This is a genomic window from Rhodococcus sp. MEB032 (assembly GCF_030208925.1).
GTDB lineage: Bacteria > Actinomycetota > Actinomycetes > Mycobacteriales > Mycobacteriaceae > Rhodococcus_F > Rhodococcus_F qingshengii.
Genome location: NZ_JARVSY010000034.1, coordinates 57672 through 173014, shown reverse-complemented (window position 1 = coordinate 173014; position 115343 = coordinate 57672). Strand labels below are relative to the sequence as shown.

At 62.2% G+C, this 115343-nt stretch carries 103 protein-coding genes and 2 tRNA genes (2 of these 105 cut by a window edge); 44 read left to right on the top strand and 61 right to left on the bottom strand.

All coding sequences use genetic code 11. From position 1 onward, the window contains the following. The 6 genes from QRN54_RS28180 to QRN54_RS28155 form a co-directional block, all read right to left on the bottom strand. A protein-coding gene (locus QRN54_RS28180) for a CPBP family intramembrane glutamic endopeptidase (protein ID WP_051720844.1) crosses the window boundary here: on the bottom strand, nt 1–509 show its 5' portion. Its footprint begins 190 nt before the window's first position; only the first 509 of its 699 coding nucleotides appear in the window; its start codon is at nt 507–509; its stop codon lies off the left edge, out of view. A 153-nt stretch (nt 510–662) separates the two neighbouring features. Next, nucleotides 663–1625 carry an iron-siderophore ABC transporter substrate-binding protein gene (locus QRN54_RS28175; RefSeq protein WP_285183541.1) on the bottom strand — a complete coding sequence of 321 codons (963 nt, stop codon included), beginning with the start codon at nt 1623–1625 and terminating at the stop codon, nt 663–665. A gap of 109 nt (nt 1626–1734) precedes the next feature. After that, a complete protein-coding gene (locus tag QRN54_RS28170; protein ID WP_007726307.1) occupies nt 1735–2214 on the bottom strand; it encodes a VOC family protein in 480 nt (159 codons plus the stop codon). An 85-nt stretch (nt 2215–2299) separates the two neighbouring features. Beyond that, nucleotides 2300–3286: an alpha/beta hydrolase gene (locus tag QRN54_RS28165; protein WP_238592671.1), complete on the bottom strand. Its 987-nt coding sequence runs from the start codon at nt 3284–3286 to the stop codon at nt 2300–2302. Next, nucleotides 3283–4287 carry an alpha/beta hydrolase gene (locus QRN54_RS28160; protein WP_161120285.1) on the bottom strand — a complete coding sequence of 335 codons (1005 nt, stop codon included), beginning with the start codon at nt 4285–4287 and terminating at the stop codon, nt 3283–3285. Before QRN54_RS28160 ends, QRN54_RS28165 begins: the two co-directional genes overlap by 4 nt. 331 nt (nt 4288–4618) lie before the next feature. Next, entirely contained in the window at nt 4619–4744 is a 126-nt protein-coding gene (locus QRN54_RS28155; protein ID WP_257898927.1) for a hypothetical protein, read from the bottom strand. 272 nt (nt 4745–5016) lie between these two features. Here QRN54_RS28155 and QRN54_RS28150 point away from each other — a divergent pair, with 272 nt between their 5' ends. Further along, nucleotides 5017–6138: a winged helix DNA-binding domain-containing protein gene (locus tag QRN54_RS28150; RefSeq protein ID WP_125051645.1), complete on the top strand. Its 1122-nt coding sequence runs from the start codon at nt 5017–5019 to the stop codon at nt 6136–6138. A 114-nt stretch (nt 6139–6252) separates the two neighbouring features. Then, nucleotides 6253–7950 (top strand): fumarate hydratase, encoded by a 1698-nt coding sequence (locus QRN54_RS28145; RefSeq protein WP_007726313.1) that lies wholly within the window; start codon nt 6253–6255, stop codon nt 7948–7950. Between the two features lie 60 nt (nt 7951–8010). On the opposite strand, the gene QRN54_RS28140 is transcribed toward QRN54_RS28145, so the two are convergent. From QRN54_RS28140 to QRN54_RS28110, 7 genes are all read right to left on the bottom strand, one after another. Beyond that, nucleotides 8011–8361, bottom strand: a complete 351-nt coding sequence (locus QRN54_RS28140) for a hypothetical protein (RefSeq protein WP_020908500.1) — start codon at nt 8359–8361, stop codon at nt 8011–8013. 52 nt (nt 8362–8413) lie between these two features. Continuing rightward, the gene (locus QRN54_RS28135) at nt 8414–8977 is read right to left on the bottom strand and encodes a mismatch-specific DNA-glycosylase (RefSeq protein ID WP_063316827.1); all 564 of its coding nucleotides are present in this window, start codon (nt 8975–8977) and stop codon (nt 8414–8416) included. A gap of 20 nt (nt 8978–8997) precedes the next feature. Next, nucleotides 8998–10326, bottom strand: a complete 1329-nt coding sequence (locus QRN54_RS28130; protein WP_285183538.1) for a WS/DGAT domain-containing protein — start codon at nt 10324–10326, stop codon at nt 8998–9000. A gap of 32 nt (nt 10327–10358) precedes the next feature. Next, nucleotides 10359–10835, bottom strand: a complete 477-nt coding sequence (locus QRN54_RS28125; RefSeq protein WP_030536240.1) for an SRPBCC family protein — start codon at nt 10833–10835, stop codon at nt 10359–10361. Between the two features lie 75 nt (nt 10836–10910). Then, the gene (locus QRN54_RS28120) at nt 10911–11276 is read right to left on the bottom strand and encodes a VOC family protein (protein WP_234551734.1); all 366 of its coding nucleotides are present in this window, start codon (nt 11274–11276) and stop codon (nt 10911–10913) included. Continuing rightward, on the bottom strand, nt 11273–11659 hold the full coding sequence (locus QRN54_RS28115) for a phage holin family protein (protein WP_003945275.1): 387 nt from the start codon (nt 11657–11659) through the stop codon (nt 11273–11275). Before QRN54_RS28115 ends, QRN54_RS28120 begins: the two co-directional genes overlap by 4 nt. A 40-nt stretch (nt 11660–11699) precedes the next feature. Next, a complete protein-coding gene (locus tag QRN54_RS28110; protein WP_039972672.1) occupies nt 11700–12665 on the bottom strand; it encodes an L-lactate dehydrogenase in 966 nt (321 codons plus the stop codon). Nucleotides 12666–12772: 107 nt separating this feature from the next. On the opposite strand from QRN54_RS28110, the gene QRN54_RS28105 reads away from it, so the two are divergent. Continuing rightward, on the top strand, nt 12773–13615 hold the full coding sequence (locus tag QRN54_RS28105; protein WP_285183537.1) for a PE-PPE domain-containing protein: 843 nt from the start codon (nt 12773–12775) through the stop codon (nt 13613–13615). Between the two features lie 62 nt (nt 13616–13677). Further along, nucleotides 13678–14775, top strand: a complete 1098-nt coding sequence (locus tag QRN54_RS28100) for a glycerophosphodiester phosphodiesterase family protein (protein WP_422662718.1) — start codon at nt 13678–13680, stop codon at nt 14773–14775. Nucleotides 14776–15071: 296 nt separating this feature from the next. On the opposite strand, the gene QRN54_RS28095 is transcribed toward QRN54_RS28100, so the two are convergent. After that, nucleotides 15072–15147 (bottom strand) — tRNA-His (locus QRN54_RS28095). 188 nt (nt 15148–15335) lie between these two features. Here QRN54_RS28095 and QRN54_RS28090 point away from each other — a divergent pair. The 3 genes from QRN54_RS28090 (at nt 15336) to QRN54_RS28080 (ending at nt 19644) form a co-directional block, all read left to right on the top strand. Continuing rightward, complete coding sequence (locus QRN54_RS28090; protein WP_285183534.1) at nt 15336–16304, top strand: pseudouridine synthase; 969 nt, start codon at nt 15336–15338, stop codon at nt 16302–16304. A 174-nt stretch (nt 16305–16478) separates the two neighbouring features. After that, complete coding sequence (locus tag QRN54_RS28085; RefSeq protein ID WP_285183533.1) at nt 16479–17621, top strand: hypothetical protein; 1143 nt, start codon at nt 16479–16481, stop codon at nt 17619–17621. A gap of 496 nt (nt 17622–18117) precedes the next feature. Beyond that, nucleotides 18118–19644: a GTP pyrophosphokinase gene (locus QRN54_RS28080; protein WP_285183532.1), complete on the top strand. Its 1527-nt coding sequence runs from the start codon at nt 18118–18120 to the stop codon at nt 19642–19644. Between the two features lie 594 nt (nt 19645–20238). On the opposite strand, the gene ychF is transcribed toward QRN54_RS28080, so the two are convergent. Then, entirely contained in the window at nt 20239–21318 is a 1080-nt protein-coding gene (gene ychF, locus QRN54_RS28075; RefSeq protein WP_019744568.1) for a redox-regulated ATPase YchF, read from the bottom strand. Nucleotides 21319–21388: 70 nt separating this feature from the next. Next, the gene (locus QRN54_RS28070) at nt 21389–21892 is read right to left on the bottom strand and encodes a CD225/dispanin family protein (RefSeq protein ID WP_285183531.1); all 504 of its coding nucleotides are present in this window, start codon (nt 21890–21892) and stop codon (nt 21389–21391) included. Between the two features lie 89 nt (nt 21893–21981). Here QRN54_RS28070 and QRN54_RS28065 point away from each other — a divergent pair, with 89 nt between their 5' ends. The 3 genes from QRN54_RS28065 to QRN54_RS28055 all read left to right on the top strand — a co-directional run bounded on the left by QRN54_RS28065 (nt 21982) and on the right by QRN54_RS28055 (nt 26166). Then, complete coding sequence (locus tag QRN54_RS28065) at nt 21982–23559, top strand: FMN-binding glutamate synthase family protein (protein WP_285183547.1); 1578 nt, start codon at nt 21982–21984, stop codon at nt 23557–23559. A gap of 112 nt (nt 23560–23671) precedes the next feature. After that, nucleotides 23672–25954: a carbon starvation CstA family protein gene (locus tag QRN54_RS28060; RefSeq protein WP_007726338.1), complete on the top strand. Its 2283-nt coding sequence runs from the start codon at nt 23672–23674 to the stop codon at nt 25952–25954. Between the two features lie 2 nt (nt 25955–25956). Beyond that, nucleotides 25957–26166, top strand: coding sequence for a YbdD/YjiX family protein (locus QRN54_RS28055; protein ID WP_003945213.1), 210 nt, complete (start codon nt 25957–25959; stop codon nt 26164–26166). A 6-nt stretch (nt 26167–26172) separates the two neighbouring features. On the opposite strand, the gene QRN54_RS28050 is transcribed toward QRN54_RS28055, so the two are convergent. After that, nucleotides 26173–26577, bottom strand: coding sequence for a hypothetical protein (locus tag QRN54_RS28050; RefSeq protein ID WP_003945253.1), 405 nt, complete (start codon nt 26575–26577; stop codon nt 26173–26175). Nucleotides 26578–26729: 152 nt separating this feature from the next. Here QRN54_RS28050 and QRN54_RS28045 point away from each other — a divergent pair, with 152 nt between their 5' ends. Further along, entirely contained in the window at nt 26730–27923 is a 1194-nt protein-coding gene (locus tag QRN54_RS28045) for an AI-2E family transporter (protein WP_003945249.1), read from the top strand. Here QRN54_RS28045 and QRN54_RS28040 read toward each other — a convergent pair whose 3' ends face one another. Together QRN54_RS28040 and QRN54_RS28035 are read right to left on the bottom strand one after the other, a co-directional pair. Beyond that, on the bottom strand, nt 27924–30902 hold the full coding sequence (locus QRN54_RS28040) for an AAA family ATPase (protein WP_285183530.1): 2979 nt from the start codon (nt 30900–30902) through the stop codon (nt 27924–27926). After that, nucleotides 30899–32074, bottom strand: coding sequence for an exonuclease SbcCD subunit D (locus QRN54_RS28035; protein ID WP_285183529.1), 1176 nt, complete (start codon nt 32072–32074; stop codon nt 30899–30901). Before QRN54_RS28035 ends, QRN54_RS28040 begins: the two co-directional genes overlap by 4 nt. Before the next feature lie 217 nt (nt 32075–32291). Here QRN54_RS28035 and QRN54_RS28030 point away from each other — a divergent pair, with 217 nt between their 5' ends. After that, nucleotides 32292–33248: a DUF6542 domain-containing protein gene (locus QRN54_RS28030; RefSeq protein ID WP_285183528.1), complete on the top strand. Its 957-nt coding sequence runs from the start codon at nt 32292–32294 to the stop codon at nt 33246–33248. Nucleotides 33249–33319: 71 nt separating this feature from the next. Here QRN54_RS28030 and QRN54_RS28025 read toward each other — a convergent pair whose 3' ends face one another. Next, nucleotides 33320–34333, bottom strand: coding sequence for a 4-hydroxy-3-methylbut-2-enyl diphosphate reductase (locus QRN54_RS28025; protein ID WP_003945273.1), 1014 nt, complete (start codon nt 34331–34333; stop codon nt 33320–33322). Nucleotides 34334–34486: 153 nt separating this feature from the next. Between QRN54_RS28025 and QRN54_RS28020 the strand changes: the two genes are divergently transcribed. From QRN54_RS28020 to QRN54_RS28010, 3 genes are read left to right on the top strand one after another with little or no spacing between them, the layout of a single operon-like run. Then, nucleotides 34487–35086, top strand: coding sequence for a lipid droplet-associated protein (locus QRN54_RS28020; RefSeq protein WP_141751485.1), 600 nt, complete (start codon nt 34487–34489; stop codon nt 35084–35086). Continuing rightward, nucleotides 35083–36348 carry an exodeoxyribonuclease VII large subunit gene (gene xseA, locus QRN54_RS28015; protein WP_003945258.1) on the top strand — a complete coding sequence of 422 codons (1266 nt, stop codon included), beginning with the start codon at nt 35083–35085 and terminating at the stop codon, nt 36346–36348. Before QRN54_RS28020 ends, xseA begins: the two co-directional genes overlap by 4 nt. After that, nucleotides 36345–36563 carry an exodeoxyribonuclease VII small subunit gene (locus QRN54_RS28010; RefSeq protein ID WP_003945276.1) on the top strand — a complete coding sequence of 73 codons (219 nt, stop codon included), beginning with the start codon at nt 36345–36347 and terminating at the stop codon, nt 36561–36563. Before xseA ends, QRN54_RS28010 begins: the two co-directional genes overlap by 4 nt. 21 nt (nt 36564–36584) lie before the next feature. Here QRN54_RS28010 and QRN54_RS28005 read toward each other — a convergent pair whose 3' ends face one another. Next, nucleotides 36585–37154, bottom strand: coding sequence for a DUF4245 domain-containing protein (locus tag QRN54_RS28005; protein WP_003945206.1), 570 nt, complete (start codon nt 37152–37154; stop codon nt 36585–36587). 180 nt (nt 37155–37334) lie between these two features. Here QRN54_RS28005 and glpX point away from each other — a divergent pair, with 180 nt between their 5' ends. Together glpX and QRN54_RS27995 are read left to right on the top strand one after the other, a co-directional pair. After that, nucleotides 37335–38369, top strand: coding sequence for a class II fructose-bisphosphatase (glpX, locus tag QRN54_RS28000; protein WP_003945202.1), 1035 nt, complete (start codon nt 37335–37337; stop codon nt 38367–38369). A 101-nt stretch (nt 38370–38470) separates the two neighbouring features. Further along, the gene (locus QRN54_RS27995; protein WP_003945220.1) at nt 38471–39874 is read left to right on the top strand and encodes a class II fumarate hydratase; all 1404 of its coding nucleotides are present in this window, start codon (nt 38471–38473) and stop codon (nt 39872–39874) included. A gap of 49 nt (nt 39875–39923) precedes the next feature. On the opposite strand, the gene QRN54_RS27990 is transcribed toward QRN54_RS27995, so the two are convergent. Both QRN54_RS27990 and QRN54_RS27985 read right to left on the bottom strand, forming a co-directional pair. After that, a complete protein-coding gene (locus tag QRN54_RS27990; RefSeq protein WP_285183527.1) occupies nt 39924–40421 on the bottom strand; it encodes an NAD(P)-binding domain-containing protein in 498 nt (165 codons plus the stop codon). Between the two features lie 59 nt (nt 40422–40480). Continuing rightward, on the bottom strand, nt 40481–40936 hold the full coding sequence (locus tag QRN54_RS27985; protein ID WP_116058061.1) for a nitroreductase family deazaflavin-dependent oxidoreductase: 456 nt from the start codon (nt 40934–40936) through the stop codon (nt 40481–40483). 340 nt (nt 40937–41276) lie between these two features. Between QRN54_RS27985 and QRN54_RS27980 the strand changes: the two genes are divergently transcribed. The 5 genes from QRN54_RS27980 (at nt 41277) to QRN54_RS27960 (ending at nt 46101) form a co-directional block, all read left to right on the top strand. Continuing rightward, nucleotides 41277–41843, top strand: coding sequence for a TetR/AcrR family transcriptional regulator (locus QRN54_RS27980; protein ID WP_003945239.1), 567 nt, complete (start codon nt 41277–41279; stop codon nt 41841–41843). A 97-nt stretch (nt 41844–41940) separates the two neighbouring features. After that, complete coding sequence (locus QRN54_RS27975) at nt 41941–43512, top strand: MFS transporter (RefSeq protein ID WP_070162415.1); 1572 nt, start codon at nt 41941–41943, stop codon at nt 43510–43512. 97 nt (nt 43513–43609) lie between these two features. Then, a complete protein-coding gene (locus tag QRN54_RS27970; protein WP_285183525.1) occupies nt 43610–45223 on the top strand; it encodes a serine hydrolase in 1614 nt (537 codons plus the stop codon). 17 nt (nt 45224–45240) lie between these two features. Next, a complete protein-coding gene (locus QRN54_RS27965; RefSeq protein ID WP_007726363.1) occupies nt 45241–45666 on the top strand; it encodes a limonene-1,2-epoxide hydrolase family protein in 426 nt (141 codons plus the stop codon). Between the two features lie 30 nt (nt 45667–45696). Beyond that, the gene (locus QRN54_RS27960) at nt 45697–46101 is read left to right on the top strand and encodes a carboxymuconolactone decarboxylase family protein (protein ID WP_221741713.1); all 405 of its coding nucleotides are present in this window, start codon (nt 45697–45699) and stop codon (nt 46099–46101) included. Nucleotides 46102–46161: 60 nt separating this feature from the next. Here QRN54_RS27960 and phoH2 read toward each other — a convergent pair whose 3' ends face one another. The 5 genes from phoH2 to QRN54_RS27935 all read right to left on the bottom strand — a co-directional run bounded on the left by phoH2 (nt 46162) and on the right by QRN54_RS27935 (nt 52714). Beyond that, complete coding sequence (gene phoH2 / locus QRN54_RS27955) at nt 46162–47529, bottom strand: RNA 5'-3' helicase PhoH2 (protein WP_099698614.1); 1368 nt, start codon at nt 47527–47529, stop codon at nt 46162–46164. Nucleotides 47530–47804: 275 nt separating this feature from the next. Continuing rightward, the gene (locus tag QRN54_RS27950) at nt 47805–48521 is read right to left on the bottom strand and encodes a helix-turn-helix transcriptional regulator (RefSeq protein ID WP_081558179.1); all 717 of its coding nucleotides are present in this window, start codon (nt 48519–48521) and stop codon (nt 47805–47807) included. Between the two features lie 26 nt (nt 48522–48547). Beyond that, nucleotides 48548–49981 carry an amidase gene (locus QRN54_RS27945; RefSeq protein WP_234551757.1) on the bottom strand — a complete coding sequence of 478 codons (1434 nt, stop codon included), beginning with the start codon at nt 49979–49981 and terminating at the stop codon, nt 48548–48550. 152 nt (nt 49982–50133) lie between these two features. Further along, a complete protein-coding gene (gene glyA, locus QRN54_RS27940) occupies nt 50134–51441 on the bottom strand; it encodes a serine hydroxymethyltransferase (protein WP_285183524.1) in 1308 nt (435 codons plus the stop codon). A 76-nt stretch (nt 51442–51517) separates the two neighbouring features. After that, the gene (locus QRN54_RS27935) at nt 51518–52714 is read right to left on the bottom strand and encodes a DUF885 domain-containing protein (RefSeq protein WP_285183523.1); all 1197 of its coding nucleotides are present in this window, start codon (nt 52712–52714) and stop codon (nt 51518–51520) included. Nucleotides 52715–52886: 172 nt separating this feature from the next. Here QRN54_RS27935 and coaA point away from each other — a divergent pair, with 172 nt between their 5' ends. After that, nucleotides 52887–53819, top strand: coding sequence for a type I pantothenate kinase (coaA, locus tag QRN54_RS27930; RefSeq protein WP_003945270.1), 933 nt, complete (start codon nt 52887–52889; stop codon nt 53817–53819). 6 nt (nt 53820–53825) lie between these two features. Here coaA and QRN54_RS27925 read toward each other — a convergent pair whose 3' ends face one another. Further along, the gene (locus QRN54_RS27925) at nt 53826–54593 is read right to left on the bottom strand and encodes an isoprenyl transferase (protein ID WP_003945211.1); all 768 of its coding nucleotides are present in this window, start codon (nt 54591–54593) and stop codon (nt 53826–53828) included. 172 nt (nt 54594–54765) lie between these two features. Here QRN54_RS27925 and trhA point away from each other — a divergent pair, with 172 nt between their 5' ends. Further along, on the top strand, nt 54766–55434 hold the full coding sequence (trhA, locus tag QRN54_RS27920; RefSeq protein ID WP_003945269.1) for a PAQR family membrane homeostasis protein TrhA: 669 nt from the start codon (nt 54766–54768) through the stop codon (nt 55432–55434). Here the strand turns inward: trhA and QRN54_RS27915 are convergent. Genes QRN54_RS27915 through mca form a run of 3 tightly spaced genes read right to left on the bottom strand, consistent with a single transcriptional unit; the run spans nt 55401 to nt 58637 of the window. Then, the gene (locus QRN54_RS27915; protein ID WP_285183522.1) at nt 55401–57428 is read right to left on the bottom strand and encodes a thioredoxin domain-containing protein; all 2028 of its coding nucleotides are present in this window, start codon (nt 57426–57428) and stop codon (nt 55401–55403) included. The genes trhA and QRN54_RS27915 overlap by 34 nt on opposite strands. 19 nt (nt 57429–57447) lie before the next feature. Further along, a complete protein-coding gene (locus QRN54_RS27910) occupies nt 57448–57762 on the bottom strand; it encodes a hypothetical protein (RefSeq protein ID WP_007726381.1) in 315 nt (104 codons plus the stop codon). Then, on the bottom strand, nt 57759–58637 hold the full coding sequence (mca, locus tag QRN54_RS27905) for a mycothiol conjugate amidase Mca (protein ID WP_007726383.1): 879 nt from the start codon (nt 58635–58637) through the stop codon (nt 57759–57761). Before mca ends, QRN54_RS27910 begins: the two co-directional genes overlap by 4 nt. Nucleotides 58638–58940: 303 nt before the next feature. On the opposite strand from mca, the gene QRN54_RS27900 reads away from it, so the two are divergent. Together QRN54_RS27900 and greA are read left to right on the top strand one after the other, a co-directional pair. Beyond that, nucleotides 58941–59366 (top strand): DUF4307 domain-containing protein, encoded by a 426-nt coding sequence (locus tag QRN54_RS27900; protein ID WP_007726384.1) that lies wholly within the window; start codon nt 58941–58943, stop codon nt 59364–59366. Nucleotides 59367–59593: 227 nt separating this feature from the next. Next, nucleotides 59594–60088: a transcription elongation factor GreA gene (gene greA, locus QRN54_RS27895; RefSeq protein WP_007726385.1), complete on the top strand. Its 495-nt coding sequence runs from the start codon at nt 59594–59596 to the stop codon at nt 60086–60088. An 88-nt stretch (nt 60089–60176) separates the two neighbouring features. Here the strand turns inward: greA and QRN54_RS27890 are convergent, their stop codons facing one another. Further along, nucleotides 60177–61277: a C40 family peptidase gene (locus QRN54_RS27890; protein WP_003943296.1), complete on the bottom strand. Its 1101-nt coding sequence runs from the start codon at nt 61275–61277 to the stop codon at nt 60177–60179. A 205-nt stretch (nt 61278–61482) separates the two neighbouring features. Here QRN54_RS27890 and QRN54_RS27885 point away from each other — a divergent pair, with 205 nt between their 5' ends. Both QRN54_RS27885 and QRN54_RS27880 read left to right on the top strand, forming a co-directional pair. Continuing rightward, on the top strand, nt 61483–61728 hold the full coding sequence (locus QRN54_RS27885) for a hypothetical protein (protein WP_285183521.1): 246 nt from the start codon (nt 61483–61485) through the stop codon (nt 61726–61728). Beyond that, nucleotides 61725–62519, top strand: a complete 795-nt coding sequence (locus tag QRN54_RS27880; protein WP_003943281.1) for an FAD:protein FMN transferase — start codon at nt 61725–61727, stop codon at nt 62517–62519. The genes QRN54_RS27885 and QRN54_RS27880 overlap by 4 nt, the downstream gene beginning before the upstream one ends. Nucleotides 62520–62525: 6 nt before the next feature. Here QRN54_RS27880 and ilvA read toward each other — a convergent pair whose 3' ends face one another. From ilvA to QRN54_RS27865, 3 genes are all read right to left on the bottom strand, one after another. Continuing rightward, the gene (ilvA, locus tag QRN54_RS27875; protein ID WP_223304414.1) at nt 62526–63689 is read right to left on the bottom strand and encodes a threonine ammonia-lyase; all 1164 of its coding nucleotides are present in this window, start codon (nt 63687–63689) and stop codon (nt 62526–62528) included. A gap of 135 nt (nt 63690–63824) precedes the next feature. Further along, nucleotides 63825–64997 (bottom strand): cystathionine gamma-synthase, encoded by a 1173-nt coding sequence (locus QRN54_RS27870; protein ID WP_003943272.1) that lies wholly within the window; start codon nt 64995–64997, stop codon nt 63825–63827. A 44-nt stretch (nt 64998–65041) separates the two neighbouring features. Next, on the bottom strand, nt 65042–66427 hold the full coding sequence (locus tag QRN54_RS27865; protein ID WP_003943292.1) for a cystathionine beta-synthase: 1386 nt from the start codon (nt 66425–66427) through the stop codon (nt 65042–65044). A gap of 71 nt (nt 66428–66498) precedes the next feature. Between QRN54_RS27865 and QRN54_RS27860 the strand changes: the two genes are divergently transcribed. Both QRN54_RS27860 and QRN54_RS27855 read left to right on the top strand, forming a co-directional pair. Further along, nucleotides 66499–67470: an SGNH/GDSL hydrolase family protein gene (locus QRN54_RS27860; RefSeq protein ID WP_502944077.1), complete on the top strand. Its 972-nt coding sequence runs from the start codon at nt 66499–66501 to the stop codon at nt 67468–67470. Nucleotides 67471–67591: 121 nt separating this feature from the next. Further along, nucleotides 67592–68809 (top strand): acetyl-CoA C-acetyltransferase, encoded by a 1218-nt coding sequence (locus QRN54_RS27855; protein WP_019744600.1) that lies wholly within the window; start codon nt 67592–67594, stop codon nt 68807–68809. 66 nt (nt 68810–68875) lie between these two features. On the opposite strand, the gene QRN54_RS27850 is transcribed toward QRN54_RS27855, so the two are convergent. From QRN54_RS27850 to QRN54_RS27815, 8 genes are all read right to left on the bottom strand, one after another. Further along, nucleotides 68876–69631: an enoyl-CoA hydratase/isomerase family protein gene (locus QRN54_RS27850; RefSeq protein WP_285183518.1), complete on the bottom strand. Its 756-nt coding sequence runs from the start codon at nt 69629–69631 to the stop codon at nt 68876–68878. A 120-nt stretch (nt 69632–69751) separates the two neighbouring features. Next, nucleotides 69752–70603 carry a Bax inhibitor-1/YccA family protein gene (locus QRN54_RS27845; RefSeq protein WP_283376197.1) on the bottom strand — a complete coding sequence of 284 codons (852 nt, stop codon included), beginning with the start codon at nt 70601–70603 and terminating at the stop codon, nt 69752–69754. 194 nt (nt 70604–70797) lie between these two features. Further along, on the bottom strand, nt 70798–71934 hold the full coding sequence (locus QRN54_RS27840) for a class I SAM-dependent methyltransferase (protein WP_007728811.1): 1137 nt from the start codon (nt 71932–71934) through the stop codon (nt 70798–70800). 90 nt (nt 71935–72024) lie between these two features. Continuing rightward, a complete protein-coding gene (locus QRN54_RS27835; RefSeq protein WP_058226024.1) occupies nt 72025–72711 on the bottom strand; it encodes a nitroreductase in 687 nt (228 codons plus the stop codon). A gap of 68 nt (nt 72712–72779) precedes the next feature. Continuing rightward, nucleotides 72780–73685, bottom strand: a complete 906-nt coding sequence (locus QRN54_RS27830) for a TIGR03619 family F420-dependent LLM class oxidoreductase (RefSeq protein ID WP_158170853.1) — start codon at nt 73683–73685, stop codon at nt 72780–72782. Nucleotides 73686–73688: 3 nt separating this feature from the next. Further along, nucleotides 73689–74540, bottom strand: coding sequence for an SDR family NAD(P)-dependent oxidoreductase (locus QRN54_RS27825; protein WP_030536264.1), 852 nt, complete (start codon nt 74538–74540; stop codon nt 73689–73691). A 46-nt stretch (nt 74541–74586) separates the two neighbouring features. Continuing rightward, complete coding sequence (locus QRN54_RS27820) at nt 74587–76977, bottom strand: putative bifunctional diguanylate cyclase/phosphodiesterase (protein ID WP_165639610.1); 2391 nt, start codon at nt 76975–76977, stop codon at nt 74587–74589. Beyond that, nucleotides 76970–79273, bottom strand: a complete 2304-nt coding sequence (locus tag QRN54_RS27815; RefSeq protein ID WP_225320105.1) for a putative bifunctional diguanylate cyclase/phosphodiesterase — start codon at nt 79271–79273, stop codon at nt 76970–76972. Before QRN54_RS27815 ends, QRN54_RS27820 begins: the two co-directional genes overlap by 8 nt. 296 nt (nt 79274–79569) lie before the next feature. On the opposite strand from QRN54_RS27815, the gene QRN54_RS27810 reads away from it, so the two are divergent. The 3 genes from QRN54_RS27810 to QRN54_RS27800 all read left to right on the top strand — a co-directional run bounded on the left by QRN54_RS27810 (nt 79570) and on the right by QRN54_RS27800 (nt 82326). After that, nucleotides 79570–80247, top strand: coding sequence for a TerD family protein (locus QRN54_RS27810; RefSeq protein ID WP_007728823.1), 678 nt, complete (start codon nt 79570–79572; stop codon nt 80245–80247). A gap of 289 nt (nt 80248–80536) precedes the next feature. After that, nucleotides 80537–80731 (top strand): hypothetical protein, encoded by a 195-nt coding sequence (locus QRN54_RS27805; protein ID WP_058037253.1) that lies wholly within the window; start codon nt 80537–80539, stop codon nt 80729–80731. 908 nt (nt 80732–81639) lie between these two features. Beyond that, nucleotides 81640–82326 carry a DUF8020 domain-containing protein gene (locus tag QRN54_RS27800; RefSeq protein WP_234551761.1) on the top strand — a complete coding sequence of 229 codons (687 nt, stop codon included), beginning with the start codon at nt 81640–81642 and terminating at the stop codon, nt 82324–82326. A 93-nt stretch (nt 82327–82419) separates the two neighbouring features. On the opposite strand, the gene QRN54_RS27795 is transcribed toward QRN54_RS27800, so the two are convergent. The 6 genes from QRN54_RS27795 to QRN54_RS27770 all read right to left on the bottom strand — a co-directional run bounded on the left by QRN54_RS27795 (nt 82420) and on the right by QRN54_RS27770 (nt 87094). Beyond that, a tRNA-Leu gene (locus QRN54_RS27795) sits at nt 82420–82496 on the bottom strand. Nucleotides 82497–82530: 34 nt separating this feature from the next. Then, nucleotides 82531–83496, bottom strand: a complete 966-nt coding sequence (locus tag QRN54_RS27790; protein ID WP_285183516.1) for a Ppx/GppA phosphatase family protein — start codon at nt 83494–83496, stop codon at nt 82531–82533. Beyond that, entirely contained in the window at nt 83493–84038 is a 546-nt protein-coding gene (locus QRN54_RS27785) for a DUF501 domain-containing protein (protein ID WP_054827653.1), read from the bottom strand. The genes QRN54_RS27790 and QRN54_RS27785 overlap by 4 nt, the downstream gene beginning before the upstream one ends. Then, the gene (locus tag QRN54_RS27780) at nt 84035–84760 is read right to left on the bottom strand and encodes an FtsB family cell division protein (protein WP_285183515.1); all 726 of its coding nucleotides are present in this window, start codon (nt 84758–84760) and stop codon (nt 84035–84037) included. The genes QRN54_RS27785 and QRN54_RS27780 overlap by 4 nt, the downstream gene beginning before the upstream one ends. Before the next feature lie 20 nt (nt 84761–84780). After that, nucleotides 84781–86067 carry a phosphopyruvate hydratase gene (gene eno / locus QRN54_RS27775; RefSeq protein WP_003946309.1) on the bottom strand — a complete coding sequence of 429 codons (1287 nt, stop codon included), beginning with the start codon at nt 86065–86067 and terminating at the stop codon, nt 84781–84783. Nucleotides 86068–86281: 214 nt separating this feature from the next. Beyond that, complete coding sequence (locus QRN54_RS27770) at nt 86282–87094, bottom strand: lytic transglycosylase domain-containing protein (protein WP_087503791.1); 813 nt, start codon at nt 87092–87094, stop codon at nt 86282–86284. Nucleotides 87095–87234: 140 nt separating this feature from the next. Between QRN54_RS27770 and efeU the strand changes: the two genes are divergently transcribed. From efeU to efeB, 3 genes are read left to right on the top strand one after another with little or no spacing between them, the layout of a single operon-like run. Next, nucleotides 87235–88137: an iron uptake transporter permease EfeU gene (gene efeU / locus QRN54_RS27765; protein ID WP_058037265.1), complete on the top strand. Its 903-nt coding sequence runs from the start codon at nt 87235–87237 to the stop codon at nt 88135–88137. Nucleotides 88138–88151: 14 nt separating this feature from the next. Continuing rightward, the gene (gene efeO, locus QRN54_RS27760) at nt 88152–89282 is read left to right on the top strand and encodes an iron uptake system protein EfeO (RefSeq protein WP_285183514.1); all 1131 of its coding nucleotides are present in this window, start codon (nt 88152–88154) and stop codon (nt 89280–89282) included. Beyond that, entirely contained in the window at nt 89283–90563 is a 1281-nt protein-coding gene (gene efeB, locus QRN54_RS27755) for an iron uptake transporter deferrochelatase/peroxidase subunit (RefSeq protein WP_058037257.1), read from the top strand. 15 nt (nt 90564–90578) lie between these two features. On the opposite strand, the gene QRN54_RS27750 is transcribed toward efeB, so the two are convergent. Further along, a complete protein-coding gene (locus QRN54_RS27750) occupies nt 90579–91838 on the bottom strand; it encodes a DUF7159 family protein (protein ID WP_285183513.1) in 1260 nt (419 codons plus the stop codon). A 153-nt stretch (nt 91839–91991) separates the two neighbouring features. On the opposite strand from QRN54_RS27750, the gene QRN54_RS27745 reads away from it, so the two are divergent. Together QRN54_RS27745 and QRN54_RS27740 are read left to right on the top strand one after the other, a co-directional pair. After that, on the top strand, nt 91992–93830 hold the full coding sequence (locus QRN54_RS27745) for a serine aminopeptidase domain-containing protein (RefSeq protein WP_285183512.1): 1839 nt from the start codon (nt 91992–91994) through the stop codon (nt 93828–93830). Then, complete coding sequence (locus tag QRN54_RS27740; protein WP_082238945.1) at nt 93827–95059, top strand: lipase family protein; 1233 nt, start codon at nt 93827–93829, stop codon at nt 95057–95059. Before QRN54_RS27745 ends, QRN54_RS27740 begins: the two co-directional genes overlap by 4 nt. Here the strand turns inward: QRN54_RS27740 and QRN54_RS27735 are convergent, their stop codons facing one another. The 7 genes from QRN54_RS27735 to QRN54_RS27705 form a co-directional block, all read right to left on the bottom strand. Next, on the bottom strand, nt 95060–96445 hold the full coding sequence (locus QRN54_RS27735) for a glycoside hydrolase family 71 protein (protein ID WP_230691677.1): 1386 nt from the start codon (nt 96443–96445) through the stop codon (nt 95060–95062). A 254-nt stretch (nt 96446–96699) separates the two neighbouring features. After that, nucleotides 96700–98481, bottom strand: a complete 1782-nt coding sequence (locus tag QRN54_RS27730) for a tyrosine-protein kinase domain-containing protein (RefSeq protein ID WP_285183511.1) — start codon at nt 98479–98481, stop codon at nt 96700–96702. Then, nucleotides 98478–99893 (bottom strand): hypothetical protein, encoded by a 1416-nt coding sequence (locus QRN54_RS27725; protein WP_285183510.1) that lies wholly within the window; start codon nt 99891–99893, stop codon nt 98478–98480. Before QRN54_RS27725 ends, QRN54_RS27730 begins: the two co-directional genes overlap by 4 nt. Then, nucleotides 99890–100693, bottom strand: coding sequence for an SGNH/GDSL hydrolase family protein (locus tag QRN54_RS27720; protein ID WP_064687510.1), 804 nt, complete (start codon nt 100691–100693; stop codon nt 99890–99892). The genes QRN54_RS27725 and QRN54_RS27720 overlap by 4 nt, the downstream gene beginning before the upstream one ends. Continuing rightward, a complete protein-coding gene (locus QRN54_RS27715) occupies nt 100690–102126 on the bottom strand; it encodes an oligosaccharide repeat unit polymerase (RefSeq protein WP_054781157.1) in 1437 nt (478 codons plus the stop codon). The genes QRN54_RS27720 and QRN54_RS27715 overlap by 4 nt, the downstream gene beginning before the upstream one ends. Then, nucleotides 102123–103427 carry an MATE family efflux transporter gene (locus tag QRN54_RS27710; RefSeq protein WP_285183509.1) on the bottom strand — a complete coding sequence of 435 codons (1305 nt, stop codon included), beginning with the start codon at nt 103425–103427 and terminating at the stop codon, nt 102123–102125. The genes QRN54_RS27715 and QRN54_RS27710 overlap by 4 nt, the downstream gene beginning before the upstream one ends. Before the next feature lie 166 nt (nt 103428–103593). Next, nucleotides 103594–104856: a hypothetical protein gene (locus tag QRN54_RS27705; protein WP_285183508.1), complete on the bottom strand. Its 1263-nt coding sequence runs from the start codon at nt 104854–104856 to the stop codon at nt 103594–103596. A 408-nt stretch (nt 104857–105264) separates the two neighbouring features. Between QRN54_RS27705 and QRN54_RS27700 the strand changes: the two genes are divergently transcribed. From QRN54_RS27700 to QRN54_RS27675, 6 genes are all read left to right on the top strand, one after another. Continuing rightward, entirely contained in the window at nt 105265–106557 is a 1293-nt protein-coding gene (locus QRN54_RS27700; RefSeq protein WP_080712731.1) for a glycosyltransferase family 4 protein, read from the top strand. Between the two features lie 83 nt (nt 106558–106640). Continuing rightward, nucleotides 106641–107678: a GDP-mannose 4,6-dehydratase gene (gene gmd, locus QRN54_RS27695; RefSeq protein WP_007728857.1), complete on the top strand. Its 1038-nt coding sequence runs from the start codon at nt 106641–106643 to the stop codon at nt 107676–107678. Further along, nucleotides 107675–108655, top strand: coding sequence for a GDP-L-fucose synthase family protein (locus tag QRN54_RS27690; protein ID WP_007728859.1), 981 nt, complete (start codon nt 107675–107677; stop codon nt 108653–108655). Before gmd ends, QRN54_RS27690 begins: the two co-directional genes overlap by 4 nt. Then, entirely contained in the window at nt 108652–109188 is a 537-nt protein-coding gene (locus QRN54_RS27685) for a DapH/DapD/GlmU-related protein (protein WP_285183506.1), read from the top strand. Before QRN54_RS27690 ends, QRN54_RS27685 begins: the two co-directional genes overlap by 4 nt. Beyond that, nucleotides 109185–110306: a glycosyltransferase gene (locus QRN54_RS27680; RefSeq protein WP_030536278.1), complete on the top strand. Its 1122-nt coding sequence runs from the start codon at nt 109185–109187 to the stop codon at nt 110304–110306. The genes QRN54_RS27685 and QRN54_RS27680 overlap by 4 nt, the downstream gene beginning before the upstream one ends. Nucleotides 110307–110339: 33 nt before the next feature. Further along, nucleotides 110340–110894: a YdcF family protein gene (locus tag QRN54_RS27675; RefSeq protein ID WP_064687513.1), complete on the top strand. Its 555-nt coding sequence runs from the start codon at nt 110340–110342 to the stop codon at nt 110892–110894. A gap of 14 nt (nt 110895–110908) precedes the next feature. Here QRN54_RS27675 and QRN54_RS27670 read toward each other — a convergent pair whose 3' ends face one another. The 3 genes from QRN54_RS27670 to mfd form a co-directional block, all read right to left on the bottom strand. Next, nucleotides 110909–112390 (bottom strand): sugar transferase, encoded by a 1482-nt coding sequence (locus tag QRN54_RS27670; protein ID WP_042920929.1) that lies wholly within the window; start codon nt 112388–112390, stop codon nt 110909–110911. Between the two features lie 319 nt (nt 112391–112709). Then, nucleotides 112710–113546 carry a nucleoside triphosphate pyrophosphohydrolase gene (locus QRN54_RS27665; RefSeq protein WP_030536281.1) on the bottom strand — a complete coding sequence of 279 codons (837 nt, stop codon included), beginning with the start codon at nt 113544–113546 and terminating at the stop codon, nt 112710–112712. A gap of 7 nt (nt 113547–113553) precedes the next feature. Continuing rightward, on the bottom strand, nt 113554–115343 hold the end of the coding sequence (gene mfd / locus QRN54_RS27660; RefSeq protein WP_285183505.1) for a transcription-repair coupling factor. 1837 nt of this gene lie beyond the right edge of the window; 1790 of the gene's 3627 nt are visible here — the last part of the coding sequence; its start codon lies beyond the right edge, outside the window — the gene reads right to left on this strand; its stop codon occupies nt 113554–113556.

Below are 115343 nucleotides of genomic sequence, written 5' to 3'. Positions count from 1 at the left end.
AGAAAGCCGGACAGCCCTTCGTTACCACTGGTCAAACCCATCGACGACGCGATGTGCCACAGTCCGAACATCAGAGAACCGGCAGCGGCGACGCCGCGGAATCCACTGACCCGGTTCAACGTGCCGTGCAGGACGCCACGGAAAGCCAACTCTTCGGGAATGACGGTCTGCAGCGGGATCACGATCATCGACGCGACGATCGCGCCGGAAATTGTGGCGTAGCGATCCGCCATGAAGAAGGGGCGTGTGAGCGGAAGCAACGCGCCGACGGCGACAACGGTCAGGACCAGGCCGACGGCGGCAAGGGCGTACTTCGAACCCCGTCGGAGATCGCGAGGGGACAGCCCCAATTCCGCCCAACCCATTCCCCGGCGCTTGGTGAGCGCCAACAGGACGAGAGCAGAGATGGGTACCGTCGCGATGCTTGCCCAGGCGGTGGTGAAATGCGCGATCAGATTGGTTCCCACCAGCACCACGATCACAACAGCGATATCCACGTATGCATGCATCCGTGGAAAACGAGGAGCGGTCGCTTCGATCTCCACTGGGCCGCCGCTCGTTAGCTGAAAGTTCACTTTGTCCAGTGTACCGGCGCACGAGAACTGCCCGCCACTGTTTGCGAACACGCTCACAGTGACGGGCAGGTCCCGAAACAGCTCTGATCAGGCGCCGAGCGTGCTCGCAAACTTCGGAACGGCGTTGTCGATTGCGTAGGTCAACCCCGGTACCGAGCCACTCGAGAACGCATTGACGAGTGCCGGGTCATCGAGGATCAACAGATGTCCCTCCTGAGCCGACGGGATTGCGCGCAGTAGCGGATCGTTCGCAAACGCACTGCTGTCGAGGAAGATCGGAAACAGCACCGTGAGATCCGCGTCGAACAGGTTCAGGTTCTCGTTGGCGACCGGGATGTAGAAGTTTCCGGTGGCTTTTTCGGTGATCGCCGTCGGGATCGTGAAGCCGAGGCGGGTCATGAAGTCTGCGCGTGCGTCGCCGGGTACGTACGCGCCGTAACCGTCGGAACTGTAGGCGCCGACCGCCGCGGTCTTGCCCGCGAAGTTCGGATTGGCGGCAATCGCGGCCTCGAACTTGGCGTCGAGGCCGTCGAGTAGCGCCTTGCCTTCCGATTCTTTGCCGAGTGCCTTGGAGACGAGTTCGGTCTGCTGCTCGACCGTCGTCCCGTAGGCCGTGGCGAGACCTGGAGGCGGCCCGACCGTCGGCGCGATGGCACTGAGCTTGTCGTAGGTGGCCTGCGTGTTGTCGCTTCTCGTCCACAAAATCAGGTCCGGGTCGAGAGCAATGACGTCCTCGATGCTCAGGTCCATGGTTCCGAGGATCTTCGGGTCCGTGGTGAACTCGTCCGCAATCCAGGGTCCGACGCCCTTGCCACCGAACGCCATCCAGTCCGCGACGCCCACTGGTTGAGTGCCCAGAGCGAGTGCCGTCTCGGCGTCCGACCAACCGAGCGCGACGACGCGCTCCGGGTTGGCCGGGACCTCGACGTCACCGAACATGGTCGAGACGGTTGCTCCCGCCTCCGCGGGTGCGTCAGCGCTGTCGCTGCTGCAGCCGGCAAGTCCGGCGACGGCGAGCGAGGCCGCCAAGGCGGTGACTGCAATCTTCATTCGAGAGACTTTGATTCGCATGGTTACCAGCACTCCTCCAACGCTCAGCGAGAATTAGGGAAGGCTAGCATCAGCTAACGAAGGCTGTCGCCCATCGGCCAGATCGTGTTCAGGACGCGTCTGCGGCCCGTTCGAGCTCCGCGATGTCGATCTTCTTCATCTTCATCATCGCGTCCGTGGCGCGTTGCGCCTTGGCCCGATCCGGATCCTTCATCAGTTCGAGAAGGCGATTCGGGACTACCTGCCAGGACAATCCGAACTTGTCCTTGGCCCATCCGCACGGGCCCTCTTCCCCACCCTCGGTCAGCCTGGACCAGTAGTGATCGACCTCAGCCTGATCGACGCACGGAATCTCGAAAGACACTGCTTCCGAGAACGTGAACATCGGCCCGCCGTTCAATCCGGTGAATCGCTGACCGCCGAGTTCGAAGCTGACGGTCATCACCGAGCCTGCCGGCATTCCGGAGGGCGATCCCTCGACGTACCTTTCGATTCCGAGTATCTGCCCGGAACCGAACACCGAGATGTAGAAGTTGGCTGCTTCTTCTGCCTGGTTGTCGAACCACAAACAGGGAGTGATGGAAGGCATGTTCTGTCCTTGTCGGAGAGGTTACGAAACAGGTGTACAGGGTTATAGACCCGACCCGAAACGAAAACTCATCGCCAGGAACTGCTCAAGCGGACAACGCAGATTCGAGCATCGGCCAGGAACGAACGAGTTCGTCGCGCCAGTACGGCCAACCGTGCGTCCCCACCGGCTGAGCGCTGCGGGTGACATCGACTCCGCGATCACGCAACACCTGAGTGATCTGGTCGGTGCACAGGTTCGATCCCAGTTCCATGACCCCGCCGACGACCAGTACCCGGCCCAGGGCAGGAGTATCGAGAGTTTCGTGCGGACCTGGTAGTCCCGATCCCGAGGCGAGATACACCTTGGTGCCGCGCAGCTTGTCGGCATTGGCGAAAATGTCGTGCTCTTGCCAAGCCTCGCTGCCGGCCGGACCCCACATCTGCTCCGAACGGGCATTTCCGTTGATGACCACGAGATCGGTCAACGCCTTGCCGAATCCTCCGACGGTTGTGTAGCAGCCGCTGTAGCCCGCGACCGCGTCGTACAACCCGGCCGAGCGTTGGGCCAGGATCAGAGCGGCTTCTGCACCCATCGAGATCCCGCCGATTGCGTTGTGCCCGTTGGTGGCGAACCTCGTGTCGATCAGTGGGGGAAGCTCTTTCGTCAGGAACGTCTCCCACTTCAGACGACCGAATTTCGGGTGGTCTTCCTGCCAATCGGTGTACATGGTGCCGGTTCCACCGATGGGGAGTACGACGTTCACATTCTTGTCGGCAAAGAACGGGACGATATCGCCGTTAGCCGGGGCCAACCAGTTGTTCTCTTCGATCTGCCCGGAATTGCCGTCCAGGAGATACAGCGTCCCGCGCGGTTCCGAGCGGTCGGCAGGAAGCAGCACTTTCACCGCCATGGTGCGCCCCATGGCGGGACTCGCGACGTCGAGAAGCACCAAGCGCGAAGACAGTTCGGTGACACTCGTTATCTGCGGAGTCTCGTCGGCGAGTGCGGTCGACGGCAGCGCAAGAAGTGAAGTCAGGGCGAGCGCGCCGACGAGAACAACGCTTCGAAGGCTCGCTCTACGGGAACTCACAGGCCGAGCGACGCGGCGATCATCGGCCACGAGTCGTGTAAGTCGTCTTCCCAGTATCCCCATGAATGCGTTCCTGCCGGCTTGAAGTTGTAGCGAATGTTGTTCATACCCAATGCGTTCGTCTTGTCCGCAAGCTGGGTGGTGCAGTAGTGAGTTGCCGCCTCGATTCCGCCACCGAGAACAAGCTGCAACGCCAGTTCTGTGACGTCGTTGCCGATCCGCGGATCGGCAAGTGTGTCGTACGGACCCGGAATTCCGGTTGCGGTTGTGATGTACATCGGGATTCGAGGTAGCTTGTCCGCGTTGACAACCGGATCGTGAGCCGGCCAACCCGGACCATCGTACGGACCCCACATGTTTTCCGCGTCACCCCCACCCACGGCGACCACGAGTTTCACGAAGTTCTGCCCGATGCCCGGACTCGTCATCGCGCACCCGCTGAAGGACCCGACACTGTTGTACAGCGCGGGCGCCGCCATAGCCAGATCCAGTACCGACGTGCCTGCCATCGACAGGCCTGCCAGTGCGTTCTCGCCGGTCGTCCCGAACGTCGAATCAATGACTGGCGGTAGTTCTTCCGTCAGGAAAGTGGTCCACATGTTGACCCCGTTGTTGTTGCCGGATTTCGCGAGGCCGGGGTCCGGCCGCTCCCAATCGGTGTAATAGCTGAATGCTCCACCGAGAGGGGTGACCACGTTGACGTGCTTGTCCGCGAAGAACTTCGGTGCGTCGGTCCGCACCGACCACGTCGCGTCGTCTTTTCCTCCGTCTACTCCGTTGAGTAGGTAGAGCGTCGGAGCAGGCGTCGAAGTATCAGCCGGCCGCAAGACCTGCAACGGAATGTCACGCCCCATCGACGGTGAGTACACCGAGATGTCGACCAGCCTGCTGTCCGCCGACTGAGCGTGACCCGGTGCGGTGAGGAGCTGGAGCCCACACACTGCCGTGGCCAACGCCACGAAGACACGGAAAACCGTTCGTAACGCACGAGTCTCGATCATCCGGGTCACCCTCTTCCGCAGCGGAACCTTTCGAACGGTACCGCCTGAAACAGGCAAACCCGACGTGATCGGAAAAACTCGATCCGGTCGACACGGAAAGGCTCACGCACCGAGTGCGTGAGCCTTTCGGAACCTATAGCCCTCCGATCAGGCCGGAGGGGTTCCTCCGCTGAGCGAAGTCAACAGGTTGACGATCTCGGTGCCAATCGCACTCGAACCCGTGGTCAGAATCTTGATGATGTCGAGCGAACCCATGTGAACTCCTATGTTGGTGGGCGCTTTGTACGCCAAGCTGAAGCAGATGACTGCAGACCCCTGAGAGGCCAGACTTTTAGCCGCCGAAGCTACCGAGGTTGGTCTCAACCGAACCCATGAAAGTTTCGAGAAGACCGTCAGCAGCAAACAACGAGCCCAAGCCACCGAGGGCAGCGGCGAGAATCGATTCCATCGAACCCATGTGAATCTCCTTGAGAGGTCAGAGGTCAGCTGCCAAAAAGCACCCGACAGTGCTGTGACAGCTGCGTCACATCTGTAATGTATCCGTGACGTGGGTAACAGTAATCATACGAACGACCAGTTGGCAAAGGATTCCGACAATGGGGTCATTATTTCGACTAATAAGGTCTGCTACTGAAAAAATTCCGGCCAATCGGTCGAATTTGACCAATTCTGTCGCCGCATTGATCAACCGCCCTAAATCCTGCGGTTACCCACCAGTAAACTGAAATCATGTCTAGCGCAACCTCACTCACGCAGGTAGCTAATTTCCGGTGGCACCGCCATCAACTCGACCGAGCGGTTGCCGGTGACGCCAATCACAGCGATTGCAGCATTCTCGATCTCGGGATTCAGAACACCGGACCTGACGGAGCCGCCTGGGCCCTGCGGATCCGCGGCGTCCGCGGCGACGCCACTGAGCTCGCTCTTGCCTGGACGTTGCGCGGAGCTCCCCACTATTACCGTCGGGGTGACCTGCCTGCCATCGCCGTCGCCACGTCGCCGTTCAGCGAAGCCGATGCAGCCAAACGCATTTACGACGCGAATCGGCCCCTGAAGGCCGCCGGCATCCCGACGCTGACTGCCCTGCAAACAGTTGCTACTGCGATGCGGGATATCGTCTCGAAACCAACCGTCAAGGGCGAGATGTCCGCGCAGTTGACCAACCGAGTGACCGAGCCCTATCTGAGATTCTGCCGCCCGTGCAATGCCACTCATCTGTACGAGATGCCGTTCCGGCTCGCGGCACTCCAGGCAGGCCTCGAGCTACAGCCGGACACATCTCCCCCAGTGCTCGAACGCATTCCGGGTTGGCGCCGACGCCCATTCAGCGCCACGGGCGCAGACGCAGATTCCCGCTTCGACGTGATCCGGGGTTATCTGCGGTTCTACGGCCCCGCGACTCCTGCTCACGTCGCGTCGTTTCTCGATGCTCCGGTCAGGGACGTCAAAGCCCACTGGCCAGTCGATGCCGAGGAGATCGAGGTGAACGGCGAGAAGCGGTGGATTCTCGAACAGGACCGCGAAGACTTGTTCGGCTCCCCCACCGATTCGAGTACGCGCTTGCTCGGGCCTTTCGATCCGTATGTACAGCTCAAGGATCGGGAGACCCTGGTTCCCGATCCGACCGCCCAGAAGACGGTGTGGCCGACCCTCGGGCGACCGGGCACGGTGGTGGTCGGTGGCACGATCACCGGATTGTGGCGACCACGAGCATCCGGAAAGAAGCTGAAGGTCGCGATCACCCCGTGGGGAACATGGTCACGATCGGCCCGCGCAGCAGTGGCCGAGCAGGCCGAAATACTTGCCGAATTTCGCGGCGTCGAGCTCTCCGAACTGGTCGAAGTATCTTGATCGAGCCAGTGGCATCCGGATAATTCCAGCTCACACCCGCCCCGATTCGGAGAAGGAAACCCCCAACGATAACCTGAATGCGACCTTCGCACGCACCCTTGTTCAGGAGAGATGATGGCCGACTTCCTCTATGAGGACCTGTTGCCGATCGGTGATGACACCACCGAGTACCGATTGCTCACCACCGAAGGGGTGTCGACAGTCGAGGGACCGGACGGCCGCACCTTCCTGCAGGTCGAGCCGGAAGCGATGCGCTTGCTGACCGAAACGGCGCTGCACGACATCTCTCATTACCTGCGCACGGATCACCTGACGCAGCTCGCGAGCATCCTCGACGATCCCGAAGCGTCGAACAACGACAAGTTCGTCGCGCTCGACCTGCTCAAGAACGCCAATATCGCCGCTGCCGGCGTTCTGCCGATGTGCCAGGACACCGGAACCGCCATCGTCATGGGCAAGCGTGGACAGCACGTACTCACCCCCGGCGACGACGAGAAGTCCATTGCCCGCGGTGTCTACGACGCCTACACGCGTCTGAACCTGCGCTACTCGCAGAACGCCCCCATCACGATGTGGGACGAGAAGAACACCGGCAACAACTTGCCCGCGCAGATCGAGCTGTACGCCGATACTGCTGCCGGACATGAGAACTCGTACAAGTTCCTCTTCATGGCCAAGGGCGGCGGAAGCGCCAACAAGTCCTACCTGTACCAGGAAACCAAAGCGATCCTCAATCCCGACTCGATGATGCAGTTCCTCGAGGCGAAGATCCGCTCACTCGGCACCGCAGCCTGCCCGCCCTACCACCTTGCAATCGTCGTCGGCGGTACTTCGGCCGAGTTCGCGATGAAGACGGCGAAGTACGCGTCGGCGCACTATCTCGACGAATTGCCCACCGAAGGCGCCATCACGGGTCGCGGCTTCCGCGATCACGAGCTCGAGAAGAAGGTTTTCGAGCTGACGCAGAAGATCGGTATCGGAGCACAGTTCGGCGGCAAGTACTTCTGCCACGACGTCCGCGTCGTCCGACTCCCCCGCCACGGCGCTTCGTTGCCCGTCGCCATTGCGGTGTCCTGCTCGGCAGATCGACAGGCGAAGGCCAAGATCACCCCGGAGGGCGTGTTCCTGGAACAGCTCGAATTCAACCCGGGCCGTTTCCTGCCCGAGGTCACGGACGCTCAGCTCGACGAAGAGACGGATGGCATTTCGGGTACCGGCAAGGGCGCTGCGGTCAAGATCGATCTGACCAAGCCGATGTCGGAGATCCTCGCCGAGCTCTCCAAGCACCCGGTGAAGACTCGTCTCTCCTTGACCGGTCCGCTCGTCGTGGCACGCGACATCGCGCACGCCAAGATCAAGGAACGCCTCGACGCAGGCGAAGAGATGCCGCAGTACCTCAAGGATCACCCGGTGTACTACGCCGGCCCCGCCAAGACGCCCGACGGCATGGCGTCCGGTTCGTTCGGCCCGACCACGGCCGGCCGTATGGACTCGTACGTCGAGCAGTTCCAGGCCGCCGGTGGCTCGATGATCATGCTGGCCAAGGGAAACCGCTCCAAGCAGGTCACCGACGCCTGCAACTCGCACGGCGGTTTCTACCTCGGGTCGATCGGTGGACCGGCCGCTCGCCTGGCGCTCGACTGCATCAAGAAGGTCGACATCCTCGAGTACGCCGAACTGGGAATGGAAGCCGTCTGGAAGATCGACGTCGAGGACTTCCCCGCCTTCATCGTCGTCGACGACAAGGGCAACGACTTCTTTGCGCACACCGGTGAAGTGACCCTGACGATCGGTAAGCGTCCAGGCCTGTAGACACGTCAACAGCAAAGAGCCCCGGCGAGTTTCGATCGCCGGGGCTCTTTTGTGTCTTTGTCAGGTCCAGAGCGCGGCCACGAATACGGTCACGATCGACAAACCGCCGACGACGTGTACCAGATTCGGATTGGGCTGGCCCTTCTTCTGCTTCGCACGGGTGATCTCGGCAAGCGCCACGATGACCAGCGAAAGCACCAGCTTCACAGCAATTTTCGCGTGAATGTAGTTCTTGTCCAGGGCGCCTTCGCCCAACCCGACGATGATCAGGCCGGACACGAACTGCATCCTGGCACCCCACACCATTACCTCGGTGATCGAAGGAGCCTTGAGGACGGTGAAGTAGCTGCCGACCAGGGCAGCCATACCGAGTAGGTGAATCACTACAAAGATGTTGTATAGAACAGACATACAAGCACCTTAACTTGTACTTTGTTCTGGCCGAACGGAACTGCGACTTCTCTCAGAGAATTCCGGCTTCGGATGCGGCGGAACGATACTTCGCTGCCAATGTGTCCACCGTCTCGTGTGCGTTGAGGCCGCTGGGATTGGGCACGATCCAGAGTTTTGCCCCCTCGAAATCACGGTCCTGACGCCCGGCCTTCGCCTTCTTGTCACCGAAAGCTGTTCGATAGGCGGTGATCCCGGCGAAGGCAACGACTACTGGATTGGTTGCGCGCACGATGTTTCGGACCCGAACTCCGCCAGTTGCGAGTTCCTCCGACGTCAATTCATCCGCGCGCGCAGTTGCCCGCACCGCCAAATTGGTGATCCCCACTCCCCGATCGATCAGATGCTGTGTGTCAGCGTCCGACATACCCGCGGAAGGATCGATCGCATGCTTGATTATGCCTGCCCTCAGCAGTGCCGGGTAGAACCGATTACCCGGCCTGGCGAAATGCGCGCCTGTTGCGGCAGTCCACAGTCCCGGGTTGATACCGACGAACAACAGCCGACAATCCGGCCCGATCAGATCCTCGATCTCGGCGTCTCGGAACGATTCCAGTTCGGCACGCGTGAATCCCATGCTGCCAGTACATCAGGCCGTCACGACAGTGCTTCGCGCACCTCGTCGATCGCGTCATGCATCATCTGCTCGTACACGTCGATGTCCGGGATCGAGGCCGGACTGCTGGTGATGCTGATCGTCACAGTGTCCCCGATCCCGTGTACGCCGTGGGTCAACGACATGACCGGCGACAAACTCGGGAAGCCCGCTGTGAACCGAACGACGCCGCCTCCGAGCACCAGATCCGCGTCACCGCGCGCGACACTCGACACCACGGTGTTTCCAGTGACCTCGTCGGGTACTGCCGTGAAATCGTATTGCTGCACGCCCCAACGGACCAGCGGGCCGGGAACCGCGTTCAGCGCGAGATCCGACGCTGCGCTGGATGGATGGGACGCACGTGCGCGACGCTCGTCCATCGACTCCTTGATCAGTTGGGCTCGCTCACGAAGATCATCGACTTCCGGGAACAGCCCGACACCTGCATTGCGGAAGTGATTGCGCGCCGTGGGTGTACCTGCCTTGGCGATGGTCACCTCAGCTCCCAATTCGGGCGGTACCGAGCCGTCTCGCTCGGTGAGGTAGTTCGCCATCGCTACCGAGATGGCTGTCATCGCTCCGACTGTGACGGATACGCCGTCGCCACGGAAATCTGCGCTGTCCCGCACGACCATGCGCACCAGTCGGTGCGGTCCGGGAGGGATGTTCGAGCGCACCTTGGGACGGCTCGCCGCCTGCGGCGCAACAACTCCCGATTCGGTGTCCGCCTGGAGCTGTAACTGTGCTCGGTGCCCCGCCCGGCCGTCGCGGAACAGCGAAACGAGTTGACCCGGAAGGCGCAGGACGGCGCGGCCCAGAATCTCGGCTGTTCCGCTACGCCGCACTTCCGTCTTCTGCTTTGCGGGCGGTTGCGGCGAGAACAGCTGGCGAGCAATCGCCGACGCGCGTTTGCCGTCCGCCAGAGAATGAGCGACCTGCAGAACTGCGATCAGCGCCGGGCCACTGCAGCGCGGCACGCCGGTGACGCCGTGAAACAGGTGCAGCGTCCACGGGGACTCGCGCGGGTCGACGTGGTTCTCGAGTAGTTTCTCGATTCCGTGAATGCACGAGAGCCACGAGTTATCGGGCAGCTCATGCACTCTCACCAAGGAGGCGTCGACCGGCATGGGCTCCCACACCGGATAGTCGAGGTGCCACGGTGATTCACGAATCCGAACATTGAGATCCGGAATGAGCGACGCTCTTTCCACCACCGAGCGTCGTAGCTCGTCCATGTGCTGGCTCTGCCCGTCGAAACAGTAGAGCAGCAGCTGATCGTTCGGGATCTTCTCCGAAATCCAGAAGGTTTGGGCATCGGTGGGCGTCATCCGTAACACCGGGAGACGGTACCACCGGCTTGTCAGCTCTTTTCTGCAGCAGCTTTCAGCTGGGATAGGCCCTTCTCGAAATCCTTTCCGACAAGCTTGTCCATGCTGAAGATGAAACCGAAGATCTTGAAGAACAGATTCTTCTTTCCGGTCATCTTCCACGTCACCTGAACTTCACCGGAATTCGGCGAGATGAGAAACGTGGTGACGTTCTGCGCCTTGAACGGCTTGAGGAAGGCCAGGTCCAAAACTACTCGTTCATTCGGGACGGATTCGGTGATCACCATCGAACCGGAGCCCGCCTTCTTGTTTCCCGCCCAGGCGTACGAAGCCCCGACGCCCGCGTCAGGCCCCGCGTACGTACGCTGCATCGCCGGGTCGAGACCTTCCCACGGCGACCACTGAGTCCACTGATGGAAATCGTTGATCAACGCGAAGACGACCGGTGCTTCTGCTTTGACGATCTTCGTACGTTCTACCAGGAATTCGTTGGAATTCTGCGAAGCCATCGTCGATCTCCAATTCTCGGGCGTGACAAGTGTTCGGAATTATCCACGGTCGACGAGATCGGAGCGAGTCGACACTCAGTCCCGCAGGCACAGGCAGAAATAGTGACCGACCGGGTCGCGGTACACGCGGAAAGTCTGATGCTCCGGAATGTCGGTCACCCGCCGCGCTCCAAGGTTCGTCACCCAAGCCTCGGCGGGGTCGAGAGAATCCACGAACAGATCCAGATGGATCCCGACACCGGAGGTCGGCCAGTCCACCGGAACGAAATCCGGAGCGAGCTGAAACGCGAGCCGCTCCCCGCCGGGTCCTTCGATCACGTGCCAATCATCCTCGTCGCGAACACTTTTCCACTCGAGGACCTGGACGTAGAAGCTGGCCAATGCGGCCGGATCCGGGCAGTCCAGGACTGTGTAGTCCATACCGATGTTCGGGCGCGTCACTGTGCCTTCTTCTCCTGAACTTTCTTACGCACGAACAACAACGGAAGAACCAGCGTCGCAACGGCGGTTACCAGCCACACGACGACGGTTCCCAGAATCCACGTCGAGACACCGGAGATCGACAGATTGGAGAAGAGCGACGCCACCAACAGCGCGACAAATGTCGACACCAATCCGATTCCGCCGAGAAATGCCGGTGCATGGCGCTTTGCCACCGTGGCGATGAACGGCGCCAGGACCGACTGCGCAATCGCAAAGATCACGACCGCAACGATGAATCCGGATGTGGGCGCCGAGAAGCCCGAAAGAATCAACGACGCAACAAGAAGCCCGACAGCGGCAGAACCCAGGAAGATCGCGGCGCGAATCAGGAAGCTGATCATTCGTTGATCCTATATGTCGGATATCGAGGAGAACAGATATTCACAATCCCAGAGATTCCTGCACCTCTCGCAATGTCCGGGCAGAAGATCGGAGCCCCGAAGCCTCCTTTTCCGATAGCGGTACTTCGAGGACTCGGCCGGCACCAGCACGACCAACCATCGTGGGAAGGGACAGGCAAACGTGCTCGAGTCCGTGGACGCCGCTCTGCAAAGTCGATACCGGCAGAACCCGTTGTTCGTCCCGCAACACGACTTCCGCGATGAATGCGCTCGACAATCCGATGGCGAGGTTGGTCGCGCCCTTACCCTCGATGATCTCGTAAGCACTCTCGACTACAGACTTCGCTACTTTCGCGCGTAGGTCGGGGCCGAGGACGCCACCCGACGGTCCCACGAACGAGGTTGCCGGCACTCCGCCGATGGTTGCGCTCGACCAGAGCGGAATCTCGGAATCCCCGTGCTCGCCCACGATGAAGGCATGAACGTTCTCCACCGCGACTCCGAGTTCGGTAGCCAGCAGGAATCGCAATCGGGCCGTGTCCAGCACGGTCCCAGATCCGAAAATTCGGCCGCGGTACGACGGTCCCGCGGCCTGGATCGCTGCGTAGGTCGCCACGTCGACCGGGTTGGTGACGAAGAGAAGGACCGCGTCCGGTGACACCGCCAACAGTTGTTCGGTCAGTGTCTGCGCGATCTTGACGTTCACCGCGGCAAGTTCGAGCCGCGACTGACCGGGATGCTGTTTGGCGCCCGCGGTGACGACGACCAAGTCGGATCCCGCGGTGACCGAGATGTCATCGCCTCCGTCGACAGTGCACGGCGGTGTGAACTGGGTGCCGTGGTTGAGATCGAGAACTTCGGCCCGGACCTTTGCGCTGTTGGTGTCGTAGAGGGCGAGCGCGTCGGCCGATCCGCGTATCAGGCACGCATACGCAATTGCGGTGCCGACGCTTCCCGCACCGACAACGGACACTTTTCGTCTGGATGAACGATTCGGCGTCGTCATGGGTAAATGGTGCTCGCTTGATAACGATTTCGCAGTACAACGGATTGCCAGTCTCTTCTCAGGGTTTGGATGCAGACCTCTCAGAATCGACGTGGATGATCGCTGACATGGCTGAGGTAACCGTTCTTGCAGTTGGCGGCACCGGCGAATCCCACGTCGGCGACCACGGCGCCCGCGTGCTCGGACTCCTCAGCGCCGTCACCGACGAACTCGACAGTCGATTCGATTCTCGCTGGGTCGCTTATCCTGCGTCGTACGGTCCGGTCGCCGACGGCGGCCTGAGCTTTCGGCACAGCACCGCGATGGGTGTGAAGGCCCTCACCGCCGAAATCGCACAGACAGACGGCCCGGTCATGCTGATCGGTTACTCACAGGGATGCACCGTGATCCGCTCAGCTCTTCCGACGCTGAACCGCGCCAACATCATCGGAGTCGGACTGATCTCCGATCCTCAACAACCGGCAGGCGTGATCGAAGGTTGTGAGGGACACGGAGTTGCCGGCGACGGACCCGATATCCAGCCGTGGATTCCGGTCAAGTGGATCGGGCACCCGCAGGACATGATCTGTAATGCCAGCGACGACAGCTACATTCGCGACATCGCAGACTTGACGCGCTGGATGTCCTTCTCGCAGGCACGCGTGTGGGCAGGAAAGGTTTGGGAACTACTTCGTAGCAATGCTTTCCAGAATGCGCAGAAGACTCGTTTCAGTCCCAAACAGTGGCGTACCGATCTACGACGCATTCGCACCGCGTTCCTCGAAGTACTTGGTTATCTGCCGACGAAGTTGAACCTGAACCGATTTCAGCTCAAGAACCCTCGCGGCGGTAGACACATCAGCTACGCGATCGAACCTCTCGACGAGAGCGGACTGACCGGGTGTGAGCTTCTGGCGTCGTGGATGAAGGTCCACGCGAGCGGCGTCGGGCAGCGCATTCACGCGGCCTGACCTTTACCGTTAGTTTACCTAACGAACCCCGGCGAGCCATTCGACGCCTCTACGTTCCTTTCATGCAACTGAGCAGAATATTGTCGTGTGCCGCCGTGACCGTCGCACTCCCCCTCACCGCCCTGGCGGCCCCGGCCGGCGCATCGCCAACCGGCAGTCTCGACTGGTCCGGTTCGTTCGGTAGTTCAGCACCCCAGCCGGTTTCGACGTTCGACGTCCAAGCCCACCGCGGCGGGCTCGGCCTGTACACGGAAAGCAGCCTGGCCGCGTTCGCGAATGCCCTCGAAATGGGCGTCAGCACACTGGAACTCGATACCCAGATCACCGAGGACGGGATCGCTGTCGTCACGCACGATCGTAAGATCTCGAACAAGAAATGCCTCGACACCGAGCCCGCAACTGCGGGTGACCCGGAGTTCCCGTACGTCGGCAAATTCGTCAACACGCTGAGCCTGCAGCAGATCAAGACCATGGACTGCGGCACTCTCCCCCTTGCCGGATACCCTGAACAGCAGAATGTTCCGGGAGCGAAAATGCAGACGCTCGAAGAAGTGCTTGCCCTGGTGAAGTCGTACAACGCACCCGGAATCAAGCTCAACATCGAGACCAAGGTGGAAGCGGGAGCGCCTCACGAGACCGCCCCGCGTGAGCAGTTCGTCTCTGTAGTCCTCGATACGATCCGGGCAGCCGGATTGTTGGACAGCGTCACCATTCAGAGCTTCGACTGGGGCTCGCTCATGCTCACCCGTCAACTCGCGCCGAGTGTCCCCGTCGTTGCGCTCACAAACGGCGACTTTCTCCAGGTAGGCAAGGACGGAGCGTCACCGTGGCTCGGCGGTCTGGACATCGATGATTTCGGTGGCGACGGCATCGCGGCGGTAGCAACCTTTGGTGCCTCCGCCTACTCCCCCGTCCAAGGAACTCCGCAGGGCGGAAAGGTCGGGGATCCCGGTTTCACCCTCTATCCGACAGCCGACATGATCGCGAGCGCACATGCGCGTGGCATGAAGGTCATCCCGTGGACCGTCGATGATCCCGCCACCATGCACGCCCTGATCGACCTCGGTGTCGACGGAATCATCACCGACTACCCCGATCGTCTCCGCGCCGTCCTGTCCGAGCGAGGCATGCCACTACCTGCACCTGCGGTCAAGAAGTAGCCTCCACCGCGCACCGAAGCAGGTACCTGAACAGGTACTACGGCCGATGTCCCCGGGGTCCCGTCGGCCGCATCCTGGACAGGTACTTGCTCGGGTGATCGGAGGTGAATTCTGATGATGTCTTTGAAGGATCAGTTGGACAACTGCGAATACCTACTTGCCGACGCGGAAATGGCAGGCGACTGGAATGCTGTCCGGCGATTCAGGGAATACAGGCTCAGGCTCGTTCGACAACTGTGCAGGCAAAGGGCCGCCGGCCTCTGCGCCTAGAAGCCCGACCTCAGCCGTATCTGAGCTGGTCCCTCTGGGCGGTTACGATCCGCCGTCGCCCGAGTCACAGTCGGGTGCTCTCACCAATTGAGCTACAGAAGGTATGGCCCGCAGCGCTTTTCGACTGCGATCATTCTCTGCCGAACCATACGGGCCCGCATCTCGTCCGCGCTACTGATTTTCGACTCGACGATCTACACCGACCACCGCTGTGAGTTCGGTTTCCGCGTCCCCGCGGGGACGTCCCCGTCGAGGCCACACCGAATCACCGCTGACCAGCAGTCGATGGAATGATGACCTGCGTGTCCATGTCCCCACCGCTGCCCGTCAAGAACGGGGTTGGCCCGACGCGGCTACGCATCCCCCTGTCGGGGCCGTGGGCGACGATCGCTGAGTACGTCGTGGCCAAGTTCGACCATCTGGACGCCGAAAACCTGTTTCGGCGGTTCGACGACGGCGAGTTCGTGGGAATCGACGGCACCTCGATCCGCCGGAGCACAGAACTCGGCGCGCACCGGTTCGTCTGGTACTACCGCGAGTTACCGGCAGAGGATCCGGTGCCGTTCCACGAGCAGATCCTGCACGTCGACGACGATCTCGTCGTGATCGACAAACCACATTTTCTCCCCACCACCCCCAGCGGCCGCTACCTGCGCGAGTCGGCGCTCGTCCGACTGCGGGTCCGCCTCGACAACCCAGATCTGACCCCGATCCATCGACTCGACCGCGGCACCGCAGGGGTGGTGATGTTCTCGGCTCGCCCCGCGACGCGCGGCGCGTACCAGTCGTTGTTCGAGAAGCGTCAGGTCACGAAGGTCTACGAGGCGGTGTCGGCGCGACCGACCCGGCGGGGCCGGGATGCACCAGCGCTCGACGTCCCTCTCGTTTACCGCAACCACATCGAAGCTCGACGCGGCGAGTTGCGGGTCGTCGTCGACGACAGCCGTGAACCCAACTCCGAGACCATGATCGAGGCGCGAGGGACGGGCGTGAGTGCCTCCGGACGTGCTGTGCTGCACACGGTTCTACGTCCGCAGTCCGGACGGATGCACCAGTTGCGGGTGCACCTGGCAGCTCTCGGCGCCGGGATCCTGGGCGACCGGCGATACCCCGACCTGCTTCCCGACGCCCCGGACGATCATTCTCTCCCACTCCAATTGCTCGCGCGGGAACTCGAATTCACCGACCCGTTGACTGGGAGAGCGCGGCGGTTTGTCACTCGTCGGGCGCTCAGTGAGACGCCCGTGTCTGACTGGTGAGCGCCCGACTCACGTCTGTGCGCTCAAGCCCTGGTGTCAAACAGGTTATCGCCAGTCGCGGGGCATGATTGCCCATCGATTCGGTTCGCGGTCGGGACGGTAACGGCTTGCCTGTGGATCGCTCAATGGTGACCGGTTCGAACAGGACGGCCACAGCGTGCATAAGATCTCGGAATGACTGGCACAACGCATGATTGGCTACCTGACCGTCACCTGGGCGTCTCTGCAACCTTGTCGCATGCGGACGAACTGATCGGCGAGATCAGCGATCTGCTCTTCCTTTACCAGACCCAAGAGGGTGGCATCGTCGGCCTACGAGAGGAGCAGGATGGCTCGGTCAGTAAGACGGTGGTGGACCGAGTGGCCCCCATGCCTCGAAAGATCCCGCTGCTGGTGGCCGATGCCCTCGTGGCGCTGCGCGCCGCCATCGAGCACACCATCTTCGCCGAGGTTGAGCAGGTGGACGGACCACTCAACGAGAAAGCAGCCAAGCTCGTCGAGATGCCAGCCTCGGAGACGTACGACGCCTTCGAGGAATGGAAGAAGAAGCGGCGCAGGAACGGTCCGGCATCGCTGCAGGCCGGAAGCGAGCTCGTCCGACGCATCGACGGTCTGCAGCCGTTCCATCGACAGAAGAACCCGCAGATGCACCCGCTGGCCCGGCTCGTGAGCCACACGAATCACGCGAAGCACAGGACACCGGCAGTCACGGCGGTCCGAATTGCCGCCTTGTACGAGGACGACCGGAGGCCGAAATCGATCGGCGAACTGCCGCAGCGCCAGGAGGCGCCGGTGCGCGCCGGTGACGTCCTCTGCGTAACGCCGTTGGGCGCGTGGGTGCCGGTCACTCTCTTTCCGACCGTCGGCATTAATCGACCGGGAACCGACGAATGGCCTATTCTGCTGAACGAGTTGGATGAGATCGCCACCTGGGTCCGCACCCAGGCGGTGCCACGCCTCATCACCGGAGCGGACCCTCCGACACCGACGCTTCCGACTCGCTATGCGATTTCAGTCGAACACGAGGACGAACGTCGCGCGATTGCGACCGGGTCGACCACTTCGGCTGCCACTCGCCACGCGCAGCGACTGGGGGCTGCGTCGTCACGAATCGACTTGATCGAGTTGCTCGGCTCGATGGACTGCTCCCTGGACTCCGCGCAGATAGAAGCGTGGCTGGCCCAGATACCCGATCATGAGGTGATCGAGAGGGTGTCACGTCTCCAGGCGACTGACGGCAAGGACCACGCCACGATGCAGCGCAACCTAAGGGTCCTAGAGCAACTGCGCACCGAGGCTGTGGGATTCACTGGGTGACGCAAGGAGAGGAGCGCAGCGACGTCGACCGTGCGCTCATGATGTCACTCGATTGGGACCCAGAGTCGACCGCACGCCGCGGAGCAGGCCAGGACGAGCTTGGCGTGGCCAGGTCGACGTCAGAATTAACCACAACACGGGGAAAATAGGCAGCGTGCCAGATCTCGACGTGGCGCCGCCGGCCCGAGCACCTCGGGCATGACAAAAACCAAGCCCAGCCTGACTTCCGGCGGAATTCGGGTTGATAACGTCGGGGCATCATGGACCTCGCTCGGGTGCATCAATGTCTGAAGTAAACAAACAAACTCCAGAAAACTCAGCGTATATCAACGCCTTCGAAAACTCCGGTGCGATTCGCTGACTAGTATCATTTCGGATTGCACGAAGATGATGCGATCGTCACTCCACTGAGCGCCTACCAATTGTTCAGGATGCACTATCTTTGGGTTAGAAGGGCAGCAGAATCAGTGCCTGACAACGACGAATCGAGGGCTACGTGTTTGAGCTGAGATACGAGGAGTACTTGGATTGGCACACGTCTGCACACAAGGGCTTCCTTTCGCCAGCGTTGACCACAGCGCTCCGGCTTGTCGAGGAACTGCTTGACCATCGTATCGACTCAGTAGACCGCGGACGCTTTCGCATCTCCACAAGTCGAGTCAAGTCAGCGCAACGATCTTTCGCCAAGCTAAATCGCGAGAAGTATGTCAGTCAAATTAATGCACTGGATGACGTGCCCGAAACGATTGATGATTTGGTGGGCCTGCGACTGATCTGCAACAACCTTTCGGACATAAACACTTTTCAAGAGATCATCGGTGAACTCCCGATCGAGAGTTCGACGACATCTCAATCTCTCGCCGTCGAGCATGATTCGCATCGAGACTACTTCGCCAGTCCGAAACCTTCGGGATACCGTGCCTACCATGTAAATCTTGTTGTACCCGTCCCACAAATGAAGGGAAACAGGCGTGTTCGGGTCGAGGTTCAAGCACGAACCTTACTCCAAGATGGTTGGGGTGAACTAACTCACGAGGACACCTATAAGCCTGGTTCCACTGTGCCGGAGTGGATTGTTGGAATGTCACTGCGTATGGCGGAACTGTTGGCTGCCGTAGATAACATCGCGCAGGATCTCCGCACCGGCCTCGACGTCGAGGCGCAACGATCGGTCCGCGAAGTTGATTCTCCGCCAATCGAAGCAGCGGTCGCTTTCGTCGCGAATGGGGACGAGGCGGCAGTCATACCTACCGAGTGTGAAGACGTATCCAGATCGACATTGAATGACGGGACTGCCGGCGTTCCGAAACGCGATCGAGACGCGGAGATTAAAGCAGCGCTCATCAGTGAGACGGCGACTGCGGTTCGCAACCTGAGAAAGCCCGTAGCACTGGCTGTCCTTTCGCAGCAACTGACGCTGGTATTTGGAACCGAGATCACCCAGGTATGGGCGAACTTCGGAGGATTCAAACACTTCCTAGAATCTGTAGCCCCCGAGGCTGAGTTGTCTGGGCCAGCCCCCGGCTATATACATCCTCCGAACACTCCGATCCCCGACGGATGGACGACAGAGGACACTGGTACCGGAGTCGTACCAGGTATAGCGCGAGAGCTCCGAACTTATGACAAGGCGCTCCCCCTCATTGGTCCCGAGAGGCTCGATCAGGTGATATTGGCTGTTGCGAACGTGTTGCAAACCCTCAAGCCGAGCCACGCCCCCGCGAGCAACCTCTCAGTGTCGGAAATCGACACATTAGCTCGCCAAGCACGTTCTGATGCCGAAAAGCGCAGTCAGTTGGTGGTCCGCCCGCACGCAAGATACGTGCTACAGGTAGCGAACCGAGCCGGACGGATTCTGCCAACAACTAGCGCGGATGACCTCCGCAAGATCCTGCTAGATCGAATTCTCAAGATGGGTGAGTTTAACGACCTGATCAGCAAATCTTCTAACACTGAGCAGGAAGTCCGGGAGTGGCTTGGCTTAGAGCCTGCACCGACGCCCAATCAGGAGAGAGACTCCTGACAGGAATGCGGACAACACTGGCCAATCGATCAACTCTCCCGGACGATCCTCGCGCATCGGGAGCATCAGCCTGCGCAATTGCGAAGCGTATCAGTGTCAGCAGATACGAAATTGTTTCCGGCACTTACGCGCGTGACCAAAGGCGTCGAACATTCGAGAGCCAGCTTCCGAATCGGGACGGGTCGATCCGCTGCGTGGCGACTCACTGTTTCGCGCTTCGGATCCAGGACTTGCTTGAGTTTCACCCCATTTTGGTCGACGCCTCGCAACAAATCGAGCAGCGAGCGCTGGAGTGCCAAATGCGTCGCGCACTAACCAAACAGCCCAGCACCCCATCGAGACCGAAATGGAACCGCCTTGGGCAGCACCTCGAAGATTAATGTTAAGTTACTCTATCGCTTCATTGAGGCCGCGCTGCGATACCGCCACGTCATCGGCGCAGTTTGCTTCTCGCTCGTATGCGGGACCTCGGATAAGCTGAGCCGGGGGTCCACGTGATCAGGGGTTAAATCAAACCTTTCAATCCTCTGACAAAAAATGCTGCCCTCCCATTTTTAGGAAAGGCAGCATTTTCACCTGAGACAGGTGATGGATCTATACATTGAACCTGAACTCCACCACATCGCCGTCAGCCATGACGTATTCCTTGCCCTCCATGCGGACCTTGCCTGCAGCCTTGGCTGCGGCCATGGAACCCGCCTCGACGAGGTCGTCGAAGGACACGATTTCAGCCTTGATGAAGCCGCGCTCGAAGTCGGTGTGAATGACGCCGGCAGCCTGGGGCGCGGTGTCACCCTTGTGGATGGTCCAGGCGCGAGCTTCCTTCGGACCAGCCGTCAGGTAGGTCTGCAGTCCGAGGGTGTGGAAGCCGGTGCGCGCGAGAGCGTGCAGGCCCGGCTCGGTCTGACCGATCGAGTCGAGCATTTCCTGGCGGTCTTCCTCGTCGAGCTCGAGGAGTTCCTGCTCGACCTTCGCGTCGAGGAACACAGCGTCGGCCGGTGCGACGGATGCGCGCAATTCCGCAACCTTCGCTGCGTCGGTGAGCACAGACTCGTCGGCGTTGAAGACGTACAGGAAGGGCTTGGTGGTGAGCAGGCTCAGCTCACGCAGCAACGAGAAATCGAGCTTGTCCTTGACGCTGAAGAGCGTCGTGCCCTCGTTGAGGAAGGCCTGAGCCTTGAGCGCCTCGTCGTGGGCCGGCTTGAGCTCCTTGTTCTTGCGAGCTTCCTTGTCCAGACGCGGGAGAGCCTTCTCCAAGGTCTGCATGTCGGCGATCACGAGCTCGGTCTCGATGACCTCGATGTCCGAGGCCGGGTCGACCTTGCCGTCGACGTGGATGACGTCGTCGTCGGCGAAGACGCGAACTACCTGGCAGATGGCGTCCGCTTCACGGATGTTGGCCAGGAACTTGTTACCCAGGCCTGCGCCCTCGGACGCTCCCTTGACGATGCCGGCAATGTCGACGAACGACACGGTCGCGGGGAGGATGCGCTCGGAGCCGAAGATCTCGGCGAGCTTCTGCAGCCGCGGATCGGGCAGCTCGACCAGACCGACGTTGGGTTCGATGGTCGCGAACGGGTAGTTCGCTGCCAACACGTCGTTGTTGGTCAGTGCATTGAAAAGGGTGGACTTGCCGACGTTGGGCAGTCCGACGATTCCGAGGGTAAGGCTCACGGTCTGTGGATTCTACGGCCTCGCGGCGACGTGACGGGTACTCGCCCCACCGTCACGTCGCGGCAGGTGATCAGTTGTAGGTATACGAGTCCACGGACGACACGATCGCAACCAGGAAGATCACGTAGAACGCGATGAACAGCACCCAGCAGATGACGGCTATCAGGAGCGAGATCTGCCCGAGCTTCTTCACCCGCTCGGACGCGTACTGCGCGCCCTGGTGATCGCCCATCGCCCACTTCGGGTAGATGTCGTGGAGATGGTTGAACGCGGCGAACGCGATAGGCCAGAAGAAGATGATCGACGCGACGGCCCATCCCGCGTTGGACTTCGGCGGACCGTACTGAGGCACCGCGTACGTGGGAGCAGCGCTGTACTGCTGGGCTGCGCTGTACTGCTGACCGGTCGGATACTGCTGTCCGGCTGAGTACTGCGGGTCGGTCGGGTACTGCTGGCCCGTCGGATATTCCTGGCCTGCTGAATATTGCTGACCGGCTGAATACTGCTGGCCCGCCGGATACTGCTGCTCCTTCGGATCCTGCGGGTCGGTCGGATATTGCGGTTCGGTCATCATTCCCCCAAAGAGTCGGATTCGGTTCTCTATCGCAGAACCTAGTGGAGACTTACCGCTGCCGTGTCACAGTGAGCGCCTACGCTCTCGAGGTGACTCGGATGCTGATCGTGCTCTTGATATGGATAGTGGGTCTCGGCACCGCCGCGCTCGCAATTGTCGCCTCGCCCGGATGGTGGGTGATCGCTGTCGTCACACTCGCGCTGGCGGCCATGGGCACCTACGACCTCACTCAGAAGTCCCACAGCATCCTCCGTAACTATCCGGTCCTGGGGCACGCGCGATTCCTCCTCGAGAAGATTCGACCGGAGATCCAGCAGTACTTCGTCGAATCATCCACCGATGGAATGCCATTCGATCGCGAAACGCGAGATCTGGTTTACGAGCGGGCAAAGGGAACACTGGCGGAAGAGCCCTTCGGGACCGAGCGCGACGTCAATGCGATCGGCTACGAGTTCATGACGCATTCGATTCGCGCACGGACCGCCCCCGACACCGTTCCCCGAGTTCGCCTCGGCGGACGCGATTGCACGAAGCCGTACGACATCGCTCTCCTGAACGTCTCCGCGATGAGCTTCGGGTCGTTGTCCGCCAACGCAATCGAAGCCCTCAACGCCGGCGCCGCCAAAGGCAGCTTCGCCCACGACACCGGCGAAGGCGCGATCAGTCCGTATCACCGCAAACACGGCGGCGATCTGATCTGGGAAATCGCCTCGGGATACTTCGGATGCCGAACCGAGGACGGCCGATTCGATCCTGACCGTTTTGCCGAGCGTGCCGGACTCGATCAGGTGAAGGCCATTTCGATCAAGCTCTCGCAAGGTGCGAAACCCGGGTTGGGTGGCGTGCTTCCCGGAGTCAAGGTCTCCCCCGAAATCGCCGAAACCCGCGGGGTACCCGTCGGCCAGACCGTGATTTCGCCACCCGCGCACACCGCGTTCAGCACCCCGGTCGAACTGGTCGATTTCATCGCGACCCTGCGAAAACTGTCGGGAGGCAAGCCGGTCGGGATGAAACTGTGTGTCGGCTCGCGTCGTGAATTCCTCGGAATCTGCAAGGCGATGATCGAACGCGGTATCACGCCCGACTTCATCATCGTGGACGGTTCCGAAGGCGGCACCGGCGCAGGTCCGGTGGAGTTCGAGGACCACATGGGCATGCCGTTGACCGAGGGCCTGATGCTGGTGCACAACGCTCTGGTGGGAACTGGTTTGCGCCCTCTCGTGAAAGTCGGCGCTTCCGGAAAGGTGGCGAGCGGTTCCGACATCGTCAAACGCATCATCCAGGGCGCAGACTTCACGATGGCGGCCCGCGCAATGATGTTCGCAGTGGGCTGTATTCAGGCCCAGATGTGCCACACCAACCGCTGCCCGGTCGGCGTTGCCACTCAGGATCCGGCACGCACCCGCGCACTCGACATCCCCGACAAGAGCGAGCGCGTCTACCGATTCCAGAAGGCAACCGTCGCCAGCGCGCAACAGATGATCGCGTCGATGGGCATCGATTCCTTCGACCAACTGCAACCGGGAATGCTCAACCGCCGCGTCGACGGTCTCACCACTCGCACCTATGCCGACCTGTTCGACTGGCTGATGCCGGGCGAACTGCTCGACTCCCCGCCGCAGAGCTGGCTCACCGATTGGATCGACGCCGACGCTCACCGATTCTGACGTCGGTCGACTCCCGCGTTTCAGATCGCGCGGATTCACCCTTCTGGTCCTACAGTGACAGATGGCCCGCTGTGACGGCGGCCACACGTGCACTAGTGGACGGAGTTCGACGATGAGCTTGACGACTGCGCCGGAACCAAATGTCGAGTACCTGAAAACCGATCCTGACCTGCCACCTGTCGGCGTCATCGACAAAACACCCATCTCCACGACTGCGCGCGTCGTCTTCCTTGTTCTCGGACTGGTCGGCGCGGGCGCCTGGTACATGATTGCGATCGTCCGCGGTGAACACATCAGTGCCGTCTGGTTCGTGTTGGCCGCAATTTGCACTTATCTGATTGCCTACCGCTTCTATGCGCGGTTGATCGAACGCAAGATCGTCAAACCCCGCGACGACGTCGCCACTCCCGCCGAGATCATGGAGAACGGCGCCGACTACATGCCGACCGATCGTCGGGTGCTGTTCGGTCACCACTTCGCGGCAATCGCCGGTGCCGGTCCCCTGGTCGGACCCGTCCTGGCCGCGCAGATGGGATACCTACCGGGAACGATCTGGATCATCGTCGGCGTCGTGTTCGCCGGGGCGGTGCAGGACTTCATGGTCCTGTGGATCTCGTCGAAGCGCCGCGGGCGCAGCCTCGGTCAGATGGCCCGCGAAGAACTCGGCCTCGTCGGCGGCGTCGCCGCACTGATCGGCGTGTTCGTCATCATGATCATCCTCATCGCGGTGCTCGGACTTGTGGTCGTCAATGCGCTCGCCGAGTCCCCGTGGGGAGTGTTCTCGATCGCGATGACCATCCCCATCGCGCTGTTCATGGGCGTGTACCTGCGGTATCTGCGGCCGGGCAAGGTTTCCGAGGTCTCCCTGATCGGCGTCGTCCTGCTTCTCCTTGCCATCGTCTCCGGCGGATGGGTTGCCGATACCGGTTGGGGCGCAGACTGGTTCACACTCTCGAAGGTCACCATCGCGTGGCTGATGATCGCGTACGGATTCGCCGCATCGGTGCTGCCGGTCTGGCTGCTCCTGGCACCGCGCGACTACCTGTCGACGTTCATGAAGGTCGGCACCATCGCGCTGCTGGCCATCGGAATTCTGGTCGCACGACCCGCGCTGAACATGCCGGCAGTGACGCCGTTCGCCTCCAACGGCGAAGGCCCGGCCTTTGCCGGTTCACTGTTCCCGTTCCTGTTCATCACCATTGCCTGTGGCGCACTCTCGGGCTTCCACGCACTGATCGCGTCCGGTACGACGCCAAAGCTGCTCGAGAAGGAAAGCCAGACCAAGATGATCGGGTACGGCGGCATGCTGACCGAATCGTTTGTCGCGATCATGGCTCTGGTCACCGCCTGCATCCTCGATCAGCACCTGTACTTCGCACTCAACGCTCCCGCGGCACTGACCGGTGGAACACCGGAAACCGCAGCCGAATACGTCAACAATCTGCCCCTCGGCACTGCCCCCATCACACCGGACGTGCTGACTCAGGCAGCCGAGGCCGTCGGCGAAGAATCGATCATCTCGCGAACCGGCGGCGCCCCGACGCTCGCGTTCGGAATGTCCGAAGTACTCAGCGACGTCTTCGGCGGCGACTCGCTGAAATCGTTCTGGTACCACTTCGCGATCATGTTCGAGGCGCTCTTCATCCTCACCACGATCGATGCCGGCACCCGCGTCGCTCGATTCATGCTCTCCGACTCGCTCGGCAACTTCGGCGGTCCGGCAAAGAAGTTCAAGGACCCGTCGTGGCGCATCGGCGCGTGGCTGTGCTCGCTGATCGTCGTCGCTGCCTGGGGCGCGATTCTGCTCATGGGTGTCACCGATCCGCTGGGCGGAATCAACACACTCTTCCCGCTCTTCGGCATCGCCAACCAGCTACTCGCCGCGATCGCGCTGACGGTGGTCATGACGATCGTCATGAAGAAGGGCTTGTTCAAATGGGCCTGGATTCCCGGCGTGCCGCTGGTGTGGGACCTGGTCGTAACCATGACCGCGTCGTACCAGAAGATCTTCTCCGACAACCCCGCGATCGGTTACTGGGCTCAGCACAACGTGTTCAAGGACGCGAAGGCTGCCGGCGAGACGGCGCACGGTTCCGCGAAGACTCCGGAGGCCATCGATGCCGTCATTCGCAACACCTTCATCCAGGGCACGTTGTCGATCATCTTCGCGTCACTGGTGATCGTCGTGGTCATCGCCGGGATCATCGTATGTGCCAAGGCAATCCGAGCGGGCGGGCTGCCGACCACCGAGTCCCCGGAAGAACCGTCGAAAATCTTCGGACCCGCCAGCTTCATTCCGACGCCCGCGGAGAAGGAAATCCAGAAAGAATGGGACGAGCTGATCAAAGCCGGGAAAGTCCGGGCGCCCGGCGCCGCACACGGAGGTGGGCACTGACCATGACGACGGCGACCATGACGGCAAAACTCACCACAGCGTTCCGCGGAACGCTGTGGTGGGTTCGCTCGGTGATGGGTGATCTCGACTATCAGCGCTACGTCGAGCACACCCGACGCCACCACGCCGACTCACCGGTAATCAGCGAACGAGAGTTCTGGCGCCGCCGTCACGCAGCAGCCGACGCCAACCCAGGCGCCCGCTGCTGCTGAATCCGGTCAGGGGCAGGTGGCCTTCGCGAGTTCGTAAATGTGGCCGGCCTGCTCGTCGGTGGGCTTGTTGCCGTTGTTCTCGGCCAGGTCGGTGATCTTGGTCTTGACCTCCGCCTCGTCCGTGCCGTTGGCGACCTCGGTACACGTGGTCGTCAAGATCTCCTCGATGTCTGCATCGTCGCGGTTCTCCGCCAACGGTGCGTAAGCCCCACGGAACGTGGCGACGAACAGCGCCGTCTTGCCCTGATCGATGGCGTTGCCCGCTGACTGTTTCGCCGTCTCGAGCGCCTGTTGCCCGCTCGTGACTGCCTCGCTGATCTTGTTCTGCGCGTTGTCCTGATCCTCGGTGCTACACGCGGTGAGCCCGAGAACGACGATTGCTGCTGCCCCGACTGCTGCTGCGATTCTCATGACGGAAATGTTAGTCCGATCAGCATGCTTCAAAACACAGTATTGCAGCGCAACACACGAGTTATCGCATGCAGTCGTTACGATCAGCTCAGCTAGATCACCGGATTCGCACATCGGCGAGGAGATCCCTGCGCCGACGGAAAGGACGATCAGTGAGCGAGCAAGACAAGGGGACGTCCGCAGGGGTGCGCAAGCGCGACCGCGGCGAGATCATCGGGCAAGGGGGTATGTGGCTCGCAAAATGGTCGTTGGTGTTGGCGTCGATTTCGCTGGGCGCCTGGATTTTCGGCTGGCTGATCGAAAAGCTCTGGGTCATCATCCTGCCGGTGGCTCTGGCTATCGTTGTTGCGACAGTCATGTGGCCGCCGACCCGCGGCATGATCAAGCGCGGGATGCCACCGGCCGCGGCAGCCGGCATCACCCTGGTGCTCTCGATCGGAATCCTGGCCGGTGTGATCGCCGGCATCGTTCCGTCAGTGGTCAGCCAGGCCCCCGAGCTCGCGAACAAGACCACCGAGGGCATCAACCAGGTTCAGGACTGGCTCCAGGGTCCGCCGCTGAACCTGAAGGACGACCAGATCGACAACGCCGTCCATGCCGTCATCACCAAGGTGCAGGAAAGTGGAACCGCCATCGCTTCAGGCGTTTTCAGCGGCGTGAGCACAGCGAGCTCGTTGTTGGTCACGCTCGGTTTGGTCCTGATTCTCGCTTTCTTCTTCATCAAGGACGGACCGAGGTTCATCCCCTGGCTCCACGCTGTCGGCGGCGGCCGTGCCGGTCGGCATCTCGAAGAGGTCCTCACCCGCATGTGGGACACGCTCGGCGGATTCATCAGGACACAAGCACTGGTGAGTCTGATCGACGCGGTCTTCATCGGCGCCGGATTGCTGATACTCGGGGTCCCGCTGGCACCGGTGCTGGCAATTCTCACGTTCATCGGTGGCTTCATCCCGATCGTCGGTGCGTTTGTCGCCGGCGCCCTGGCCGTGTTGGTTGCGCTGGTGGCCAACGGTCTCACCACCGCCATCATCGTGTTGATCATCATCCTGGCCGTTCAGCAGATCGAAGGAAACGTCCTTCAGCCTGTGCTGCAGAGCAAGTCGATGAAACTCCACGCCGTCATCGTGCTGCTTGCCGTGGCCGCCGGTAGCTCGCTGTACGGCATCGTCGGCGCCTTCCTCGCAGTGCCCGTCGCCGCTGTGGCAGCAGTTGTCATCCGGTACATCGGCGAGCAGATCGACGAACGCGCAAGCGACAACGAGCCGATGCCCGCCGGCGATGCGTCGGACATCCTCGAGGATCAAGACGACGACGCCGAGTCAGAGGTAGAGAACAAAAAGGCCTGATCAGCCCGCGATCACCTTCACCGAGGAGCCTGCACGTCCGCGAATGACGTGCAGGCGACTCGGGATTCGCTGCCTCATCTCGTCCACGTGACTGACGATGCCCACCACTCGTCCACCGTCGCGAAGCTCGTCCAACACAGCCATCACCGAGTCGAGGGTGTCGGCGTCGAGAGTGCCGAATCCTTCGTCGATGAACATCGTGTCGAGAACGATTCCGCCGGACTCCGCCGCAACCACATCGGCAAGTCCGAGGGCCAAAGACAACGACGCCAAGAATGATTCACCGCCCGAGAGCGTCTTCGCCGAGCGAACGACACCCGTGAAGTCGTCCCGGATGTCGAGCCCCAGACCGCCGCGGCGACCCCGAGAACCTGCCTCGTCACTGTGCACGAACTCGTATCTGCCCCCGGACATCCGCTGCAGCCGAACCGATGCCGACACGGCGATCTCTTCCAACCGCGACGCGAGTACATAAGCCCTCAGCGACATCTTGCGACTGTTCTGCCCTTTACCGGCGATCACGTCGGCAAGCGCCGCGAGTTCGTCGTGCAGTTCCCGCTCAGGTGCAACCGCTTCGTATGCCTTCTCGAGTTGTCCGCTGAACCGTTCGAGATCCGACACACGGTTCTCGGCCAGGGAAGCAGCTGCAACAGCCGAGTTCACCACCTCGGCGCACTGAAGAGCACGCTCGCGAGGACCGTCGACGTCGACTGTCTCGACTTCGCTCACCGCAACGACCTCGGGGTCGTCGAGGACCGTCCGAGCGGCCACCTCGAGGTCGCGTGCTTTGGCGAGTTCCGTTTCGATCGCCGCGATTCGGGCCGGCGATCTCACCCCTTCGATCGCAGCCTCGACCGAATCGAATCCAGCAGCGGCCGCCGCAGCGGCCAGTTTGGTCGACAGTTCCGCCGATCGCGCCTGCGCACGAACGGCGTCGTCACGCATCTCAGACGCCGCCGAGGCAGCGGAGGCAAGCCTTTCGAACCACGAGCGCCGAGCAGCGATGGTCGAATCTTCTCCCACCGCAGCGACGATCGCCGCTCGAATCTGCTCGACCGTGGCCGACAGAGTCGTCGTACGCTCGGTCAGTGCCGCCAATTCGGCCGTCAGAGAAGCGGATTCCTGTTGCAGCTCGCCGTCACGCTCGTTGAGATGCCCGAGCTTGTCGGCCAACCCTCCAACCTGACCGGCAGAGTGGGTCGCCTCGTCAACGGCGTTCCGAGCCGCGGCGCGGAGCCTGTCGAGTTCTGCGACGTCGCCGTCCCCGCCGCGGGCGATCACCCGGTCGATGTCACGGTCGACGGTTACCTGGCGGTCGACTACCTTGCTCAGGGCTTTCTCGGCCGCACGCTCGGCTGCGGACGCGACTTCCAGATCGGGCTCGGTGACCGTCACGACATCAGACTGCGCCGGCGCAGGGTGTTCACGCGAACCACACACCTGGCATGGGTCACCGGGCGCGAGTGAACTCGCCAACTCCGCCGCCATGCCCTCGATACGCTTCTGCACGAGGTCGAGCCAGCGCCCGCGAGCACTCTGATGGGCGTCGCGCGCATCCAACACCTGCACACGAATCTTCTCGGCTTGCGCACGCAGAGAGACGAATTCATGAGCCGCTGCCGCAGCATCCGATGCTTTGGCCAGTGCAGCTTCGAGGCCGGGCAGAGTGGCATGCGCGCGTTGCGCATCGTCCAATCTTTGGCCGGCCGAGCGCACCAGTTCCGGTAGTTGAGTTCGTTCAACCGCGATGGCATCCATGCGCTCGGACAGGGCGTCTCGCCGAACTCCGAGTTTCTCGATCTCGGCTTCCGCCGCATCGGCTCTGCGAGCGTCCTCCGCCATCGCGTCGAGACGAACGATCTCGTCACGCCAGGTCCGGATCCGAGCTACGACGCGTTGACGCTCGTCGTCGGTGGGTGGCCACACCTCCGGCACAAAAATCTCCGGACCGTCCGTTGCGGAGTAGGTCGACATCGCTGCGGTCATCGATTCGAGTGCGGCAGCGAGGTGCAAGCCGGCAGCGTCCACATCGCCGGCGACAGCGGCCACCGGCAGTGCGCGCTTGGCGGTCTCGAGTTCAGCGCCGATCACAGCTCTTTGGGCGGCGCCCGTATTGAATGCTGCGAGTTCAGCGGTCGCACGATTACGGCGAGCGACCAGATCTGCGGTTCGCTGCGCCGCCGACAGAACCCGATTAGCCTCGGCTGCTGCATCTTTCGCGGTCACCAGCTCCGCAAGACTTGCATCGCGGGTGTCCTGAGCCTCGGCGAGGAGTTTGCGCGACCATTCCAGTGGGTGTGCCTCGGCGCCTACCTCGAGTCCCGCAGCTGTCTCGACCTTCGCGAGCAGCAGCCGCACGGATTGCTCCCTGGCCGCGAGCGCGGTCGCACTTGCCTTTCGCTTGGCGTCGAACCATGCCTCGACGGAGACAAAACGTTTGGTGTCGAACAGACGCTCGAGCAGTTTGCCTCGCTCGTCACTCTCGGCACGCAGGAATTTGGCGAACTCACCCTGCGGCAAGAGCACCACCTGGAAGAACTGATCAGCGCTCATGCCCATGAGGCGGTTGATCTCGTCACCGATGTCAGGGATGCGCGAAAGATTCTCGCCGCGGCCGTCCAACCACGTCAGTGTGGCCTTTGCATTCTCTGTGATCGAACCGGTGCCACGCTTCTTCGGGCGCGAATACTCTGGACTACGAACAAGTTTGATTCTGCGACCACTGATGGTCGCTTCGAGTTCCACGCGCGGCACCGAACCGGCGGGCGCGTGATCGGACAGTAGCCGTTTGCCCTCGTTGCGCGCACCCGGCACCCGCCCGTACAGGGCGAACGCAACCGCGTCGAGGATCGTGGTCTTGCCTGCCCCGGTGTCACCGTGCAGAAGGAACAGCCCGTCTGCACCCAAACGGTCGAAGTCGACTTCGACAGTGTCGGCAAAGGGCCCGAAAGAGCTGACTTCGAGTTTGTGCAGCCTCACGCGGTTTCACTCAGTTCTACCGTGGACTCCTCGGCGCGCGCGGCAGCGCTGAGCGCTTCGGCCATCAACGTGACCTCCCGCTCGGACGGGTCACTACGCACGGCCGAGACAAAGCCACGGGCGATCTCCATGTCGGTTCGACCCCGTACCGCGTCGCGATACTTGAGATCCGATTGTCCTTCCGGCCTTTGCCATTCGAGGTGAACGGCAAAGGGGAAACGTGCCTGGAGCTGCCTCATGGCATCGACGGGACGAACCGGGTCGGTGAGCAAAGCGGAGACGTAGCACTGCTCGGAATCGGCGTACTTCGACTCGGTGAGAAGATCCTCGAGAGTTCCCGTCACCTGGCTCAGCCCTCGAATCACCGGAAGATCGAGGCGCTGCACCGACGACAGACCGGCTGCGTCGAGTTCGATCAAAAGCGCAGCCTTGCGGTGGCTGCGCTCACCGAACGAATACGGCAACGGTGAACCTGAGTACCGCACACTCTCCGAGAGCATCTGCGGAGAATGCAGGTGTCCGAGGGCGACATAGTCGACGCCGTCGAATTCGCCCACTGCGACGGTCTCCACTCCGCCGACCGAAATGGAGCGTTCCGATTCAGACGCCTCACCGCCCACGACGAAGGCATGCGCGAGCAGTACCGACCGAGTCAACGGATCGGTAGCTGTTCGTTCGGCGAGGTCTCGCCGAACACGCGACATGGCCGCTCCGAGGATGTCGGAATGAGTACGAGCCCGGGGCACGTCCAACTCGACGCGCGTGATCTCCGGCTCGAGATACGGAATCCCGTAAAAGGCGACGGGCCCGAACTGATCGCTCAGCATCACCGGAGTACCGATCTGGCCGACTCGGGTGATCAAGTGCAAGCCGCCGGCAGCGGCAAAGGATGCCCCGGCTCCGAGCCGCACCGCGGAATCGTGATTGCCGGAAGTCGCGACGATGACCGCCCCCGCCGCCCGGATTGCCTCGAAGCCTCGATTGCACACGGTGACCGCGTCGGAACTGGGAATCGAGCGGTCGTAGATGTCCCCCGGCACGACCACGACGTCGACGCCGTGTTCGCGGACGGAATCTGCGATGGAACCGAGCACACTCGCCTGATCGGCCAGCAGATCGACGCCGTGAAAGGTGCGACCTATATGCCAATCGGAGGTGTGCAGAATCTTCATGAATCCGACGGTAGAGCAGCCCACCGACACCGCCGATCTCCCACGCTGACGGCTTCGTCGGTGTGCCCCAACCCACGAGCGTCCGGTGACCCTGCACACAATCCGTCCGGTTCGTTTGGCGAAGAACCCGAAACCATCGCGCCATCGCGTCGATAAATGCGCCAGCCACGACCCGCACAAACACGGCCGACAACGCAAGAACCGCTAATGTCGTTATGTGTCTGCAACCCAACGTGCTCGCTCCGGGGTACCGCTGGACAAGCGATCGCTCATCGTGACCGTCCCCGGCCTGCCCTGGTGGGGAGTGATCCTGCTTGCTGCCGGTGTGACCGCCGTCGGCGTACTGATCGATGCCACCGGAGGCGGCGGAGAGCTCACCGCGGTGTTCTCGACGTTCTACTTCCTGGGCTGTCTCTTCGCTGTGGTTGCCGCTTCGAACAAAGCACTCTTCACCGCGATGGCCCAACCGCCGTTGCTGCTCTTCGCTGCGGTGCCGATCGGGCACACGCTCATCGGCAAGGACAACAGCACCGCGCTGCGCGATATCGCGATCAACATCGCGTACCCGTTGGTCAACCGCTTTCCGATCATGTTGGCCGCAACCGTGGTCGTGCTGATCATCGGTGGCTTCCGATACTTCCTGCTCAATCAGCGCCCCACCGGGCCCGCGCGCTCGACCCGCTCCCGCCGCTCGGCGGCCACCACTCGTGACTCCTCTGCGGCTGCCACGCGAGAACAACCCGCACCCGAGACCGGGCGTCGCCGCAGAGTCTCGGACGCGCCCGTCCCCGGGCCGCCGCGTCGCCGCGCCCCCGAGGTGGACGAGCAGCCCGCCTACCGAAGCACCCCCAGGCGCGAGTCAATCCAGGACGAGCGTCCGCTGCCGCCTCGGAGAAGCCCTCAGCCACCCAGGGTCGATCGCACGCACCAACCGCCTACGCGTCGCCCCCAGCCCGACAGTCGGCCCGTGGCAGACGACGACTACCCGTCGTACGGTCGCCGCCGGGCGCCCGAGCCCACTCCGTCGCCCAGACGTGAGGAGCGGATGGAGCCCTTCTTCGCTTCGGGGGACGACGTATCGCCGCCGCTGCCCCCTCGCCGCCGCCCACCCGGAGTCGATCTTCCGGCGTATCCGCCGCCGCGAGTTCGGTACCGCGATCGCGAAGAGCCCTGACAGACGCGCCCGGTAGTACAAAAAAAATGCGGGGCACCTTCCAGATGGAAGGTGCCCCGCATTTTCGTGTTTCAGGACGTGCGCGCTGCTCGCAATTCACGGGGAAGGGCGAACACCAGAGTCTCGTTGGCAGTGGTGACGGGTTGAACGTCGTTGTATCCGTGCTCGGCAAGGAGTTCGATCACGCCGCGCACGAGCACTTCGGGTACCGATGCGCCTGACGTGATGCCGACTGTCTGGACACCCTCGAGCCACGCGAGATCGACCTCACGGGCGTAGTCGACCAGGTACGACGCGGCAGCGCCCGCCCCGAGCGCGACCTCGACCAGGCGAACCGAGTTGGACGAGTTCCGCGAACCCACCACGATCACGAGATCGCACTCGGGAGCCATCGCCTTGACCGCGACCTGACGGTTCTGCGTGGCGTAGCAGATGTCGTCGGACGGCGGGTCCTGCAGATTGGGGAAGCGCTCACGCAGGCGCGCGACGGTCTGCATCGTCTCGTCGACGCTCAGTGTGGTCTGGGAAAGCCAGATGACCTTCGACTCGTCACGAACCGTGACCGCGTCGACCGAATCCGGGCCGTCGACGATGGTGACGTGATCGGGAGCCTCACCTGCGGTGCCCTCGACCTCTTCGTGGCCTTCGTGGCCGATGAGCAGAATGTCGTAATCGTCGCGGGCGAATCGCTTTGCTTCCTGGTGCACCTTCGTGACCAGGGGGCACGTTGCGTCGATCGTGCGCAGGTTCCGCTCGGCAGCCGAGTCGTGGACGGCCGGCGACACACCGTGCGCCGAGAACACGAGCAACGATCCCTCGGGAACCTCGTCGGTTTCGTCGACGAAGATCACGCCCTGATCTTCGAGCGTCTCGACGACGTGGCGATTGTGGACGATCTCCTTACGCACGTAGATGGGTGCGCCGTGCTTCTCGAGGGCCTTCTCGACGGTCTCGACCGCGCGGTCGACGCCGGCGCAGTAGCCGCGAGGCTCGGCGAGGAGCACGCGCTTGGCGCTGCCCTTGCGGGTGGACGGCGAATCAGCCGAGTGCGCGATACCGAGATTGAGAGGAACAGCCGAAGACATGTGACCAGCCTACTGGCACCTCGAACGTGAGACACTCCGGCAAACGTGAACACCTCGGTTTCGGGCTCCGACCGAAGGTTCCGAAGTAAACGAGTACGGCCGTCACAGGCAAGTCGGCTACCGATTGTCGGAGCTTTGCGGCAAGCTGTGGGAATGATCCGACCACCGTTCGTGGCGCGCGTTGCCGCGGGACTCGCCGTCACCGCGATGGAAGAGGCAAAGAAGCTGCCCACCACCGCCGTCGCCCTGCCGATGACCGCCGTGAGCCAGATGCTGCAGACAAGCATGCGCGTGCAGCAGTCGATCACCTCGTTGGCCATCAAGGGCGATCAGGCATTTGCACTGATCAACTGGTCTTCCGAGGACGAACAGCCCGAGTGGGCGGTCTTCGACGAAGACGTCGACGCGCCTGCTGACCCGACGTCTTCCACCGGATCGACCACCGCTGACACCCCGACCAACGCCGGTCGCTTCGCGCTCTACTCGCTCGAGCCGACGGCCCCCATCGAGGAACCCGCACCCGTCGCCGAGTCCGAATCCATGGCAGCTACGACGGACGGACCTGCCGAAGAGCCCGAGATCGTCACCGAACTCGACTACCCCAACCTCACACTCGCACAGCTCCGTGCGCGCATCCGGACGCTCAGCATCGACGAGCTGACCGCAGTCCTGGACTACGAGAATGCGACGCTCGCTCGCGCACCGTTCCAGACCATGCTCACCAACCGCATCACCACAGCCAAGGCAAAGTGACTTCCGCAACGCCCCCCGCTTCATCGCAGCGATCGTCCGGCGCCAGCAGCGCTGAGCAGCCGTGGCCGGTCCGCACGGTTTCCGCCAAGGTCGCCGGCTGGATCGATCGGCTCGGCAGTATCTGGGTCGAAGGTCAGATCACCCAGATCAATGCACGCCCCGGCACCCGAACGGCCTTTCTCGTCCTGCGTGATCCGTCGGCAGACATGTCGCTGTCGATCACGTGCTCACCGCAGTTGTTGCACAACTCCCCGGTGCCGTTAACGGAGGGCTCGCGAGTCGTGATGTTCGGCAAGCTCTCGTTCTACACCGGACGCGGAACGGTGTCGTTGCGTGTCACCGAGATTCGCGCCGTGGGTATCGGTGAGCTGCTTGCCCGCATCGAGAGACTGCGCGCCTTGCTCGCCGCCGAGGGCTTGTTCGATCCGCGGCTCAAACGGCCGCTTCCGTTTCTGCCCGGCACGATCGGCCTGATCACGGGCCGAGCCAGTGCGGCCGAGAAGGATGTCGTCTCAGTCGCCCATCGTCGTTGGCCAGCAGTTGCCATCGCAGTGCGTAACACCGCGGTTCAGGGCCCGACTGCTGTTCCCCAGATCATCGAAGCGCTGAAGGAACTCGACGCCAACCCGGTAGTCGACGTCATCATCCTCGCTCGCGGCGGCGGTAGCGTCGAGGATCTCCTGCCGTTCTCCGACGAAGCGCTGTGCCGCGCCATCGTGGCCTGCACGACGCCCATCGTCAGTGCCATCGGACACGAGCCGGACAGCCCGCTCAGTGACCACGTCGCCGACCTGCGCGCAGCCACACCCACGGACGCGGCCAAGCGCGTCGTACCCGACGCGGTTGCGGAAGCTGCCCTGGTTGCGGATCTGCGTGACCGCAGCGCGGCGGCACTGCGCAGCTGGGTCAAGCGTGAGTCTCATCTGATCGAACAGTTGCGCACTCGACCGGTCATGGCATCGCCGCTGCTCGCGGTGGACCGTCGCGCCGAGGAGGTCGAAAGGCTCCAAGCCGCCGGACGACGCGATGTGACTCGGTTGATCGACTCCGAGTCCCGAACGATCGAGCATCTGCGCGCCCGGCTCACCACGCTGGGCCCCGCCGCGACGCTGGCCCGCGGATACGCAGTCGTGCAACGTGTTGTCGCCGACGGCGATCCGGAGGTTCTGCGCTCGGTCGAGGACGCGCCACCCGGTACCCAGATTCGAGTTCGACTTGCAGACGGCGCCGTTCGCGCCGCAGTGATGGGAAGAGAAAAATGAGCAACGCCACCGACACCGACATCAACGAACTCGGCTACGAGGCAGCCCGGGACGAACTGGTGAGCGTCGTGAAGATTCTCGAACAGGGCGGTCTGGACCTCGACGCGTCACTCTCACTGTGGGAGCGAGGCGAAGCGTTGGCCAAGCGCTGTGAAGAGCACTTGGCCGGCGCGAGGGCCCGCGTCGAAAAGGCTCTGGCCGAAGCGGACGAGTAGCGTCCGCTCCGACCGCAAATCCTATGGCGTGATCGGCTGCGCTGCGCCGACCTTCTCGGCAAGAATCCGGAACTCTTCCGGCGTCGCCGCGCCCGTGAGCAACAGGCGAACATCCCCGACGTCCGTGACCCAGATCGACTCGACACCTTCGCCGCCGAAGACGTTCCACGTATCGGCACCGACGGTCTCGACTCCGGTCGCGAATCGCTGTCCACCGGCAACATGTGACACCAACGGGAATTCCTCGGCGTTGCTCTGTGTCAGCTGGATGTAGCGACCACTGGTCGTGATGAATCCCACAGTGCTCGAATCTCCGCCGCCGTCGCCGGAGATGATCTTGCGACTGCCGGAGTTCGGAGTCCACCCGTCCGGAACACCGGGATTACGAATGGGAAATCCGAGTTCCTTCGCGTCGTAGTTCAGAGCTGCGTCCACGTCTACGCTCGGGATAGGCCCCTGCGTCGGGCCGCCAGGACTGAACGTGCACTGGCTGGCGATGCCCGCAATGATGATGCAGAACAGCACCAACGGTACGAGAGACCAGACCATGTCTTTGTTGTCTTCGAGAATGCGGGGTTTCTTCGATGCCACACCCCCAGTATCCAGGTACTCCGCAGTAGATACGATTCCCGGTCCCCCTTGAGCGAGACAAAACGTCTCTGCGGCGACCCGACAGCGCACGTAGCCGCTCCCATCTGGGACAATGACGCCTGAAGAAACCACTGCGTCGACACACCCCGTCGACCGCGACCGCGCCAGGAGGCACCGCACATGACGGCCAGCAGCACTCATCGTGAGACCCCGGACCGTAACCTCGCACTCGAATTGGTCCGAGTCACCGAAGCCGGTGCTATGGCTGCCGGCCGCTGGGTAGGCCGCGGCGACAAGGAAGGCGGCGACGGAGCAGCCGTCGACGCCATGCGTCAGCTCGTCTCCTCAGTCTCGATGCGCGGCATCGTCGTCATCGGTGAAGGCGAGAAGGACGAAGCGCCGATGCTGTTCAACGGCGAAGAGGTCGGAAACGGCGACGGCCCCGACTGTGACTTCGCCGTCGACCCGGTCGACGGCACCACCTTGATGTCCAAGGGCATGCCCAACGCGATCTCTGTTCTGGCTGTTGCCGAGCGCGGCGCGATGTTCGATCCGTCGGCCGTGTTCTACATGGAGAAGATCGCTGTCGGGCCGGATGCCGCAGATGTCATCGACATCAGCGCACCGATCGCCGAGAACATCAAGCGCGTGGCCAAGGTCAAGAAGGCGTCGGTCTCCGACATCACGATCTGCATCCTGGACCGCCCGCGTCACAACCAGCTGATCCAGGACGTTCGCGACACCGGCGCTCGTATCCGTCTGATCTCCGACGGTGACGTTGCCGGCGCGATCGCCGCAGCGCGTCCGGAGTCCGGCACCGACATGCTCGTGGGCATCGGCGGAACGCCAGAGGGCATCATCGCCGCAGCAGCCATGCGCTGCATGGGTGGATCGTTGCAGGGCAAGCTGGCCCCCACCGACGACGAAGAGCGTCAGAAGGCCATCGACGCTGGTCACGATCTCGATCGGATCCTGTCCACCGAAGATCTCGTCTCGGGCGAGAACGTCTTCTTCTGCGCCACCGGCGTCACCGACGGTGACCTCCTGCGCGGCGTCCGCTACTACGGCGGCGGCGCCAGCACGCAGTCCATCGTGATGCGTAGCAAGTCCGGCACCGTTCGCATGATCGACGCGTACCACCGTCTCGAGAAGCTGCGCGAGTACAGCTCCGTCGACTTCGACGGCGAAGAGGGCGCGGTTCCCCCGACGTTCTGATGGGCTCCGCCCCGTGAGTGGTTAGGGAGTCCCTGCACTCCTTAACCGCTCACGGGGGACGTAGTCCCCTACCCGCTCTCGAAAAGTGGCAATGTGGAGCCATGACGGAGAGCAACGATCAACAGTTCCGAATCGAACACGACACCATGGGCGAAGTTCGGGTGCCCATCGACGCACTGTGGCGAGCACAGACCCAGCGTGCAGTCGAGAACTTCCCGATCAGCGGGCGCCCGCTCGAGCGCACCCAGATCCGCGCAATGGGCCTGCTGAAAGCAGCGTGTGCGCAGGTCAACAAGGACCTCGGACTCCTCGACGCGGACAAGGCCGACGCAATCATCGCCGCCGCGAACGAGATCGCCGAAGGCAAGCACGACGATCAGTTCCCCATCGACGTCTTCCAGACCGGCTCGGGAACCAGTTCGAACATGAACGCCAACGAGGTCATCGCATCCATCGCGAAGGCCGCCGGTGTGGACGTACATCCCAATGATCACGTCAACATGTCGCAGTCCTCCAACGACACCTTCCCCACCGCCACGCATGTCGCAGCTACCGAAGCAGCGGTCACCGATCTTGTTCCGGCACTGGAACATCTGCATGCTGCGCTTGCCACGAAGGCGACCGAGTGGAAGACCGTCGTCAAATCCGGACGCACCCATCTGATGGACGCTGTGCCGGTCACGCTCGGTCAGGAGTTCGGCGGCTACGCACGTCAGATCGAGGCCGGCATCGAGCGCGTCAACGCAACACTCCCCCGCCTCGGCGAGCTGCCGATCGGCGGAACAGCAGTCGGCACCGGTCTCAATGCTCCGGATGGATTCGGCCCCAAAGTTGTTGCCGAACTGGTCAAGTCGACCGGTGTCGACGCGCTGACTCCGGCGAAGAACAGCTTCGAAGCGCAGGCCGCGCGTGACGGACTGGTCGAGGCATCGGGCGCGCTGCGGACCATCGCCGTCTCACTGACGAAGATTGCCAACGACATTCGGTGGATGGGATCGGGTCCGCTGACCGGGCTCGGCGAGATCGCACTCCCCGATCTGCAGCCGGGTAGCTCGATCATGCCCGGAAAGGTGAACCCGGTCCTGCCCGAGGCAACCACTCAGGTTGCGGCTCAGGTGATCGGAAACGACGCCGCCATCGCGTGGGGTGGCGCAGCCGGAGCTTTCGAACTCAACGTCTACATCCCGGTCATGGCTCGCAACCTGCTGGAGTCGTTCACCTTGCTGGCCAACGTCTCTCGACTGTTCGCCGACAAGTGCGTGAGCGGACTGGTCGCGCACGAGGAGCACCTCAAGACACTCGCCGAATCTTCGCCGTCGATCGTGACGCCCCTCAACTCGGCAATCGGTTACGAGGAAGCCGCAGCCGTCGCGAAGCAGGCACTCAAGGAGAAGAAGACGATCCGTCAGGTCGTCATCGAGCGCGGACTCGTCCCGGACAAGCTGAGCGAGGAAGAACTCGACAAGCGTCTCGACGTTCTGGCGATGGCGAAGGTCAAGGACTGAACAAACAACAGAGTGGCGGTTTCCACTTCGGAAACCGCCACTCTTTTCCCTACACCGTAGTGGTTGCCCGCCACTCGTCGGTGCGATCGGGGCTCGCCTCGGCCAATGCTTTCAGCGTCGCTTCGCGATCGAAATCCTTGCCGTACACGGGAGTTCCCGGCTGCTGACGCCAGGAATCGTCGATCGTTCCCGCATCGACGGGATCGAAGCCCAACTGATTGATCAGATTGGTCTCGATGACCGGGGCACCTGCGACCGCACCGCTGAGAATCCCCGCCGGTAGATCAACCACGTTCTTCTGCGGAATGCTCACGATGACCAGCTCGGCACCCTCGGCGGCCTCGGTGCTGCGGACTGCCTTCGCACCCGTCTCGGCTTCCAGTTCTGCAAGCGTGTCCGGGGTCCGCGAGTTCGAGACGCGCACGTCGTGACCGAGCGCAGCGAGCCTACGTGTGAGCGTGCCACCGATCTGACCGGCTCCGATGATTCCGATGCGCATGATCCTGCTCCTTCGTCGTGTGGAGTGGCGATCGCGCCACCGCTGCATTCGTCAACGACGAGAACGCACCGGGTCATTCCGCACCGGCCATTTCAACTCCCGTTGATTCAATCGGTTGACGAATCGAGTGCGAGTTTGATGCGAACACTGACCGGGTCGGTCTGCAATCCGCGAAAGGCAGAGGCCGTCAGCGCCGATCTGATCTTCCCCGACGCAAATGTCTTCACCCGCGCCGGCACGTCGTCGTCCGGCATGATCTGGGCCTGTCCGGCCACCCACTCGCCGCGGCGACGGATCCGAACCTTCGGCGTCGCAGAGATATTGGCACCCCACCCCGCGCCGGTGCCATGCTGCGCAATGACCCACGCCTCGTCACCGTCGTAGGTGATCGCAACGGGCACTCGGCGGGTCAGACCGGTTCGGCGTCCAACCGTCTCGATCTCGGTCATCAACGACGGCATCAAACCGATCCGATTCAATCCGGTGACCAGCGGATTGGCGAAATACTTCCCGACTGCGACTTCGATTCTTCGTTTTCGTGCAACTGACGTCGGTACCGGCATGTCGTTTCCTCTCCTCCGAAGCTGGTGCTCGAAGCAACAGCTCTATACCGCACGATATAACCACTGTTCGGGGAGTTTTGCCACCAAGAATCTTCGTCGATACCCACCACCTGCACACAACACTTGACTGTGTCTGTCGGTTACATCTAGTCTCAGATTCGTTCCTATACCGATCGACATACTGGGAGGCAGTGATGAACACACCTCGAGACGCCTCGTTGCCATGACCGGCCCGCAGACGCGTTGTCCGATCGCCGCAGCGCGTCGCAAGTGGGGAGTACCAAGAGAATCAGCGGCACCAGATGATTCGAACAGCACTGCGATTGCATACGATGGCGGGATGGCCGACTCCGATTCCCGCACTCTGATGCTGGTCGGCGCCATCAATGCCTTCCGTGAACACGGGATCGCGACGACCTCGCTCACCGAGATCGTCGAACGCTCGGGAGCTCCCCGCGGGTCGGTGTACCACTACTTTCCCGAGGGCAAAGGACAGCTGGCCGGCGAAGCAGTTGCCTACTTCGGCCGGGGCGTCAGTGCCGCCATCAGTTCGATGATCGCTCAGTCTTCCCCACCGGAGATCATCGACGCGGTTGTCACGATATTTCGAAACAGCTTGGTAGAGAGCGATTTCACCTCCTCCTGTCCGGTCGCAGCCGCGGCAGTGGAGGGCGCGTCGACGCCGGCGGCATTAACTGCTGCGGGCGAATCCTTCACCTCGTGGGAATCGCTTCTCACATCGTTCTTCTGGCAGCAGGGACAGCCGTCCGAGACTGCAGCACAGTGGGCAACCGTCGTGATCGCGTCAATCGAAGGCGCAACCCTGATGGCAAAAGCTCAGCACACCACGGCGCCTCTCGATCGCATCGGCGCTCACCTCAAGGCTCTGGTCTCGGCCCCGAGCTGACCAACCCTCTTTCTTCCAACCGCTGCTGCCGTCCGCGCAGGAGCAGAGATGGCGTACAAACATGTCTCACACACTTGCACCGGCGCCCTCGGCGCCCATGATGACCAAGTCCCGTCGATTCACTGCGCTGATCTTCATCTGCCTCGCCGAACTCCTTGTCGTGCTGGACAACACAGTGGTCAACGTCGCACTGCCGACGATGAGCGTCGACTTGTTCGCCAGCGTCAGCGACCTGCAATGGATCGTCGACGCGTACACGTTGACCTTCGCCGGGTTCCTACTCACTTTCGGCCACCTGGGTGACCGCTTCGGACGCCGCCGAGTGATGATCATCGGCTTGATCGGCGTCGGTGCGATGTCGCTCGTCGGCGCCTTGGCTTCCAACCTCGAACAGGTGATCATGGCGCGAGCCGCCATGGGTGTCTTTGCCGCAGCGGTCTTTCCGGCTACATTGGCCATGATCACCAACATCTTCACCGACGCCAGAGAACGAGCCATCGCCATCGCGGCCTGGACCGCAATGGCCGGCTTCGCGATTGCCATCGGCCCGACTGCGGGCGGCTGGCTTCTCGAGCACTTCTCCTGGCACTCGGTGTTCTGGATGAACGTTCCGGCAGCATTGTTGGTCATCGTGGGTGTGCTGCTGGTTGTTCCGGAATCGAAGGCGCTCCACGTCGGCCGATTCGATTTCGTCGGAACAATCTTGTCGCTACTGGGCATCGTCATTCTGGTGTGGACCATCATCGACGCACCACATCGCGGATGGGTGTCGACATTCAGCATCACGGGATACCTCTCTGCGACAGTGTTTTTGGCCGCATTCGTCGCATGGGAACTGCGCACCGACGCGCCGATCCTGAACATGAATCTCTTCCGAATCCGGCGGTTTTCTTTCCCCGCCTTGGCTATTGCTGTCAGCTACTTCAGCATGTTCGGATTCTTGTTCCTGATCACGCAGTACTTCCAGGGCGTTCGGGAGTACTCGCCGCTCGAATTCGGCATCCACTCTTTGCCTTTCGCTGCAGCTGTCGCCGTGGGCGCCCCAGTCGCCACCTTGGCGGCACAGAAACTCGGCACGACCGCAGTGATGGTGTTCGGCCTCCTGGTACTCAGCGGCGGGATGTTCCTGGCGGGTCGGACGACCGTCGAGACGCCCTACCTCGGACCCGTCGTGATCTCGATGGTTCTCATGGGTCTGGGCCTCGCAATTGTCCAGGGACCGGCGACCGACTCCATCATGTCCTCGGTACCCCTCGACGAAGCGGGCGCAGGTTCGGCAGTCAACGACACGACGCGTGAGCTCGGCGGGACCCTGGGCGTCGCCGTCATCGGTTCGATCGTCGCCTCGTACTACACGTCCAAGGTGGCTCCGATCGTCGACGCCATTCCCGACGCCGTGATGTCGGCGCAGGAGAAAGGCTTCGCTCGTGAGTCCGTGCTCAGCGTCATCGAAATCCGCTCCCGCGACATCAGTCCGCTCTTCGAGCAGCAGAAGGACAGTCTGATCTACACGATGAAGACCGCATGCCTGGAAGGCTTCGCCATCGCGTCGTACTTCACGGTCGGAGCAGCATTGATCACCGCTCTGCTGGTCGCGTTGTTGCTCCCTTGGAAGCCGGTCACGGAAGGCTCCATTCTCGGCAGTCTGACAACCAAGACCCCGAAGTAGCTACAAGGTTTCCCGATTTGTCCCAATATCAGCCCGCCGTTCCCCGATACTGGATTGACCGAGTGGTACCGACGACAACCCTGCTAGGGAGAATCTCGTGTCCATCACCAGTAGAAACAGCCCGCGACTGTCGGCAGCGGCGGTTCCGGTAGTACTGACGGTCGCCCTGCTCGCCGGATGCTCGTCCGATTCAGACACCACCTCGGCGCCCGGGCCGGTCGTCAGCGACGCCAGCCCGGGTCTCGACGCCGGGGTGCCGATCCCGGACGGGCAAATCGACGACGCGGTCGGGAAGCTCGACGGCCTCGCGAACGACCTCATGGCAAGTTCCGGTGTTCCCGGCATGGCGGTGGCCGTGGTGCACGGAGGTAAGACTGTGTACGCAAAGGGATTCGGGGTTCGCGAGTTGGGTAAGAGCGCCACCGTCGATGCCGACACCGTGTTCCAACTGGCATCGGTGTCGAAATCGGTCGGGGCCACGGTGGTCGCCCACGAAGTCGGAATCGGGACCGTCGACTGGGACACTCCGGTGATCTCGAAACTGCCGGGGTTTGCGCTTGCCGATCCGTGGGTGACCGACCACCTCACGATCTCCGATCTCTACACGCATCGGTCGGGGTTACCGGACCACGCCGGCGACGGGCTGGAGGACCTGGGCTACAACCGGGCCCAGGTGCTCGAAAAACTTCGCCAACTTCCGCTCAATCCATTCCGAATCACATACGAGTACACGAACTTCGGCGTCACTGCCGGTGCGGAGGCCGTTGCAGCCGCGGCGGGCACCGATTGGGAAACGCTGTCGCAGAACACGATCTACGGTCCGCTCGGTATGACTTCGACGTCTTCGCGGTTCGCCGATTACCAAGCCCGAGAAAATCGAACAGTCGGCCACATCCTCGAAGACGGAAAGTACAAGGTAGGGCCGGTTCGGGACGCCGACGCCCAATCCCCCGCCGGTGGAGTCAGCTCCTCGGTGAACGACATGGCCAAGTGGTTGGACATGGTGCTGTCGGGCGGCCGGTATCAGGGGCAGCAGGTCGTTCAGACGGAGGCGCTCGTGCCAGCAGTCAACCCGGAAATCGTCTCGCGCCATGCGCAGGAAATCGGGGAACGTTCCGGCTTCTACGGCTACGGGTTCAACGTTTCCGACAGCGCGGCAGGCCGTGTGACCGCCAGCCACTCCGGCGCCTTCCTGCTCGGTGCCGGGACCAATTTCGTCACGATTCCCTCCGCTGACGTCGGCATAGTCGTTCTGACCAACGGCACGCCCACCGGCGTCGCAGAGACCTTGACCGCCGAATTCGCCGATCTGGTGCAGTTCGGGAAGATCACCCGCGAGTGGCGCCCGCTGTACGAAGCGTCCTTTGCCTCACAAGCCGACCCTGAGGGCGAACTTGCCGGGAAGACGCCGCCGGCCTCCCCCGCTCCCGCGCCACCGACAGACCAATTGACCGGCGACTACGGCAATCCGTACTGGGGTCCCGCGCTCGTGACGCAGCAGAACGGTGCGCTGACCTTGACCATGGGTCCCGCGGCCGCGACGTACCCTCTGACCCACTGGGACGGAAACACCTTCACGTTCCCGCTCAGCGGCGAGAACGCACCGGCCGGGACGGTCTCGAAGGCCACCTTCGACGGAAACTCGCTAACCTTGGAGTACTTCGATCACGATCATCTCGGTACCTTCATCCGGGCAACACCGGCCGAATAATCAGCCAAGGACACCCCATGAGTAGTTCGACAGCCACGGTGAACGCAATGTTCGCGGCCCTCACCGATTTCGACGTGGACGCCGCAGCCGAATTGATGACAGACGACATCGTCTGGCAGAACGTCTCGCTCCCCACCCTGCGAGGCAAGAAGACCGTCGTGCGAGCGCTTCGTCTGGTCACCAAGCCTTCACTGAAATTCGAGGCGGAGATGCACCACATCGTCGGCGACGAGTCCACGGTGCTCACCGAACGCACCGACATCCTCACTGTCGGACCGTTGCGCATCGAGTTCTGGGTATGCGGAACTTTCGAACTGCGCGACGGCAAGGTCTGCGTCTGGCGGGACTACTTCAGTCTGCGAGACGTCGCGTGGGGCGTGGTGACCGCGGTCGGCCGCGCAGTCGTCGGGACCGGGACACGAAGTAGGCTTGCTCCGGCCTGAAATCACCTGCCGAAAGCGAGCGAACCTGCCATGTCCGAAAACACCACGCCTGACTCCTTCGACGCCGGATTGGCTGTGCGCACCGAAGTCATGGGGACCGATTTCGTCGACGCCGCCTTCGAGCGCACTCGGGGAACGGACAGCGAAGAACTGCAGAACTTCGTGACGGCCAACGTCTGGGGTTCGGTATGGACGCGTCCCGGACTCGATCGCCGCAGTCGCAGTCTGATCAATCTGGGGATGCTGATCGCGCTGCGCGCCGAGAACGAACTCAAAGGCCACGTACGTGGGGCATTGCGAAACGGCTTGACGCGCACCGAGATCGTCGAAACCGTGATCCACGCGAGCGCGTATTGCGGCGCTCCGGCCGGACTGGCGGCGATGCGTGTCGTGCAGGAAGTTCTCGACAACGAACTGGGACCGCTGCAAAACTGAACAACTTCAAACCCAGGCATCTCCCCGTGCAGACCGAAGTCCGCACGGGGAGATCACTTCTCAGGAAGTGGGGCCGAACTCCTCGAGCATGTCGGTCACCAACTCGGCGATCGGCGAACGCTCACTGCGCGTGAGTGTGATGTGCGCAAAAAGCGGGTGCCCCTTGAGCTTTTCGATGACGGCCGCAACTCCGTCGTGCCTGCCCACTCGCAGGTTGTCACGCTGCGCGACGTCGTGCGTGAGGACCACTCGCGAGCCGGTTCCCAGACGAGAAAGCACTGTCAGCAGAACATTTCGTTCGAGCGACTGCGCTTCGTCGACGATCACGAACGAATCGTGCAGCGACCGACCGCGAATATGCGTCAGCGGCAACACTTCCAGCATTCCGCGGGCGAGAACCTCCTCGAGAACCTCTGGCGAGGCCAACCCGTCGAGAGTGTCGAAAACGGCCTGAGCCCACGGGCCCATCTTCTCGCTCTCACTACCAGGAAGGTAGCCGAGTTCTTGTCCGCCAACGGCATACAACGGACGGAAGACGACAACCTTGCGCTGAGTGCGGCGTTCGAGAACGGCTTCCAAACCTGCTGTCAGAGCCAAGGCCGACTTACCGGTGCCCGCCTTACCACCGAGAGAGATGATGCCGATGCTCTCGTCCATGAGGAGATCGAGCGCAATGCGCTGCTCGGCGGAGCGGCCGTGCAACCCGAACGCCTCGCGCTCACCGCGCACCAACTGGATGCGCTTGTCGGGAGTCACCCGACCGAGGGCGCTCGACGAACCACCGAGCAGGCGAAGACCCGTGTGACACGGCAGATCTCGCGCTTCGTCGAGGTCCAGGTAACCCTCGTTGAACAGCTCGTCGATGTCCGTCGAGGCGACGTCCAGCTCGGTCATGCCCGTCCATCCGGATGGCACGACGTCGTGAGCGTGGTACTCGTCGGCAGGTAGTCCCACCGCGCCTGCCTTCACACGAAGCGGAATGTCCTTACTGACGAGGACTACGTCCTTGCCCTCCGCCGCAAGGTTCAGCGCGCACGCCAGAATCCTCGAATCGTTACTGTCCGTGCGGAATCCGACGGGTAAGACCGCAGGGTCGGTGTGATTGAGTTCGACCTGCAGTGTCCCGTTCTCGGTGCCGATCGGTACCGGACGGTCGAGGCGGCTGTATTCGATCCGGAGATCGTCGAGCATGCGGAGCGATTCTCGGGCGAACCATCCCAGTTCGTGGTGGTGCCGTTTGCCTTCGAGTTCGCTGATCACGACGAGTGGCAGTACCACGTGGTGTTCGGCGAATCGAGTGACAGCCCATGGATCGGACAGTAGTACCGAGGTATCCAAGACGTACGTGCGAAGTGCATCTCCCGAATGATTCCCGGCTGATTGATCAGCCCGGGCCGAGTGGGCAGAGACGGAGCGTGATGCAGTCACGTTGGGCTCCTAGGTCTGCGCGGCACCCGCGCAAACTCAGCTCGCTGGGCCGGACGGCTCTGGTGTCAGGTGACGCTGTGTCAGCTGAAACAAGGGCCGGGCGCCGGCCCTCTCGTACTGAGTGTTTCAGTCACGATCAGAACCTCCCGCACAAGTAACTTCTGGTTACTCGTTACTGCCGACGGTACTGCGGATCGGACACTCGCGCCACGGAACGAGCCGCACATCTGGTGAACGCCAGGTAACAAAATGCCACTCGTGTGATTCAGCGTCACTCAGGACTCGATCAGACCCCACTTGGCGGCGCGCACCGCTGCCTGAACCCGCGAATTGGTTCCGGTCTTGACGAAGATGTTCTCGAGATGGGTGGCGACGGTGCGACGGCTGACGAACAACTCCTCGGCGATCTCGACATTGCCCGCGCCCCTGGCCACCAATTGCAGTACTTGAATCTCCCGTGGGCTCAGATGGACACGATCGAGCGCCACCTGGTCCCCCACGACGCGCGAGCAGGCTGCGCTGGACGCCGCCACCACCTCCCGTACGCGATCGACGACGCCGGAATCCGCGAAGCTCATGTGCAGCAATCCGGTCACCTCACGGCCGGAGAACCCCAATGCGACCGAGGCACCCTCGGCGTACCCGGACGGCCGCAGAACATCGGTGACCATCTCGACCTGCTCGAATCGTGGCACGTCCTGCCAGAACACGGGCACGCCCGAAGCCTCGCGAATGATGCCGAAGAGATTGCGATCGGCGACGAAGTCGTCGAGCAGGAACTCGAGCACCCTGTCGTCGTATCCGGAACTCGCCAGAGCCCGATGCCTTCCGCTCGACGGGTCTCGGTACGTGACAGCCGCAGCCGAGTACGCGAGTCCACGTGCGCGGAGTTCTTCGGCGCACAGGCCGAGAATGCCGTACGCCCCGGCCGCCGGCGATCGCGGCGCGAACATGTCAGGTCCAGCGCCGCGATCAGGCAGTACAGACGTCATCACACCAATCTAACCAATCGTGTGAGCTAGGCCACGACCAGTGAATCGGCCGGCTTCTTGTCCGCCCACGGACGTGCCGCTTCGAAGTTCGCGGCAGTCCGCAGGACCAGTGCGTCCCGGCGGTGACGTGCGGCGATCTGCAGCCCCACCGGTCGACCGTCGGCGGTGAATCCGGCGGGCACGGTGATCGCCGGATTGTTGAGCATGTTGTACGGGTAGGTGAAGAGCCAATCGAGCAACTGCTCACGCAGCGACGCACCCTCGAGCCACGACGGCGCGAACTGACTGAGCGGGAACGTGGCCGAAGCCAAGGTCGGCGAGACCAACACGTCGTAGTCGTTCATGAACGCGGTCCACGTGTCCCACATGACGCCGCGGAATGCGTCGGCCCGCCCGACGTCGACACCGGTGAGCCGCTCGGCCTCGTGCATGATCTCGATCAGGTTGTCGTCGACCTCGCCGCGCTGGTTCTCCCAGTCGAGCAAGTCGTATTCGGAAGCGAAACCGGGAACCCAGATGCCGTTCCACATCGACTCCGACGGATTTCCCCACTGCGGGGTCGCCTCGGTGATCCGGGCACCCAATTCCTCGAATGCCGACAACGCGTCGAGACACACCGCCAGCACCTCCGGATCAACATGGCCGAGACCGAGATTCGTCGACCACGCGACGCGAAGCCCCTTCACGTCACCCTTCGCCGCTTCGACGTACGAGGTCTCCGCACGCTCGATCGAGAGCGGATCCGCATTGTCCGGCCCGGCCATGATGTCGAGCATGAGCGCGTTGTCGGCGACGGTCCTGGTGATCGGACCGTGGTACGCCCAGTTGTAGAACCGCCCGGCCAGAATGGTCTGCGGAATGACGCCGGTGGTCGGTTTGAGCCCGACGACCCCGCAGAGTGCCGACGGGATACGCACCGATCCGGCGCCGTCACTGCCCTCGGCAAGTGGCCCGAGGCCTGCAGCCACGGCAGCCGACGCACCGCCGCTGGACCCGCCCGCGCTGTTGCCGAGCTTCCACGGGTTGTGCGTCGGCCCGTACAGGTGGTTGTCCGTGCCACCGTAGTAACCACTTTCGGGAGTGTTCGTCTTTCCCAGGAACAGTCCGCCGGCGCCTCGCAGCCTGTCCACGACGACGGCATTTCCCGTCGCGATGTTGTCGGCCATCGGCTTCATCCCGAACGTGGTCGGCAGCCCGTCGACTGCCGTCAGATCTTTGATCGTGAACGGAACGCCGTGCAGCGGGCCGAGCTTCTCGCCCGCTTCCTGTTGCCGTGAGAGTTCGGCCGCATCGCGCGTCACCTGCTCGCGATCGAACTGCACTATCGCGTTGATCGACGGATTGACGGCGTCGACGCGCTGGATCATCGCTTCGGCAATCTCGTTGGGCGAGAGACTGTTCGACGCGACCGACGCCGCCATCTCGGTAGCGGAGAGCCAATGCAGATTCTGTTCGGTCATGGGGTTTCCTTCGCCGGAGGGGTGATGCTCTCAGGCTAGGAAGCACCGAACTCGGCCACCATCGGTCATGTGACCGATGCCACAATCCGCGACTGGCAAAAAACCAGCGGCCCGGCCCCTAAAAAGGGACCGGGCCGTCGGTGAAGGAATTCCTAGACGTTCTTGCTGAGCAGGCCCCAGTTCTCGAGACCGTCGTACAGCGGAAGGTCGAGAGCGAGCTTGGCGACGCGCGCACGCAGCGCCGGCAGATCCGCGTTGCCGGCCAGAGCGGTACCGATGATGTCGGCGACCTCGGTGAACTCGGCATCGCCGAATCCGCGAGTGGCCAACGCTGCGGTACCGATACGCAGACCGGAGGTGGTCATCGGCGGGCGGGGATCGAACGGAACAGCGTTGCGGTTGACCGTGATGCCGATTTCGTGCAGAAGGTCCTCACCCTGCTGGCCGTCGAGCTGCGAGTTACGCAGGTCCACGAGCACGAGGTGGACGTCTGTGCCGCCGGTCAAGACGCTGATGCCCTGGTCTGCGACGTCCTTGTTGCCCAGACGCTCGGCAAGGATGCGCGCACCGGAAAGGGTGCGTGCCTGACGATCCTTGAACTCTTCACCGGCAGCGATCTTGAAGGTGACTGCCTTGGCCGCGATGGCGTGCATGAGCGGTCCACCCTGCTGACCGGGGAAGACAGCAGAGTTGAGCTTCTTGGCCCACTCTTTCTTCGCCAGGATCAGGCCCGAACGCGGACCACCGAGGGTCTTGTGGACGGTCGAGGAGACGACGTCTGCGTACGGGACGGGCGACGGGTGCAAGCCTGCCGCAACCAGTCCGGCGAAGTGAGCCATGTCCACCCACAGGTACGCCCCGACCTCGTCGGCGATCGCACGGAACGCCGCGAAGTCCTGCTGACGCGGGTACGCGGACCAGCCGGCAACGATGACCTTCGGCTTCTCGGCGAGGGCGATCGAGCGCACCTCGTCCATGTCGATGCGGTGATCTTCCTTGCTGACGCCGTAGGACGCGACGTCGTACAACTTGCCGGAGAAGTTGAGCTTCATGCCGTGCGTGAGGTGACCGCCGTGTGCAAGGTCGAGGCCGAGCAGCTTCTCACCCGGGTTCATCAGTGCCATCAGAACAGAAGCGTTGGCCTGTGCGCCCGAGTGCGGCTGAACGTTCGCGAACTCTGCACCGAAGAGTTCCTTCGCACGGTTGCGCGCCAGATCCTCGATGACGTCGACGTGCTCGCAACCGCCGTAGTAACGACGTCCCGGGTAGCCCTCGGCGTACTTGTTGGTCAGGACGCTGCCCTGAGCCTGCAGAACCGAGCGGGGAACGAAGTTCTCCGACGCGATCATCTCGAGCGTGTCGCGCTGACGAGCCAATTCACCAGCCATCGCCTCGGCGACTTCGGGGTCGAGTTCGGCGAGTGATGCAGAGTTGACGTCGGAGCCGGGCACAGCGGTCATCGAGGAATCTCCAAGCTGGATGCGGAAACGAATGCGTCCAGTCTACGAAGTTCGCTCCCGCCGTCTCCACCCGGCACTAGGCAGCACGCAGAGAGCTGGGGACCAGCGGCTCGTCGAGCAGCCTGCGGAAGCGTTCGGTGCGCTCCGCGCCCACCGGCACCTCGTCCAGCCAGCCCCCGAGCAGCCGGTATCCCTCGACATACGTGCTGGTGTATGCCCGCCACAGCGGCGAAGACAGGAACTTGAGCGATTGGCGAGCGCGTTCCGGCGTCGACAGCGACCACCGTTCGAGGAACAGCGCCACGTCGTCGAGGCTGCGCCCCTCGTCGTGCAACATCAGCGCCGCATCCTGCCGGACACTCAGCAGTTGCCCCGACGCGGCGGAGAGCCGTTGCGCCTTTTCCCCGTCGAAAGACAAGCCGAGGTCGGCGTAGATGTCCTGCGCCCACAAACCCCAGTCCGGGCCGACAATCGCTTCCAGCGCCAAATCCGCGAGGCCTTCGGCCATGATGCACTGCGGCGTGTTGACCAGGAACAGTGTCTGCTCGAGCTGGCCCGAACCGACCAGACCGGCTTCCTTACGGCAATGCTCGGTGTGATGGCCGGGGTAGGACTCGTGCGCGATCAGCCGCGGTAGGTTGGCCATGAACTGCGGCAGATCCGAATTGATCGCAACCTTGGAGCGGTAGTCACCGAGGTAGTAGTTGAAGCCGGACCACGGCTTGTCCCCCACCACTTCGTATTCGACGGTTTCCGACGCGGGAAGCCCGAACGTGCCGCGGACCAGATCGCGCAGCGCACTCGACATTGCCTCGACGCATTCGTTCAGTTTCGCCGCGGGGATCTCGTCGGCCTTGCGATGGGCCTGCACCCGCTGCGCCAGCGGTCCCGGACCGGGCAGAACTTCACCCATCAACCGGTGAGCGTCGCTGTAGGCGTCCTCGTTTCCCTTCTCGATTCGGACGTCGAAGTACGCCTCGACCTCGTCCACGAAGCCGATGTCATCACCCGCGAACTTGCGCCCGGAGCATTCCAGGGCGCGAAGGTGTACGTCGACGAAGTGGGCGCGTTCGGCATTCAGACCACTTCCGGCCAACTCGCCCCGCAATTCACGAGCCGTGCGGGCAAGTTCACGCGGATCGGGCTTCGGGGCGCTCTCGATCTGCTTACGCAGCGCCGGGTCACCGGTGAATGCGTCGACGAACCCGTCTTCGAGACGGTCGAAACCCAGTCCGAGCAGCAGGTATTGGCGAACAAGTGTGTCTGGATCCATAACGACCGAGCCTAGTCGCTCGCTCCGGAATGCCACCCGGCGAAAGTCCCGGACGTGGCACCGAGCACAATCCGACTATGCACTCGGATCGTGCGCACACGCGCCTGGCTTGCTCGCATAGCTGTTTCGTCCGCCGGGCCCCGGGTTCACTACGTGCCGGTGAGCTGGGCTGATGGCGCGCACCAACGAATCGAGTCCCTACGTCGAGTTCGACCGCAAGCAGTGGCGGACACTGCGTAAGTCGACGCCACTGGTGTTGACCGAGGACGAGTTGTACGGCCTGCGTGGTCTCGGCGAGCAGATCGATCTCGAAGAAGTTGCCGAGGTTTATCTCCCCCTCGCACGTCTGATCCACCTACAGGTAGCGGCACGCCAACGACTGTTCGCGGCCACCGCGACCTTCCTCGGCGAGAAGCATCCCGACCGTCAGGTGCCCTTCGTCATCGGCGTCGCCGGTTCGGTCGCGGTCGGAAAATCCACGACTGCTCGTGTGCTGCAAGCTCTCCTGGCCCGCTGGGATCACCATCCGCGCGTCGACCTCGTCACCACGGACGGATTCCTCTATCCGACCAGGGAACTCCAGCGTCGGGGCATCATGCACCGCAAGGGTTTTCCCGAAAGCTACGATCGCCGCAAGCTGTTGCGCTTCGTCACCGAAGTCAAGTCCGGGGCGGAAGAGGTAGCGGCGCCGGTCTATTCGCATACGTCGTACGACATCATCCCGGGCCAGTACCACCTGATCCGCCAGCCCGACATCCTCATCATCGAGGGCCTCAACGTCCTGCAGACCGGCCCGCGTCTGATGGTCTCCGATCTGTTCGACTTCTCGATCTACGTCGACGCCCGCATCGAGGACATCGAAGCCTGGTACATCCAGCGGTTCCTCGCGCTACGCAACACGTCGTTCGCCGATCCGAACGCCCACTTTCACCACTACTCCGGCCTCTCCGACCGTGACGCGACTATCGCGGCGAAGGAGATCTGGAACTCGATCAATCACCCGAACCTGGTGGAGAACATTCTCCCCACCCGTCCCCGCGCAACCCTGGTGCTGCGCAAGGACGCCGATCACACGATCAACCGGCTGCGGCTGCGCAAGCTCTGAGACGGCTCAGGCGCCGAACCGGCGGTGGCGCGCCGCGTAATCGCGCAAGGCTCGAAGAAAGTCGACTCGACGGAACTCGGGCCAGTACGCCTCGGTGAACCAGATCTCCGAATAGGCGCTCTGCCACAACAGGAATCCGGAGAGCCGCTGCTCACCGGAGGTGCGGATCACCAGATCGGGATCGGGCTGTCCCGACGTGTACAGATGCCCGTCGATGCCGTCGACCGTGACGGCCTGGATCAGTTCGTCTCCGCTCAGGCCCGCACCGATCTTGTCGCGCAGGAGCGATTGGACGGCGTCGGCGATCTCCTGACGCCCGCCGTATCCGATCGCGACGTTGACATGTGTCCCGGTTCGGCCGCTCGTCCCCGCCGCCGCTTCCCGCAAGCGCCTGGACTGCTCGGGAGGCAGAAGATCGAGAGCACCGACGATCTGCACACTCCAGTTCTTGCCGGGCCCGGAGATCTCTTCGACGACGTCGGTGATGATTTCGAGGAGGGTGTCGAGCTCTTCCGGCTCGCGGCGCAGGTTCTCGGTCGAGAGCAGGTAGATGGTTGCCATCTCGATTCCGGCGGCGTCGCACCACTCGAGCAATTCGGCAATTTTGAGCGCGCCCATGCGGTGCCCGTGACTGACATCGGTGAAGCCGTTCTCGCGAGCCCATCGCCGATTTCCGTCACACATCACGGCTACGTGCCGTGGGTGCGCGAGACCGTCGAGATGACTGAGGAGTCGTCGCTCGTAGATGCTGTACAGCAGTCCGCGCAGATTCACCGTGACATCACCATGGTGTCAAAGACTACGCCCGGCAGTGACAGCCACATGCGAGCGCCGTCACGCTTTTTGTACGCGTCGAAAACCCGCAGGTAGGTTATGCTACTGATGCGTAACCTACGGTACCGTAGGTTACGCGGTTCGCAACAGTACGGAACGAGAGGGGTTGCACATGACGGCATTCGGGCTCGACGAGCTTCCGGTCAAACCACGCATGCGCGGTTGGATCCATCTGTGGGCGCTCGGTGTCTCCGTCGTCGCGGGCATCGTTCTCGTCTCCGTAGCCGGCGCTCAGGTCGGCGCCAAAGCGGCTTGGGCAACCGCGATCTACAGCGTCACGATCTGCGGCCTCTTCGGCATCAGTGCGACGTATCACCGCATCCAGTGGCAGACGGTCAAGGGCCGTACGTGGATGAAGCGTGCGGACCATTCGATGATCTTTCTCTTCATCGCCGGCAGCTACACACCGTTCGCCATGCTCGGCCTCCCGACTCACACCGGCAAGATCATCCTCGCGATCGTGTGGGCAGGCGCGCTCGCCGGCGTCGCACTCAAGATGCTCTGGCCCACCGCCCCGAAATGGGTGGGAGTCCCGCTCTACCTGCTCCTCGGTTGGGCGATCGTTCCCGTGGTCGGTGAACTGACGCACCAGGTCGGTGTGGCGCCTATGGTGCTGCTGCTCGTCGGCGGAATCTTCTACAGCGTCGGCGCAATTCTGTACGCGACGAAATGGCCAAACCCGTGGCCCACGACGTTCGGGCATCACGAGTTCTTCCACGCCGCGACGGTCGTCGCAGCGATCTGCCACTACATCGCGGTATGGCTCGTCGTGTTCAACTGACTCGCCAGTTCCACCACCGTCGTCACCGGCCGATCACACACGAATCCCCGACAGATGTACGCGGCTTCACCACCGTCGACGAGGGGTCGATCTGCAAGCAGCGGTGAAGAATCCGGGGCACCCCCGACAACCACTGCACCACCCGGCGCAAGCCGGCGGGCATCGGCCAACAGCGAACCTTCCCCGACGACGGCCACCTGTATCGGACCACGCAACGACGCTTCCGCCACCGCGAGCCAGTGCCCCGCCGACCGAGGCGCACGCTCGAGCGGCAGCGTGGCCCTCGCCAGCGCGTCCGCCGCGGCCTGGGCGTAACGAGAAGAGCGCTCGGCATCGGTCAACGCCGCTGCGGTCAACAGAGCCTCCGCGACGCTCGACGCACCGGACGGCGTCGCGCCGTCCAACGGGTCTCGGGGCCGAGTCACGAGCGACTCCGCGAAATCGGCCGTGTCGAACCAGCTTCCCGGCTCGGCCGGATCAGCGAAGTGGTCGACAGCGACGTCGAGCAACTGCTGCGCCGCATCGAGCCACCGCGCCAATCCCGTTGCCTGGTATAGAGCCAGGAGGCCGGTGGCCAACATTGCGTAATCCTCGAGCACGCCCGTCGGGGCGCCGACAGCCCCGCCGAGGGAAGCGCGACGCAAGTGACCGTCCACCAGGTGAAGGTCGAGAAGAGCGCCTGCGCACTCGGCCGCCGCGGTGATCCAGTCGGGTCGGTCCAGGGCAAGTCCGGCTTCCGTCAAGGCCGTGACGGTCAACCCGTTCCAGGCCGTCACCACCTTGTCGTCGCGGCCGGGCTGTGGACGCTGAGCCCGGGCGGCACGGAGAGCGTCGGAGACCGTCTGCCAGCGCGACCAGTCGTCGGGGTCACGGAGCAACTGCAGTACCGACGCACCCTCTTCGAAGGTTCCGGTATCGGTGACCCGGAACAACTCCGACGCCCACTGCCCGTCCTCCGCGCCGAGAATCTCGACCAGCTGCGTCGGCGTCCATACGTACGTGAGGCCTTCGACGCCGTCGGTGTCGGCATCGAGAGCCGAAGCGAAGCAACCGTTCTCGGTCAGCAGATCGGAGAGCAGGAACCTTGCGGTCTCCTCGGTGACGCGAGTGGCGAGGTCCGATCCGGTGCGCCGCGCCCAGTGCGCGTAGAACCGCAGGAGCAGCGCATTGTCGTAGAGCATCTTCTCGAAGTGCGGAACCACCCACTCGGCATCGACCGAGTACCGCGAGAAACCGCCACCCAACTGGTCGTAGATCCCGCCACGTGCCATTGCTTCGGCGGTGCGCTCGATGCCGCCGAGGATCTCGCCCGAACCCGTTCGCTCGTACTGTCGGAGCAGCCCCTCCAGTAGTGCCGACGGTGGAAACTTCGGTGCCCCACCGAATCCCCCGCGCGGGACGTCCTCGTCGCCGAGGATCGACCGGCCCGCCGCGTTCAGCAGCTCGGCGTCGATGGGTGCTCCGCCGTACGGAATCCCGCCCGACGCGCGCTGAAGTTCCGTGACGATCGACTGCGCCGCGTTGTCGACCTCGTCGCGCCGATTCGTGAAGGTGTCGACTATCGCTTCGAGAAGCTGTGTGAACGAAGGCATTCCGCCGCGAGGCGTCGGCGGGTAGTACGTGCCGCAGTAGAACGGTGAACCGTCGGGAGTCAGGAAACAGGTCATGGGCCAGCCGCCCTGGCCGGTCATCGCAACTGTCGCATTCATGTAGACGGCGTCGATGTCGGGACGTTCTTCTCGGTCCACCTTCACACAGACGAAGTTCGCGTTCATGACGGCCGCGATCTCGTCGTTCTCGAACGACTCGTGCGCCATGACGTGGCACCAGTGGCACGCCGAGTATCCGATCGAGAGGAGAATCGGCACGTTGCGCTCGCGCGCCCACTCCATCGCTTCTTCGCCCCACTGTTGCCAGTGGACCGGATTGTCGGCGTGCTGACGCAGGTAAGGGCTCGAGGACCCACCCAGGTTGTTCCGCATCCGTGGGTCCATCGCCGCTACCTCGTTCGTCTCAGGATTCTTGCTTGGGCTTCTTCTCGGTAGAGACGTTGGGTTCCGCCGGGCTCGGAGCAGTGATAGCTCCCCGGTCGGTGCCTTCGTCTGCCTGCTGATCGAGTTCGGGATGATCCGGTTCGAACGTCTCCGGCAGCTTCTTGAGCTGGCGGTTCATCGACCGAACCAGGAGGATCACACCGATGAGCAGCGCAAGAATCACCAGCAGGCCGACCGGAGACGACTTTCCGAACTCCGGGCCGGATGGGTTACTGGGCGTCTGAGCAAGAAATTGTGTGGTGCCGAGAACTACCTCGGCGGACAGAGCATTCACTTCTGAGCGTCCTCTTCGAGACCTGCGAACAGGTCGGTTTCCGGAATGGACGTGGTGACCCGCGTCTTGGCGAGCTCGAATTCCTCGGTGGGCCAGATCTTCTGCTGAATGTCGAGCGGCACAGCGAAGAACGAACCGTTGGGATCGATCTGCGTCGCGTGTGCGCGCAGAGCATCGTCACGCTGGGGAAAGTAGTCGCCGCACGTGACCTGAGTGGTCACCCGGACCATCATGTCGCCGCGTTCGGTCTTCCACTTCTTGAGCCAGTCCGCCATCGGGAACGGCTCTCCGCGACGCTCGTACTCCTCCTGGAAGAGTTCGAGGCGCTTACGGATGAATCCGTGCGAGTAGTAGACCTTCTTGATTTCCCACGGCTGACCGTCCTCGGGGAAGTACTCGGGATCGGCGGCGGCTTCGTAGGCTGCCATCGTCACCTCGTGGCACCGGATGTGATCCGGGTGCGGGTATCCGCCGTTCTCGTCGTACGTCGTGACGACGTGGGGACGGAACTCGCGAATCACCTTGACCAGAGCGCGCGTCGACTCTTCGAGCGGAACGAGGGCGAAGCACCCTTCGGGCAGCGGCGGAAGAGGGTCGCCCTCGGGAAGCCCGGAATCGACGAAACCGAGCCAGCGCTGCTTCACGCCCAGGATGCGAGCGGCCTCGGCCATCTCCTCCTGGCGAACTTCGCTGATTCGATCGCGGACACCGGGAACGTCCATGGCCGGGTTGAGAATGTCGCCACGCTCACCCCCGGTGAGCGTCAGGACCATCACTTCGTGGCCTTCGGCTGCATAACGGGCGGTGGTGGCCGCACCCTTGCTCGACTCGTCGTCGGGATGGGCATGGACGGCCATGAGCCGGAATCCGCTCACGTGTTCGTTCACCTCAACTTCACCTGTAGCCGTTGCCGGCAGTTCACCTGTAGCCGTCACCGGCAGTTCACCTGTAGCCGTCACCGGCAGTCTTCGAATCACACGCTGTGCACCGCTCGGATTACTCCGGGCCGTTGCCGTCAAACGTACCGACTGCCGACAAACCTACCGACGGCGCGACGGGATACGTCCTCTATAGTTCCACCCGAGAGTTCCTGGCGCAGCCGTGACCCCTTCGGTAATCCGGCGGGACACAGTCAGTTGCTGCACGACACGCGAACTCGAGTCTTCGAGAGCAGAGTGATGAGCAAACCGCTTCCCCAAGATCGGTACCCGAGCACAACTCGCACGGGCAGTCCCCGCAAGTGGATGGTGTGGGCTCTGACCGCTCTCGTCATCGTCGTAGGCGGCGGAATCGCGTACTACGCGTACGGAAAATTTGCGGTCAAGGAAATCGAGACCGAGACCATCTCGTTCGACATCGCCAACGACTCCACGGTGAAGATCCGTTTCACCGTCACACGCGACGACTCGTCGCGTGAAGCGATGTGCATCGTGCGCGCACGCTCGAAGGACGGCTCCGAAACCGGTCGACGTGAGGTCTACGTCCCGTCGTCGGAACATCAGACCCTCGAGTTCAACACCGAGGTCAAGACGTCCCAGCCGCCAGGCATGGCCGACGTCTACGGCTGCAGCTTCGACGTTCCGGAGTACCTGACCAAGAGCTGACCTCGGAACGCACCCACCCTGCCGGACGTTTGACGCCGGACAGGGCGGGTAGTCATGCGTGATAGAATTGCCCGATACACGGTTCCGGGTGGAACCGTGTATTGCTGCATTGACGCAAGGTTTGACGGCAAGGTTGCATCCCTGGTGGTGCTTCTGTGTCGTTGTTCGCTGCTGTTGCAGCGATCGTCGAGGGAGCCCCCGGCTCCGACTACTAGGGAGTGATCGAGATGACCGAGACCCAGGTGACCTGGCTTACCCAGGAATCACATGACAGGCTCAAGAACGAACTCGACCAGCTCATCGCCAATCGCCCGGTCATCGCCGCCGAGATCAACGAGCGTCGCGAAGAGGGCGACCTGAAGGAGAACGGCGGCTACCACGCTGCCCGCGAAGAGCAGGGTCAGCAGGAAGCCCGCATTCGCCAGCTCCAGGAGCTGCTGAACAGCGCAAAGGTCGGCGAGGCCCCCACTCAGTCCGGTGTCGCACTGCCCGGATCCGTAGTCAAGGTCTACTACGACGGCGACGAGAGTGACACCGAGACGTTCCTGATCGCTACCCGCGAAGAAGGCGCACGTGACGCCAAGCTCGAGGTCTACTCGCCGAACTCACCGCTGGGCGGCGCGCTGCTCGAAGCCAAGGTCGGCGACACGCGTGAGTACAACCTGCCCAACGGCAGCACCATGAAGGTCACGCTGCTGAGCGCGGAGCCTTACCACAGCTGATCGGCTGTACCAGCTCTGAAAAGAAGCGCCACCCGACTCGGTCGGGTGGCGCTTCTTGCTCTGTCGACGCTCGCCGTTTCCTGCCCACTCACACCACGCGGCGAGCCTTCATGCCGGCGAAGATCGGGCCGACCTTCACCACGTCGCCGAACGTGGGTGCGTGAAGCATCTGACCGTTGCCGACGTAGATCGCCACGTGGCCGGGGCCGCCTGCCTGCCAGTTGCCGAACAACAGGTCACCGGGCTGCGCCTGATCCAGCGGGATCTCGACGCCGACACCCCACTGCGTCTCCGAGGTCCGGGGCAGAGTCACCCCGGTGGCCGCGTGGATCGCGTACGACGTCAGCCCCGAGCAGTCGAACCCGCCCATCGACGGCCCGTTGATGTTTCCGCCACCCCACACGTACGGCAATCCGAGAAACTTCAGACCGGCCTCGACGACGCCGCCCACCGCTGCGGCGAGGTTGTTGTAGTCGAAGGGCGCAAGCATCAGGGCGAACGAGTCCTGCAACGATTTGATCTGGGCGACGAACGGAGCGGCGACCGCCTGCTCCGCAGGAACCTCGCCCGACTTGTCTGCCGGAACGCCGCCCGCTTCGCGAACTGCGTCCGGCCCGACGTCGTAGGCAGCGAGCGCGAGGTCGACGGTATCGCCCTCGACCTCACCGGACTTCTGCCAGGACTGCGCTTGCTTCACGAGATCGCACAACCGGTATCCGGTTGTCATCACCGGATCGGCAACGCCCAGGATGTCCATCTTTCCGTCGCCGTCACCGTCCTTGCCGTATGCCGTCCACGCTGCGGTGGTGAAGCGGCCAGGCCCGCGCCCACCTTCCGGTGAGATGTCGGTATCGGGTCCGTACTTGAATCCGTTCTCGACCGAGTACAGCGAGGCGATCACCGCGGGCGTGATCTCCGAGCACAGAGCACCGGCCTTTTTGATCCACGGCGCGAACACTGCCACCGCTCCCACGGGCGCCAATGTCGCTCCCGGAAAGTTGGAGGGTACGGAAGGCACGATTCCCTCAGGTGTGTCCTGAGTTCGTGCCGGTCCGTTCCAGGCTGCAAGTGAGACTGCAGCATTCGAAGACTCGTTCTTCTCGACTTGTGCGGGCGCTCCGAGAGTTCCACTCATCACGCCCAGTGCGGTGCCGATCGACACAGCGATCGCCAGGACACCGACTGCCATCCGAACCTCCGATAAACCTCTGAAAATCCACGTACGTGGTCGTACCCGAAACTTGTCGGTGCGAACATCTACTCTTTCGAACATGCATTCGACACGGCTCAGTCTCGCGACTCCTGTAACCAATGTCTCATTTATCTCGGCGGGCGTTACGCAAATGACTACAGACGCCAAGGCTTTTCTCAGGTTCGGCGTGCAAGCTGAGTCCATGAGCGACGATCGGCCACGACCCGCCCGGGGACGCACTACGGTGTATCGACCCGTTCGCCTCGCCCTCGCAGCCACGGCTGTGGCGGGAGCACTCGCAGGCGGCGGACTTTCACTCGTTTCTTCTCCCACTGCCACGGCACTCGCGCCGGACACGTCGGCTTCTCACACCAAGAATCCCGTAGCGAAGCGGCCCGTCGTGGTCGCCGGATTCGGAACCCCGGACGCCGTCTCCAACGGTTCGTGAGTACTCCGCGCTCGGCCTCCGAGTGGCTCACGTGGGGGGTTCAGGCCCGGGTCGTCGTCACCGACCCTGAAGTCCTTCCCTCCGCGGCCAGCCTGGTTCGCGGGTACCTCACCGCTGCCGATGCCGCCACCAATCGAGATCGTGCCGACTCCGAGATTCGTACCTATGTCAGCGCCGCGAGCAACGTCGACGGCGTCGCCGTGACCCCGATGTTCGCGCACTTCCTCGAAGACGCGTTGGCTGTCGCACGACTGACCGACGGCAAACTCACGCCGACGGCCGGGTCGGCAGACCCTCACTCCTGGTGGAAGATTCGCGTCGAGAACAACCGCGTGTACAGCCCGGACGACGTCGTTCTCGATCTGTCCGCGACGGCCCGCGCCAGTTCAGCGGACCACTGTGCCGCGTCCACTGCGACTCTTCTCGGGTGTGGCGTGCTGGTCGGCCTCGGCGGGGACATCGCGGTTGCCGGCCCGGCGCCGGAAGACGGCTGGCAGATTCAGGTGCAAGACCTGCCCGGCGACCCGACCTGCCAGGTAGCACTTCCGTCCGACTGCGGGATCGCCACGGCCAGCACCGTCAAGCCACTGCACCGCGAATCGACGGCGACGCCGATGTGGCGCACGGTGTCGGTGATTGCATCCTCCTGCGCCCAGGCCGCCGCATTCAGTCGGGTTGCGGTCGGCATGGGCGGTTCGGCCATCGACTGGCTACATCAACTCGACGTACCCGCCAGGCTGGTCGACCAGGAGTACCGCGTGACGGTTCTGGGCGGCTGGCCTGACGAGTAACTCGCCTCAGTTCTGCAGTCGTACTGCGTAACCGGCGCGGTCGAAGGCCGTCAGAAGTTCCGCCTTGTTGTCCGGACCACGCGTCTCGACGGTGAGGAAGACTTCCACTTCGTCGAGTGCAAGTTCGCCACCGGTACGGGAATGGATGACATCGACCACGCTGGCGCCGTTCGCTCGAACCACTTCGAGCAACGAGACCAGTGCGCCCGGCCGATCGTCGATGGTGATGTGAACGCCGAGGAACCGTCCGGCCGCTCGCAGACCGTGCGAGATGACGTGCGTGAGAAGTAGCGGATCGATGTTGCCGCCGGAAAGCACGGCGCACACCGGCCCTGTCAGTCCCAGCTCCTCCGGAGTACAGGTCATCAAGGCCGCGACGGCCGCGACGCCGGCCGGTTCGACGATGAGCTTGGCGCGTTCGAGGCACAGCAGGAGCGCTTTGGACAGCGCTTCCTCGCTGACCGTCACCACGGCGTCGACATGGGCGGCAACTTCGGCGAACGGAACCTCGCCCGGGCAGCCAACGGCGATACCGTCTGCCATCGTGGACATCGACGCCAAGGCGGTCGGCTTCCCGGCTGCCAACGACGCCGGCCAGGCAGCCGCGGTCTCGGCTTGCACTCCGACGATGCGGACCTGCGGGCGCACAGCTTTGACGGCTGCGGCCACTCCGGCGATCAACCCGCCGCCGCCGGTGGGGACGAGGATCGTGCCGACCTCAGGCAGTTGCTCGAGGATTTCGAGCCCCACAGTCCCCTGCCCCGCCACGACGTCCTCGTGGTCGAAGGGGTGGACCAGAACTGCTCCGGTTCGGTCCGCGAATTCGCGAGCGGCCACGAGCGCTTCGTCGACAGTCGAACCGTGCAGGTGGACCTGAGCTCCATATGCCTTGGTGGCCACCAACTTCGGCAGCGGCGCACCCGTCGGCATGAAGACGGTCGACTTGATTCCCAATTCTGTTGCAGACCAGGCAACTCCCTGCGCATGGTTACCGGCACTGGCCGCCACCACGCCCGCTGCCCGTTCCTCTGCGGAAAGATTGGCAATGCGGTTGTACGCACCGCGCGGTTTGAAAGAGCCGGTGCGCTGCAGGTTTTCACATTTCAAGCTCACGGCGAAGCCGGTGGTTTCGGACAACACTCGCGAGGCCACGACCGGGGTGCGTCGCATGACCGGGGCGAGCAGTTGCTGTGCAGCCTTTATCTGTTCGAGATTCACGCATGCCTCCAGAAAGTGCGCCTCCACACCCTCGTGAGGTGTGAAGGCGCACTGCAGATTCGAAGTCGAATTACTGTAGAGCGAAGATCAGGACAGCGCTTGCTCGATGTCGCCGACCAGATCGGAGGCGTCTTCGATGCCGACCGACAGGCGAACCAGATCGTCGGGAACCTCGAGAGCGGAACCGGCCGTCGAGGCGTGGGTCATCGCACCGGGGAATTCGATGAGGGATTCGACTCCGCCGAGAGATTCTGCCAGCGTGAAGATCTCGGTGCGCGAGCACAGGTCGAGAGCTGCCGCCTTGCCGCCCTTGAGGCGGACGGAGATCATGCCGCCGAAGCGTCGCATCTGCTTGGCCGCGACCTTGTGCGACGGATGCGAAGCCAGTCCGGGGTAGATGACGCCGGCAACCGCGGGGTGGCCGTCGAGCAATTCGACGACCTTCTCCGCGTTGTCGCTGTGACGCTCCATGCGCAGCGCCAGTGTCTTGATTCCGCGCAACGTCAGGAACGCGTCGAACGGGCCGGGAACGCCGCCGGATCCGTTCTGCAGGAAGGCAAACGCGGTGTCCAGTTCTTCGTCGTTGCAGACGAGAGCGCCACCGACCACGTCGGAGTGTCCGCCGATGTACTTGGTCGTGGAGTGCAGCGCGATGTCGGCACCGAGCTGCAGCGGCTGCTGCAGGTACGGCGAGGCGAAGGTGTTGTCCACCACGATCTTTGCGTTGCCCTCGTGGGCGACCTCGGCAAGGAGCTCGATGTCACCGATATTGAGCAGCGGGTTCGTGGGCGTCTCGACCCAGACCAGCTTGGTGTTGGACTTCATCGCCGCGCGCACCGCATCGACGTCGGACACCGGAGCCGGGGTGTACTCGATCCCCCACTGCGTGAAGACCTTGTCGATGAGGCGGAAGGTTCCGCCGTACGCGTCGTCGGGGATGACCAGGTGATCGCCCGGTCGAAGTACCGAACGGAGCAGGCAGTCGGTGGCCGCCATTCCCGAACTGAACGCTCGGCCGTAGGTTCCGGATTCGAGCGCTGCGAGGTTCGCCTCGAGTGGGCGACGGGTGGGGTTACCCGTTCGCGCGTACTCGAAGCCACTGCGCATTCCACCGACGCCGTCCTGGGCGAAGGTGGAACTCGCGTAGATCGGCACGTTGACCGCACCGGTCAGCGGATCGGGTTCGTAACCCGCATGCACCGCTTTCGTGGAGAAACCCTGCCAGCTGATGTTGTCGGCCTTGCTGCGTTGCTCACTCATGGTCCCCAGCCTAATGGCGCCGGTGCCGGCGCAGGAATCCGAACTCAGGAATCCGAACTCAGGAAACCCAGGAGATCGTGGCGCGTGATGACACCGACCGGCTTGCCGTCGTCGACGACCATGAGTGCGTCGGTGTCCCCGAGCGCCTTCGTGGCAGCCGAGACCGGCTCGCCGGAACCGATGAGCGGGAACGGCTTGCTCATGTGCTTCTCGACGGAATCCGCAAGGTGCGCACGGCCTTCGAAGACCGCGCTCAGCAGATCCCGCTCGGACACACTTCCGGCGACCTCGCCTGCCATGACCGGCGGTTCCGCACCCACGACGGGCATCTGGGACACGCCGTACTCGCGCAGGATCTCGATCGCGTCGCGCAGGGTCTCCGACGGGTGGGTGTGAACGAGGTCCGGCAGCTCGCCCGACTTGCCACGCAGAACGTCGCCGACGGTGGGGACGTTGGTCTTGCCGTCGAGTGGGGTGCGCAGGAATCCGTACGACGCCATCCACTGATCGTTGAAGATCTTGGACAGGTAGCCGCGGCCACCGTCCGGGAGGAGGACGACGATCAGGGCGTCAGGACCCTCACGCTTGGCTACTTCGAGGGCAGCGACGACGGCCATACCGCAGGAACCGCCGACCAGCAGTCCCTCCTCGCGGGCGAGGCGACGCGTCATCTCGAAGGAATCGGCATCCGAGACGGCGATGATCTCGTCCGGGATGGACGGGTCGTATGCCGACGGCCAGAAGTCTTCGCCGACGCCTTCGACCAGATACGGACGACCGGTGCCGCCGGAGTAGACGGAGCCCTCGGGGTCTGCGCCGATGACCTTGACCTTGCCGCCCGAAACTTCCTTGAGGTAGCGGCCGGTGCCGGTGATGGTGCCGCCGGTGCCGACGCCCGCGACGAAGTGCGTGATCTTGCCGTCGGTGTCGGCCCAGATCTCGGGGCCGGTGGTCTCGTAGTGGCTCTCCGGTCCGCCCGGGTTGGAGTACTGGTTGGGCTTCCAGGCGCCGGGGATCTCACGGGTGAGGCGGTCGGAGACGCTGTAGTAGCTGTTCGGGTTGTCCGGCGCGACGGCCGTGGGGCACACGACCACCTCGGCGCCGTAGGCGCGCAGGACGTTGCGCTTGTCTTCGCTGACCTTGTCTGGGCAGACGAAAACGCACTTGTATCCACGCTTTTGCGCCACGAGCGCCAAGCCGATTCCGGTGTTGCCCGAAGTCGGCTCGACGATGGTGCCGCCCGGCTTCAGTTCACCCGAAGCCTCGGCTGCGTCGATCATCTTGACGGCGATGCGGTCCTTGGAGCTACCGCCAGGGTTGAGGTATTCGACCTTGGCTGCCACCGTGCCGAAGTTTTCGCCCGTGACGGACGTGAGCTTGACGAGTGGGGTGTTGCCGATGAGGTCGACGACGTGTTCCGCGATGCGCATTCGTCCATGTTCCCAGATGAAAGAAAACGGTGCGCGCGGACGTCGGGCGAAGGTGGTGCAATCCGGCTAGATTGGCAAGTGTGAGTCGAACCGGACTGAAAGCGTCGGTGGCCACGGTGGTGGCCGGATCGAGTGCAGGCACGCTCTCCTGGTTGGGCTACAACTATCTGATGTCGCAGGCGGGGGCGGCCCGCGGGGTGATCGGTCGCAATATCGCCAAGCCACCCGAGGCGGACGGGGTGTACGCACCCGGCGCCGACAACCCGGAACTCTGGTGGCGGGCCGTGCCCTTCGATCTCCACTTGATGATCTTCGGCGATTCCTCTGCGGCCGGCGTCGGCGCGCTGACGGCCTCGGAAGTACCGGGTGTTCAGGTCGCGAAGCTGCTTGCGAGTGAAACCGGGAAGCGAATCCGTTTGAGCACCAAGGCCATCGGGGGCGCCACCTCCCGCGGGTTGAGTGGGCAAGTCGACGCCATGTTCGTCGCCGGTCCTCCCCCGGACGCTGCGGTGATCCTGATCGGCGCCAACGACGTCACCGCCAAGAACGCGATTCACGCGTCGGCTAAACGCGTCGGCGACGCGGTTCGACGCTTACGCGAGAGCGGCGCCGTCGTTGTTGTCGGCACCTGCCCGGATCTGGGGGTGGTCACGGCGATCCCGCAACCTCTGCGCTCCGTGGTGCGCGAATGGGGCCATCGCCTCGCACTCGCCCAGGCGGCCGCGACCAGAAACGCCGGGGGTCATCCCGTTCCACTGGCCGACCTGCTGGCCAAGGAATTCCTGGCCTCGCCCGACACGATGTTCTCGGCCGACCGTTTCCATCCGTCCGCGGCCGGATACGAACTCGCGGCGAAGCAGATCGTCCCGGTTCTCGCGTCGGCTCTGGGTGAATGGCAGGGTGGCCCGCTACCCGAGCTCCCCCACGTTTCAGAGGCGGCGCAAGCCCGCACCGTCGCGGCCCGACTGACGGCGGCGGCAACCCAGTGGAAAGCCTTCGCGAGACGCACCAAACCTGCAGTTCAGCGCCCCGACGTCAACTGAGTGAGACTGCGTGACCACCATCTGGGAGCGGCAACGTAAATTGTAAGTCGAAGCTGCATTCAACTTGCCCTGCTCGACGGCGTTTCAAGCCGCCCTCGAGCAGTACACAAAAGGAGTTTTCATGCCCGAGGCAGTAATCGTCTCAGCAGTACGGTCGCCCATCGGCCGCGCAATGAAGGGTTCGCTCAAGGACATCCGCCCGGATGACCTCGCAACTCAGATGGTTGCCGCCGCGTTGGCAAAGATCCCCGAGCTCGACCCCACCGAGATCGACGACCTCATGCTCGGTTGCGGCCAGCCCGCCGGTCAGTCGGGCTTCAACATCGCCCGCGTCGTCGCCGTCCAGCTCGGCTACGACTTCCTCCCCGGTGTCACGGTCAACCGTTACTGTTCCTCCTCGCTGCAGACCACCCGCATGGCTCTGCACGCCATCCGCGCAGGCGAGGGCGACGTCTTCATCTCCGCCGGCGTCGAGTCCGTCTCCAGCTTCATCACCGGCAACGCCGACGGCCTCCCCAACACCAAGAACCCGCTCTTCGACGCAGCGCAGGCCCGTAGCGCCAAGCTCGCCGAAGGTGGAGTCGCCTGGACCGATCCTCGCGAAGAGGGCCTGATCCCCGACGTGTACCTGGGCATGGGCCAGACCGCCGAGAACGTCGCTTCGGCCACCGGCATCACCCGCGAAGACCAGGACCGCTGGGCAGTTCGCAGCCAGAACCGCGCCGAGGAAGCCATCGCGCGCGGCTTCTTCGAGCGTGAGATCACGCCCGTCACGCTCGCCGACGGCACCGTCGTCTCCAAGGACGACGGCCCCCGCGCCGGCACCACCTACGAGGGCATCAGCGGCCTCAAGCCCGTCTTCCGCCCCGACGGCACCGTCACCGCCGGCAATGCCTGCCCGCTCAACGACGGCGCAGCCGCACTGGTGATCATGTCCGACACCAAGGCAAAGGCACTCGGCCTGACCCCGCTCGCTCGCATCGTCTCCACCGGCGTCTCGGGCCTGTCCCCCGAGATCATGGGCCTCGGCCCGATCCAGGCCGTCAAGAACGCCCTGAAGATCGCCGGCAAGTCGATCTCCGACATCGACCTGTTCGAGATCAACGAGGCATTCGCAGTGCAGGTCCTCGGATCCGCTCGCGAACTGGGCATCGAAGAGGACAAGCTCAACATCTCCGGTGGCGCGATCGCGCTGGGTCACCCCTTCGGTATGACCGGTGCCCGTATCACCAACACCCTGATCAACAACCTGCAGGAGCAGGACAAGACCTTCGGCGTCGAGACCATGTGTGTCGGCGGCGGACAGGGCATGGCAATGGTGATCGAGCGCCTCAGCTGATCCCCTGAGCACGTCGAAAGCGGCCGCCCGGCTTCTGCCGGGCGGCCGCTTTCGTGTGGTCGGGTTTCAGGTATTCGTGAACTTCCGAGCAAAACTCCCCAACTCGCGAATCAACTCTCGCGCAGCGTCGTCCTCACGCTGCACGGCAGCGCGAGCTTCGTCCGCCCATCCGTGACGGAGCAGTCGTTTGGCGGCAAGAACTGCCGGTCCGACGTTGGCGGCAATCTGCTCGGCACTCTCACGCGCGCGTGCCTGTACCTGGTCGGCCGGCACGGCGGCCGTCGCCAGTCCGTAGGCGGCCGCTTCGACGCCGCTGAGCCACCGGGCCGACAGGATCAGCTCGGCGGCTCGCTGCGTTCCGATCACCTTGGGCAGCAACCAACTACTGGCAGCTTCGGGAGCGGTACCCAGCGAAGTGAACGGTGCCCGCAGACGTGCGTCCTCGGCAACGTAGACGACGTCGCAGTAAAGCAGCATGGTCAGGCCGATGCCGACGGCAGCGCCGTGTACCGCGGCGATCAATGGCTTCGGGAACTCCACCAGCGCGACGATCAGCGGCGCGAATGCGTGGCCGAAGTCGGCGTTGTCTGCGCCTGGTTCGGCGAGTGCGCGTAGGTCGACACCACTGGAAAATGCCTTGCCTGCGCCCTCGACGATCACCACGGCCACGGCTTCGTCCGACGCCGCGTCGTCGAGCGCTTTGGTGAACGCTCGAAAACCGGCTGCATCAAATGCGTTCAGGCGACTCGGATTATTGAAGGTCAGCGTTCGCACTGCTCCGGCATCCGCGACCAGGATGGGTTCAGAGGTGTTTGTCGACATTCGCTCCCCTTCGTTCCAAACCAAGCAGTTGCTAGGTATCCAAGCACCGTAACCGTCCACAGACGACAAAAGAAGGGCCCCTCGCGGGGCCCTTCTTCGTGTTACGGATCGACTCGAGAACTAGTCGTTGTTGAAGTAGCTCAGCAGACGCAGGATCTCGACGTACAGCCAGACCAAGGTGACGGTGAGGCCGAATGCGACGCCCCAGGCTGCCTTCTCGGGCGCCTGTGCGCGGATCAGCTGATCAGCGGCGTCGAAGTCGAGCAGGAAGCTGAAGGCTGCGATGCCGATGCAGACGAGGCTGAAGATGATGGCGAGCGTTCCGCCGTCACGCAGTCCCAGTCCGCCCTCGACGAAGAAGCTCGCGACGAGGTTACCGAGGGCCAGAACGACAACGCCGATCAATGCGCCGATGATCATTCGCGTCAGACGCGGTGTCACCCGGATCGCACCGGTCTTGTAGACGACCAGCATGCCGAAGAACACGCCGAACGTTCCGAGGACTGCTTGCGCGATCAGTGCGGATCCGCCGACGCCACCGAATTGAATATCAGTGAACATGAACGACAGCGCACCGAGGAACAGACCCTCGGCGACGGCGTACGCCAACACGATTGCCGGGTTGTCCATCTTGCGGCCGAACGTAGCGACCAGAACCAGAACGAGGCCGACGAGACCGCCGCCGATGACCAGCGGGGCTGCGAGGTCGGCGTTGTTGTTGACCAGGAAGTACGACACCAGTGCCGAGATCGTCAGCACACCGAGCGTGATGCCCGTCTTGGTGACGACGTCGTCGATCGTCATGGCCCGCGAGGTGGGACCGGTCTGGTACGGCTCGGCCGGAGCGTACTGCGGCTGACCGAACTGCTGGGTTGCCTGCGAGGCGCCCGCCGTCGCAGATCCGAACGAGGCGTATCCGTTGCCCTCTTGCTTGGGCAGATTGCGGAACACCGGGTTGCTGGTGGTGCGCACCGTGATCATCCCTTCATCGTGGTGGCCTACGACGGGTGCGTCGCGGGTTCGCCGGACGGATCCGAGTTTCCGACACGGTCCGTGTACCTGACTAAAAGTAAAGCACTCGTAATTTACAACGTCGAAGCTTCGGTTGTAGTTCCCGGCGCATTTCCGGAAGATCAACACTCGTCGACACTCGTCCCTTTTCGATACTAGGACGGTTTGACCGACTTCATCACGATGAACTTCGCGTTCTTCGCCATCGCCTCGCTCGGACCCACCGCGGCTTTCAACGGTTCGCGGTACCCCAGATGCGCGTTGTGAACAGTCCACAACTCGCCACCGGGACGCAGGACACGGCCGGCAGCTTCGAACATCTTGAGTGCTCCGCCGGTGTGGACCGCCGCGCCGACGTGGAACGGCGGGTTCAACAGAACCAGATCCGCGCTCGCACTGGGCAACGAACTCACGGCGTCGTCGCGCAGGCCGCTCACTCGATCGCCGACGCCATTTGCGGACGCGGTCGCCAGGGCCGAAGCGACGGCTGCCGAGGACTGATCCGTTGCGATCACGTGCACGTCCGGGAACTTCCGCGCAATCGCCGCCGCGAGAATGCCGCTGCCACAACCCAGATCGATCACGTCACTCAGCGGATCGACCGCAATCTTTCCGAGGTTCTCGAGGAGCAACCGGGTGCCGATGTCCAGGCTCGCACCGGCAAACACTGCGCCGTGAGCAACGACGTCGAGGTCGAATTCGTCGAGGCGTTCGGTCACCGGGAACGTGATAGCAACATCGGGCTTCGGTTCCGAAGCCTTGAGTACGCGGGACTTCTGACGCCCACGCGAGGCGCTGACGTCGGAAAACGATTCGCCGAGAACCTTGTTCATCGCCGGGGTGATGTGCTTGTCACGCCCACCGGCGAAGACACGAACCGCCGGGTCGGCGTGAAGCGCGATCAGCTGGGCGATCTCGGCAAGTTCGGCGAGGCTACGCGGCAATTGCATAAGCACGACGCGGGCGCCGCTGAGCAACTCCTCGTCCAGTCCGTGCGAGGTGAAGGCGTCACTGAATCCGAGTTCGCGCGCATTGTTCGCGAGGGCCAGCTCTCCGGTGAGCGGATCCTGGTGAACGCGCACGGCGGCGATTCCGTGCACGAGCGCAACACCGGCAGTCAGCGCACCGTAGTGATCGCCGATCACGACGACGGTGCCCGCCGGTGCCGCGGCAAGAGCGTCGGCGGCCTCGTCGAGGATCAGACGATCAGCCGCATCGACGGCAAAGAGATTGGGTGCCTCGACATCGGGGAATCGGCGCAGACGATCGAACAGTTCGGGTGTGTCGGACATGCCACCAGTCTTTCAGGTGGAACTACGCAACACTCAATCCCCCGACCAGCAGGTGATCAGTTCGACATCCCTGTCAGTTCGACATCCCTGTCAGTTCGACATCCACTGCACGACGTTGTCGACGGTTTCGCGTTCGGTGCGGAATCCGTTCACCGGGTGGTCGGTGTCGGGGTACCCGAACGAGATCGCGCAGACAACCTTGCGAGTGTCGTCGATACCGAAATGCTCGTGAATGAACTTGGAGCTGCCCGCGAGCGCCGCCTGCGGAATGGTGGCGACCCCCAGACTCTGGGCCGCGAGCAGGAAGCTGTTCACGTACAACCCGCAGTCGACTGCGCCGTAGGTGCCCAACGCCTCGTCAGTGGTGATGATCGCGACGTGAGGAGCGCCGAAGAGCTCGAAATTCTTCATCGTCTGTGCCGCGGATCCGGCGCGGTCACCGTGCTCGATTCCGACGCTCGAATACAGCGCCATCGCGCAGTCGAACCGCCGCGACTTGTAGATGCCCTGGTACGCGCGCGGGAACTCGAAGTCCGACTCCTGGGCGTTGGCCATCACGTACTCACCGAGGCCGGCGCGGAATCGCTCGGTGCCCTCCCCTTCGGTGATCGCGACCTGCCACGGTTGCGTGTTGCACCACGACGGCGTCTTCTGCGCCAGCCGAAGGATCTCCTCGATCACCTCACGTGGCACCTGACGGTCCTCGTAGGCGCGGCAGCTGATCCGGGCGTCGAGCAACGCTTCCAGGCTCGTATCCACGACGATGCTCTCGGTCATGTGTTCTCTCCTCGATCAGGCTGCACTACAACACTTCGCACGATAGAACTACCGCCTCGACGCAATCGTCAGCGGGTCACCTTTGCGAAGGCCGCCACCAGCTCGCCGAACTCTGCCATCGCCGCATCCGGATCCGGGTCTACTGCCGCCAGCGCGACCAGCACATCGGTGGCACCGGATTCGAGCAGCTGCTCGGCGCCGATCATCGTCGCCGGGAGGTCGATCGAACCGTCGGACCCGCGTACGACGGTCAGTCGCCCACGGACCTGCAATTCCGCTGGATCGCGTCCGAGATCCGCCATCGCTTTGCCGATGACGTCGATCCCTTCACGTAGGTCCTCGTCCGCGGCACCCATGATCGGAATCCACCCGTCACCCCAGGTTGCGACGCGTCGTACAACGGCCTTGGAGAGCGAACCGGACACCCAGATCGGGATTCCAGCGGCCGGACGGGGCGCGCAGTACACGTCGTCGAACTTCAGACGAGGGGTGTCGATGCTCGCCGGCGCCGAACTCCACAGGGCCCGGCACACTGCGAGAGCGTCGTCGAGCAGTGGTCCCCTTTTACCGAAGTCCATACCTGCCGCCTCGTATTCACGTTCCTGCCAACCTGTTCCGACGCCAAGGTCGAGTCGGCCCCCGGAGAGCAGATCGAGTGTCGCGGCCGTCTTGGCCAGTACCGCTCCCCCGCGCAGCGCCGCGATGACGATTCCGGTCCCCAAGCGAATTGTCTTCGTCTGTCCGGCAACAAAAGCCAGGACGGTCAGCGGCTCGAGCCAGTTGGCGTCGGGCTCGGTGGGGAACGCCGACCACGTGTACGCCGAGTTGTCCGAGCCCATCACCACGTGATCGGTGACGAGGACCCGGTCGAAGCCCGCAGCTTCCGCGCTCTGACAGACCTGCACGAGTTTCGCGTAGGAGTCCTCCGCGAGAGTGGTGCCGAAGTTGGGAACGTTCAGACTGAAAGTTGTCATGTGTCAAGCCTTTCGGGGCCGGTTGGTCCAGCCACCCTCTTCTGTGGGGAACCAGCCTCCGGCAGCGTGCGAGCCGCCGTCGACGTGGATCACGGTTCCGGTGATGTATCTCGCCAGGTCGGAAGCCAGGAACAGTGCGGGGCCGGCAATGTCGACCGGCTGGCCCGGTCCGCCCAACGGTGCCCACCCCGGCCACTTGTCCCAGTCGTCGGCAGGAACGATCGTGCGATACGGCACCTGTACCGACTCGATCAGATCCGGGGCAATGGCGTTGACGCGCACTCCGGTTCGACCGATCTCCACACCAAGGCTTCTGGTGAACTGTGTCAGCGCGGCCTTGTATGCCGAGTACATCGTGTGGCCCGGGATCGCTCGATGCGCCTCCACCGTCGTCAGGTTCACGATCGATCCACCCAAACCGCGGTCGATCATGCCGGGAAGCAGGGCATGGGTCAGACGCACGACGTGATCGAAATTGATGCTGCCGGCCTCGGACCAGAAACCGGGATCCGTACCGGTGAACTCTGTCGGCGGGTTCAGGAAATGACCCACGTTGTTCACAAGGACGTCCGGGGCGAACTCGGTCAACGCGACGGGGACTTCCCGCGTCCGCACGTCGTACTCGAGATAGTTGATCGAACCACCTGCAGCCGAGTCGAATTCGACGTCGCCAAGAGGAGCCACGTCGACAACCAGAACTGACGCGCCATGCGATGCAAATGCTCGAACAATCGCTGCGCCGATTCCCTGGGAACCGCCTGTGACCACTGCCTTCTTACCCACCAACATCGGCCCTGGGGAGTACGCCGATCCGACCACCACGAAGACACCCTTCTGCAGTTCGATGTGAAGCACTTCGGCGTACCGTCACACATCGAACGGCAAAACGGGCGCAAAGTTCTCACTCAGTGGTAGCCGCGACACCCCACCTGCTCGAACCGCCGAGTCGCCCATTCAAATAGTGCGGAATCTCGGCTGCCCGTATCGGCATTCCCTCGAGGTACCCCTGGATCACGTCACATCCGCACTCGGTCACTATCGCGCGCTGCCTCTCCGTCTCCACGCCCTCGGCGACGGTGTCCAGCCCCAGAGACTTGGCAATCGCGATGACGGCTCGCAAGACAGCGAACCTCGAATTCGAGGGATCCGCGTCCAGCGGTGCGACGAACGCCCGATCGATCTTCAACCGATCGAGCGGCAGCCGGGCCAAGCTGGCAACCGAGGAGAACCCGGTGCCGAAGTCGTCCATCGCAATGGCGATGCCGAGCGCCGAGAGCTGTACCAACACATCTCGGTCGGCGTCGTCGATGACCAACGATTCGGTCACCTCGATCTCGAGTCGGCTGGGGTGGAGGTTCACCTCGATCAGTGTCCGGCGTACCGAGTCGACGTATCGACTCGAACGCAGTTGCACCTGAGAAACATTGACGGCAACCCGAATGTCCTCCGGCCACGTTGTCGCCGCCGTGCAGGCAGCCCTCAGAACACCTGCACCGATCGGCACGATCAAGCCGGTTTCCTCGGCGACCGAAATGAAGTCTCCCGGCGAGACGAGACCTGAAGTCGGATGGTTCCACCGCAGCAGAGCCTCGAACCCGACAACAACTCCAGTCGCGGCCGAGACCTGTGGCTGATAAACCAACTCGAACTCTTCGTCGATCAACGCACGACGAAGATCCAACAATGCCCTGGCCCTACCCGTCGCACGATCCCGCAAAGTCGCATCGAAGGCGCGAATCTGGTTCCGACCGCTCTCCTTTGCGTGGTAAAGCGCGAGGTCCGCGACAATCACCAGGTCTTCGAGGCTGTCGGCGTCGTCGGGCATCGAGCCGTACCCCAGACTGGCACGAATGCGAATCTGGTTGCCGACCAGTGAAAATGGTCGTTCGAATGAGTCGAGAATCGTTTGGAATCTCTTCTCCACCTCATCTGCACTCCCGATGTCGTCGAAGGCTAGGTCGTCGAAGGCGATGGCGAACTCGTCACCCCCCAGTCGGCCACAGATCTCGTTCGATCGCAGAACGCTGTGCAGTCTGCCGGCAACATCGCGAAGCACGTCGTCTCCGATGTGGTGTCCCAACCGGTCGTTGATCGACTTGAAGTTGTCCAGATCCAGAATTGCCAGCCACACCCTGTGTCCGTCCCGAATCCGCGAAGACAGTTGAGCGTTGAAGCTGTACCGATTTCTGAGACCGGTCAACGAATCGATCTCTGCCAATCGCAAGATATTCTGGCGCTGGTGATACGAGTGCGTGATATCGGATCCGACACCGCGCCACCCGTAGGTCGCCCCATCGCCACTGCCCGGGTGACCTGACATCGACCACCAGCGAGTATCGCCCCGAACGACGACCTGCATGGTGAGGTCCCGAAACGCCGTCCCGGCTTGAAAATTCGCGGCGAGGAGATCAAGGGACTTCCTGCCCACATCTGTTCGGGACGCGCCGATCCCGATCAGGATCTCGTGCATTGTGCGGCCCCGAATCTGTGCTGCCGGCAAACCGACCTGCTCGGCGAATCGATACGACACGGTACTGGCGATACCGCGCGAATCGGTCTCCCAGAGCCAATCCTGTGCTCCGTCTTCGAGATCGTTGAGCAACAACTCGACGAGATCTCGTTCGTCCTCGGCTATGAGTTCGGCGCGTAGCCGTCTCTCGAAAAGTTTGGCCAACAGCAAAGTTCCGCTGTAGAGCGAACCTACAAAGACGACCAGCACCCCGATCAGCACGAAACGCGATGTGCCCGGTTCCGTCCAGAACGCCCCGGCCAACCCGACTCCCACCAGGCTGATCCAGACCACAGTGATTCCGCGAAACATCATGGTGGGAAACACGCCGACCGCGATCCCACCGATCAAGGTCGAGCTCAGTACCAACTCGTCACGAGGATCGAGCATCGGGAAGAGAACGAGAGCCAAGCACGCCAGGAGCACTCCCCAGACAATGATTTCGACTGTGAGTACCACCAGTTCGGTGGTCTGGGACTCGGAGACGCCGAGACGCGAGCGCCGGAGCCAATACACACTGAATCCAGCGCTCGACAACAGCATGACGCTCGACCAGGCGAAGGTGAACCATCCGGCATCCACCGGCAGAAGCACCACGATCGCTGACAAGGCAACCGCCGCGGTCAGAAACGACCACGGCAGTACGCGCGCGGTGAACCGCAGTCGTCGATCGAGTAGGCGACGGCGATCGTAATCCGAGAGGTGTTGTTCCGTGCCGCTGCGACCGAGTTTGCGCACCGACGTCCCGACGCGACGCCTACGGAGTACTGCCGGGTCATCCACGTCGGCCTGCTACCGCCGCTGCGACCGCGTCGACCGACATGGCTCCGCCGGCGATGTATCCCTGAACAGTCCTCACCCTTGCAGCGGCCACGGACTTCAAGTCCTCCTCACCGTCGACTCCCGAGACGACGACCTCCATTCCCAACGCGTCGACCAGATCCACGACAGCTTCGAGGATCGACCGCCCACCAGGCACTGCACCCGAAATGGAGCGTTCTATCCGGACTCGGGTGAACGGAAGGCCGGACAGTGATGCGAGCGAGGAGAATCCGGCGCCGAACTCGTCCACGGTCAGCGCGATTCCCATGTCCGCGATGGCGTGCAACGCAAACTTGGACTCGTCGGTGATCGCCGATGATTCGTTGAGTTGGAGCTCGAGCTGATGTGCACTGACACCTGATCGTCGAAGCGAATCCCCTATCGCGACGACAAAGGAATCCGATTCGAGCTGACGCGTCGATACCGCGACGGCTACCCGCAGGTGATCAGGAAGGCGGGACGCCGCCTCGCAGGCCAACTCGAAGACGGTAGTCCCCAGTGAGTACGCCAAACCGGTGTCGTCTGCGACGCTCATGAATTCGGCGGACGTAACGGCACCGAGGCGGGCGTTGTGCCAGATCACGCGGACTTCCACGGCCACGATCTCGCGGGAAACCACGTCGATCCTGGGCAACAGCTCGAGTTCGAGGTCCTTCTCCGCGACAGTGTTTCCCAGATCTTCGAGCAGGCGGGCCCGCCGATCGGCCACGGACTTCATCGAGTCTCGATATTCACGTACGGCCCCGCGCCCGGATTCCTTTGCCGCGAACAAAGCCAGGTCCGCAGCGCCCATCATCTCGTCGGCGGAGGACGGCAGCTCGTCGGGGAGGTAGTACCCGATGCTGCATCCGATCTCCAACCGCGTACCAGCCACTGTGATCGGCTCGTGCAGAGTTTCGATGTAGCGGCCGAGCAGAGTACGAACTTGTGAGCTGTCACCCACATCGGTGAAAAGAACCGCGAACTCGTCTCCCCCCAGACGTGCGAACAACTGTGACACCCCGCCGGCTTCGGACAGGCGATCCGCGACCTCTCGCAGAACCGCGTCGCCAACGGTGTGTCCCAGTGTGTCGTTGACCGACTTGAAGTTGTCGAGGTCGAGCATGGCCAACGCGAGACCACTTTCGCTTGTGTACGGCTCGCGCAGCAGTCGCTCGAGCTCGGTCCAGAAGCTGTGCCGGTTCGGCATACCGGTGAGTGCGTCCACACGACCCATCCGCACGATCTCGTCACTCTGCAGTTTTACTTCCGTGACGTCGGAACCGACTCCTCGCCAGACGAACTCGTCGGGTGTACGGCCGGGGCGCGGGCGTCCGGAGATCTGCCACCACCGAATTTCACCGTGAACTCGGACCGGAACGAGCACGTCGACGAATGCGGTCTTCGTGTGGCGGGCCTGCTGCAACTCCATGAGCGCATCGATCCCGCCGGGGATCCGTAGGGTGCCCAACTCCATGAACAGGTCCTGCCACGCCGTTCCCTGCAACTCGGTGGAGTCCAGCCCCGCTTCGACCGCGAGCCGCGTCGGGATTCGGTTGAACTTGCCTTTCTGGTCCGTCTCCCACACGAAGTCCCCGGCGTTGCCTTCGAAGTCTTCGAGAAGCATCTGCACGACCGATCGTTCCGACGCGGCGCTCAATTCAGCTCGATAGCGAGATTCCAGGTTGCCCGAGACCACTATCGTGCCGCCGATCAGAGCCGCGCCATAGGCGATCATTCCAATGAGAATTCGTTCGAACTCGGGTCCCGGCTGAAGCCAGAATGCCACCCCGAGGATTATCAGATTGGACAGGACCCAGGTGACCCCCACCACTCGCAACATCGCGGTGGCCACGGCTCCGGCACCGGTGATCGATGTGGTGACCGCTATCAGGATCAGATCGCCGGAATCGTCCAGGATCGGGTACAGGACCAGGGCGAGCGAGGAATACAGGATCCCGACTACAGCAAATTCGACGATGAGAAACGCGTAGGACATCCGGTACGTGGGTGTGATCAGGTTGAAATGAATGGCGAGACCCACGCACATCCCCACCAACCCGATCACGCCGGACAGCAATGGCCACACACGCGGCAGCGGTCCGCCGTCCGGGGGAATTACATACAACGTCAGCCCGAGTGTGACGACGAGGTGGACGGCAGCGGCCCATGGCAGCACGCCGAAGGTGACGGCTATCTGCTCACGAGTTACGTCATCACGTTGGGCGGGCGTCAGTCTTTCTCTCTGGCGGGGTTGCAGAAGCGACAGGACTGGCATCACTTACCTCCCGCTCCCACGACGCAATTGAATCGGACGTCCGACTCAGCAATTCTTCCGTAATTGGACGTTGCCGTGTCAACCAGTGCGTCCACCCTATTTCGGAGTCGCGTCTGCCCACAGACACAGTAATCAGCAAACTGCTGGTCTGCCGCAAGTTGGCGCCGCAAGTTTGATGCCCATGGGTTGAAATCAGACATGAGGGACAATGGCCGGAGATCGCCGATCACGTCGGTGGAGATTCCTCGACGGGTAACACGATCGGACTCATTCGAGTTCAGACAAGGACTATCACGATGGCAATCGACTACACCCGACGTTCCGGCGAGTCCACTCCGTCGCAAGCACCGGTCAGCCTGAGCAAGATCACGCTCACAAAATCGGCGCCGACGGTCAACCTCGCGAAGGCGGGTGAACGACAAGGCAATATGCGCGTGAACCTCAACTGGTCACAGGGGGCACCACCGAAGAAGACCGGTTTTCTCGCCAAGCTCGCCGGCGCAGGCTCTGGTGCGGTCGACCTGGACCTCGGATGCCTCTACGAACTTGCCGACGGGTCCAAGGGAGTAGTTCAGGCCTTGGGTAACAGTTTCGGTTCACTGACTTCTCCGCCCTACATCTCCCTCGACGGCGACGACCGCAGTGGTGCGAACACCGGCGGCGAGAACATGCACGTCAATCTTGGTGACCCAAGCGCTTTCCGGCGAATCCTGATCTTCGCGATGATCTACGACGGCGCTCCCAACTGGGCGGCGGTGGACGGCGTCGTCACCTTGTATCCCACCAACGGGCCGGAGGTGGAAGTGCGACTCGACTCCGCCAGCAACCAGGAGCGACTGTGCGCGATCGCTCTCATCCAGAGTTCAGGTCAGGGCGTGACGGTGACGCGCGAAGTGCAGTACATCAACGGCAGTCAGTCAGATCTCGATCGGGCCTACAACTGGGGAATGAAATGGGCTGCCGGACGAAAGTAGGGGCTGCGGACGGGATCTCCCCCATCCGAATGACAATGTCCGAATCATCCACAATGTCGCAAGTTACTGGATAGTGTCGAGAAGTGGGGTCGGACATGAGGGGTCACGCTCGACACCGATAGTGGGTCGGTGACGCTATGTGCTTGGCGACGCCGACGTTCGACCGGAAAGGCCCTCGATTTCCCCCGAGATCGAGGGCCTTTTCGTATCTTGCGTCACTGTTCGCACCCTTTCATTAGTTGATCGTTAAACTAGGCGTTCGTCCAACATGCACCGATGGAGAACGTGAATGTCCACGAATTCAGATCGACGCCCGCGCCTGCCCGTGAGAATCGCCTACCTCGCCGCAGGAGTTCTCTTTGTCGCCGCCATGCTCCTGTTTGCAAGCGTCGTCAACCCTGATCGGGACCGCGATTTCTCGATGAACCACGTCCCCGCGGGGACGTCGACGACCGCCTTCGCCGCAACGTCCGACCTCGGCTAACGAAGGTACCGGTACGTAAGTGGCGCACGTCACGAACTGTGGGTAGTTTCAACGCCGATGGTTCGCCGTAGGTCGGTATTGAGAGGGACGGCCAACCACTGCCCTGCCTGGTTGCCCCACCCAAGCACGCAGGGCACCCCAGATCAGGCAGGCACCCCCGATAATTTAAGCCTCAAGTAACTGTTACTCGGGAAAGACTTGTATGAAACGGGGACGAATCGTACATTTCATCCGGCAGTCGGCCTTCGTCCGACGCCTTTGCCGTCAATGTCGACGGAACTTCTCTGAACACCACCACAAGTCGGCCACTTGTCGTGACCGCATTCGTCCTCGCGAAAGGCTCGCCCATGTTCGATTTCTTCGGCGCAATCTCCGGCTTCTTCGGCCTACTGTTCGGCACCGGCTCGTCGAGCGGGAGCTCGGGAGGAAGCAGCGACGCACCCGTCGCCCCGCCTACCTGATCCACAAGCCAATCTCTTTGAAACACAACGTAACAGCACTTCAACTCCACCGACTTTTCTGCGGATTCACGCCTACGCACTCCGGCGTCCGGACAGTTTCACCACATCGCCTGCAGTAATGGGTCCTGTGTCCGCCATTCTCCGTCGAGACACACCCGCAGACCTCCCAACCGACAAGGCATGTGTTCGCCGTGAGCCGGTGTCCGTTGGGGCAGCAGTCCGGGGATTGCTCGGTCAACCGCATCTCCACATTTTCGCACACATGTTCGACAACTTGGTACTGCACGCTGCACATTCGATTGCACCGGCCGCTTCCGGTCGGCCCGAGCGCAACTATCCCTTCCGTCACTTCGGTCTGCTTTAATACGAAGGCTTTGTCGGGGGTTTACCAATGTCCGAAGTTGTCGAGTTTCTGCGAGCACACACAGGCGAACACGGGGTTGAACTATGGGTTTCTTCAAGAAGGCGGCAGTGACTGCTCTAGCGGTCGCTGCAGTCGGAGCATCAACAGGGATCGCATCAGCTGATCCGTCGACCGACGTGAATTACGAAGCGAAGGTCGTCGACAAGTCGATCGTCACCACCATCGACGCCGGGCTGTTCAAGGTATCCGGCGACGACAAGTCCGTCGTCTTGCAGGACAGCAAGGGAGCCGACCTTGTTTCCCTGCCTATCGCATACAACCTCGGGGATCTACAGTTCCCCTTCGATCGCACGATCAGTGAAGACGGTAAGACCCTCACGCTGACACCGATCACCGATTCGGCGAAGGCAACACCTCGACCCGAGAGTGCGCCTGCGGCAAAGGAATGGACGCCCGTCGCCTCGCCCGAGGAGAATGATCGGGCGATTGCGCACTTCCAGAGCCAACTCGGACTCGGCACTCAGGTCGGCAGCCTGCTCGGCACCATCGTCGGCGCCGGAATCGGTTGCGCTGTCGGCGCTCCGCTGGGCTTGACCATCGTCGGACTCCCCGTCGCCGTGGCACTGTGCCTGGGTGGCCTCGCAACAGGCGCCGGAATCGGCGGTGTCGCCGGAACGATCCTCGGCGGCGGCGGCGCGGCTGTCGTAGCCGGCATCGATCTCGTCAACACGCTGAATGCTCCTGCAGGGACGACCGTCTGGGCTCAGTAGCCACTTGGTGGTCAGTCGCTGCTCCACGGAAAGCCCCGCCCGCCCGAAGAGGACGAGCGGGGTTTTTCGATTCAATGTGCAGGAGGATCTACGTGGTGCCCCCAGTCGGACTCGAACCGACACTTGACGGATTTTAAGTCCGTTGCCTCTGCCAATTGGGCTATGGGGGCCTTGCCGCACCCGACGGGTCGGGTGCGGCAGGGATCAGACTATCGGGTCGGTCTGAGCTACCGACATCGCGATGCCGTCGAGTATGTCGTGTTCGCTGACAACCAGTTCGGCGATCCCGGCTTTGGCTTCGAACGCTTGAGCCAGCACCGTGGTGATGATCGCTCCGCCGCCGATGACGTCCACCCGCCCCGGATGCATCGGGCCGAAGGCAGCACGATCAACCCGAGGCATAGCAATGAGACGCTCGCACACGTCGAACAGTTGATTGAACGAAATCCTCGACAGGTGCACCTTCTCGGCGTCGTACTCCGGAAGATCCTGCGCGATCGCGGCCAGCGTCGTCATGGTTCCAGCGACACCCACCCACGTGTGCGCCTTCTCGACGGGTACGGCCTCGAACGCCTCGGCAAGTTTCGCGGTCGCGAAAGCCGTCGCCTCGGAAACCTGCTCTGCTGTAGGCGGATCCGACGGTAAGCACCGCTCCGTGACGCGCACACAGCCGATGTCGGTGGAGTACGCAGCCTGGACGCCGGACGCCTCGCCGAGGACAACTTCGGTGGATCCGCCGCCGAGATCGACCACCACGAAGGGGCCCTCCGACGGATCGAGTTCTCCCACAGCACCGCTGAACGATAGGCGCGCCTCTTCGTCGCCGGTGATGACCTCTGCTCCGGATCCGGGAATCACCGCGCCGAGCACGTCCCGCGTCATCGTGAAGAAGTCTTCCCGATTCGCAGCGTCGCGAGTAGCCGAGGTGGCGACCATGCGAACGGCGGTTGCTCCGGCATCGGCGATCATCGACGCGTACTCGACCAGCGCGACCCGGGTGCGTTCGATGGCCTCGGGCGCGAATGTCCCTGTCGCATCAACACCTTGACCGAGTCGCACGACGCGCATCTCGCGCCGGACATCCACCAGACGACCGTCGGCGCCGACGTCGGCGATCAGCAGTCGAATGGAGTTGGTACCGCAATCGACTGCGGCGACACGGCGAGTCACCGGTCGGTGTTGTCGGCATCGTCGATGCCAGGCCAGTCCGCGGGAATTGCAGTGCCGCGCAGCTTTCCGTGACCGGCCAACGCGACGGACTCGTCACCGAGCGGATTGACGCCGGGTCCCTTGGCAAGCGAATGTGCCATCAACACGTGCAGGCACTTGACACGATCCGGCATCCCACCGCCGGCAAAGTCGGTTCCCAGAGATTCGATCGCGTCCCGCTCGGCAAGGTACGACTCGTATGCCCGTCGGTAGGCCGCGGCAAGTTTCGGATCCTGGGTCAGGCGTTCGGTCATTTCACGCATGACGCCGGCGGATTCCTGACGGCTCGCTTCGGCAGTCAGTCGCGGGTCCGTGAGGTAGTACAACGTCGGGAACGGTGTTCCGTCCGGAAGTTTGGGGGCGGTCTTGACCACGCCCGGCTGACCGTCCGGGCTGCGGTACGCGATCTCGATCACTCCGCGTGGCTCACGGCCCAATTGAGCGGCAACGGCGTCGAGATCCGCTTGTGAAACCTGTGGGGAATTTTCGGACGTGTTGCTCACCCGGTGGGTACTCCTTGTTCTTCTGGCTCTATCGGCGCCAACGGCATCGGGGCCGGTGTCGTCGTCTCGGGAACCACTGGCGGTTCCGAAATCGTTTGCCACAGATCGCGATACCACGGACCTGTGAGCGGTGTTTCCTTTTCCGGCTTCTTCTCGGGTTCCTTGTAGTCACCGGGAAGCTGAACCTGGAACGGGGTCTCGCCCGGTTTGACGTACCGAAGGCGTTCTCGTGCAAGAGCTTCGATGTACGCAGGGTCGTCGAAGCGCGCGTTCTGCCCTTGCAGCTTTCGCAGTTCTTCCTCGAGTACCTGACGTTCCGCCGCCACCTGCGCGGCATCCGAACGCTGGCTGATGTAAGTACGGAGCGGCACTGCCAGTGTCAGCGCCAGCATGAGCACAACCATCGCGAGCACAACTGCCCGACTGGTGGACAAGCCGAAAATGGTGTTGTCCGACTTCGGAAGCCGAGACCAGAACTTGTTGGTTCCGCTCTTCCCCCGGGCCGACTTCGACCCTCGCGCCGACGCTTTCTCGGCGGAGACCCCCGGTTGCGCGGGGCCTGTCACAGCGGAATCGACTGCTTCCGGATCTACCGAAGGTTCCGACACGCGTGGGCGTCGGGCACTGTCCCGACGCGCACGCGACGGTGTGTCCCCACGACGGGAACCACGACCCCCCGGACTTCCGCCGGGGGATCGTGGCTTACCGCGCTGTGCAGACACTACTGAATCTTAGATTTCCGTCAGGCCTCGAAAGCGAAGCGCGGGAACGCAACCTCGCCGGCGTAACGTGCTGCGTCGCCGAGGTTTTCCTCGATGCGCAGCAGCTGGTTGTACTTGGCAACGCGCTCGCTGCGTGCCGGAGCACCGGTCTTGATCTGGCCGCTGCCGACGGCAACCGCGAGGTCGGCGATGGTGGTGTCCTCGGTCTCGCCGGAACGGTGGCTCATCATCGTCTTGTAGCCGTTGCGGTGAGCGAGATCGACGGCGTCGAGGGTCTCGGTCAGGGTGCCGATCTGGTTGACCTTCACCAGGAGTGCGTTGGCCGCACCCTTGACGATGCCTTCTTCGAGGCGCTCGGGGTTGGTGACGAAGAGGTCGTCGCCGACGAGCTGGATCTTGTTGCCGATCTGATCGGTGAGTGCGACCCAGCCGTCCCAGTCGTCTTCGTCGAGCGGATCCTCGATGGAAACGAGCGGGTAGGCGTCGATGAGCTCGGCGTAGAACGCCGCCATCTCGGCCGCGGTGCGGTTCTTGCCCTCGAACTTGTAGCCGGTGCCGTCGGTGTAGAACTCGGTGGCAGCGACGTCGAGAGCGAGCGCGACGTCGGTACCCAGCTTGAGGCCGGTCTTGTTCACGGCGATCGTGATGAGGTCGAGTGCTTCCTTGGTGCCTGCGACGTCGGGCGCGAATCCGCCTTCGTCGCCGAGACCGGTGGAGAGGCCCTTCTCCTTGAGAACCGACTTCAGGGAGTGGTAGACCTCGGCGCCCCAGCGCAGCGATTCCTTGAAGCTCGGTGCGCCGATGGGAGCAACCATGAACTCCTGGACGTCGACACCGGTGTCTGCGTGTGCGCCACCGTTGAGGATGTTCATCATCGGGACAGGGAGAACGTGAGCGTTGGGGCCACCGACGTAGCGGAACAGCTCGAGGCCCGAGGACTCGGCGGCGGCGCGAGCCACGGCAAGCGAGGCACCGAGCAGAGCGTTTGCGCCGAGACGCGACTTGTCCGGGGTGCCGTCCGCGTCGAGCAGCGCCTGGTCAACCGTGCGCTGCTCGGTTGCGTCGATGCCGATGATGGCAGGAGCGATCTCGCCGAGCACAGCCTCCACGGCCTTCTCGACGCCCTTTCCGCCGTAGCGTGCGCCACCGTCGCGCAGTTCGACGGCTTCGTGCTCACCCGTCGAAGCGCCGGACGGCACCGCAGCCCTGGCGAAACTTCCGTCTTCGAGCAGAACCTCGACCTCAACCGTGGGGTTACCACGGGAATCAAGGATCTCGCGAGCTCCGACCTGCTCAATACTGGCCACTGTGTGGTTCTCCTTCGAATGGGCTTCGCATTGGGGCACGCTCTGCGTGCTTGACACCTGGGCTCCGACCCCTCCGGTCGAAAGAGGACCACGATCGCGGCTGGGCCTCTGCAGTGCCAGCACCTCTGTAGTGCCAGCACACAGCCTAACCGCACGGGCCGAAGGCTTCTTTATCGACGCGCGGTCACGGGTCCGACCTGCGGATCGATCACCGTCAGTCCGGCCGTACCCCGACTGAATACGCCGACGCACGATCACGAACGAGCGCGAGATAGTCGCCCGAGAGGTTGTACGCCATCAGTGCCTGCTGCCATCCGGCAGCGGAAGTGAGGTCTCCCCCGCGTGCACACAGGTAGCGGGCGGCCGTGAGGGCAGCGTCGTCGATGTTGTCGGGGTCCACCCGGCCGTCGCCGTTGGCGTCGACTCCCCATTTGAGCCACGTCTCGGGGATGAACTGCATGGGCCCCATCGCACGGTCGTGCACTGGATCGCCGTCCATCGCCCCGCCGTCGGTGTCGGGGATCTCGGCAACTCCCGGGCCACCGTCGAGAGGGATTCCCCGAATGATCGGAGCAACCTGGCCGAACGCGTCGACCGACGAGCCGTCGTAGGTCCCGTGGCGGCTCTCGACGCTGCCGATACCGGCCAAAGTTGTCCACCCGATTCCGCAGCCAGGAAGCGTCTCGGCCATCACCGCGGCGGCGTACCCGTAGGCCTCGAGTGCCGTCGTCCCGATCCCGATGTCGTCCGACAATCCCGCTGCCCAGTCGGCGAGTTGATCAGCACTGCGGCCGGGAGCATTGATGTCGATCGGCGGCGTCGGAGAGCCGGTACCTGGGGGTATGCCCTCGGGAATAGCAACCTTCGGTTCGTTCGATCCGCAAGCCACGACGCCTGCGCCCAGCAAAGCTGTTCCGGCAGCTACTGCTGCTACGGCTCGCGAGAGACGCCGGGGACTTCTGCGGGCTACGGGAGTTCGGTACACCCCTCCATCATCCACATGCGAGTGAACTACTCCCGAATCCATTGGTAAAGAACAGCAAAAGTACAGGTGAGGGCATGGTTCGCCGTCGATGATGGAGTATCTTCTTCTGAGTTAAGGCTGGCCTAGCCTCACGAACTTGTCCGAAGCTGTTACACCCTTCCTGTCAGGAGTCGCCCGTGCCCGTGTCGGTACTCGCTGCCGCGAGCACACCATCAGTTGCCACCCAGTTATTCGGCAGTGGCCTGATCGGTCTGCGCGAAGGCCTCGAAGCGGGCATCGTGGTGATGATTCTCGCCGCCTACCTCGTGAAGGCGCAGCGCAAGGACGCACTGAAATGGGTGTGGCTCGGCGTCGCGATCGCCGTCGCGATGGTGGCGATCATCTTCTTCGCGATCCACTACGGAACGTCGACGGTCGACGGCCTGACCGCAGAGATCATCGCGGGCGTTGCCTCCCTGATCGCCGTCGTCATCGTCACGATCATGGTCCTGTGGATGCGTACGGCAGCGAAGAACATTTCCGGAGATCTCAAGGCGGGGATGGAAAAGGCGCTCATTGCCGGACCCGTCGCCATTTTGTCGCTGGCATTCTTCGCGGTCGGTCGTGAAGGCGTCGAGACAGCGTTGCTCATGGTGGGGTACGCAGAGAACACCGCCGGCAGCTCCTGGCCGCTGGTCGGACTGCTCCTCGGAATTCTCTTGGCCGCCGTCTTGACCGTCGCCATGTACTTCGGCGCCCTCCGTCTCAACCTCACGACGTTCTTCCGGTACACGGCGATCTTCCTCATCGTCGTAGCCGCCGGAATCCTCTCGTACGGTGTTCGCGCTCTGCAGACCGGAAACGTCCTGCCGGGCGGTTCGAATCTCGCGTTCAACCTGACACCCGGCTACGACCCGTCGACCTGGTACGGCACCGTCCTCGCCGGAATCTTCAACTTCCGCCCGGACCCGACCGTCCTGCAAGCCGTCGCATGGCTCGTCTACCTCGTAGTCGTCCTAGCACTCTTCCTGCGTCCCCTTCCGTCGAAGCCAACCGAGCCGACGGCCCCGCCCGCGCACGACACACACGTTCCCGAAAAATCCTGAGAGGCATTGCCGACATGCGTAAATCCACCCTCGTACTGGCCACGGCTGCGGTACTTCCCTTCTCCCTCGCCGCGTGCACCGAGAAGACGACGGCGAACGACGGCGACATCACGGTCACCGCCACCGACGACTCATGTGAGGTCAGCGCCACGACGGGGACGACCGGCACGTCGACCTTCCAGGTGACGAACAACGGCTCCAAGGTCACCGAGTTCTACGTCTTCGCCGAGGGTGATCGAGCGATGGGCGAGGTCGAGAACATCGGCCCAGGACTGACCCGTCAGCTGATCGTCTCTCTCCCTGAAGCAGCGACCTACCAGCTCGCCTGCAAGCCGGGCATGGTCGGAACCGGCATCCGTCAGGACTTCGTCGTCACAGGCGATTCGCAGGCGGCCACCGACGAGAGCGGCCAGCTCGCCGAAGCCGCCGACGGTTACCGTCGCTACATCCGCAGCCAGATCGTCGCGCTGCAGGACACCGCAGCTCAGTTCGTCGCCACAGTCCAGTCCGGCAACGTCGACCAGGCGAAGGCACTGTTCCCGATCGCACGTACCTACTACGAGCGCATCGAACCCGAAGCCGAGAGCTTCGGCGAGCTCGATCCCAAGCTGGACCTTCGCGAAGCGGATCTCGAGCCCGGTCAGGTCTGGACCGGGTTCCACCGCCTCGAGAAGGATCTGTGGGTGACCGGGCTTCAGCCGGACACCAACGCGGTCGCAGATCAGCTGCTCGAAGACATCCAGTACCTTGCCGACCAGGTGAACGCGGACGATTACACGATCGATCCCACCAAGATCGCCGGCGACGCTCAAGGGTTGCTCGACGAGATCTCGAAGTCGAAGATCAGCGGAGAAGAAGACATCTTCTCGCATACCGACCTCTGGGATTTCCAGGCCAACGTCGATGGCTCACAAGCGGCGATCGCGGCACTGAACCCGATTCTGCAGGAACGTAATCCCGAGCTCGCCCAGCGCATCGCTGACCGATTCGCCGACCTCGACGCTGCGCTGGCGCAGTTCCAGGTCGGCGACGGATTCGTGTACTACGACACCGTGACCGAGGCGCAGCGTCAGGAACTCTCGCGTAAAATCGATGCTCTGTCCGCCGAGGTCAGCCAGGTCCAGGAAGTAGTCGCGGGACAGTAGATGACTGATTCACCGAAAGGCACACCCGCTGCGGAAAGCGCAGCACCGCAGGCAGTCTCACGGCGCCGACTGTTCGGCGCCGTGGGGGCGGGCGCCGTCCTGGCCGGTGCCGGTGCCGTCATCGGGCGGGTGACCGCCGACGAGAGTTCCGGCACCGATCACGCAGACGTGGTGGCCTTTCGCGGCGAGCATCAGGCAGGCATCACGACGCCGGCCCAGGATCGTATGCACTTCGTCGCTTTCGATGTGACGACGAAGTCGCGCGACGAACTGATCACGCTGCTGCAGACGTGGACGGCGATGGCCGAACGAATGACGGCGGGTCAGGAAGCAACCGAGGACGGAGCGACCGGCGACGGTCCGTATGCACCACCGAGCGATACGGGTGAGGCACTCGATCTCGCGCCGTCGCAACTCACCCTGACCATCGGATTCGGACCGTCACTTTTCGACGACCGGTTCGGTCTCGCAGACAAGAAACCTGCTGCCCTGCTCGATCTCCCCCACTTCCGTGCGGACAACCTCGATCCGAATCGCAGCGGGGGCGACATCGCCATCCAAGCGTGCGCCAACGACCCCCAGGTTGCCGTCCATGCGATCCGCAACCTCGCGCGAGTCGCGTTCGGGACCGCGTCGGTCAAATGGTCGCAACTCGGGTTCGGACGAACATCCTCGACCTCGACGACGCAGGCGACACCACGAAATCTGTTCGGGTTCAAGGACGGAACAGCCAACATCAAGGCGGAAGATCCAAACGCACTCGCCCAGCACGTCTGGGTTGATCCCACTGACGATCAGGCCTGGATGGCGGGCGGCTCATTCCTCGTCGCAAGACGAATCCGCATGCTGATCGAGCAGTGGGATCGCGCAGTACTCAAGGAACAGGAAGCTGTCATCGGCCGCTCCAAACGCAGCGGAGCGCCGCTCGGCGGCAAGGACGAGTTCGACGAGCTCGATCTCGATTCCAAAATGGGACACGACTTCGTCATCCCGGAGGATTCACACGTGCGCCTGGCCTCTGCCGAGGAACTCGGTGGGATTCAGATCTTGCGCCGCGGATACAACTTCACGGACGGCTCCGATGGCTTCGGCCACCTGGACGCGGGACTGTTCTTCGTTGCGTACTGCCGGAATCCGGTCGAGCAGTTTGTTCCGATGCAGCAAAACCTTTCACGACACGATGCGCTGAACGAATACATCCAGCACGTCGGTTCTGCGGTCTTCGCTTGCCCCGGCGGTCTCGCCGACGGCAAGGACTGGAGTTCCCAACTGTTCACCTGACGCGAGTCTCTGTGTTCAGTACCTCCACGAACGCACCAAATTGACCGGTGCCCGATTCCGCTCGGTCAGTGGATCGATTGCTCTGGTCGTGGTCGGCGGCAGCAAGTCGGAGGTAGGTACCGGCGCGACAATTGCCGTTGTTTGCGCCTGCGGCGGTTCCGCCTGTGCAGGATCCGAAAACGGGCGCAGCACCGCCCACGCGAGGAAGCTGGTCAGCGCAACCATCGAGAACCCGACGCCCACAAGGATTTGCATCCTCCCAAGCCCACCAGCAGGTAGCGAATCCGATTCGGTGTCTTCTTCGGTTTCACCGACGCTGTGCACCACGGCCTGATCGGAAGACATTTCTACAGTATCCGTTGCGATTTCCGAGTCGGAGACTGCCGAAACCGCGACGTCCGAAACCGCGACGTCCGAAACCGCGACTTCCGAGCTGGGGTGCTCCTGATGTAAGACCTCGGCTATCAATGCTGCGCCCTTGGCCGAGGCGAGCTCGGGCTCGGCCGGCCTGATCACCGGTACCGAAAACTCCCGCGCGAGTATCTTCTCCACCAGTGAAATTCGGGCGCCTCCTCCGACGAGAACCAAAGCGTCAGGGACACACCGAGCTCGTGCCGCAACTTCTCGAATCACCATCAGCGTGTCTTCGACTTCACGCTCGACAACCGAATCGAAACGGATGCACATGGATTCGGGAACGGGCATCACCTGCGCACGACGGGAGCCACTGGCGAGATACTCCTTGACTTCGCGGGCGTCGAACGCTGAATCAGCGTCGAGGGCTGCATCAACAGTGGTTGCGGGAAGTAACTCCGCGACAACCCCGTCGAGCCTGTCACCGGCGAGCGCCGTCGACCGCGTGGACGCGATGGTTGTCGCGGTCCCGATCTCGATCATCGAGACAGTCACTCCGGTTCGACCGATATCGAGAACTGTAAGTAACCGAAAACCTTCGGCCGCACCCGAAGTCCGTACCAACGCGACAACGGCAACCGCTTCCGGCACCGTGACAACGCCCTCGATACCTCGGGCACGCAGTTCTGATTCGAGCGCTACGTTCTGCCGCTCGTCGGGAACCGAAATGACCATCCGTGACGTGTCCCCGCGAACCGCAGCAACTAGGTGAATCGCGGCTGTCCGGACCGGAGAGGCGTCGTTTGCATCTACAGTCCGAGTCAGGAATCGACCGCTCGTGGATCCGGTTTCCGGCTGGGGGTCGGCCCGAACAATACGAACCGAGGCAGCGCCCAACGACGCACCGAACACTGGATCCATCGCTGTACGCACCCCCATATCCAACTCTTGCACTGTTCATCCGCCGCAAAACATACTTGCGGTATGTTATCTGTAGCGGGAAGTTTACCGGATCCTCTGGAAACCGGAGAACTACGCGAAACTGGCAGGCCGAATCAATGTGTGGAGAGGTCCTTGAACAAATCGATGGCCAACATGACAACCGTGATGTCCGCACTACACGCACCCAACCCCACCCTGCTGGCGATCACCACCCGGCGCCTCCGCGACCGCCAGACACCGACCGGGATTCGCACGATCGACACGTGGATTCCGGGCCCTGGCGATGGGGCACTGTTCGCCTCGGTTCACCTGCCGTCGGATGCTGCCGTGCGCGGTGCCGTGGTCATATGTCCACCCCTCGCGAAGGAACACATCAGCGCTTATCGGGGACTGCGCCAACTCGCCCAAGAACTTGCCGAGCACGGATTCCTCGCTCTTCGTTTCGACTATGAGGGACAAGGAGATTCATCCGGTCGGCAGGATGACCCGCTAGCAGTTACGCACTGGCAGGCCAGCGTGACAGCAGCCGTTTCGTACGTGCGGCGCACAGGTATCGAGTCCGTTGCCGTCGCAGGTTTGCGTGCAGGGGCCCTACTGGCCGCGTCCACCGTAGATACACTTGGCGACCTACGTGCGATGGTCTTGTGGGATCCGGTCATATCCGGTAGGGCCTATGTTCGAGAACTGACGTCGCTGTACCGCGTTTCGGTCGACGACGACCCCCACCACGACGATTGCACATCGATCGTCGGCGGCCTGCTGGCTTCCGCAGCGGTGAATGACCTTTCCGGACTTGACCTCAGCACGTTCGATCCGAGTTCGTCGACAAAAGTCCTCGCCGCGATTCGCCCTGAATTCGCTGATTCGCCCCGCGTGGTACGGATGCTCGAGCGATCCGGTGCTGAACGCATATTCGTCGAACGCCAGAATCAGTTCGTTTCCCCCAGCAGTTTCGTACTCTCGGTGCCTACGCACGACATACAGCGGATTTCGAGTTGGGTGTCGCGACAATTCGGCGAGGACAAGACTTCCGTCGATCCAGAGATCACGTCGGCGGCGCATGTCGCGACGGCTGACGACGGCGAAGAAGTCTGGGAAATATTGGAACGACGGTCCACCGGATCACTATTTGCAATCTCCACCGCATCCCGCACGACCGCGAGCCACGCTGCCACAGCGATCTTTCACAGCACCGCGAACGAGCACCGGATCGGGCCGGCGAGACTGTGGGTCGAGTCCGCTCGAACTCTCGCCTCGCACGGTATTCGCTCGATTCGCTTCGACAGGATGGGCACAGGAGACAGCGGCACGGTCTGCACCGACGAGAGCACGCCCATCGTGTCTCCGGAAGCGCGCCGCAATGTGTTGGATCTCGTCGACACTCTCGACGTGCCGCCGTCCCGCCGGATGCACGTCGGAATGTGTTCCGGCGCATGGATGGGCGCCTATGCAGCAAGCCAGCGCGGCGCAAGGTCCGTGGTGCTTCTCAACATAGTGAACTGGTCGATCAACAATCGCCGACCACCAGTGAAGAAAGCACACGTCGATGCAATGGAGTCTGACGTTGCAAACCGAATTTTCCTCGTGGCCAGAACAATTCGCAATTCCGGACGACGAGCTCAGCGGTACGTCCCCTACCCGGTGTGGCTCGGTCTCGGTTTCCTCGGATTGGTCAATGCCCCCGAGTCGATGCTTCGGACCTTGACCCGCCGCGGGACAAAAACTGCAGTGTCACTCTCGCCGGAAGACGAAGCGTGGTTCGAGGCGAACAGAGGCCGACGAGGTATAGCGCGTCTTTCGAGATCGAGGAATCCTCCACAGGTCTTGTTCTCAGGCTCCGGCGATCACAACCTGTTCCATCGCAGTTCGCGAGAACGCGTCCGCCGGTTGATAGTTGCCTCTGCACTCGATGCGTTCGGAGACCGAAAACTCGCCGTGTCGAAGCGCGGTCAGGAGCGACTCGGAGCATGATGCGCACGTCTACCCGGGACGGAATTACAACGTCGTCCCAAGTATTTGTAGTCGTTGCAGCGACAACCGTGGCGCTTCTGACCGGTTGCACTGCCCACACAAGGCCCTCAAAACCGACTCCTACGTCCGTACCTCTTCCCTCGATCAGCGCCGACGCCGTCGCGGCCAGAGGCAAACTGGAAAGTGCGTCCGCGTTCGACGAAATCGATCCACTGATCGCCGACGTGGGCGCGACTGCCCACCAGATCACGTACCGATCAACTTCAGGTATGGACGGAAGCTCAACGGTCGTGTCTGGAGTCGTCTTCGTTCCGGAAGGCGATCCACCACCCGGCGGGCGGTCTGTTGTCACCGTCGGTCACGGCACAACGGGAGTGACTGCGGAGTGCGGACCTTCGATGTACCCGAATCTCCTGGGTTACGCGAGCACGATCGTCCCTTTGATGAAACTTGGGTTCGTCGCAGTCATGACCGACTACCAAGGATTGGGTCCGGCAGGCGGCATCAACCCGTACCTCGATCCGAACACCAGCGCATTCAACCTGATCGACGGAGTTCGCGCGGCGCGAGAAATGGTCCCGGACACGTCCGGGAAATGGGCAGGACTCGGCGTGTCGATCGGCGGGCAGGCGACATGGGCGGCGGCAGAGTTGTCCGGTTTCTACGCGCCCGAATTGAATTTTGTCGGATCGGTAGCGCTGGCTCCGGCGGCAGATCTTTCCAAGCTCGCCGACTTGGCCCAGTCGCAGTGGCTGACGCATGAACAGCAGATCATGATGTCGTACGTAGTATCTGGGCTGACCATCGCTCGACCCGGCACCGATCCAGGCAACTACCTACACGGCGCGCTGGCGAGCAACTCTGCGATGTGGCTGGCATGTGCGGGTCCGGTGTTGAAAGAACGCGGCGAACAAGCATCACGACTGAATCCCGCCGATACCCTGCCGAACTCCGACGAGGCCGGAGCAGTCTTGCGCGACTGGCTCATATCGATCGCCCTTCCGCAGCGTCCGGCCGGAGGACCACTCTTGGTCATCAACGGCGACGCTGATCAGACGATCCGCCCGCAGTGGGTGCAAGAGGCCGTCGACAATGCCTGTGCGTTCGGCGATTCGGTGCAGCACATCGTCAGGGCAGGCCAAACTCACAATAATCTGGATCCGGGGTCCGAGACCGCAGTCTGGCTCCAAGCGCGCTTCAGAGGCGAGTCACCGCCGTCGGACTGCTGATTATCGTCCAAAACTCGAATCGACCAGGTACTCCATGTTCTGAACCGCAGGAGTGGACACGACGTCTGAATGTGCCTTCGCCGAAGCCACTTCCGCCCCGTTTCGAACCACGCTGACCGAGACGGCGCCGACCGCCGACGGAACCGTGCAGATGTCCATCCCTGTATCGGCACTGCACGTGGTCGTCGAACCGCCGACCGTAACTTTCACTTCGGCACCTTCGACCAAGAAGGTCAAAACCTCGATCGTGTCGCGAACCGGGGACGACCCCGCACGCAGAATCATCGGTGATACCGAGGGTAGTGCGGGTTGCGCGGACGACAGCTGGTTCCGATATGTGACGTACGCGATATCACGTGCAATCGCCGGTGCCGTTCCGGTCTTGAACCAGTCGACAAAATATGCGTTCAAATCGAGCAGCGCACGACCGTGCCCCTCGCTCGGTGCAAACGCCGTACCTTCGCTGTAGTCGTTCCACGAAATTAGTTGCACCCATTCGCTATCCGATTCGCGCGCAATCTGCCAGGTGTTTCGGAGATTCTCAGTGTTCTGCGCTTCGTCGAAAACCGATTGGCTGGGACGCGCATCCTGGAACGAGACCGACTGCATCCATATCTTGCCGAGAGCGTGCGCTCGGTTCACCTGATCCAGTGGCGAGCCGATCCCGGTGTCCGTCACTGGATTGAAGGAAGGGTTACGTCCACCCCACGTCGACATTCCATAGCTTATCGACGCGAATGAATCCATATTCGTGGTGGAGTTCAGGAAAAGTGGAACGAAGGCCACCTCGATCCCGTAGCGGGCCTTCATGATTTCGAGAAACTGCGACCACCACGCCGGGTCGTGTTTCTCGGCAAGAAAGGGCGAAATCACCACCCGGTTGTCCGTCAATCGAAAAACCGACGGCGATGACGCGTACTGCGACAACTCGCCTGCCAGATTCGCGGGGTCCAATGTGCCGAGTTCGCCGTTCATATCCGGCATCAGCATTATTTCGAACGCAGGATCAACCGCAGCCGAAGCGGCGAGAAGTTGGGACGGAACGGACGAAGACCACAACGGGTTCGACGACTTCGTCAGAATGTCAACCGAGAACCCACTGATTCCCGCGTCGATTGCCTGCCGCACTTCATCTTCGAGATCTCGCTGCCTCCACTGTGGGTCAGCTGAAACAGGCCGTGGTTGCGGTCGGTCTCGAAGAAACCCTCCGAATGCGGCGTATGAACCTCGTTCACCGTTCGGATTGAGATACTGCGTGGCGTAATAGTCTTCGCCCGACGGTAGGTTGTCGATCGAAAGGGGATACGGCGGGAAGTAGTGCGCAAAGACCATTTTGCCGGTCGACTGTCCGTTGTCCGGAAGCTCGACGGCGGGATGTGATGACACCGCCGCGTCAACCCTCGCGTTTGGGTCCACTCCATCAGAGAGCCTGAGGCCGGCCACTACGAGAAGCACTGACGACACCAGCGCAATGCCGATGGCAACTGCACGAAATTTCCTGTCCCGCGAACCTTCGATACTCACCCGTTTCCGTTTTCGAGCATCGGCGTTCACCGAATCAGCCACCCCTTCTCACACACGGCCTTACGCCGCAATGTCCGGTGACGTTGACATCCCGAACCTGGAAATCGAATTCCAATTCAATTCTGCTGCACAGAATCCGAAGCTTGCGACGGGTGATTCGACCTGGAATCGGAATCGCCGTTCCCACCGAGTGATCTTACCTGCCGCTTATCGGTCGGCAACTCGTCACTCGAGAGGTTCGCCTTCTGCGCGACCTTTGTGCGGAGCATCGAGCGAGGGATCGCCACTGTCGGACTGTCCAGATCACTGCGCGTGTAGCGCCCCTCGGTCTCCGCCGGCTCCCATTCGTCGAAATCGATGCGCATATCTTCGGCCGGAGATTCGGCCGAATCCCCCGAATCATGCTTCTCCACTTCATTCTTCCCCGTCGATCCCACACCTGGTTCTGCGTGTACTACCTGCGCGCCGGCTCCTCGTTCAACGGGAGGCCACGCGCCGACTGGTTCATTCGATGCATCATTCACCGGAGGCTCGTTCGCCGCAGGCTCGTCCACCACACTCACACGGCTGCGGACCTTGACCAAGCCACCCCGTCTGACACCCGACAGCACCGCGCCCAACAGGTTCGCGCCGGCAGCGCGCAGCGTGGTCGCTGCGCCTTCCACCTCGTCGACCGACGAAATACTCTGTGTTGAAACAAGAACCACGCCGTCGACGACTGAGCCGATCACAGCCGAATCGGAATAGAGCGACAACGGTGGACCCACGACGATCGTGTATTCGAATTTCTCGGAGGCTTCCGAAAGCATCTCGCGTGCCGAGACCGATGCGATGGCATCACCGGAATCGGATCGTATCGAGCCGGCGGGCAGCAGAGTCAATGAGCGACCGGGTACCTGAACGAGCACGTCCACGAGCGGAATCGCACCGGCCAGCACGTCGGAAAAGCCGACTGCCGGCTTGATACCGAGGTATGAATCCAAGCTCGGCGACCTCAAGTCACCGTCCACCAACAGCACTCGACGTCCCGCTTCGGACAGGACAACCGCGAGATCGGCTGCGATGCACCCCGCAGGCTCCGAGTACCGAGGCGAGGCGATGAGGACCGAACGGATCGCGTCGGCACTCGGGCCGGCGAACTCGATACCTGTCCTGAGCTTGCGTATCGACTCGGCATAGGCGGTCGCGCCGTCGGCGGGGAACGTCAACGCGCGAAATCCCCGCGAGGCCGATTCCGGAACTGTCGCCAAAATCGGTACACCTGCAACGGCCGAGAGCATGGAAGCGCTTCGAACAGACCGGTCGAGTCGCCCAAGGAGCACCCGGACGCCGATGCCGACGACCAGGCCACCGATGAGGCCGAACAGGGACGTCATCACGAGATTCGAACCCCCACTGGCATCTTCAGCGTTGGCCTCGGTGACCACCTGGACGGAGGTATTCGGACGGCCACCACCGTTAGGGGTCTCCAACTGCCCCACATATTGTGCAAAATTCTTCGCATACGCATTGGCGATACCGGCCGATCCTTCGGCCGTCGAATCCGTGACAGAGACCTGCAAGAGCACAGTTTTCTCAACTGCTGCCGCCGAAACCTGCGAGGCCAACTCATGTCCGCTCATTGGAAGACCCAGGTCGTCGATCACCTTGACCGCCAGATCGTCGCTCGAAAACAGTTGGGCATAGGTCGCCGCTCGTTGCTGAGAAAACAGATCGCCCTGGTAGGCGCCAGCCGAGTCAGCACTGATCGGCGAGCCGATGAACAGCACAGTTGTCGACGTGTAGGACGACGGACTCGAGATGGCCATGAAAGCACCGAGGATCAAGCCGAGCACCGCGAAGACAGGTATTGCCCACCCCCGCCTCAGAATTCGCGCGGCAGTGCTGAGTGCATTCATGTGTTCGCCTTTCTTGGAGATCGCTGTGTGCGTGTGTCTCCGTCGCGCCGTGGCGTGTAACTTGCCACCGAGTCAGTTGTGTCTGGCCGATTCACGGGCAACACTGCCCCTCGCTGCGTTCGGCGCGTGGTCGTCAAGAGGACCGAACCTTCGATTTTCGCTCCTGCGATTTCCAGATCGTGAATCTTCGTCATCAACGTCTGCATGTTTGTCGAATGAGACTGAACGACAAGGATTATCGAACGGCATACCTTGGCCAGTCGGCCCGAGTCGGCGTACTGCGTCCCGCCGGAGTCGAAAACAACCACTACGTCGAACCTGGCACTCAGATCTCGCAGCATGCGCCTGAACGACTCAGACTCGAAGACTCGCTCCGGAGTTTCGGTCGGCGAACCGCTCCGGAGGAGAGTCGGATGCAGCGGTGTCGAGATCAGAACATCATCGAGGACGCTGTCCGACATGACGATGTCGGTGACCCCGAACTCGATATGTGCACGCGAGGATCGGAAGTTGCAGTCGACGAGAACCACCGAATACCCCAGAGCGCAAGCAGCATCGGCGATGCCGCCAGCTGCGAACCTGCTGATCTTCCCCTCGTCGGCAGCGGTCACGAGCACGGGTGACGCGGGCGTACCTGACCCGATGAGATCTCGGTTGAACTGCAGTCTCTCAAAATAACTTCTCGATGCCGACTGAGCACCTTCCTCGGCGGACAATCCCCTGTCACCGAGGTACGGGATCGACTCGAGCACAGGTAGACCCGTCCAGGCCGCTAATTCGTCGACACCCTGAACTGCTCTCGACCTCGCAGTAGCCAAGATCACACCAGTCACTCCAACCATCGATCCGACGACCAACCCCAGAAGAACGTTCGGAATCGTCTGCGGACCAGCCGGGCTCGTCGGTGCTGACGCCGTGACGACAGTCAGCGGCTGAACCGTCGGGATCAAAGTCCCACTCGGCGTCTCGAGTCGCCGGATCGTCTCGTTCATCTCATCCGAAGCCGCGTTCGTCAGTTGCAACGCCCGGTCTGCGCTGTCGGTGGTGCCAGAGATTTCGAGCAACACGGTGTCGGGCACAACGCGAACCGAAATGCTTTCGACGTCACGCAGACCACTCTCGCCCAGACGACTTGCGGCGCGGGCCGAGAAGTCGGCACCCTCCGCCAGACGCGTGTACGTACCCGCTCGTTGCTGCGAGAATTCGTCACCTTGGAAAGGGCTCGAATCGGCATTGCCCAGAGTGGTCGGTGTACCCCACCCTGGCGTGGTGAGAAAGAGCTGGGTCGAGGACTTGAAAGTGGTCGGCGTGAGCAATGTCAGCAGAACGCCTACCAGCAGGCCGAGCAATGTCGAGATGCCGACGACAACCCACTTGTCACGAAGGACTCCGAAGAAGCGGGACGGGTTCATCGCAGAATCCCCCCATTCGGCGCGCCCTCGCGAATCACACCGGAGGCGGTCAGCGATTCCACCAGTTTCTGAGCAATCACTGCGTTCCCCACTGCATTCGGGTGCACACCGTCCTCGAATTTCAGTGTCGTGAGGTCCACGTCGGCGTACCAACCGTCGGCAACAGGATCGATCACGGTCGCGGCAACCGATTCCCCGTAACTTCGCAGCGCTGATACGAATTGGTCGTATCCGTCGTACGGCACAGGTGTGACGTATGTCGGCACGATGATCACCAGACGCGCATCCGGCCATGCATCCCGGACGGTATCGATGTACGACGTCATGACGGGAAACAAATCCATCGGACTCATGTGCAGATCGTTTCGCCCACCGTCCACGAAAATGATGTCCGCTCGATACCGCTCGATCGACACCTGTAGTCGATTCTCGAATCGTGTTGTAGTTCCCTGATACTCGGGTGCGCCGTCGTTGGTGAAACCGGTGCTTCCCTGAGCATCGACATTGCAGTCCCACCCCATCCGGACGCAGATGATTCTCGGGTATGCCCCGAGCCCGATTCCGTTGATGCCCGCAGTGAAGCTGTCGCCGAACCACATCGATGCCGGCGCTGTGTCCGGCGGCAACTGAGGAACCGTTGTCTCTGCTGTGAGGGCGGACCGGCCGTTTCCGGCAGCCGAATTCTGACGCACCGCCAGCGCCGTCGCACAAACGACCAGTACCACCAGCAGAGCAAGGCCCACGAGTTCCAGCGGGCGACGGGCAGAGATTCTCGACGAGAATCGGTTCGTCCGAGTCATCGAGTCACCTCCCGCCGTGAGACGAAGAATGCACAACCGATGATGACGAGGAAGTACGACATCGCTTGCAGCAGTGATCCTCTGAGCAGAATAATCAGGTAGAAGGGCAGGATGCAGGCAAGGATCGTCGGCGCCCTGGACTGGCGCAGCGACAGTTCGATTCGTCTGTCCTGAATCCCTGCGATCAAGCCTAGAGCAACCATTCCGACAATCAGCGCGATCCACCCACCGTTGACGAACAGTTCGGACCACAACGGAGCAGAAAGGTTCTTGACCGTGTAGTTGCGGCTCTCCGCGAGCAGGATGCCCGTGTCCGTAGCTTTGCCGGGCCAGATGGTCCGCGGAATCCAGAAAAGAACAACTCCGAGTGCCTGCTTGCCATCGGTAACCCCGTGCGTATTCACAAAGTTGACGGTGTTGTTGACCTGCGCAAATGCGTCGTAGTCCGGAGACGTGAGCGATTCGAGAGGCGAGCTTGTCTTGAACTGTGCCGACGTGCTGTACCTGAACGCATCGGCGAGCGGAAAGACCAGGACAAGTGCAGCCACGGCAAGCAAGGCAACCACACGGAAACGACCACGGGTCGCGAAGAGTCCGAAAAGTGCCGCCACGGCTAGTGCTGCAGTACCGAACAGATACCTCGCACTCGAGATCGGATTGAAAGTCAACAACAGCACGGCTCCGAGCACGATGGCGCAGAGAAGAAACAAACGATCGGCTCCCGGATTCTGATCACGGTATTTGACCACCGCGATGAATGCGACAAGCAAGGACATCATCGCGACGGCGCCGATGATGCTGGCGACCGTGGATTGCCCCAGCGACGCACTCGCCTGCTCCACCACGGCACTTCGGCTCGACAGAAGCGTCCCTACACCAAGTTTCTTGATGTAGTACGCGTTGGCGACCAGGGCGCAACCGGCAAGAATCAAAACCCGAACGGGATCCACACGCACGCTCGTGGCGTTTCCCCATCGCGTGTCTCTGATTCGACGCCACACCGCTCCGGAGAACACTAATCCCACCAGGAAGCCGCCGATTCCCAGAAGGACGATAGCCACCGCTGTCGAGTTGAGGGACGGATCCACTCGGGGCGTCGTAGGAGGAATCTCTCGCAGGCGGAGCTGGGCAAGTGGGGCAAGACCCATGAAGACATAGGTGAAAACCCAGAACGACATCTCGACGAGCCGACGAAAGCCCTCGCCCACAATCCACGCATAGCGCAGTCCCGAAATCGTGGTGACGGCAAGTACCGCCATCCATACACGCCCTGGCGGTGTCGGAGTGAACTCGACGACTGCGAAAGGCACGATGATCACCATGATCACCGCGGTCCAGATCGCAATCAGCGGTGGCATCAACGAGTCCTGCCGCCCGACGTCGAATTCCGCGAACTCGTGAGGCTTTGTCCGCCCGCTGGAAATTGTTTTCACGTGGTCGTCCCGGCCAGTGCGCCTGTTCGTGTTCGGCGCAGATCGCCTGGTTCGGCACGATCAGCAGTGGACGGCACGCTCGCGGGGTCTTCACGGCCGGAGTGCTTCCGTTGGGCAGCGACCACCAGACACACCGCAACGAGGACGGACGAGACCGCCAGCCCGATCGCGACTCCGACCGCGGTTCCTGTGAGGGCCGCGGCCGCGCTGCAGATGACGATTGCCGTGAGACTCTGGACAATTCGCAGCTTGAGCAGTCGTCCGCTGGCTCCTTGAGTGCGGTAGAGATTGTAAACACCCGCTATCCAACAGATCGCCGCGTACTCGAGTCCGAGAAACGGCAGAACATGGCGAGCCTCGGCCCAGGACTCTCCTAGAACGACTCGGCCGAGTGCATCTGGAAAGAAGGGAGCGGCGAATCCGATCGTTGCCGCCATCGCAGATGTGAGCCACGCTGCATAACGCAGTGTGCTCCACACCTGGCGCGCGGTATGGCCGGCCCGCACCGATTCGGGAATGACGATCAGTGGAAGAGAACTGATCAGCACGGCGAACGGCCCCAGGACGGTCACGGCTCCGCGCAAAGACGCGGCAGCCACCGTTCCGATGAAGGCCGTGGACACCGCGACGATCACGATTGCAGCCAGTTGGTCGATGCCACTCTCGAATCCGAACCGGATTCGATGAGTCCAGAACGACGCCCACCAGCGATACAGACCAGTCAGTCGCGGTAGCGTCTGTACGCGAATCATCAGGTAAACGAGTGCGAGTCCTCCGGCGACGGACCACAACCAAATCATCTCTGCGATCGAAAGTGCCTCTGGTCGAATCCAAGTCACGACAAGCACACCGAACGCCGCACTCGCCCACAACGCGTCGCTGAAGAACGCGTGTTCCGGTTCTCCCATCGACATCGCGGTGAACCGCAAGGCATCCTGCGCGAGAACAACCGGCGCGGCAACGGCGTATGCAATCCCTACCTGCGGTTCGTGAAGGAAAACCGAGACTCCGAGGGCAACGATCCCAACCAGGACTCCGACGGTGGCAGCACCCGAGATCGCATGTCTGCTCTCCGCGCGAATCCTGTTGCGACTGTGGGCACTCATCAACAGCAGGGGTGTGCCAACTGCACCTCGAACGAATCCGAGCGCAGCCGTGAGGATGGAGAAAACAAGGATCGCCAGACCGAACTCACTGACGGAGGACGGTCCGGCCATCGCGAACAGAATCAACGCGTTACTTACGCTGGACAGCACTTGGTCACCCGCACTGAACAGCACTCGCAGCTTCAGACCTGCCACGACCCCACCTCCCTTGCACACGTGGTGTCTCCAGACTGAGATCAAATTGAAACCGTCGGTCGGCTCAGTCCACCTGAAACAGTCTATAGGATTGTTTACTGCGAAGTAGCCGGGGTTGCCTTCGTGCATTCCTCCAGAGAGAGAACCTCCTCCAGACGAACCTTCTCTAGTCGAAGTGCGAGCCAGTGTTGACCGCGATTCGAAGCCCGAGGTAGGCGGCCGCAGCGTTGACGGCCGAACGCATCTTCTCGAGATCGACGAAATTACCCGAATGGCTGTATGTACAGTCGGCGTAGCGGCCCGTCGTGCGCATGTTGGACGCGAGAACTGCCGGCTCGAGTGTCTGCATTCCCCTCGCGAACGCCAGATCACCACCACTGAACGCATGATCTCGATCACCGGGCACCCGAAAACACGACATTGTAGTTGCAAGCACCATCGGGGACGCCACGCCATCAGGGTCGGCCCGGGACCGACTATTGCGCCGTCCGACCAACTCCCCAGCAGCACGCCGGACGAGCGCCTCGCCGGAGCGAATCCTCGACCGAACCTGCGAAGCCACTTCGAGGGGACTACTAGCTGTCCAATCTGCCCGGAAAGGAATGTGACTGAACGCATTCCCCCCTGTCCTCGCCAGTAGGGGCGATGCCGATCGCAGGTCGACAACCACGTGATGAGTGACGTCGGGGCCGCACTCCAGAGCCGCGAGCACTGCGCAATAGAAATACACGGAAGGCACACGGGTTCCAGGTGCTGCAACCAAACGAACGGAGAGCCACCACCCGCGAACAGGTTCCGTGGATACGGCCGAGGACGAGATTGCGTTTCCCGATGCCCGCCGACTCACCACCTCACGCTGGAACATACTTGTACCACTGAGGATTCGCCTCAGGGACGTCGCGGCAATCAAGGGATTGGTCGACGCCATCAAAAGCCCGGCAGCAACGATCCGACGCTTCGACAATCTGCGCACAGCGGGAGAGCGCGGACCAAGCGCCGGATCCAGACCCGACAACGCAAGAAAGAGTCGTTCTGATTTCGGCATGAAGACCGTCTCGTCACCAAACATGTGTGAATAGATCAGGCCGATCATGTTGCGTGCAACGACGACAGTGATCTCGCGAGGGTCACTGAATCGTCGCGCATTGAAATACCTGAACAATGTCCGGTCGAATACCTCGACGCCTATCGCCGAAGACACGTCGGCCACGCGCATTCCTTCGACGGCACCCAGTCCGTGTAACGAGGCAGTAGGCGAACCCTCACCAGCGGTACGCATCTCGAAAATCAGGGGGAAGACCCCGATACCCGCTTCGAAAGTCTCCGAGATCCACTCGTTGACAACGGCTACGACACCAGCTCTATCAACTGGGCCGAAGGACTCCTGCGCGTGACAGCAGTACGTGCTTGCCAGCGGATCGACCTTCACTTCATCCCTCCACGATCACGTGTGCCCGAAATTCAATCCTCACCGACCAATTTCCCTTCGTTCGCGGCAAAACAACCGTGCGCCGGTTTCAGCGAGTTTGCAGAACCTCCGAGGGAACCCGCGGCCGGATCGAAATCTCCGCCTTCCGCCAGTGCGCTCCGCCACATTCGAAATTGCCCAACGAGGCCAGTCCATCCATCACCCTGTTGCAACCTGCTGGTTAACACTACGCGCGCACAGGCTCGCCTCCATCTGATGCAGCAACATCGCTCCCGGCGATCGAAGCACGACATGAGACCAGTTGATAAACCGTGGAAATAGGTCTTAAATAGCGTAAACCAAACCATTTGACTGTTTGAAGCGCAGTTTACCAACTGGAGGTTCGTCATCAGCACCCAGATCGACCAGATGCACGACAAACCTGGTGACGTCTCCGCGACTTTCGAGTTATCCAATCGTGGTCCCGTCGAATCGCTGAACATCACGATTCTCGGCATCAACTACGCGCCGGAAACCACGGGGATAGCCCCGTACATGACGGACCTTGCCGAGTCCCTCGGCGAGCGCGGGCACAAGGTGCACGTCGTCACCGGGTACCCGCACTATCCGGCGTGGGAAATCGACGCTTCCTACCATGGACGGTCGATCGACGAGGTCGTGAACGGCGTTCACGTTCACCGACGCCGCCACTTCGTGCCCAGCCCACCGAATGCCTTGGGACGAATCAAGATGGAGCTGAGTTTCGGCGCACGTGCCGCCAGTTCCGGATGGAACACACCTGACGTAATCGTGTGCACCAGTCCGGCATTGCTGGCCACTGCGATGGTTCTCGGACGTGCTCGGCTGACACCCAAACGTCCGGCCATCGGGGTCTGGGTACACGACTTGTACGGTCAAGGCGTCGTGGAGACCGGTGCGATGACAGGCCGCAGTGCCCGCGCAACGTCCAGGCTCGAGGCGGCTGTCGTGAAGTCCGCCGACGGAATCGCCGTCGTCCATGACCGTTTCGTCGACCATGTCGTCAACGAACTTCACGTCCCACGCGAACGAGTCACAGTGGTTCGGAACTGGACGCACGTGACGCCGATCGATGTGGACGATCTCACCGCCGCACGCACCAAATTCGGTTGGTCGCCTGACGAAACCATTGTTCTGCACACCGGAAACATGGGCGTGAAACAAGGTCTGGAAAATGTCGTCGAGGCCGCTCGACTCGCCGACGAGCAGAGTCTGCCAATCCGATTCGTTCTGGTCGGTGACGGCAATCAGCGACCGAACCTCGAAGCCGCGGCAGTCGGAGTCGATCGAATCGACTTCGTCCGCCCACTCGACGACCAGGATTTCCGCACTGCCATGGCCGCCGCCGACGTTTTACTGGTCAACGAGGCACCCGGGATCGTCGGGATGGCAGTGCCGAGCAAGCTGACGTCGTATTTCAGCAGCGGTACCCCGATTGTCGCCGCAACCGATGTGGCATCTACGACTGCCGACGAGATCCGTGCCTCCGGTGCTGGGGTCGTCACTCAGAACGGTGATCCCGCAGGCCTGCTCTCTGCAGCCCTACAACTCGCGGGCGACGCGGAGACTTCCGCCAGACTTGGTGCCGCCGGGGTCCATTACTGCGCCACCTCGGTTGGCAAAACCGCGTCCATCGACAAATGCGAAAAGTGGATCCGCGAGCTGGTGGCCGGCCGCAGTTAGTACGCGAGCCGCTCGGAACAAAACCTCACACATCTCGACTCGGATCTGAAGACGACAAACATAGACAAGGCAGCTGACGCTCGATGACCAAACGCGCACTCATCACAGGGATCACCGGACAGGACGGTTCCTACCTGGCAGAACTGTTGTTGGCCAAAGGTTACGAAGTTCACGGATTGATCAGACGCGCATCAACTTTCAACACGTCACGCATCGATCACCTCTATCAGGACCCTCACGAACTGGGCGCACGGCTGTTCTTGCACTACGGTGACCTGTCCGACGGCGCACGACTCGTCACGCTCCTGTCGAAGATCGCACCAGACGAGGTATACAACCTCGCTGCGCAGTCGCACGTGCGGGTCAGCTTCGACGAGCCCGAACACACAGGCAACACAACCGGAATCGGGTCTATTCGTTTGCTCGAAGCAGTCCGCATGACGGGATTGCAGTGCCGCTTCTACCAAGCTTCGAGTTCGGAAATGTTCGGAGCCAGTCCGCCTCCACAGAACGAGGACACCCCGTTCTATCCGCGGTCGCCGTACGGCGCTGCAAAGGTGTACTCGTACTGGGTCACCAGGAACTATCGCGAGGCCTACGGAATTCACGCGGTGAACGGGATCCTCTTCAATCACGAGTCACCCCGCCGCGGTGAAACATTCGTCACGAGAAAGATCACGCGTGCAGTCGCGCGAATCCAGGCCGGGATCGAAGATTCCCTGTACCTGGGCAATTTGGACGCGGTCAGGGACTGGGGCTACGCACCCGAGTACGTCGAGGGTATGTGGCGGATGCTTCAAGTCGACGAACCAGATGACTACGTGTTGGCCACTGGAGGAAACTTCACGGTCCAAGATTTTGTCGTGGCCTCATTCGAACATGTGGGTCTCGACTGGCAGAAGTACGTCAAATTCGATCCTCGTTACCTTCGCCCCACAGAGGTGGACGCTCTGGTCGGCGATGCAGGCAAGGCCGAGGACAAACTGGGCTGGAAAGCGACAGTACAGACCCCAGAATTGGCTCGAATCATGATGGACGCCGACATCGCAGCATTGGCGCATGCCGGCACACCGTGGATCGACACGCCGCATCTCCCTGATTGGAAGATCTCGCTCTCATGATCACAACGAAATCGATTGCACCTCTTGATCGCAGCGCCCCGACTTACATCGCCGGACACAAGGGACTGGTGGGATCCGCGCTCTGGCGCAAGCTCGAACAGAGTGGCTTCACCGACCTGATCGGCCGCACATCTGCCGAACTCGATCTGCGAAACCGAGCAGACGTATTCGCCTTCTTCGAAGCCGCCAAACCGTCGTGCGTCGTCTTGGCTGCCGCGAAGGTCGGAGGAATCGTCGCGAACAACACGTATCCGGTCGATTTCATCTCCGACAACCTTCAGATCCAGACCAATGTGCTCGACGCAGCGCTGCGGCACGGCGTGCGCCGATTGCTGTTCCTCGGGTCCTCGTGCATCTACCCGCGCCTGGCGCCACAGCCGATCAGAGAAGATCAATTACTGAACGGCCATCTCGAACCGACCAACGACGCATATGCGATCGCCAAGATTGCGGGAATCATCCAGGTCCAGGCTGTTCGTAGGCAGTTCGGGTTGCCCTGGATCTCGGCGATGCCGACAAGCCTGTACGGACCCGGCGACAACTTCTCGGAGAATGTTTCGCACGTACTTCCTGCGATGATCCGCCGTCTCGACCAAGCCAAGAACGAGGGAATTGAATCAGTCACAAACTGGGGTTCGGGGAGCCCACGTCGAGAATTCCTCCATGTGGACGACTTGGCCGATGCACTCCTTCACCTACTTGACACCTTCGACGAGTCCGGGCATGTCAACGTCGGTACCGGTCACGACGAAACCATTAAAGAGCTCGCAAATATTGTAGCCGAAGCAGTGGGATATGAAGGCCGAATGGACTGGGACACAAGCAAGCCCGATGGTGCACCGCGCAAACTACTCGACGTGTCCACATTGATGGCCACCGGTTGGAAACCACAGATCTCAACCCGCGAGGGCATCGAGTCGACCGTAGCCTGGTATCGCGAGCACGTACGGGATTCGTCTGCAGCGGTCCGACTGTGAGCACAAACCGCACTCTGTCCGGGTTCACCGGTGCAGGATACGACAAGGGACGCGGCCCGCTGGTTCAAATCTCCTGGCTCGCGATTTCCGTTGTGCTGCTTTCTCATTGGTGGTGCCCCAATGGAGTACGCGTTGCAGTTCTCCGGCGGTTCGGTGCCGACATCGCCGACGGGGTCCTGATTCGACACCGCGTCCGTATCCACTGGCCGTGGAAACTGACGGTCGGAGCAGACTCGTGGATCGGCGAGGGAACATGGATACTCAATCTCGAACCCGTCACGATAGGGGCGAATACGGCTATCTCGCAGGATGTCCTCCTGTGTACGGGCAGTCATGATCACCGAAGTCCCACATTCGAGTTCGACAATGCTCCCATCGCCATCGGTGACCAAGCATGGATCGCCGCCCGTGCGACGATACTCCGCGGTGTAACGATCGGGGACAACGCAATCGTCGGCGCGACGGCTTTGGTGACGTCCGATGTTTCCGCCGGAGCCACGATGTTGGCGCCACGGGCCGGCGCTGCACGATGAAGATACTGCAGATCGTCACTCTCTTCTCACCGGACGCCGCCTACGGAGGGCCTATCAGGGTCGCCCTAAATCAGTCGAAAGCATTGCAGGACAATGGGCATGACGTAACTATCGCCGCGGGTGAGCGTGGATACGCGGTGCCACCGACACGCGAGCAGGGTATCGCTCTGCAATTGTTTCCGGCGCGAACCGTGATCCCCAAAATCGGGTACGCGGGAATCGGCGCGCCGTCGATGCTTGTGTGGCTTCGCAAGCACGTCCGAGAATTCGACGTCGTGCACATTCATCTCGCGCGTGACCTGGTGACCCTTCCTGCCGCGAAATTGGCTCTTGCATACGGTATTCCAGTTTTCGCACAAACTCACGGGATGATCGACGAGACAGACAAATTGCTGGCAAGGCCGTTGGACGCTGCTTTCACGATCCCGGTCCTCAAACGAGCACGGACAGTGTTCTATCTGACCGAACGAGAGCACACAGACCTGCAGTCTGTTGTCGGAGACAGTCGCGTCAACTTGGTGGAACTCAACAACGGGATCCCCGAGGCCGAAGACCTCGAGTCACGGCCAGTCAACAGTTGCGACCCGCCCGAGGTCCTCTACCTCGCACGACTACAGGCAAGAAAGCGACCCCAGGTCTTCGTCGAAGCCGCAAAAGAGTTGTTGGACAGCGGACACACGGCGCGCTTTTCGATAGTCGGACCGGATGAGGGTGAAGCAGAAGCCGTCAACCGACTGATCGAACGCTCCGGACATAGCAATTGCATCCAGTACGAAGGCCCACTACCGTTCGACAAGTCTCCCGAACGATTTCGTCAAGCCGCTGTATATGTCTTGCCCTCCGTGAACGAACCGTTCCCGATGTCTGTACTCGAGGCGATGGCCGCTGGACTGCCCGTAGTCGTCACCGACACGTGCGGCCTCGCACCACTGATCCGGGATGGTCGGTGTGGCCTCGTGACCGATGACGCCACCGAATCAGTGACCGCGGCGATCTCGTCGCTCTTGAAGGATCCCGTCGCCGCTGCAGAGATGGGCGCCCGCGCGCGAAATGTTGCTCGCGAACGACTAGGAATGCCTGCCGTTCGTGCGGTGCTCGAAACCCAGTACGGGCTCTGAGCGGCTCCCACATCTGCACTACAGGAAGTAATTGTGAAATCCACTCGCCCCAAGGTCCGTCGACGCGTACTCGTTCTCAGCGGGATTGTCGGCGGACTTACTGCAATCACTGCCGCCGGCTGGCCGGTCTACGTCGATCCGGTGATCGACACACCCGAAATGGCCGACGCGATAGTTGTTCTCGGCGGTGATCACGACGGCAGAGAAGAATACGGACTGTCCTTGGCCGAGCAGGGCTACGCGCCCCAGATCATCTTTTCGAATCCGTATCGAAGCAATGATCCGAGGATCACCGCAATATGCGAGGGAACCTACGACTTCGAGGTCAGCTGTTTCAAGCCAGATCCGTCGACCACGCGTGGTGAAGGACAGGAGATTCGGCGTCGCGCCGAGGCACAGGGATGGAAGCGTGTCATCGTTGTGACCTTCGTTCCCCATGTCTCTCGCAGTCGCTACATCATCAACCGTTGCTGGGACGGTGCCATCGACGTAGTCGCGGACCCCCGACCACTTCCGGTCTGGGTCTGGGCCGCGAACTATGTGTGGCAAACCGCCGGGTATGTTCGCGCCCAGTTCCAGGAATGCTGACTGCCTCTGTCCGGTCAGTACGCTCCGTCGCTCCTGAGCACTGCGGATACGGTCCTGGTGATGATCGAGATATTCTGCGCCGCAGACCAATTCTCCACGTAGGAAGAGTCGAGACGAACAGATTCTTCCCAGGAGAGATCACTGCGACCACTTACCTGCCAGAGACCGGTGATGCCAGGCTTGACCAGCAGGCGCCGGGCAACCTCGTCGTCGTACATCTCGACCTCGCGACGCAATGGCGGCCGTGGGCCGACAACGCTCATCTCTCCGCGAATGACGTTGAAGAACTGCGGTAGCTCGTCGATACTCAATCGACGAAGGATCTTGCCGACGGACGTGATTCGTGGATCCTCACGCATCTTGAACAACACACCTCCGGCGCCTTCGTTGTCCCCCATCAGATCGACAACCTGCTGATCGGCGCCTTCCACCATGGTACGAAACTTGAACATGGGGAACGGTTTCCCGTTGAGGCCGATGCGTTCCGCCTTGTAGAACACCGGGCCTTTCGACGTGAACTTGACTGCAGCGGCAGCGGCGAGCATGACCGGCGCCACGAGGAGGATCATCAGCATCGAGAACACCGCGTCGAAAACAGCGGGCGCAAGCCGGTTCGCGCCCTGGTAGCGCGGCCGCGCAACGTGAATCAACGGGAGACCCGCCGCAGGGCGAAACATCAAGCGAGCCTTCGACACATCGGCCACGACCGGTGAAACCACCATGTCGACGCCCTCGGCTTCGAGGTCCCACATCAGTTTGCGAATGCCCACCTGTCCGAGGTCTTCGGTCCCGGTTACGATGACGGTGTCTGCGCCACTTGCGCGCATCGCCTCGACTACCTCGAACTCGTTGCCCATTACCGGGACTGCTGCTCCGTCGACAACGATGTGATCGTCCAACGCGGTCGCCCGACGCGGAATGCACGCTCCCACAACGTCGTAGCCTGCCGAGGATTCCCGCACGAAGGCACGCGTAGTAGCAACGACGGACGCATGTCCACCGACCAACAGCACCGAGTTACGGCAATCCCCGATCGCACGCTTCTTTCGAATGTCGCGTCGCCAGAGGTAGCGTCCGAGAAGCAGCGCAGCGAGTCCGACGGGCAGTGCGATCATCAGGTAGCTTCGCGCAATTCCCACGCCCAGAATGATCCCGGCCAATGCGCCTACTCCGAAGACCTGGCCGGTAGCGAGCAGTACCTTCTCGTACTCGTCACTGCCCTCGCCCAGCATCGCCTGATGACGGCTACGCCCCCGTGCGAGGGCGATCATCCACAGTCCGCCCAACGCTGCAGACGCGATCACTTTAAGTGGTGTCAGCCACTCGATGGGATGCGGCCACATACTGCCGATCTGAGCGAGTGCGATCACGAACAGGACCGTGATCGAATCGCTCACTGCGATCCGCTTCCGGTATGCCCGGCGCCAGTCTGTTCCGACATGAGCGGAATCCTGCGATACCGCCGACCGGCTCTCCACCTCAGCATGAACGCTCATTTGCCATCAGTCTTTCTTGTCATACGAACGGCGTCAGCGGATCGAACGGCTTGGGGGATCGCTGATCGGTAGCCACCGCGAGCGTCCAGGTACGGCAACACCCCGCCGGTTGCCGTACCTCGCTGCTCGCAGTGCAGAAATGAACCGTCATCGGACCCCCCTACATAACCGCCGATCAAAGGCCAATTCATGCAAGAAAACGACCCTGTGTTGCTCATTTCGTACGTAAACATACCTTAGGTTTGTTTCAACTGCACTCACCAAGCCCAAGCTATTTTCCGATTGCCAGGTGATTACCGGGCAATTACGTCAAAGAGGGCTAATCCTCCACGTCTTCGAGACGTCTTCCCTCACGAATCCGAATGTCGGCGATCAGCATGTCCAGGGCGCCCAGGAGTGCAGTGTCGGCGCGTCGGCACTGCTCGATCAGAGCTTCCAGATCAGCTTCATCGGCGCTTTCGATCACACCAGCTTTGGCGGCCCTGCTCAGTACTTTTTCGGCGAGGAGCAACGGCGGCTGCGACCGAGCGATGCCGTCCATGGATGACGCGCGAGCCTTCTCGGCAGCCTTCAAAGCGTCCCACGCCCGCTCTTGCTCAGCGATGTCGACCGCCCCGGAACTGACCAGGTGCGGGCTGCGGTGCACGAGTTTCGCGATCAATGCACCGGCCACGTCGTCCAATTCGAAAACACCGTGTGCTTGAGCGATCCGCGAGTGGAACAACACCTGAAGCAACAGGTCTCCGAGTTCCTCCCGAAGATCGCTCTCGTCGTCGCTTCGAATCGCGTCGAGTACCTCGTAGGTCTCCTCGACGAGGTAAACGGAGAGGCTCTCGTGCGTCTGGGTCGACTCCCAACCGCCGCGATTCCACAACCGGTCCATGATCGACGCCGCTTCCACCAGTCGATCGCCGTGAATGGGTTCGGCGCGAATCATCTTTACCCCAGCGGCAGACAACGCCGCGATCTTCGGCTCGGCGGTGTCCATCATCACAGTCACCGCGGCGCCGGGTGTCGTGGCCGGCAGTGCGCCGCGTACCGAGTCGGGAACGTCCGGGTCGATATCGATCGCGCCGGACAAGAACGGGAGCGCCTCCAGCGGAAAGACATGCGGCCGCAAAGGATCGAGCAGTACGACGACGGGCGATTCGTTCACCGTGTGCTCACGCCTCGACCAGGACGGCACCGGCGGCGCGCCCGTCAATCGCCAGGACGAAGTCCGCGATGTATTGAAGTAGTTCGACGTCCCGCAGGCGATCCGAGCCGACTCCGCCGGTGCGAGGCAGCGGGAGTTGCACGAGCCCGGTCGTTGCCCGGTACTGCGCGCTCGGATAGATCCTCTTGAGCCTGATCTGTTTGGAATCGGGCAGTGACATAGGCGAGATCTTGAGCTGAGTTCCGGTGACGGCGACTTCCTCCAGTTGATACTCGCGGCAGAGCAGTCGAAGCTTGGCCACCGAGATCAGCCGTCGAACCTCTTCGGGCAGTGGGCCGTAGCGATCGACCAGTTCTTCGACCACGGCAGCGATGCCGTCGGAATCAGTTGCCGCAGCAAGCTTGCGGTACCCCTCCAACCTGAGCCTGTCACTGGTGACGTAGTCGGGCGGGATGTGCGCGTCCACCGGTAGGTCGATCCGGACTTCCTTCGTGCCCTCGTCCATGGTGATCGGTTTGCCGTCGGCTGCAGCCCGGAAGGCTTCGACCGCCTCACCGACCAGCCTGACGTACAGATCGAACCCGACCCCCGCGACGTGGCCGGACTGCTCTGCGCCCAGAACGTTTCCGGCTCCACGGATTTCGAGGTCCTTCATCGCGACGGCCATACCCGCGCCGAGGTCCGAATTCTGCGAAATCGTTGCCAGTCGGTCGTATGCCGTTTCCGTCAAAGGCTTTTCGGCCGGGTACAGGAAATAGGCGTATCCACGTTCACGACTACGCCCGACGCGTCCGCGAAGCTGATGCAACTGCGAGAGGCCCAGCGAATCCGCGCGTTCGACGATCAGTGTGTTCGCGTTCGAGATGTCCAGACCGGTTTCGATGATCGTGGTACAGACCAACACGTCGAAGTCGCGTTCCCAGAATCCTTGCACGGTCTTTTCGAGAGTGTCCTCGTTCATCTGACCGTGCGCGACGACGACGCGAGCCTCCGGGACGAGTTCGCGGATCTTCTTGGCTGCCTTGTCGATCGAGCTGACACGGTTGTGAACGTAGAAGACCTGACCGTCGCGCAGAAGTTCACGCCGGATGGCCGCGGCAACCTGCTTGTCCGCATACGCGCCGACGTACGTGAGGATAGGATGACGTTCTTCCGGCGGTGTGAGGATCGTGGACATTTCACGGATCCCGGCCATGCTCATCTCGAGAGTACGAGGAATCGGGGTAGCCGACATCGTCAGGACGTCGACGTGGGTGCGTAGCGCCTTGATGTGTTCCTTGTGCTCGACTCCGAATCGCTGTTCCTCGTCGACGATCACAAGCCCGAGGTCCTTCCAGCGAATACCGGTCTGCAGCAACCGGTGAGTACCGACGACGATGTCGATCTCACCTTCCGCCATGCCGGCGATGATTTCCTTCGAGTCCTTGGCGTCGGTGAACCGGGACAGCCCTCGCACCTTCACCGGGAACGACGACATTCGTTCGGTGAAGGTCTGAAGATGTTGCTGTGCAAGCAGAGTCGTCGGCACCAGCACCGCCACCTGCTTGCCGTCCTGCACTGCCTTGAACGCGGCGCGGACGGCGATCTCCGTCTTGCCGTACCCGACGTCACCGATGACCACCCGGTCCATCGGAACCGGCTTCTCCATGTCGGCCTTGACCTCACTGATAACGGTCAACTGGTCGATCGTCTCGGTGAACGCGAATGCGTCTTCGAGTTCCTTCTGCCACGGTGTGTCCGGGCCGAACGCATGCCCGGGAGCAGCCTGACGCGCTGCGTAGAGCTGAACCAGCTCGC

Coding starts and splice junctions, on each gene's coding strand:
- QRN54_RS28175 (WP_285183541.1), bottom strand. CDS start 1,625: ATGAAGATTGCAGTCACCGCCTTGGCGGCCTCGCTCGCCGTCGCCGGA.
- QRN54_RS28170 (WP_007726307.1), bottom strand. CDS start 2,214: ATGCCTTCCATCACTCCCTGTTTGTGGTTCGACAACCAGGCAGAAGAA.
- QRN54_RS28160 (WP_161120285.1), bottom strand. CDS start 4,287: ATGATCGAGACTCGTGCGTTACGAACGGTTTTCCGTGTCTTCGTGGCG.
- QRN54_RS28155 (WP_257898927.1), bottom strand. CDS start 4,744: ATGGGTTCGATGGAATCGATTCTCGCCGCTGCCCTCGGTGGCTTGGGC.
- QRN54_RS28150 (WP_125051645.1), top strand. CDS start 5,017: ATGTCTAGCGCAACCTCACTCACGCAGGTAGCTAATTTCCGGTGGCAC.
- QRN54_RS28145 (WP_007726313.1), top strand. CDS start 6,253: ATGGCCGACTTCCTCTATGAGGACCTGTTGCCGATCGGTGATGACACC.
- QRN54_RS28140 (WP_020908500.1), bottom strand. CDS start 8,361: ATGTCTGTTCTATACAACATCTTTGTAGTGATTCACCTACTCGGTATG.
- QRN54_RS28135 (WP_063316827.1), bottom strand. CDS start 8,977: ATGGGATTCACGCGTGCCGAACTGGAATCGTTCCGAGACGCCGAGATC.
- QRN54_RS28130 (WP_285183538.1), bottom strand. CDS start 10,326: ATGACGCCCACCGATGCCCAAACCTTCTGGATTTCGGAGAAGATCCCG.
- QRN54_RS28125 (WP_030536240.1), bottom strand. CDS start 10,835: ATGGCTTCGCAGAATTCCAACGAATTCCTGGTAGAACGTACGAAGATC.
- QRN54_RS28115 (WP_003945275.1), bottom strand. CDS start 11,659: ATGATCAGCTTCCTGATTCGCGCCGCGATCTTCCTGGGTTCTGCCGCT.
- QRN54_RS28110 (WP_039972672.1), bottom strand. CDS start 12,665: ATGACGACGCCGAATCGTTCATCCAGACGAAAAGTGTCCGTTGTCGGT.
- QRN54_RS28105 (WP_285183537.1), top strand. CDS start 12,773: ATGGCTGAGGTAACCGTTCTTGCAGTTGGCGGCACCGGCGAATCCCAC.
- QRN54_RS28100 (WP_422662718.1), top strand. CDS start 13,678: ATGCAACTGAGCAGAATATTGTCGTGTGCCGCCGTGACCGTCGCACTC.
- QRN54_RS28090 (WP_285183534.1), top strand. CDS start 15,336: ATGATGACCTGCGTGTCCATGTCCCCACCGCTGCCCGTCAAGAACGGG.
- QRN54_RS28085 (WP_285183533.1), top strand. CDS start 16,479: ATGACTGGCACAACGCATGATTGGCTACCTGACCGTCACCTGGGCGTC.
- QRN54_RS28070 (WP_285183531.1), bottom strand. CDS start 21,892: ATGATGACCGAACCGCAATATCCGACCGACCCGCAGGATCCGAAGGAG.
- QRN54_RS28060 (WP_007726338.1), top strand. CDS start 23,672: ATGAGCTTGACGACTGCGCCGGAACCAAATGTCGAGTACCTGAAAACC.
- QRN54_RS28055 (WP_003945213.1), top strand. CDS start 25,957: ATGACGACGGCGACCATGACGGCAAAACTCACCACAGCGTTCCGCGGA.
- QRN54_RS28050 (WP_003945253.1), bottom strand. CDS start 26,577: ATGAGAATCGCAGCAGCAGTCGGGGCAGCAGCAATCGTCGTTCTCGGG.
- QRN54_RS28035 (WP_285183529.1), bottom strand. CDS start 32,074: ATGAAGATTCTGCACACCTCCGATTGGCATATAGGTCGCACCTTTCAC.
- QRN54_RS28025 (WP_003945273.1), bottom strand. CDS start 34,333: ATGTCTTCGGCTGTTCCTCTCAATCTCGGTATCGCGCACTCGGCTGAT.
- QRN54_RS28020 (WP_141751485.1), top strand. CDS start 34,487: ATGATCCGACCACCGTTCGTGGCGCGCGTTGCCGCGGGACTCGCCGTC.
- QRN54_RS28010 (WP_003945276.1), top strand. CDS start 36,345: ATGAGCAACGCCACCGACACCGACATCAACGAACTCGGCTACGAGGCA.
- glpX (WP_003945202.1), top strand. CDS start 37,335: ATGACGGCCAGCAGCACTCATCGTGAGACCCCGGACCGTAACCTCGCA.
- QRN54_RS27995 (WP_003945220.1), top strand. CDS start 38,471: ATGACGGAGAGCAACGATCAACAGTTCCGAATCGAACACGACACCATG.
- QRN54_RS27990 (WP_285183527.1), bottom strand. CDS start 40,421: ATGCAGCGGTGGCGCGATCGCCACTCCACACGACGAAGGAGCAGGATC.
- QRN54_RS27985 (WP_116058061.1), bottom strand. CDS start 40,936: ATGCCGGTACCGACGTCAGTTGCACGAAAACGAAGAATCGAAGTCGCA.
- QRN54_RS27980 (WP_003945239.1), top strand. CDS start 41,277: ATGGCCGACTCCGATTCCCGCACTCTGATGCTGGTCGGCGCCATCAAT.
- QRN54_RS27975 (WP_070162415.1), top strand. CDS start 41,941: ATGATGACCAAGTCCCGTCGATTCACTGCGCTGATCTTCATCTGCCTC.
- QRN54_RS27965 (WP_007726363.1), top strand. CDS start 45,241: ATGAGTAGTTCGACAGCCACGGTGAACGCAATGTTCGCGGCCCTCACC.
- QRN54_RS27960 (WP_221741713.1), top strand. CDS start 45,697: ATGTCCGAAAACACCACGCCTGACTCCTTCGACGCCGGATTGGCTGTG.
- QRN54_RS27950 (WP_081558179.1), bottom strand. CDS start 48,521: ATGACGTCTGTACTGCCTGATCGCGGCGCTGGACCTGACATGTTCGCG.
- QRN54_RS27945 (WP_234551757.1), bottom strand. CDS start 49,981: ATGACCGAACAGAATCTGCATTGGCTCTCCGCTACCGAGATGGCGGCG.
- glyA (WP_285183524.1), bottom strand. CDS start 51,441: ATGACCGCTGTGCCCGGCTCCGACGTCAACTCTGCATCACTCGCCGAA.
- QRN54_RS27935 (WP_285183523.1), bottom strand. CDS start 52,714: ATGGATCCAGACACACTTGTTCGCCAATACCTGCTGCTCGGACTGGGT.
- coaA (WP_003945270.1), top strand. CDS start 52,887: ATGGCGCGCACCAACGAATCGAGTCCCTACGTCGAGTTCGACCGCAAG.
- trhA (WP_003945269.1), top strand. CDS start 54,766: ATGACGGCATTCGGGCTCGACGAGCTTCCGGTCAAACCACGCATGCGC.
- QRN54_RS27915 (WP_285183522.1), bottom strand. CDS start 57,428: ATGGACCCACGGATGCGGAACAACCTGGGTGGGTCCTCGAGCCCTTAC.
- QRN54_RS27900 (WP_007726384.1), top strand. CDS start 58,941: ATGAGCAAACCGCTTCCCCAAGATCGGTACCCGAGCACAACTCGCACG.
- greA (WP_007726385.1), top strand. CDS start 59,594: ATGACCGAGACCCAGGTGACCTGGCTTACCCAGGAATCACATGACAGG.
- QRN54_RS27890 (WP_003943296.1), bottom strand. CDS start 61,277: ATGGCAGTCGGTGTCCTGGCGATCGCTGTGTCGATCGGCACCGCACTG.
- QRN54_RS27885 (WP_285183521.1), top strand. CDS start 61,483: ATGAGCGACGATCGGCCACGACCCGCCCGGGGACGCACTACGGTGTAT.
- ilvA (WP_223304414.1), bottom strand. CDS start 63,689: ATGCGACGCACCCCGGTCGTGGCCTCGCGAGTGTTGTCCGAAACCACC.
- QRN54_RS27870 (WP_003943272.1), bottom strand. CDS start 64,997: ATGAGTGAGCAACGCAGCAAGGCCGACAACATCAGCTGGCAGGGTTTC.
- QRN54_RS27865 (WP_003943292.1), bottom strand. CDS start 66,427: ATGCGCATCGCGGAACACGTCGTCGACCTCATCGGCAACACCCCACTC.
- QRN54_RS27855 (WP_019744600.1), top strand. CDS start 67,592: ATGCCCGAGGCAGTAATCGTCTCAGCAGTACGGTCGCCCATCGGCCGC.
- QRN54_RS27850 (WP_285183518.1), bottom strand. CDS start 69,631: ATGTCGACAAACACCTCTGAACCCATCCTGGTCGCGGATGCCGGAGCA.
- QRN54_RS27840 (WP_007728811.1), bottom strand. CDS start 71,934: ATGTCCGACACACCCGAACTGTTCGATCGTCTGCGCCGATTCCCCGAT.
- QRN54_RS27835 (WP_058226024.1), bottom strand. CDS start 72,711: ATGACCGAGAGCATCGTCGTGGATACGAGCCTGGAAGCGTTGCTCGAC.
- QRN54_RS27830 (WP_158170853.1), bottom strand. CDS start 73,685: ATGACAACTTTCAGTCTGAACGTTCCCAACTTCGGCACCACTCTCGCG.
- QRN54_RS27815 (WP_225320105.1), bottom strand. CDS start 79,273: ATGCCAGTCCTGTCGCTTCTGCAACCCCGCCAGAGAGAAAGACTGACG.
- QRN54_RS27810 (WP_007728823.1), top strand. CDS start 79,570: ATGGCAATCGACTACACCCGACGTTCCGGCGAGTCCACTCCGTCGCAA.
- QRN54_RS27805 (WP_058037253.1), top strand. CDS start 80,537: ATGTCCACGAATTCAGATCGACGCCCGCGCCTGCCCGTGAGAATCGCC.
- QRN54_RS27800 (WP_234551761.1), top strand. CDS start 81,640: ATGGGTTTCTTCAAGAAGGCGGCAGTGACTGCTCTAGCGGTCGCTGCA.
- QRN54_RS27770 (WP_087503791.1), bottom strand. CDS start 87,094: ATGGATTCGGGAGTAGTTCACTCGCATGTGGATGATGGAGGGGTGTAC.
- efeO (WP_285183514.1), top strand. CDS start 88,152: ATGCGTAAATCCACCCTCGTACTGGCCACGGCTGCGGTACTTCCCTTC.
- efeB (WP_058037257.1), top strand. CDS start 89,283: ATGACTGATTCACCGAAAGGCACACCCGCTGCGGAAAGCGCAGCACCG.
- QRN54_RS27750 (WP_285183513.1), bottom strand. CDS start 91,838: ATGGATCCAGTGTTCGGTGCGTCGTTGGGCGCTGCCTCGGTTCGTATT.
- QRN54_RS27740 (WP_082238945.1), top strand. CDS start 93,827: ATGATGCGCACGTCTACCCGGGACGGAATTACAACGTCGTCCCAAGTA.
- QRN54_RS27730 (WP_285183511.1), bottom strand. CDS start 98,481: ATGAATGCACTCAGCACTGCCGCGCGAATTCTGAGGCGGGGGTGGGCA.
- QRN54_RS27725 (WP_285183510.1), bottom strand. CDS start 99,893: ATGAACCCGTCCCGCTTCTTCGGAGTCCTTCGTGACAAGTGGGTTGTC.
- QRN54_RS27720 (WP_064687510.1), bottom strand. CDS start 100,693: ATGACTCGGACGAACCGATTCTCGTCGAGAATCTCTGCCCGTCGCCCG.
- QRN54_RS27700 (WP_080712731.1), top strand. CDS start 105,265: ATGCACGACAAACCTGGTGACGTCTCCGCGACTTTCGAGTTATCCAAT.
- gmd (WP_007728857.1), top strand. CDS start 106,641: ATGACCAAACGCGCACTCATCACAGGGATCACCGGACAGGACGGTTCC.
- QRN54_RS27690 (WP_007728859.1), top strand. CDS start 107,675: ATGATCACAACGAAATCGATTGCACCTCTTGATCGCAGCGCCCCGACT.
- QRN54_RS27680 (WP_030536278.1), top strand. CDS start 109,185: ATGAAGATACTGCAGATCGTCACTCTCTTCTCACCGGACGCCGCCTAC.
- QRN54_RS27670 (WP_042920929.1), bottom strand. CDS start 112,390: ATGAGCGTTCATGCTGAGGTGGAGAGCCGGTCGGCGGTATCGCAGGAT.